Raw genomic sequence first — 84,009 nt, 5'->3', positions numbered from 1 at the left:
TTACTTAAAGCAGGTGTCGTTACAATTACTGCAACTGCAGATGGGGTAAGTGACACACATGAAATTACAATTGCTGAATTAGTTTTAGATGTTGAATCTGTTGAAATTACTGGACCCGCTCTAGGTACTGTAGGGGATGAAATCACTTTATCTGCAACTGTACTTCCAGTAGACGCTACAAATAAAGCAGTTTCATGGACAAGTTCTGATGAAACATTAGCAACAGTTTCAAATGGTGTGGTTACATTACTTAAAGCAGGTGTCGTTACAATTACTGCAACAGCAGATGGAGTCAGTGATACACATGAAATTACGATTGAAGCAGCACCTGTTTTAGTTGAAAGTTTTGAAATTACTGGACCAAGTACAGGTCTTGTTGGAGAAACTATTACATTAGAAGTTACTGTATCTCCAACGGATGCTACCTATCAAGCGATTGATTGGACTGTTAACTTAAATTCTCTTGCAAGTGTTGAAGATGGAGTGGTAACTCTTAAACGTACAGGTAAAGTGCTTGTAACTGCTACAATCAATGGTGTTTCAGATACATTTGAAATTACAATCCAAGAAGCGGTTGCTATGATTGGTGATGTATCTTATGCATCCATTCAAGATGCAATCAGTGCAGCAGTAGCAAACGATACGATCACCATTAAAGGTGGAACTTATGGAGACATCATTCAAGTCAATAAATCTAATATCTCATTTGTTCCTGCATTAAATGAACGTGTTATTTTTACAAACCTCATCCAATTATCAGATAATTTAGTCAATATTTCATTTGTTGGATTTGAATTCACTTTAAATGCACAAATAAAGAGTGCAGGTACATTAAAAGGATTTGAATTTAAACAAAACTTAGTTTATGATACATTATTAACTGGTTCAGGTTATTTACCAGTATCTCGTACCAATGTCAATGCATTTATTCAGTTCTATAAATTAGCAGGTGCTAATTTATTTGGAGATATCCATATTGAAAACAATATCTTTACAAATATTCAATCTGATATTATTTCACTGGATAGAACCATGGAAAATTCAGAAATTAATATCCGATTCAACGAATTTAGAAACTTTGCAATCAGTGCAATTCGCTTTGATGGTGGATATAATAATGGTACATACAATATAATAGATAATTTATTTATGAATGATGAATTAAGTGGATTTAGTGCAATTACCTTTAGAGCAATCGCTCCAGAGGCAGGTAAAACTCAAACTATCATCATTGATCAAAATGAGTTTATCAATATTGGGGTTACCTCAAGAAATAGAGATGGTAATCAACCAGGTTCTGGTGTGATTACATTCTCTACATTTAATGGTAATCCAACCAATATTTCTATTACCAATAATGCGTTTACACATACATTTAATAGTGTTCACTTAAGAGGAGATGCGGCAAATTGGGCAGCAACTGTTTCAGGTAACACATTTAAAGATACATTAGGTTATATTTATTTTGAAACAGTTAAGAAAACTGTATTTGAAAATAATACATACCTTGACCGTTTAGGTGAAGCAGTTGATGCAAACAGAGTATTAACAGTAGATGATCCTGGATTTAGATATATTCATATTGCAGCACCAGTTTTAGAAAGCTTTACAATTAGTGGACCTTTGAATGGACAAGTATCAGATGTTTTATCCTTAGAACTTGTTGCTACACCACCATACTTCGTATTTGGTGAAGTATCATGGGTAAGTTCTAATGAAGAACTTGCAACAGTTTCAAATGGTCAAGTGACATTACTTGGAGTTGGTGTTGTAACCATTACAGCAACTTATGAAACCATGTCTGATGATATTGAAATCACAATCACAGAAAAAATGGCAGCATATGTAAATAATGTGGGTTACGCAACCATTCAAGAAGCAATTAATGCGGCAGCAGTAGGTGAAGTTGTTATGGTAAACAACGGAACATTTGATGAGGCATTAAACATTCCAAAATCAATTGTCTTAGAAGGTAAAATGAATCAAACATCCATTCTAACTGGGAAAATTACAATTGCTAAAAACATTGAGAATGTTACAATTACTGGATTTAAAATGACTGGTAATTTCCAAGTTGTAAGTACTGGAACGCTCAAAGGATTTACATTTAGTCATAACCATATTTATGATACTTTACTATCAGCATCCGGTTATGCTCCAAACGCTAGAACCAATGTGAATGCAATCATTCAATTCTATGTCGGTTCTGGAACCAATATTTTTGGAGATATTCATATTCTTCATAATACATTTAACAATATCAAATCAGATATTATTGCACTGGATAGAACCATGGTTGGAACTGAAATCAATATTCGTAACAACGAATTCTTAAACTTTAAAGTTGGAGCAATCCGTTTTGATGGTGGTTACAATAATGGAACATACAATATTGAAGATAACACATTCAAAAATGATTTAAAGCAAGCAGAAGCAGCAATTGTCTTTAGAGCATATTCTGCATCTGCTGGTAACTTACAAACCATTAACATTAAGAGAAATCTATTTGAAAATATTGGTAATGAGTTGAGTAATCCAAGTGATAACTATCCACAATCCGGAGTTATTGTAACATCTACATATAACTCATTAAATATTGACTTTAATATTATGGAAAATGCGTTTGTCAATACGCATAACTCCGTACATTTAAGAAAAAATGAATCTACAACTAAACTTATTTATGATGTGGATGTTATTGGTAATACATTTGAAAATCCAACGGGATATGTATTCTTTGAAGATGGAGAAATCGCTGCATTTACAGATAACATCTTCCTAGATCAATTTGGACAAGAAATTGATGCATCAAATATCAGTACAGAAATCACAGCTACAAAACGTGTGATTAAAGTCAATGCATTAGAAGCAGAATACGTTATTATACGTTATGTATTTAATGCAGAAACAAATAGCTACGATATTACAGAAGAAGTTAAAGTAGGCGTTGTGGGTTCAAAAGTGACTATACTTCCAAATCCTGCATTAGGCTTTTACACAGAGTTTGATCAGTATGAAGGTATCATAGAACCAGACGGCTCATTAGTCATTGAAATTTATTATGAAGTCTTTGTAAACTCATTTACCTATGAACTTGAACTTAATGGTGGTAACACCTTATATCCTGACCGTGATGCGATGGTAAATGATTGGATTAGTGATTATAACTTATTTGGTGGAACATCCTATACCATTGGTGAACTTCCAAGAGATACATTTGGTACAAGTATCAATATCCATACATTCTTCTTTGATCAAAGATTTAGAGATAAATGGTTATGGGTTGCAAAATATTTAAGTGTTGTAGGATCTTCTACAAATAAAGCATCTGCAGCAAATATTGTTTCAAGAGAATCTGCTCAAGCATTTGATGCTGCAAATGGAAATTACCGATATGCATTCTCATATGAAGTAAGAGGATTCATGGATGGTCGTAAATTTACAGAAAATGCAAACTGGCAATCTGCTGATTATAGTATTAGAGATTTAAAATATGGTTTCTGGAATCACTTAATTGCTGATTTACAACCAACCACTTTCTTAAGTGAATCTGAATTACAAGTACTTCCTGTAAATGTTTATTTAGAAAACTATGAGTTTATGGGATGGTATTTAAACCCTGAGTTTACAGGAGAACGTATATATGAAATATCAGAATCTACCAAACTATATGCAAAATTTGAAGAGAAAAATCCAGTGACTGAACTTATCATTAAGAATCCAATCGAAGAAATGACAAAAGGTGATGTATATCAACTGGATATAGAAATCTTACCTTTAGATGCATTTAATAAATTATTACTTTATACATCCAGTGATTTAAAAGTTGTTGGTGTATCTCCAACAGGAGAATTAACTGCACTCAATAGTGGGATTGCTGTTATAACGATTACAAACCATAATGGTGAAATTATTACAACAATGGAAGTAGTTGTTCATCCTGCAGCAGATATCACATTAGAATTTAGTGCAGGCTTTAACGGATTTATTCAAGCAGGCCATGAGTTTAGCATGACTGCTATAGGATTCGGTAAAGACAATCAAGGAAAAACATATACATATGTACCTGAAGAAGATGGTATTTTAGAAGTTATTGGAAACAATACATTTAAAGCATTATTACCAGGTACAACATTAATTGATATCTTTGATGGTGCAGAATTAATCTATACCTATAAAGTCGTTGTACAAGGGGAGTTAGATGCAGAAGACAGAGTCGATCAATTACTTTCATTATTAGGACAATCTAATAATGCAGTGGTTAATGGATTAAATGTCATTACTTACTACACAGCATCTCAAGAATGGTCTGATCCAAGATATGAAAGTGTGAACCTATTCTTATTTGACGATTTTATCGTTGATAGAACATCATTCCCAGCAGACCCTACGAAGTTTTCAAATCGTTTAATGAGTTCTGTTGAGTTTGTCTTAATCCATGATACAGCAAACTTAAATAGTGGATTACTCAGTCATGGTTCATTCTTTGCAAATCCAGCTAATAGTATTGGTATTCACTATACAACAGGAGATTACGGAATTATTGGTAGTCTACCAGATGAATATGTCGGATGGCATGCTGGAGATGGTACTGCATCATCCTTCGAGTGGCATCCAACCGGTATTATGGCTCTTAATAGTGATAAACCAGTAATTGACATTTCCGTTGATGGATTCTTTACATTTAATGGAATTAAATCAACTGTAGAGGCACCTCGTGGAGATAATAACCAAATTCTAGATAAATCATACTTTACGTATCAAGGTCCAACATGGGATATCATCGAAGGTCAATATGTTATCGGTACCCACTGGTTTGCAAAAACACAACAAGCAAGAGGTGTGATTGCATCTCGTGGTGGTAACCTTAACTCCATCGGTATTGAAATGAATATCAACAGAAATGGAGATATCATTGATACGGTACAAAGAACAGCTAAGTTGGTTGCAAATCTCTTAGAAGAAAACAACTTAAGCAATAACCGTGTGATTATGCATAATACTACTGATGGTAAGGGTGATCCATACACATTAAATAATACAATTTATAATGGAACATGGTATTTTGATAGATTTATGGAACATGTAGCTATTGAAAGGCTTGTTCTTGCAAACTTTAGTGATGCAATCATTACATTCCAATCAGATTCACCACTCGTTTCTAGTACTGGACGTGTCATTGGAATGCCTGAATTTACAACAGAAGTAGAATATACGATTACTGTTGAAATCGGAGGGGTTTCAAAATCTATAACATTAACATCAGTTATTCCAGGAACAAACACTTGGAATCAACATTACGGATTCTTTAAACCAACTCAAGCTTGGGCAAAATCAGATTACCGTAAATAAGTAAAATAAAAACCTGAGTCTAGAAGTGATATTTCACTTCAATGACTCAGGTTTTATTATTTAAATTTATTTTTTAGCTGCTAAAACTTTTTTAAGTTTAGCAAATCTTGGTAAACCATTTACTTTTTTAAGTTTCGTTTCACCTTGGATTAATGGTAATGCATAGTTGATAAAGTCATCTGTTAAACCCTTACCATCAGGTAAGATCCATTCAGCAGGAACTTTTCTTTCAGCATTTGCAACAATCTTTAATGGAAGAAGTGGGAATTTAGCTTTATACTTATCGCCATCTGCTCTTCTAATACCAACAAATTTATCCGTTGTACCACCAACAGCCTTTTTAACTGCGATGGATCCTACTTTGAAAGCCTCATCAATATCCGTTTGGCTTGCGATATGAGCAGCACTTCTTTGTAATAATGAGAATTCGATAGCACGAGTTTTCACACCGAACTTTTCTCCTACGTGGTTTGCAAGGATACTTGCAGTACCACCAAGGTTAGCATGTCCGAATGCATCTCTCTTGATATCGGCTTCTAATTCAGGAATATATTTTCCTTCTTTAGTTTTGATACCTTCAGAAACAACAACAAATACAGATTTACCTGTTTTTAATAAATCGCCTACTTGACTGTAGAATTTATCTAAATCAAAATCAACTTCTGGTAAGTAGATTAAGTCTGGTTGTACACCACCAACTTTTGCTAAACTTGCAGCAGCAGTTAACCAACCCGCATTTCTACCCATGACTTCAACAATGACGAATTGTTGTGTGTTATATACTGTACCATCTAAGTATAATTCCATAATAGATGTTGCAACATATTTAGCAGCAGAACCATAACCTGGTGAATGGTCGATTCCAAATAAGTCATTATCAATTGTCTTAGGTACACCGACAACACGGCATTCCCAACCAGATTTCTTCATGAATTTAGAAATCTTTAAACAAGTATCCATAGAATCATTACCACCGTTATAGAAGAAATAACGGATGTTATATTTCTTGAATATCTCAAGTAATCTGTTGTAATCTGTTGGATCTTTTTTAACATCTTTTAATTTATATCTTACAGATCCAATTGCAGATGATGGAGTATACTTTAATAATTCAAGTTCTTCAACATCTTCTTTTCTAATATCGTAGAAGTTTTCATCTAAGATACCTTTGATACCATGAGCTGCACCATAAATCTCAGTGATTTCTTCATGTTTTAAAGCCTCTAAAAAAACGCCTGCTGCAGACGCATTAATCACTGATGTAGGACCACCAGATTGACCGAGTAAAGCAGCACCAACTAATTTTGCCATAATATACCTTCCTTTATATAAAAATTCCATATTAAGTTTATCAAACTATCACTTAATTTGCAAATGGTTGTATCCAATTACAGACGAAAACTTCTAAAATATATGAAAGAATGGTAAGAAAACATTTTATTTATAACTTTTAATGTCTCTTTTCATAAAATAACATATAATCTAACATCGGGTGAATAAATTTTATAAATTGAAACATTTGTTCACCGTTTTCATTATTTTATTATATAAATCATGATATAATTATAAAGGCGTATGAGGAGGTATGACTAGATGAAAATTGCAGTTTTAACTTCAGGAGGAGATGCACCTGGAATGAATGCAGCCATTCGTGCTGTCGTTCGTACAGGAATCGCATTCGGACATGAAATATTTGGTGTATTGGATGGGTATAGAGGATTACTTGAAGACAACTTTATTCCATTAACATCCAAAGATGTATCGGGTATGTTAAGTGCTGGTGGAACCATGCTTGGAACAGCAAGAGTTACAGAATTTAAAGAAGTTCCAGTTCAAATGGTTGCTATTGACAACTTAACAAACAGAGGTATTGATGCGTTAATCGTTATTGGTGGAGATGGATCTTACCGTGGTGCACTTGCATTACACGAATTAGGATTTCAAACCATTGGTATACCAGGAACAATTGATAATGACGTTTATGGAACGGATTTTACAATCGGATTCCATACCGCATTAAATACAATTGTTGATGCGATTGACAAATTAAGAGATACATCATCATCTCATAGAAGATGTTCGATTATTGAGGTCATGGGTAGAACCTCAGGTGACCTTGCATTATACGCAGGGATTTGTGGAGGTGCAGAATTTATTATTACTCCAGAAAACCCAATTAATAAAGATAAATTAATTTCTACTTTAAAGAAACATAATGACGAAGGTAGAAGACATGCCATCATTGTTGTAACAGAGCAACAATTTGATGTGCATAAGCTTGCAGCTGAGATTTCTATAAAATCAGGATTCAGTTCTAGAGCAACTGTCTTAGGTTATATCCAACGTGGTGGAAGACCAGTTGCTGAGGATAGAATCTTAGCATCTCGTATGGGTTCATATGCGGTTGAGGCAATTATGCAAGGTGTGAGTGGTGAGTGTATAGGTATTAAAAACGATAAACTTGTAACAAGTCCACTTGCAGATATTGTCAATCATCCAAAAGAACGCGGCGAATTATACGACTTAGTTCAAAAAATAAGATAAATTAAATTATAAATATGAAAGGTAAAAATATATGAAAAAAACAAAAATTATTTGTACATTAGGGCCAGCATCAGAAGATAAAGCAATCATGACACAATTGATTAAAGCTGGTATGAACGTTGCTCGTTTTAATTTCTCACACGGAGATTACGAAGAACATGGTAATAGATTAAAAACAGTTCAAGCAATCAATGAAGAACTTGGAACACATGTTGCATACTTACTGGATACTAAAGGACCAGAAATTAGAACACATGAGTTTGATGGTAAAGTAGAGATCAAGAAAAACTCAGAAGTAAGAATTGCATTTACACCAGTACTTGGTAATGCAGAGAAATTCTCAGTTTCATATCCAGGTTTATTTGATGATATGAAAGTTGGAGAATTTGTTACAGTTGATGATGGTTACTTAACTTTAGAAGTTATTGGTAAAGATGCAGAAGCAAAAGAATTAATTACAGTTGCTAAAAATACGCATGTTGTTAAATCACGTCGCGGTGTAAACGTTCCTGGTGTTGTACTTAATATGCCTTTCATTTCAGAAAAAGATGAAAATGATATTAAATTTGCTGCAAAAATGGGTTATGACTTTGTTGCTGCAAGTTTCGTAAGACGTGCAGAAGATGCAAAAGCTGTTCGTGATATCTTAGATAACAATGGTGGAAAAGATGTTCAAATCATTGCTAAGATTGAAAACCAAGAAGGTATGGACAACTTATCTGAAATTTTAGAAGTCGTTGATGGTATTATGGTTGCTCGTGGTGACTTAGGAATTGAAGTTGCTGGAGAATTAGTACCTTTATATCAAACAGAAATGATTGATCAATGTTTAGAAGCTGGTAAAGTTGTTATTGTTGCAACTCAAATGCTAGAATCTATGCAAAAAAACCCAAGACCTACAAGAGCTGAAGTGAGCGATGTCTTTAACGCAGTTCGTGAAGGAACATCTGCAACCATGTTAAGTGGAGAATCTGCTGCTGGGGATTATCCAATCGAATCTGTTAAGAAAATGGCTACAATTGATCTTAAAGCTGAAGAATCCGTTGATTATGATGCATTCTTAGATGGATTCTACCAAGGTGAATCCAACATTGATGCAATTGCTCAATCTGCTGCGAAGCTTGTATTAGAGTATGAAGTAAATGCTGTCATTTCAGAAGGTGCTGATGTTGCTAAAGCATTTGCTAAATATCATTCACCAGCAATTAATATTGCTGTTGTAAAATCTGCTAAAGAAGCAAGATCACTTGCAATTCATTTTGGAGTATACCCAGTATTATCTAAAGATGAAGCTGCTGATGTTGTCGATAAACTTGGTTTAACTAAAGATGATTTCGTTCTAGAAATCACTCAAAGTTCAACAAAGCTTTTACAAGTAAAATAATACATTAATTGACAAGATGAACCAAGAATGCCAGGTAACTGGCATTTTGTTTCATCTTTTTTAATCTCTTAGGTTATAATGTTTATATAGAATAAAGATAAGTTACATTAATTGAGGTATTAAATCGTGAACACATATAAAAACCTTTGGCAAGGGTCATTCATTCGTTTTTTAGAATATGCACTCGACATATTCGTTATGATATTTAGCTTATTTACAGCCATTCAAATTCACCACTTTTTTGTCTATGGTTATTTTTTCCCTTGGAATCAAATTGTAGGTATGTATTGGTATTTTTATTGGTTCTTTGCATTACTTTATTTAATGGCTACAGCAATTATGTTTAAGGTATATCATACAACCATTGTCAATAACAGTTACCGTAACTCTATGAAAAATACAATGTTATCTATTGTATTCATGAATATACCTTTAATTGCTTATAACTTTATTAGATTGGATAACTTTATCTTTGAAACACCTTGGTATTTATTTGCAGTTGTAGGGATAGAAATTATAACCTATGCCTTATATAAATATATCTTTTATAGAATACTGGCTAGATTCGATAAAAGATATACCATGATTATCGGAACTAAAAATGAAGTGGATGCCTTAGCAAGCAAATTCATACTTTCTAAAGCACGCCATATGATGATTAAGTATTTAGTCTATGTGGGTCCCGAGGAAACCGTTGATGCATCTATTTTTGAACTCATTGATCAAGTTGATAATATATATATCACTGAAAACTTAGATGTTAAAGTTAAAGAGATGATTGTAGATTATGCATCTTTAAATAACTATAAAGAAGTTTATGTAGTTCCTAAGAAATTTGATATTCTGTTACTGGATTCAAAATTTGAAACCGTTGATGATACCATGGTTTTACGCAGTCAAAATATGCATTTATCCTTTGAAATGCGTTTTATTAAAAGAATAATCGACTTAATTGTATCTGTCATTGGATTATTAATTGCAGGTATACCGATGTTACTTGTAGCTTTAATTATTAAACTACAAGATGGTGGACCAGTATTTTATAAACAAGAACGTTTTAAAAGAGATAATAAACCATTTTATATTTTAAAGTTTAGATCCATGACATTTAAACAAACTAAAGAAATGGAACAAACACTCGCTACCAGAAATGATGCTAGAATTACACCATTCGGTAAATTCATTCGTGCAACACGCTTAGATGAGTTACCTCAACTCATCAACGTCTTCTTAGGTGAAATGACTTTAGTTGGTCCAAGACCTTTTATGAAGAGTGTTGTCGATGAGGCAACCAAGGAAAACCCTGACTTTAGATATCGAAGCAATGTTAAACCTGGAATTACAGGGTTATCCCACGTCTATGGTCGATATGATACAACACCTGAGGAAAGACTTCGATATGATTTACTTTATGTACGTCGTTGTAGCTTATGGCTAGATATTAAGATTATATTTTTAACAATTATTGTAGTATTTAGTAAAGATATGGGATTAGGTCGTGAAGAAAACTTTACGATTCATGATTTACTCAAATTAAAAAATAAAACATTAGAACCAATTACTTGCAGCAATTTATCAGTATTTGAACTAAAAAACAGTTAAAATACGCTATAACATTAAATTATAGGTATAACATAAAGGGGAGATTTTTTTGCCACATCAAACAAAATTCAAATCATTCATGAAAGTATTTAAATATGTACTTTTTGATTGTTTAACAATCATTATTTCTTATCTACTCACCATGTGGATGTTTCTTTATACAGGGATTGATCACACTTATGATGGACTGGTTTTAGCATTAGCTATTATTATTCCTGTAAAACTATTATTCAACTATATTTTTGGAATCTATAAAATTATTAGTAATCACACAGGTTTTGAAGATTTCATAAGAATTGCAGGGATAGTAGTTTTTACAAACATATTGATTGCTATTTATATTTTTGTAACAAAGGCTGATTTCATGTTTGAATCTGCACTTGTCTTCATTACACTGATAGAAATCAGCGGAATGATTGGACCTAGAGTGATTAGAAGAATTTATTTAACACTACAACATCAGCTCAGATGGATTAAAACAATTGGTGCTAGAACCTTAATCATTGGAGCAGGTTCTGCAGGTGAGATTGTTGCTAAAGAAATTTATAAAAATAAGGATTTAAATAATATACCTGTTTGTTATGTGGATGATAATCCAGATAAAATAGGTAAAAGAATCTTAGGTATTAATATTGTAGGTACATTAGGTGATATTGATGCTGTTGTTAAAAAGTATAAAATCGAAGAAGCAATTCTTGCCATTAAGGATTTAGAAAAGGATCGATTCCATCATTTAATCAATACGTTGATGAAACAACATATTAAAATTAGAAAATTAAATATCTTGGAAGATATTGAAGAAAATGAAAAACCAAAATTAATTGATTTAAAAGTTGAAGACTTACTCGATCGTCCAGTTATTGAACTGGATAATCAAGGTATTCATGATTTTATTGAAAATGAAGTGGTTTTAGTTACGGGTGGAGGTGGCTCTATTGGAAGTGAACTTTCTCGTCAAATATTTGATTTAAAACCAAAACAACTCATTATTTTTGATATCTATGAAAATAATGCTTATGATATTCAAATGGAGCTCTTAAGAAAAGCACATAAACAAACTGACCACAAATTCCCTGAATTAGTGGTCCGTATCGGAAGTGTTTATAATAAAGAGAGATTAGAAGAGATATTTAAAGAATTTAAACCAACGATTGTTTTCCACGCAGCAGCCTATAAACATGTTCCATTAATGGAAGATAGCTCAGTTGAGGCAGTTAGAACCAATGTATTAGGAACCTATAATACAGCAACACTATCCACTAAATACAAGGTTAAAAAATTTGTCTTAGTATCGAGTGATAAAGCTGTTCGTTCAACCAATGTGATGGGTGCTACAAAGAGGTTTGCAGAACTCATTATTAAACATGAACAAGCAAAAAGTGAAACGAGTTTTGCAGCAGTAAGATTTGGTAATGTATTAGGTTCAAATGGATCAGTTATTCCTTTATTTAAAAAGCAAATCGCAGATGGTGGTCCAGTGACTGTTACACATAAAGACATCACAAGATACTTTATGACGATACCAGAGGCTGTAGGACTCATCTTACAGTGTGGTGTTTATGCTAAAAAAGGTGATTTATTTATTTTAGACATGGGTGAACCTGTAAAAATATATGATCTTGCAACTAAGATGATCCGTTTAGCGGGTTTAAGAGTTGGTGAAGATATTGAAATAGAAATTGTTGGATTAAGACCAGGTGAAAAACTCTATGAAGAGTTATTGGTTGATGTGAAGGATAAAGATCTTCACAAAACCAATAATCAATCCATATTTGTTGAACACCGTGTGGATGATACTTTAAACGATGTATTATTTAAAGAGTTGATTGAAACCTTCCATACCTTAGATAATCACCAAATTAAAGAACATGTCGCAAAGATTGTTCAATCCTATAAAATAACAAGTTAAGAAAAGTTTACAAAACTTTCAAAATTCTCCATACATAGTATGGAGTTTTTATTTTGGTTAAGTGTATTTTCACTTTTTGAAAATTTCTTTCATTTTCGTTATAAAAATTGTTGACATCATACATTATTTTCATATATAATCAAAAACATTAAAAATAAAATAAAGGAAGAAGCCATGATCACTAAAGAGTCCGTTCTACAAGATATCAAAGACCATGATATTAGATATATCCGCTTAATGTTTACCGACATGCTTGGTCAGATTAAGAATGTCGAAGTCCCAGCTACAAAGATAGAAAAAGTACTTCAAAATGAACAGATGTTCGATGGATCATCGGTTGAAGGATTTGTAAGAATTCAAGAAGCAGATATGTATCTATATCCTGATATGGATACATGGTTAATTCTTTCTTGGGAACAATTAAAAGAAGGAAAGGTTGCTAGATTTTTCTGTGATGTTCACAGACCCAGCAAAGAACCATTTCCAGGAGATCCAAGACAGATTTTAAAGAAACAAATCGCTCAAATGAAAAAATTAGGTTTTGAAAAATTAAATGTGGGTGTTGAACCAGAGTTTTTCTTATTTAAACAAGACTCTGAAAATCCATATAGTTTAAAATATACCGATCAAGGTGGATATTTTGATTTAGCACCTGTGGATTCTAGTGAAGATTGCAGAAGAAATATTGCACTTGAACTTCAAAAATTAGGTTTTAATATTGAAGCATCTCACCATGAAGTAGCATATAGCCAACATGAAATCAATTTCATGTTTGATAATGCACTTCAAACATGCGACAATATTCAAACCTTTAAACTCGTTGTTAAAAATGTAGCTAGACGACATGGGTTTCATGCAACATTTATGCCAAAACCTGTATTTGGTATTAATGGTTCTGGAATGCATACAAATTTAAGTTTGGAATCCGCATCAGGTGAGAATGTGTTCTTTGATCCAAATTCACATAATAAACTCAGCCAAACAGCACATGAGTTCTTAAGTGGGGTATTAACTTATGCAAAAGAGTTTTGTTTAATCACAAACCCCATTGTAAACTCATATAAGAGACTTGTTCCAGGGTATGAGGCACCATGTTATATCTCATGGAGTGAGGCAAACCGTTCTACAATGATTAGAATTCCTGCTAGCCGCGGTAGAAGTACGCGTATTGAGGTTAGAAATGTGGACCCTACTGCAAACCCGTATCTAGCAATCGCATCCATTTTAGCGGCAGGATTAGAAGGCATTAAAAATAAACTGGATGTAAAACCTGTTGAGAAGAATTTATTTGCTTTATCTAATGAAGAAAGAGCAGAATTAGGTGTATCCAATCTTCCAAGTAATTTAGAAGAAGCGATTGAATCATTTAAAAAATCTGTTCTCATTAAAGATGTATTAGGTAAACACTTAACTGAAAAACTCATTATTGCAAAACAAAAAGAATGGGATAGTTATAAAACCTATATTAGTGATTGGGAAATCAAGAGTTATTTACATAAATATTAATCAAATATCAGGGTTATGAGAAACCCTGATATTTTTTTATTGTATAATAGGTATGGTGATCTATTTGAGACAAGAACTCATTTCTTTATTTACTGCAAAAGCAAAATCTATTACATATAAGTTTGATGTGAAAGACGAGAAGTCTTTTTTAGAATTACTTACGATGCATGGACTTGTAGGATATTTTTATGAAACGATTGATCCAAATGGTTTTAAGGAGCCTAGGTACTTATTAAAATTTAAACAAATCTTTCAGTCCTATATATCAAAGGATGTAAAACAACAAGAAGTGATTAAAAATTTAGAATCTATATTTACGAATGAAGAAATACCTTTTATATTCTTAAAAGGTGTTCCACTAAAAAAAATATATCCAAACACTTATGAACGTACGATGGGTGATATTGATATACTGGTTAAAAAAGATGACTTTTCAAAAGCAAAAGAAGTTCTAGAGAAAAATAACTATAAATATTTATCAGCAACAACACACCACCACGTTTATGAATCCAGTTCTTTGATGGAGGTTGAACTCCATCAAAGTATTACATCCATAGTAGATTATGATTCTAAAGGTTTACTAGATGATTGTTGGAGCTATGTGATGGAAAAAGAGGGTAAACTTTCATTTGACCCATCGTTTGAATATGTATATTTATTAACTCATCTAGCAAGACACATTAAAACATCTGGTGTGGGTTTAAGAAACTTAATTGATTTAGAGATATATTTAAAACATCATCAAAAAGATATGGATCAAAAAAGGCTAGAGATACTCTTAAATCGAGTAGGGCTTCAAACGATGCATGAAAGACTTTTGAGTCTACTCGATGGTTTATATAGAGAAAAGCCAATGACAGATAAAGATGAAATGGTATTAGACTACATCATTAAATCAGGTGTTCATGGATTAGGTAAAGAACATAATTATTATGAATCTAAAAAAACATATGAAACCAAAAAGTTAAAGAAATCTAAATTTAGATATTTTTTAAGCGAAGTTTTCCCTAGAAGGACTTATATTATGGAACATTATCCTTATTTAAAAAAATATCCTATCTTATTACCATACGCATGGATGGTACGTATTTTGAAACAAGTATTTAGAAAGCCAAAAGACACTAAAATGAGATTAAAAGCAATTACAAATGATAAGAAAACAAGTGACATCGAAAATGTCTATAACACCTTAGGTCTATAAACCTAAGGTGTTTTTATAGAATAAGTAGATTTTGATTGTGTAATCATGTATAATGGCTTTAATAACTTATAAAGGGGTAATTGGATCATGGATATTGTCGCAATCGTTTTGATTTGTGTAAAGAAATGGAAAGCTGCACTTATATGTAGTGTGATTGGTGTATTCTTCATGTTGTTTGCTATACCGTTTATACCATTATGGTGGATATCAGGAATCATCTATGCAATCACAATCATGGTAAGTGTTGTAAATTTAAAAAGTGAAGAAAAGAAAACTGCTGAACCAGCAAAACCAGTTTCTGCACATGTTTTTATTGGGGATAGAGAAACACAGCTCAATAAAGCACGTTCAATGTATTTGAAAGGATTAATCTCGGATGATGAATATGAAGACATCAAAAGGAAGATTTTAGCAGCAGAATAACATATAATGAAAATAGAGAATCTCATATTTGGGATTCTCTATTTTATATATTTATAGCATATTAAGTCTTGAATGCATTATAATGAATATATATAATCTGTGGGGGATTTAAAGATGAAAGATAAAATCAAAGCATTACTTAAGATAGATTTTAGTAACCGTTCATTTGAACGTGAGGCTAAAAAATCATCGAATGTGGTTTAGATAAAAAAGATGAAATCTATTTAATGAATGTACTTATTGATGATAAAGAAGACATATCTTTTCAGTTTACTGCATTCTTCTTATTATTTACATATTACAGAAGACTTAAAAGAGTAGATATGATTGAACCACTAATCAACTCCTATGCATCTAGATTTAAGACGATTTCATTCTTAGAACATGTTTTATTACTATCAAGGTTATTAGTATCACAAGATGCATATGATTTGAAAGAATTAATGAAGCAATCCAGATCCTTAGTTCAAAAGTCTGAATTTATGAATCATCCAGGTGTTTTACATTATTATGCAGAAATTGTTGCAAGTTACTTTGAACTTATCAGTGCAGATCAAGATACATTATTAAAAGATGTATTTGCTAAAGACTATATAGAACTTGCTGAAAAACATATGGATACATGTTTAAATCTAGAAAGTGATTATGCTAAGTTTTATGCAACACGTGGCCGTATTAAATTACTACTTGGAAAATATGATGATGCAATCCATTCATTTGGACTGGCTAAGTATAAAGAAAAACCTACAAGAGTAGATTATAGTTTAGTCATTGGTACATATCAAGATTATTTATTATTTGCGAAACAATTAAAACAGAATCAAGCACTTTTGGAACAAAACAAAGTACTTGATGCAAATATTAAAGAAGTGAATGCAAATAATATCAGATTGATATCCATGTTTACAGGGTTAATCACTTTAGTGATTGGAAACATTACAGTTGCTGCTAATAGTCAAGAACCAATAAAGCTCATGTTTATGTTAAATGGTATGTTTTTTGTTTTCTTTGGAGTGGTTATTATGGTAACCAATCTTTTAACTAAAACTAAAAACAGTAAGTGGTTATGGTTGATATCTGGTATTTTATGTTTAATGGGAATAGGTATACTTATATTATTTTATACGATGGAGATTATTTAAATGGTAAAAGCAGTAACAAGACCTTATAGAGACTATAATGAAGACGGCTTCATTATAGAAGATGGTTTTTATGTTGTCATGGACGGGGCAACAACACTTCTTAATGGTCAAGCATCTAAAGATGGTTCTATTGCAGAAAGATTTGTTAATTATGCTAAAAAGAATCTTTATAGATTTTATAAAGAATCAAATGATTTTTTAGAAGCAATACACAGACTTAGTAGAGAAAGTTATCACTATTTTAATATCTCTTCAAAGATACCTGCAGAACTTCCTTCTATGGCACTGGTTTGTGCCATAGAAAAAAAGAATCACTATGAATTATTTATTATAGGTGATTCTGGGGTAGCTATCAAATATTTGAGTGGAAGATATAAACTTAAAATGGATAAAAGAGTCAAAGCATTAGATCAGATTGCTGTCGATTATAAGTATAGGAACCATGTAGATTTTAAAGATATACTTATAAGACATAGAAATTTATTAGGTATTAAATATCAAGCATTAATACCTAGTCTGGATATGGTTTATGAACCTTTAATATTTAAAGTCATGAAAAATAAAGTAGATAAGATATTATTGTTTACAGATGGATATTTTAGTATGAGAGACACATTTATGATTACTAAAAAGAATATTGATTTTATCAATCATGATTTAGATAAAGGTGTTCAAAGAATTGTAGATGTGGCTTATCAAGATAAAGATATGGTAAAATTTAAAAGATTAAAAGTAATTGATGATATTACTGCGATCAAGATTGATTGTCAATCTTGATAGCGTTAAGTATTTCTAAATTAATTGAATAACAACTACAATTGAATCTCAATCGAGAAGAGGAGACAAACGGATGAAAGTATTAGTATCAGGTGGAACAGGTTATATTGGTTCTCATACAGTTGTTGAACTGATGAACCTAGGTTATGAGGTGGTTATCGTTGATAACCTCTATAATAGTCAATTAGAGGTATTAGATAAGATTAAACAATTAACAAACAATAAAGCTCTTAAATTTTATGAAGCGGATTGTTCAGATTTAACGGTCATAGAACCTATATTTATTGAAGAAAAGATTGATGCAATTATTCACTTTGCTGGATATAAAGCAGTTGGTGAATCTGTTGCAAAACCATTAAAATATTACCAAAACAATTTAAATACAACCATGGTACTTGCTATGATGGCTGAAAAATATAAAGTCCAAAACTTTATATTTTCATCATCTGCAACCGTATATGGTGAAGGTGTTTCACCACTTGTAGAAACAATGGATTTAAAAGAAACATCTAATCCATATGGTGAAACAAAGAAAATGAGTGAACGTATATTAAGAGATTTTGCTAAAAATAATCCAGATATGAAGATTACACTACTCAGATACTTTAATCCAATTGGTGCACATAAGTCAGGACTTATTGGTGAAAAACCACAAGGTATACCTAATAATCTGATGCCTTATGTAACCCAAGTAGCAAAAGGAATCAGAGAAAAGCTTTTTGTTTTTGGTAATGACTATGATACAGTGGACGGAACAGGTGTAAGAGACTATATACATGTTGTAGATTTAGCTAAAGGTCATATTGCAGCACTTAAGGGTTCTAAGGATAATGTGAATATTTATAACTTAGGATCAGGTGTTGGTACAAGTGTATTAGAACTCATTCAAACATTTGAAAAGGTTAATCATATAAAAATTCCTTATGAAATTGTTGATAGAAGACCAGGAGATCTTGCAACTGTATATGCAGATGTAAATAAAGCAAAGAAGGAACTTAACTGGCAGACTGAATTAACAATTGAAGATATGGTTAAAGATGCATGGCGATTTGAAAATAATTTAAAGTAAAAGAATACTCTGGTAATTTTCCGGGTTGAGCATTAACACTTGAAATTTAGATGTTATTGTGTAATAATAAAATTGTTCACTAATAAAACGAACATAAAGAGGATATTATGGGGACTGATCAAATATTTTTTAAGTCAACACCACTCTATAAAGAATATTTATTATTAGAAGCTGTTGAAAAAAATTCTAAAATAACCCAAAGAGAATTAAGCCGCATTTTAAGTGTGGCTGTTTCTATGATTAATGAGTATTTGGATAAAGAAGAGAATTTAGGATATATTAGAAAAGTATATAGATCGAGTAAAGATGTAGAGTATATTATTTCAGAAACAGGAAAAGAAAGAGTAAAGCTCTTAAATATTCAGTATTTAAAATCTGCACTGGCAATACATAATGCAGCTAGAAAAGATATTACAATCTTTATTGACCGTATTATTCAAAATGGTTTCAAAAATATCATTTTATATGGTGCTGGTGATGTGTCAGAAATTATTCTTCAAACATTGGAGTTTGATAGAAATTTAGAACTTAATATAGTAGGTATTATTGATGACAGTAAAGATAAACAAAATACAAATCTTTATGATATCTTAGTTACAGATCCTAAAAATATATTTAATATTGACCATGATGGTGTATTAGTATCAAGTTATTTACATCAAAATACAATAGAGAAAAATCTAGAACTGTTAAATTATGATAAAAATAAAATCATTAGATTATTTAAGGACTAACGCATATGATATTTAAAATATTTAAAAGAATTATGGATACACTACTATCCTTCATAGGATTAATTGTCTTGTCACCAATATTTATATTGGTAATTATTTTAATAAAATTGGATTCAAAAGGACCAATTTTATTCAAACAAAAACGAGTTGGTAAAAATAAGAAACATTTCTATATTTATAAATTTAGGACAATGAGAATTGATACACCTAAAGATACTCCAACACATTTACTTGAAAACCCAGAACAGTGGATAACAAAGATGGGTAAATTCATGAGAAGAACATCAATTGATGAATTACCGCAAATTATAAACATATTAAAAGGTGATATGTCGATTATTGGACCAAGACCTGCATTATGGAATCAGTTTGATTTGATTGATGAGCGCGACAAATATGGTGCAAACGATGTATATCCTGGACTGACTGGTTATGCTCAAATACATGGTAGAGATGAATTATCAATAGCCCAAAAAGCTAAATTAGATGGTTACTATGTAAAACATATGAGTCTATGGTTAGATATAAAGATATTCTTTGGCACATTCTTTAGCATTTTTAAATCAGAAGGTGTAGTTGAAGGTGGTACAGGCACCATAGATAAAAATAAAGATCAGAAATAAGGGGTAAAATGAAAAAAATACTTATTACAGGATCTAACAGCTATATAGGAACAAACGTTGAAAAATGGCTGTTAAGAGAACCGGAAAAATATATAGTAGAAACATTAGATATGAAAGATGAAAATTGGAATCAATTTGATTTTTCAGGTTTTGACGTTGTTTTTCATGTAGCAGGAATTGCTCATATAAAAGAAACCAAAAGGAATAAAGACTTATATTATAAAGTGAATCGGGACTTAGCCTATCAAGCAGCATTAAAAGCAAAAGAGTCTGGTGTAAAGCAGTTTATTTTTTTAAGCAGTATGAGCGTATATGGCATGGAAACAGGAATTATTACCAAAGATACAACAACCAATCCTAAAACAGCATACGGAAGATCAAAATTAGATGCTGAAAAACTTATTCAGGAAATAGAAACAAGTGAATTTAAGGTTGCTATTTTAAGACCACCAATGGTTTATGGTCCTGATTCACCTGGTAACTATCAAAGATTGTCTAAACTAGCATTAAAACTTCCGTTTTATCCAAAAATTAATAATCAAAGAAGCATGTTATACATAGATAATCTGTCTATTTATATAAAGCGCTATATAGATAGCAACGCACATGGAATTTTCTTTCCACAAAATAAAGAATATGTAAATACAACCGAATTGATAAGTTTAATAAGGAAGTCTCATGGTAAAAAATGTAGAGAAACCAAACTATTTAATTGGATGATTTATCTATTAAAACCGATTTTATTACAAATAAGTAAAATATTTGGAACATTGTGTTATGAATATGATGAAGATAATATTTGCCTAATAAGCTTTCTTGATAGTATAGAATCGATTGAAAAGGAGAAATAATTTAATGGAATACTCAATTTTGATGTCTGTATATTATAAGGACGTACCAAGGTATTTCGATGAAAGTATACAAAGCATGCTTGATCAAACTTATAAAACAAATGATTTTGTGATAGTTTGTGATGGGAAACTTACTCCAGGACTAGAAGAAATATTAGTTAAATATCAAGAAATACCCTATATTAATATTGTCAGATTAGAAGAGAACATTGGTCTAGGTAAAGCGTTGAATTATGGTTTGAATTTTTGTAAAAATGATTTAGTCGCTAGAATGGATAGTGATGATATTTCAGTTCCAGATAGATGTGAAAGACAGCTAGCTATAATGAAGAATAAACCGGAAATATCTATTGTAGGAAGTCATGTTGAAGAATTTGTTGGAGAACCCTCAAAAGTGATTGCAATAAAAAAAGTTCCCCTTGGTCATGACGAAATAATGAAAATGGTAAAAAAAAGAAACCCATTCAATCATCCCACTGTAATGTTTAGGAAAAAAAACATTATAGAGGCTGGTAATTATTTGGATTGCAAATTAAATGAAGATTATTACCTTTGGATAAGAGTTTTGAAAAAAGGATATCTTACTGAAAATATTGATGCTAACCTCGTGAAAATGAGAGTTAATGACGACACATATATGCGTCGTGGGGGCTGGAAATATTTTAAAGAACAAAAAAAGATTTTCAAATATATGTATAAAGAAAAAATGATCAATTTTTTTCAATATGCATATCAAACCGGCGTAAGATTTATCATAAGAGTGATTGTACCAAATAAGATTAGAAAGAAAATTTATCTTAAATATTTAAGAGAAGAGGTTTAAGGATGAAGATACTTTATATCGTTTCGACACTGCAAAGATCGGGTCCAATTAACGTTTTGTACAATATCACTAGAGATTTAGATGTAAATGACTATGTAATACTTACTCTTTCTCCAGAAGAAAGTGAAAAAAGTATGAAAAGTGATTTTGAAAAGTTGGGTAGCCAAATTGTAGCGTTAAATCTAACTAGAATGGTCAGAAAAAAGCAAGTTTTGAACAATATAAAAGAAGTTATTTCTAGTAATAATATAGAGATCATCCATTCACACGGTCTACGAGCGGATTATTATGCGAGTAAGATAAAAGAAGTGGCTCATTTTTCTACGATACATAACTATCCATATGAAGATTATCCTAAAATTTATGGTAAAGTTTTGGGAACTTTCATAGCACAAGCACACATGAAAATTATAAAGAGAATAAATTATCCAATAGCTTGTTCATACGCTATTCAAAAAAAATTCAAAAGAAAAAAAATTGAATTAGAAGTTGTTCAAAATGGTGTAGATACAAAGCGATTCTTTAGGGTCACGCCGGATAAGAAAAGGCAAATTAGAGAAAAACTTAATTTACCAACAAATCATATAATTTTAATTAGCACAGGAATGCTTATAAAGAGAAAAAGGCCGATTGAACTTGTAAGAGGGTTTAATAAATTTTTACTAGAAAATCAAATAAATGACTGTACGCTTATGGTCTTAGGTAGTGGAAACCTAGAAAAACAGGTTCAAAAAGAAATCAAAGAAAATGTTATTTTGCTTGGAAACAAAAAGGAAGTAGAGACATATTTGCAAGCCTCAGATATATTCATATCGAACTCCTCTTCTGAGGGATTACCAATGGCCGCTTTAGAGGCCTTAGTAACAGGGTTATCTACTGTTTTAAGTGACATTGATTCGCATAGAGAATTAAAACTAAAAAGTGATGAAATTTCGCTTTTTAAGAATGATATAGAAGACATGATGGAAAAAATAAAAATAGAATATTTTGAAATCAAAAATAATAAGCAATCTAGAGAGATTAATATGGATTTTAGCTCACAGATAATGAGTTCAAGTTATCTTCAAAAATACAAAATTAGTCAAAGGAGAGATAACTAATATGGATTTATTAGTCATTCTATTTGTATCGATTGTCCTTATAGCAACAGTTGTAAAGTATAGAATAAAAGGAGTATTATATCTGTCGGGTTTTATGTTACCTTTTAGAATGGTTCTCTTTAGTGTAGGTGATGTACCTTTTAGATTAAATGACATTTTTTATATTATCTTAATACTAACCTTTACGATAACTAGCATTAAAAATATAGATAAGATAAAAGTAAAGGGTATAAGTGTGATATTTGGGTTTTATTATATCATGTTACTTAGTATTATATTTAATGTACATAGAATACAAATAAGCAGCGCTTTGATTAGCCTGTTTAGAACTTCTTTAGCTGTTTTTTCTGGATATTTTGTAGCTAAAAATTTAGATAAGGAAGAGAAAAAAATTTTTATTAAATATTGGGTTTTTTCATCAGTCGTCGTAGGAATTATAACAGTCGGAAGTTTTATGGTAAATTCGGAAAATATAAAAATTATTTTTCAGATTTTCTCATTAAACGTTGCAGATTTTTATGCATTGAAGTTTTCTAATAGTCTTTTCTTTGAAGATCCTAATAACTTTGCGGGGTACTTATTGATAAGTATATTCTTATTAATATATTATTTACAGGGTGTTAAGAAAAGAAAAAAGATTGTTAGTATTTTACTAATAAGTTTGCTGTTGTTTACATTATTTTTAAGTTTATCTAGAAGCGCCTATATAGGTTTCTTAGTAGGTGCAATGGGCATATACATATTTATGACTAAGAAGGATAAAATAGTTCCTCAAATAGCATTAATTAGTATCCCGTTTTTTGTATCAATAGCGGCAATTATCGTCTATGATAGACTGATACAAGATGTTTCCGCCTATAGTAGATTGGAGTTATGGGCTGTTGGAATCAAAATGAGTTTTAATAATCCAGTTTTTGGAGTCGGACTTTCTAACTCAACCAATCTATTTTATCAATATGCTCAAAATAATTTGATTATAAATAACCCTCACTTTCACAATTTATTTTTAAAAATAAGTGCTGAACTAGGAATTGTGGGATTATTTTGTTTTATGATCATGTTATGGAAAATATTTAAGCAAGTATTTATAAATTCTAAAAATCCTAAAAATATAATGATATTTGGAATGGCAGCCTTTTTGACACAATCTATTTTTGTAGAGTATTTTGAATCAAGACATTTCTGGTTGTTGTTAGTATTCTTGTACTATGAATTTAACACAAGGGGGGAAGAAAATGAAGTTAATATCAATCTTAATGCCAGTATATAATGTTAAAGAATATATTGGCGAAGCAATAGAATCAATTCTAAATCAAACATATAAAAATTTTGAATTAATTATCATAGATGACGCCTCCAGTGATGGAACCACTTTAATGATAGAATCGTATGCAAAAAAAGATAGTAGAATTATTCATCTTAAAAATCAAAAAAACGAGAAAATAGTTAGTTCGTTAAATAAAGGATTAGATAGGGCCAAGGGGGATTATATTTGCCGGATGGATGGGGATGATATAAGTGAATTGGATAGACTTGAGAAAAAAATAGACTATATGGAAAGAAACCCAGAAATAGATATTTTGGGTTGTAGTGTGTATACAATCAATCAAAATGGGATAGTACTTGGAAAAAACACATTATTAGAAGATTTTAAAACGATTAAAAAAACTATTAAATACTCTTCTCCAATCTTACACATATGGATGGCTAAGAAAGAAGTTTATGACACTGTTGGAAAATATAGAAACATTTCTTATGTTGAAGACTATGATTTTTTATTAAGATCAATTAAACATGGTTTCATCTTATCAAATCTTGAAGATTACTATGGGTATAGAGTTAGAATAAGAGAAGGCAATACACAATCAACGGCAGGTATTTATCAGAGAAAAGCCCATAGATACTGTTATGATTTATACTTGAAGGAAAAGACAGGTGAAGACTTGTTTTCAGAGTCTAAATTCAAAAAAGCGATAGAGTCTACAGAAAAAGAGATTAAAAAATACATGACCTCATCTGATTTTTTATTAAGAGCTATTGCAGAGAAAAATAAAATCAAGAAAATGTATTTACTTACAAGAGCCTACTGTAGTTCTTCAGAACAAAGAAAATATTTGAACAGAAGAATTTTGTATAGATTAAAAACGTAAAAGTTGGGAGAAAAAACGTGGAAGATATTAAAGTTTATGTTACAACTCACAAAGAAACAGACATAATTAATAAAAAAATAACCTCAATATATCAAAAATTATTTGTAGGTGCAGAAAATAAAATAATACCAGAAGGGTACTTATCAGATTCATTTCCGGGTGGAATTTCACATAAAAATAAGAATTATAGTGAACTAACAGGGCAATATTATATTTGGAAAAACGCTAATGCAAAAATTGTAGGGTTGATACACTATAGAAGAATTCTATCGAAGAGTAAAAGCAATTTTTTTTATAAGGCTCTTAATGAAAAGCAAATTAAAAAAGCACTAAGCAAAGCAGATGTAATTGTACCTAAAAGAGAGAAAATGTTGAGACATACTGTAGAATCCTACTATTCTAAGGCTCACTACAAAAAAGATTATGAAATTATAAGAGAAATTATTTCAGAAAAACACCCAGACTATGTAGAAGCTTTTGAGAAGGTCTCTAATCAAAAGCACTTGTTTTTAGCGAATATTTTAATTACAAAGAAAGAATATTTTGATCAATATAGTGAATGGTTATTTTCGGTTCTTTTTGAATTGGAAAAAAGAAGTGACATAACTTCATATGATTCTTATCAAGCAAGAATATACGGTTTTATCTCAGAAAGATTAATTAATGTTTGGATAGAAAAAAATAATCTTAAGGTCAAAGAATATAGAATGATCAATCTTGATCAAAATCAGTTGTTATTTAAGTTAAAAAAAGTTAGATATAAGATAATGGAGTTTTTTGAAAAATGAAAAAATATGATTATATAATAGTAGGTTCTGGTTTATATGGAGCTATATTTGCCTATGAGGCAAAAAAAAGAGGAAAGAATGTTTTAGTTCTTGAAAAAAGATCCCATATTGGTGGTAATCTATATACTAAGGAAGTTGAAGGTATCAATGTACATGTATATGGGGCACATATTTTTCATACCTCAAATAAAAAGGTTTGGGATTATGTAAATCAGTTTACCGAGTTTAATAACTACGTAAATTCTCCAATAGCAAATTATAAAGGAGAAATTTATAATTTGCCCTTTAATATGAATACATTTAGTAAACTATGGGGTGTGATAACACCTGAAGAGGCCTCTAAGAAGATTGAAGAACAAAGAAGTGGTATGTTTACAAAAGAACCCAAAAACCTTGAAGAACAAGCAATCAACTTGGTAGGGATTGATATTTATGAGAAACTCATAAAAGGGTATACAGAAAAACAATGGGGAAGAAAATGTACTGAATTACCTCCTTTTATTATAAAAAGATTACCGGTGAGATTTACCTATAATAATAATTACTTCAATGATAGATATCAAGGGATTCCTATTGGTGGATATACTAAGATATTTAATAAATTGCTAGATGGGATTGAAGTGAAATTAAAAGTTGATTATTTTAGTCAAAAAGAATACTTTGATGAAATGGCTGATAAGGTTTTATACACAGGTCCATTGGATCAATTCTATAATTATAGTGAGGGAGTTTTAGAATATAGAAGTTTAAGGTTTGAGCACGAGATAAAAGATATGAGTAATTTTCAAGGTAATGCTGTTGTAAACTATACAGATGTAGAAACGCCTTATACAAGAATTTTAGAACATAAACACTTTGAAATGGTTGAGACTAATAAAACAGTTATTACCAAGGAATATTCCATAGACTGGACTTTAGGAATAGAACCATATTATCCAATCAATGATAATGCAAATCAAATAATTTATGATAAGTATAAGAAATTATCTGACAAAGAACCTAAACACCTTTTTGGTGGTAGATTAGCTGAATATAAATATTATGATATGCATATTATTGTAGAGCGAGTTTTAGAATTAGTGAACAAAGAGTTTCCAAATGAGTAAGAGTTTAACTAAAAATTACTTATATAATTTTTTATATCAATTACTTATTATAATTATTCCGGTAATACTCATTCCATATTTATCAAGAATACTGCTTCCAGAAGGATTAGGAGAGTATTCATATCATTATTCCATTGTTACCTACTTTTCTTATGCAGCGGTTTTAGGTGTTCAGTTGTATGCTACTAAGCTAATTTCTGAAAAAAGGGAAAGTGCCGAACAAACCAAACAAGCTTTTGTTGAAGTTTTTCTTATTAAAGCAATAACGAGTTTAATATCAATTGCAGTATTTATAGCGATGTATCTTACCAAACTCATCCCCAACACTAATTTGATTTTAATTCAAAGTTTGGTGTTAATAGCTAACTTATTAGATATCACTTGGTATTTTACTGGAAGAGAAAACTTTAAGGCAATCGTAGTTAGAAACTTATTAATTAGAACTACCTCTTTTGCTATGATACTTATTTTTGTAAACAAACCGCAAGATATCTACATATATGCATTCATTATGATTGGAACTGAAATACTATCTCAAGTAATTATGTGGGCAGGTCTCATTAAGGAGAAAGTATTATTTGTAAAAATAGAAAAAATAACACTCTTGAATATACAAAAACACTTCAAAGGGCTTGTGATATTATTTATTCCACAATTGATAACACTTTTCTATAATAATGCAACCATTACTATTTTAGGTATGGTATCAACAAAAACAGAAGTAGGATATTTTGATGTTGCCGCAAAAATAACTAATACATTACTTGTTTTAATAACATCTTTAGGATTGGTGGTTATGCCACAAATAAGTTATTTGATCGCCAATGATGAGAATGGAAAGGTAAATGAAATATTAACCAAATCTGTAAAAGCTATGTTATTTTTGGCTTATCCAATCACTCTTGGTTTTTTTGTTTTGACACCAATCACAATTCCATGGTTTTTGGGCGAGGCGTACGCTTCAGCGGTTTGGGTTTGTGGGATATATTCATTAAAAATCATATTTATAGCAGTAAGTAATATTATTGGGATACAATACTTGATCCCCAAAGGAAATAATAGGAAGTATATTTTGTCTGTCGCAGCAGGAGCAATTATCAATTTAGGTTTATTATTTTTGACAGCGCCTTACATTGGTGCTCTAGGGGCTGCTATTGCACTTGTGGTTGCAGAGTTTTTTGTTACAACGGTTCAAATCTTTGTAACAAGAAAAGAAATAAATTTTATTAATAAAATAAGAAGTACATATAATTCTTTTATTTCATCAGTTGTGATGAGTATTACTCTTTTCTTAATAATTAGTTTCTTTCCATTTGAATCTATACTATCTAGATTTAATAGTGCAATTGAAGTATTTGTAGTGAATGGCCTGATTAACTTAGGAATAGTTTTTATTGGAGGTTGCATCTATCTTATAACCAATAAAATTCTTAAAAATGATATACAAAAATTAATTATTGAAAAAGGAAAAGATTTTTTTGTAAGAAGGAGACATAAATAATGAAAAAATAATGCTTACTTTTTTAGGTTTGATATTAGCACTAACACTTGTTGCATGTTCAGGCACAAACTCAAACGATGGAAGTCAAAACGATTATTTTTCAAAAGTATTGGAAGAATATGATAAAAAAATAGAAGCAATAGAAAAAGAAAATGGTACCAGTTCAAAACATTACTCACAAATTTAATGTAACAAATTATAATGCACCATAAGATAGAAATAGTTACCTTATCAGCAAATGATTTTATGGGATTGATATAATGTTGTTTAATTGTGTTATAATAGGTTGAATGGAATATATTTTTAAATTACTGTATTAACTTAAGGTTGAAGTTATAAATAAATAAAAGAAAGGTAAGCATACTCAATTTGTGATTTTTTGAGTGTGTAGGTATAGAAATGAAAAAAATTTTATCGACCTTTATGTTGATATTATTAGCACTTGTATTGATTGCTTGTGCAAATGCTGAAGATATTGATTCATCTTTCGACGATATTAATGATCGAATTGATCAAATCGAAGAAAGTCTTGAAGAACAAAAGGAAGAATATGAGCAACAAATTAGTGAACTTCAAAATGAAATAAATGATTTAGAAACACTGGTTTTGGAATTGCGTGTTATCATCGATGCTCAAAAATCGAAATTCGAAGTTGATTTAGAACATCTTAAAGAAGAATATGACGCTAAACTTGCGGACCAAGAAGCGGATTATATTGCTAGACTTGCCTCCCAAAAAGCGCTATACGATGAATCTTTAGTAACTTTAGAATCATTATTCAATGCTAGTTTAGATGCACAAAAAGAATTATACGACCAACTTATATCAAATCAAAAAGCTGAATATGATTTAGCATTAGCCCAATTAGAAGCTGAAAACTCAGCTGATTTGGAAGAACAAAGAGTTTTATATGCTCAAATGTTAGCTGATCAAATCATCACATATGAAGACATGTTAGCTACTCAAGCCCAATTATATGTGGATATGTTACAAGCACAATCAGATATTTATGACGCAAAATTAGTTTCACAAAAAGAATTATATGATCAACTAATATTAAATCAAAAGGCTGAATATGAACAAGCACTAGCGGATGCTATAAGTCAATTTAATGAAGAACTAGCAATACAGACACACGATTTTGAAGTAGCATTAAGTAGACTTGAACAAAAACTTGCAGATTTAAATTCTAAACTTTACATATATGAATACTCAACATTTGTATTTAATCAAGTTGAAGATTCATTGATTGGCACATTAAGTTATGAACTCTCACTACCTAATTCAACAACATTAACAGTTGAAGGTATTAAATTTACATTAAGACATCCTTTGACAGGAGAAATAAGTACTGTTAATCCAATCTTATCAGTAAACGAGTTTGAAGATATATCTGGTGAATTTGAATTAGAAGTTGAATTCCATGGATATTTTGAGATGACTATTGAATTAACTTACATTGATTCAATCGGAGATCAAGGAATTCTTACGTTTAAATTACCTGTAATGTATAAGGTGGATCAAGTTAATTTTGCATGGCTACATGCAACAATGCCAGTATTATTATTTGCATCAGACTTATTAAACAATAAATATCCAGGATATACTTATGTTGAAATTGAACGTGCTGCAACTTATGACTTTAATAAACTTCCTGAAAAGGCACTTAAATATCCATTAGCTGTATCAGCTTCTGGTGGCAATTATACACAAACACAAATCCCAAATTTTTACACTAATGTCACTCATGGTCAAAGCAATAAAATGATTGAATGGATGAAAGAATTATATTCAATTAATCCAAACACGAATTTCAAAATTTTAGGAGTAGATAATTATTTAAATGTTATTACCAGTTCAATTTTATCTGGTATTCCTTTTGAAAGATTATCATTTGTAATTTATACAGATGGTTCATTTACTACGTCAATGATTAATTCAAGTTTCTCTACACTAAGTCAATTTAATAGTCTATATACATTATTTGAAAACTGGTTAAATGGAAATGTAAGTGGTTCAAACATTTTAGCACATATGCAAAGTGATTATGTTTTAACTTCAACAAAACTTGATAATTTTGAATATGTTGTTAACTCAATATCTGGTTGGAATCTAGAACATGATCTAATGGAATTGATTAATGATGAATTAAATGTCCGCGTATTATCAGTATCTGATGCGTTTGGTTCTTTAGAAACAATTGGTAAACTTGATGAATTAGAATACTTATTAAAGACACGTTGGGGTTCGGAACCTAATGAAAGTATGATGGCATACTTTGCTGGTAATCCAGTAAAAAATTTATTAATTTTAGGTACATCACCTACAGGTGAAGTGAATGCTCAATTCGCTTCATTTGATAAATACCTAGAAAAGATCGTTGAACTTTATGGTAATGAATATAAGATTTTCTATAAGGGGCATCCACGTTATCCATCGCAACCTCAAAGAGTTCAATTGTTTGAAAATAATAATATTATTGTATTACCAAACAGTATTCCTGTAGAGACATTGATGCTTTTATATGAAAATGTATATGTTGGAGGATACAATGGAACATCATTCCAATCATCATTAAAAGATCAAACAGTATTCTTGTTTGGTACTCAAGCATTAATTAAAGGTAATGCAACAATGAAGAATTTAATTGAAACTACAGATATATTTAGTAATACCGTCTATTTAACTGTTGATAGTAACGGTGAAGTTGTAGTTCAATAAAATATAGAATTTACTCAGACCCTTTAAAATAGATGGTGTAAAAACGACCTATAAAATAGGTGGTGTACACCAAAAAGACGCAGAAATTGCGTCTTTTCTTTTGTCATAACCACTTTTATTTACTTATTGGTAATTGGAACATCCTTATTAATTGAATACAGTACTTTATTTCTAAACCTGTAAAAATATCTGATACCATTTGAGTTTTTAATGATTGTTTTAATCTTATTATTGATAGATTCAATGGGGCCATTAGATATCCTACGGACATCGATTCTTATAAATGAATTTTTGATACTATCTCTCCAAGTATTTAGTGTTTGACCAAATGTTCTATATATTTCAAACTCACTGTTTCTAAATTCAGTAATCAATTCATCAAGGCGCTCATCACAGTCATTAAAACTTGCTGTTAGATTAAATACGCGATAGGCTTCCTTTAATCTGTAAGCTTTAGTCAGTGAATTATCAATTTTCAATAAATAACTTAATATTTCAGATTTATGCCAGTAACCCTTCATTTTATATACCCGTATTTTGCCATCATAAATATTTTCATAGTCTTTTACGAAGAAGTAATGGAATTTTTTTAACATGTAATAATACATGTCATTATACTCAAGTCTCGAACTATCCTGATCATATTTTCTTTGAATTTGGATTCTAATTTGTTTGATAGCTTCGTTGAGATTTTTGATGATATGAAATGAATCAATTGCTATAAACGCGTTTGGAAAACAGAATTTTGCCACATCGTAATAAGTTAGCCACATATCAATGACTACAGCCTTAACACCAAGTCTTTCTTCCCTAGGAATTCTAAAAAAATATTCTGTTAAATAGTTTTTGTGTCGCGTTGCTATAATGTCAATAATTTTAGAGGTATTAAAATCTAAAATGACACAGGCATATTTATATTTATTCATTTTATTGGTAAAGACTTCGTCAATAGAGATAACTTCGCCTAATTTTCTAGGGTGGGCATCGATGTGCTTATCAAATATATTAATCACACTTTGACTAGATACATTAAATAACTTTGCTGTATCAGCGAAGTTATGATGGATATCTTTTAAGTGATTTAAGATAGATAGTTTGGTTTTTAAACTAATACGTTCGTAAACTTGATTAAATGGATTTGTTTCATAGATTGTTTTATTAAATGTTTTACACCGATTATGCCTTGCATAATAAGCGATTTTTACTTGATGTTCTAATGAAACACTATGGATTAATTTTTTTAACCTAAAACCATGAAAATACATCGGATATGTTTGACATTGTGGACAATTTATATTATCTTTTAGTAACTTTAGATGAAGTGTAAGTACTTCACCATCTATTGTGGTATCAAGTGATTCTATTTTTGAATTTATGTTTTCTAATTTATATAGTTTTGTGATATTATCATACATGAAGAACTCCTTTGTTTTTTTAGTTACGACTAACTATATTATAAAAGGTGTTCTTCATTTTTTATATATTTATTTCGGCCTTTAAAAAAGATGGGGTACTACCACCACCTAATTGAAAGGTGTTTTTTTACACCAACTATTTTAAATAACTAAAAAATATGGAGGTACCTCTTTTTATTTAGTTATATCTATATACTTTTTAATATTTTCGTTTTTAAGTGGTGTATCTTTATTAATAGAATACATTATTTTGCCTCTTAACCTTCTAAAGTCTCTAATACCATTAGAAACTTTAATGATTGTCTTAATTTTAGAATTTGTAGATTCAATTGGTCCATTGGATATTCGTCTACCTTTAGACATAATAAACGAGTTCTTTATTTCAACTTTCCAAGTTTGTATCATACGTCCAAAGTCTCTAAATTCTTTAACAGGGTTTGATTTAAACCCATCAATTTAAATATTAAATCCTTCATCACAGGTATCATATTCAGCTATTAAATTAAAATATCGATACTATTCTTTTAATCTATAACAGTGTTTAAGTGTATCATCAATATCTAAAAGATAGTTAAGTATAGTTTGCTTATCCCAGTAGGTATTTAGTTTTGCGATGTAGGCCGGTTTAAAATCTCTTAGACGATCTAAATCAATTTTAAAGAAGATATGAAACTTCTTTAACATGTAATAATACATATCATTGTTCAGTAGTTTACTGCGTTCTAATTTAAATCTATTCATGGTATCAATTCGAACTCTATCCATCGCTCTGTTCAGGTTTGCTATGACGTGAAATGAATCTACAGCGATTAAACTTTTAGGAAATGCCTTTTCTAAAACTTGTTTATAACTTTCCCACATATCGATTATCAAACGCCTTATCAAGTGTATTATTCAAAGAAATCCTCACTTATCATGTCCACTTTATTGACATAAAAGCAAAGTATTTGTACAAATGAAATCCAATTATTAGAGTAGTTTCATCTAAAATACTCTAAACAAAGATTGCACATTCAATTTATAGACGAATCAATCTTATTTGTCTAAGGAATATTTAATAGTATAAAATACATGATAAATTAATTTATTATCTTTCAATAAAATCAAATGAAGGTTAGTAGTTTACATGTAACTAATTCAATTACGAATTTAAAATAAATTGAAAATATTTTTCAATAATTGAAAATATGCTATAATAAACACTGACTTAACATCAGTGTTTATTATTTAGGAGGAATTAATCATGTGTGGAATTGTAGGATATATAGGCTCATCGAATGCTAGAAACATTATCATAGAAGGATTGGAAAAATTGGAATACCGTGGATATGATTCTGCCGGAATCACGCTTTATAATTTATCCTCAAATCTGTTTAACATCTATAAAGATATAGGTAGGGTTTCAACACTATCTAAAACAACACACAACATACTATCTAACATTGGTATAGGACATACAAGATGGGCAACCCATGGAAAAGTAAATGCAGTCAATGCACATCCTCACCAATCTAGTTCAGGTCGTTACATTATTGTCCATAATGGAGTAATTGAAAATTTTAAACAATTAAAGAATCAATACTTAAAAAATCACACGTTTATAAGTGAAACAGATACAGAAGTTATTGCTCACTTGATTGATAGTTTTTCAACCATCATGGATGTTGAAAAATCTATTGTTTCTACATTAAATTTACTTCAAGGGTCTTACGCTTTACTTATTATTGATAACAAAGATCCAAATACTATCTATGCTGCTAAGAATAAACCACCTTTGATTATAGGGAAAGATGAAGAAGGAGTTACTATTACATCAGACATATTAGCACTCGCTGGATATGCTAAGACATATCATGTTTTAGCTGATAAAACATTTGTTGTTAGTCAGAAAGATTCGGTCAAATTATATGATTATGATTTAAATGAAATTCAAGTACAATTTGAAGAATTCAACTTTGACATCAAATCATCTGAAAAAGGCATCTTTGAACATTTTATGTTGAAAGAAATTCATGAACAACCCACGGTGATCAGAAGAATCATGAAGGGATATATTCATGACTCTTCAATTAATATCAATCAATCTCTTTTAAATGATTTAAAGCAATCCAGTCGTATTTATATACTAGCAGCTGGAACATCCATGCATGCAGGTATCGTCGGAAAAAAAATAATTGAAGACTTAATTAAAAAACCAGTTGAGGTGCATATTGCATCTGAGTTTGCTTATAACACACCACTTATTGATCCAAATGCTTTTTTCATACTAATTTCTCAAAGTGGTGAAACAGCTGATTTAAGAACTTGTTTAACAAAACTAAAAAAACAAGACTATAAAACATTAACCATAACTAACGTTATTACATCTACACTTGCAAGAGAATCTCTCTATGCCTTAGAGATTTTTGCTGGTCCTGAGATTGCTGTTGCATCTACTAAAGCATATGTTGCTCAAATTGCGATGTTATTTATACTTGCATATGCTTTATCAGATAAAGCAATAGATATACAATATGAACTATCAAAAACCGCACAAGCAATGGAAAATTTCCTATTAAGTGATAGCCATATCAGGGATTTAGTGGTAAAATATATAAACACGAAACATGCCTTCTACATTGGTAGAGGCATGGATTATGCAACATCACTAGAGGCTGCATTAAAACTAAAAGAGATATCATATATCCATACAGAAGGTTTTGCTGCAGGTGAACTTAAACATGGAACAATTGCATTAATAGAGGATAAAACACCTGTTATTGCTATAATATCTCATGAATCGATTAATTTGAATACGAGAAGTAATTTAGAAGAAACAGTGTCTAGAGGCGCAATACCTATCGTTATTACATTAGAATCTCTCAAAAGTGATGGGGATGATATTATCTTAGAAGATGTACATCCACTTTTAACACCGATTCTAACCATATTACCCGCACAACTTATAGCATATTATGCATCTTATGAATTAGGATATGATATTGATAAACCAAGAAATCTCGCAAAGAGTGTTACTGTAGAATAGGGGAATTTATATGAACAAAAAATATTTTGGAACCGATGGCATTAGAGGTACAGCATTTGAAAAATTAAACAACCAACTCGCTTTTCGAGTTGGTCAAGCAATTGCTAAAAAGTTTAAACCAGAAAGAATTGTTATTGGTCAAGATACAAGGTTATCTAGTGATATGCTTGCATATGGTATTGCATATGGTGCATCTTTAGCTGGAGTAGAGGTTTTAATCTCAGGCGTTGTTTCAACTCCAATGGTTGCTTATTACTCTAAAATCAATAACTTGATTGGTGTGATGGTTACTGCATCACACAATCCATATACCGATAATGGTATCAAAATATTTAAATCAGGTTATAAAATGTTAGATGACGAAGAGTTATCTTTAGAACCTTTTATTGATGAAGAAAATTGTTTAGTTGCAGCAACACTTGGAAAAATTTCTGTTACAGATGATGTGGATTCACTTTATCGAAGTGTTTATAAGGATTTAAGTATTCCAAGAACACATATGAGAGTATCTTATGATTCTGCAAATGGTGCAACCTTTAAAATCGCTAAAAGAGTCATTGAAAGTATTACTGATGAAAGTTATCAAATCGGTAAAGAACCAGACGGACTTAATATTAATCTAAGTGTGGGTTCCACACACTTAGATGCTATAAAAGAAGCAGTCATAATTCATAAATCTGATATTGGATTAAGTTTTGATGGAGACGGTGACCGTTTATTAGTCGTTGATGGTGAAAATACCATATATGACGGTGATATGATTGTCTATGTCATAGCCAAGTATTTAAAATCTATTCAAAAACTTAAAAAAGATACAGTTGTACTTACTCAAATGAGTAATCCAGGTGTTTTAAAAGCTTTTAAAGAATTAGGAATTGATGTACTACAAACACCTGTTGGGGATAAATACGTATCTGATGAAATTGTTAAAAATGATTTAACAATTGGTGGTGAAAACTCAGGTCACATTATATTAAATGATCTACTACCATCTGGAGATGGATTATTTGCTGGTATGTACTTAATTAAAGTACTTGCAGAAAACAACATATCTCTAAAGGATTATACAAAAGAAGTAGAAATGTATCCACAAAGAATGGTTAACATTAAAAATGTTAATAAAACAGTTTTAAGTTATCCAGAAATCAAAGGTTTATTAGATGATATTAAACAAAAAATAGGACCAGATTCATTACTCTTGGTTCGTCCAAGTGGTACAGAACCCGTTATTCGTGTTACAATCAGTTGTAAGGATTCTAATTTATTAGATGAATCGATGGAACTGATTGTAAATAAAATAAAAGATTTAGGAGTATAAATCATGAAACGTTATGCATTAGTGCTTGCTGCTGGTAAAGGAACCCGAATGAAAACTGAAACACCCAAGGTTGCTTTTCCGATATTAAAAAAACCAATGATAGAATATATTGTTGAAAATATTGAAAAGTCTGTTGTGGATGATATTTACTTAGTAGTAGGTTATCAACATGAAGTGGTTGAAGGACTGATTAAAGATAGAGCAGGTTATATTTATCAGCATGAACAGTTAGGAACTGGTCATGCAGCATTAATGGCTGCACCAACCTTTAAGGATTTAGAAGGATCTACTTTTATTATGCCTGGGGATGTTCCTTTAATTTATTATAAGCAAATTGATAAAATGTTTAAGGTACATGAAGAAAATGGAAATGACTTAACTGTTGTTACAGCAATCTATGAGGATCCTAAAGGATACGGTAGAATTTTAAGAAATGAACAAGGCCAAATTCAAGGTATTATAGAAGATAGAGATGCAAATGACTATCAAAAACAAATAAAAGAAATAAATACTGGTATTTATATCGTCAATAATCACAAATTCTTTAATTTATTAGGTGAACTGGATAATAAAAATGCTAAGGGTGAATATTATATTACGGATATGATTGCACTGATGAAAAGAGATTATAAAGTAGGTGCATATACAGTTAGAAATAATTCGCTGGTTATGGGTGTTAATGATTTATATGGAATTAGTGTTGCTGAAAAATATTTAAGAGAATATATTAATAAAGAACATATGCTTAATGGTGTTTCTATGATTAACCCTGAAACAATTACCATTGGTCATAACGTTATTATTGAACCAGGTGTAACGATTAACCCAAATACAACAATTACAGGGTACACAGTGATTAAAACAGGGGCAATTGTTGGACCAAACTCTGAGGTTCATAACTCAGAGATCCATGAACGTGTTCATGTGAAACATAGTTTAATTTATGATTCTATCGTTAGAGAAGATACCACTGTTGGTCCATTTGCTCATTTAAGAGATCATGCAGATATTGGTGCACATAACCGTATTGGTAACTTCGTTGAAGTAAAGAAATCATCAACTGGTGATGAAACTAAAGCAAGCCATCTTGCATATATTGGAGATTCAGTAGTGGGTTCTAATGTAAACTTTGGTTGTGGTAGTGTAACAGTTAACTATGATGGTGTTAAAAAACACCAAACGAAGATTGGAGATAATGTCTTTATTGGTTGTAATACCAATTTGATTGCACCGATTGAAGTAGGAGATAATGTCTTTATTGCAGCAGGTTCTACAGTGACTAAAAATATTCCAAGTAACGGATTTGCAATTGCAAGATCACGTCAAGTAACAAAAGAAGATTATGCAAAATATGCAATTAAGCCTAAAGTAAAAGATAAAGTTTAAATAGAAAACCCAGCTTGCGCTGGGTTTTGTCTTATTTTTTCTGAGTTAAGAACTTAATGAGTTCCTCTGCAGCAAGTTTTGGTCCTTTTTGTTCGAACCCATCAAGTGCCAGTTTTGTGTAAATCACACCGACTGGTATTTGATTATCATATAACTTTTTAAAGTATTTTTCTAATAAAACTTGGTTTTCTTTTTCATGTTGTACGGGTCCAAATGGATTTGCAAAGTAAGTTTTAGTCATTCCAACTTCACTAGTTGTTCCTTTAGCTTTTCTTTCACCTTTTTGGAAGATTTCAAGTACTTCATCTAAGTTGTCATAGACTTTAATGCCTTCATGATCTTCATCATAGTTATTGGCATAAAGTAGAAGATCCACTTTATGTTTCATCATGACAAACTGATAATCACTTGCAGGTAGCACAACACGTGCATTGGTTTTATTAGGGTTTAAGAATACTGCCCTATCGATTTGTTTATAAGCATAGCCTTGGTCTAAGTCATCAAGTCTTACAAATGCACCAATTTCAGTACCATAGCTGATGACTTCATTACCTAACATATCAAATGTTCCCATATCATCATATATGATTTCAATATTGTTAATGAACTTTTCACCAACAAGTCTCATACTTTCAATGGTTTCTGATTTACCAGCTCCACTGTCCCCTATAATACAAATATTTTTAGTATCGCCGTTTTTGAGTGTTAATCTAAACATAGCACCATGAATTGGTAATTTGTTTTCTCTAATCATTTTAACGTTATGTAAGGTGAGTAACATCTTTTTAACATAACCAAAATAATCGTTTTTATCATCAAGACTTACGTAACCTGAATAAATATCATTTTTCTCATCATAGAAGTACTTACCATCATATGCATTATCTGAAATACCATATACATATATTAAATCTGGTTTTTTATCTTTATATTCATCAAAGGATGCAAGTTCAAATAAAGAACCTAATGTAACTGCATATTTTAAGAATTTATGATGTATATAAGCATAGGTTAAGTATGGACCAACTTTGATTGCTGCGACAACAAAGTCGTTTTTATTCAGTTCTAGTTTCTCCAGTGGATTTTCATCCGCTGGAGTAAATAAACCAGTTCTCGTATTCGCTTTAGAATAAATCATTAAGGGTGGTCTAATAACGATGCTTGTAACAAATCTTGTATCGGTTAGTTTGGTATAAGGTGTATCAAATGTCCAGGGATTAGAAACTAAACTTAAATTTGCTTGAGTGCCTGCTGGAAGCTGTCTTAATAATAGATAGTTTTTATTAATAATCTTTTGAGATACTGTTCGGTAAAGTTTTAATACTAAATTACTGAAGTGATCGTTGCTTTCTGTTAAACGTTGATTGATATTTTGATCATCGTCTAAGCGGCTTCTACTAAAGAAACCATATCGTTCAAGTTTTCTCCAGTAGTCATAAAGACCTTCAGTAAACATATAAAATGCATATCTTGCTGCTTCATCTTTAAGTAGATCGAGTGATTGATGTACTTCATCATAGTCAAATACTAATAATGCCTTATATAAAGCCACTAATTCTTTTGTATTAAGTTTGGTGATCCATGTGTAGGCTTTATCACCTAATGCCTTAACTTCATAAATATAACGTCTTAAAATCATTTGAAATGGTTTAGAGTTTAAAATGTTTGCTTCACTATTACAAGGTATTCTGTTGAATTGGATAATAAATGATGTATTGTCTAAAAAATAATCTTTCAATTGTATGTACCTCCCTTTTTCTAAGGTGTATTATACCATAAGGGGAGGTCATACAAAAATAAGATGTCTTAAATGATGATATAATAAAAGAAGTATTAAAGTCTTAAAAAGGAGTTTTTGTTTATGTATAAATTAGACAGTCAAGAATTAAAGGGGTTAAGAGAAATGATCATCAACACCTCAACTAAAAAACTAAATGAATATAGAAAATTAAATGAAACAGAATTAGGTGCACCATTTGTTTTTTTAGGGGATTCTATGATTGAATATTTTAATTTAAATACATATCTTCCAGGAATTGATGCCTTAAATCGTGGCATTGCAGGTGCAACATCTCCATTTATATTATTCAAACTAAATATGATTTTAGGTAACTTAGAACCGAATCATATATATATATCGATCGGTTCTAATGACTTAGTCCTACATGAGGCAACGGTTCAAAAAGCAGTAGAGAATATCAAAGTACTATTAAAAGAGCTCACGAATAGATATCCAGAAGCGCATATAACGTATTTATCAACAACTCCTGTCGTATCTGTAAAAAGTAAGCTCTATAAGAAAATATATATAGCAGGAAGAGAAAATCACGAACTTAAAACTATAAATGAACAAGTTAAAATATATGCAGATTTAAATCAATTGGGATTTATTAACCTTTTTGATGCATTACTCGATTTAGATGGTTACTTAGATGAGACTTACACAATGGATGGCATACACCTAAATCCTAAAGGATATATGGTTTATGCATCCATTATTAAAGAAAAACTAAAAAGTATGATAGAGTGCTCGAGTGAGTAGCATGTTCTCATATAGTTTAAGTCATAAAACACTTTAATTAATGATATAATACTTTATGTGTATTTAAAGAGAAAGATGTGGTTGGATGAAAAAGTTAACACCCTATGCAGTCATTATACTCTCATTCTTTTCTATCGTTTTAACCGGTAGTATACTTTTAGTATTACCTATTTCTAAAAGTGGAGTAGGTGCTTTAAGTTATGTAGATGCTTTATTTATTTCAACATCTGCAGTAACAATTACGGGGTTATCACCTGTAAGTAATTTATCCATACTCTTATCTCCTTTTGGTAAGGTGGTATTAGCAGCACTTATTCAAATCGGTGGGTTATCTGTTGTTACAATTTCAGTCTTTGTGATGTATTTAATTGGTGCTAAGATTGGTATTGGTAATAGAGTTTTGATTAAAGAAAGCTTAAATCAAAACAATATGTCAGGTATGGTTAAGTTAGTTAAAAGAATTGTAGTATTTACTTTAGTCATTGAGTTGGTTGGATTTATCATTAACATGTTTGTCTTTTTACCAGATTATGAACTTATGGATGCAATAGGTATTAGTGCATTCCATGCCATATCTTCATTTAATAATGCAGGATTTGATATTTTAGGTGATCAAAGTTTACAAGCATACAATGGGCATGTCTTGTTAAACTTAAGTACTGCAATATTAATTATGTTAGGTGGATTAGGGTTTATTGTCTTAAATGATTTATTTGAGAAGAGAAGTTATAAGAGACTCATGATTCATTCTAAGGTTGTACTGATGATGAATTTAGTTTTATGGGTTTCAGGTATACTCATCTTTAAGTTCTCACAAAACCATCAAGAGAGTTTAACTTGGTTAGAAGCATTCTTCTTAAGTGTTACTGCAAGAACTGCAGGGTTTACAACCATTAACATGCAAGAACTCTCTGGTATTACAACACTTATTTTAATGGTTTTAATGTTTATAGGAGCATCTCCTGCATCAACCGGTGGTGGGATTAAAACAACGACTGTATACACACTGTTTGTCGGTGCTAGAAGTTATGCAAGAGGTACTCAAACAACAACACACCAAAGACTTATTGGTCATGAAACAAGACATAAAGCAAGTATTTTATTAACTGTAAGTATATTAATAATTATTGTTTCTACATCAATACTTTTAAGTGTTGAAAACATTAGTTTAGATGAGGCATTATTTGAATCCATTTCTGCGTTTGCCAATGTCGGTTTAACAATTAATATTACAGCAGGTTTAAACGATATATCCAAGATCATGTTAAGTATTGTCATGTTTATTGGTCGTGTAGGACCACTGACGATGATTAGTTTATTAAATACAAATTGGTATCGTAAAGATTTACAAAGCTTAGAATATATTGAAGAAAAAATGATGATAGGTTAGGAGTGAATTAAGATGAAAAAAATAGTAGCGATAATTGGTCTTAGTCGATTTGGATTAAATCTTGTTGAAAGTTTTAGTAAACTTGATGTGGATTTAATCGCAATCGACCAAAATAAAGAATCTGTACGTAAGGCGAGTGAAATCATTACAAACACCTTTGTAGCAGACTCAACCGATGAGGATGCATTAAAGGCAGCTGGTATTTCAAATGCGGACCATGTGATTGTTGCATTTGGTCAAAATGAACGTAATAACTTAACAGCAAGTATTATTACAATCATTAAACTCAAACAACTAGGCGTTAAACAAATTACTGCAAGAGCGGATGAAGATGACTATGAAGAAATCTTAAAACTCGTTGGAGCAACCGATATTGTATCACCACTTTATATTGCCAGTGAACGTGTTGCAAATAAAATAGCAAGTGGTAATGTTGTGGATTACTTCAACATTAAAAATGATTTCGATGTATATGAAATTAAGATTCATAGTGAATTTGAACCCTTACCAATCACTGACTTAGATTCTAGATCTTTATATAGTATTAATATTTTATTGATTGAAAGAAATCAAAAAATGTTAGTTCCTAGTAAGGATACTGTATTAATGCCAAATGATGAAATATTCATCTTTGGTAAGAAAAAAGATATTCCAAAGATTACCTCCGTATTTAGTGCAAACTAGAAAATCACACAACAAGATATAACATAAAATGAGGTATTTAAATGAAGCAGCGTGCAAGATACATTTATAAAGATCATTTATTTCATTTATCAATTTTCTTAATGGGTGTTCTCCTTTATTTGACATTGTCACCGTTTATAAAAGATATTGTCTATATACTATTTATAGCGATTTATCTTATTAATGTTATTTACTTAAAAATAAATTTTATTTATCCTGAAATGAATAATATCCATACTTGGATAAATGATCGTTTTAAATGGATTAAAGAGATGTTAACGATTTTGTTATCATTTATCGTTATTAAAACATTAGTGATAGGTTATGATGAGGGTTTAATCCACTGGTTATTTTTAATACTTACTTATATAGAAGCACATATGCTCGTTGACATATGGTATAAACTGACATTTTTAGAAAAGTCTAATTATAGGTCAAATGAAGAAAAATTCTTTATGAGATTTATGCATGCGTTTAACTTCTTAGGTCTTGTTGGTGTTTTATTAACACATCATTATATGGAGTCATTTTATTCACTCAATACCATCATTGAAGTTCATTTATCTTATATTATATTTATTGCATTACCATCTTATTTTATTAAATATGGTGTAGAACTTTATAAAGTATATGTTTAAACAGCGAAATTCTTTAACATCTACCGATTGGTAGATGTTTTTTTCATAAATTCAAATATTAATTATAGTAATATTTGTAAAGTATTTAGTATTTTGATACAATGATACTAACCAAAACCCATCAGGTTTAAGGTTATGTTATAAATTGGGAGATATATAACACATCACGAATGATTTTTTGTGATATATTCCAATTTTACATAGCTTTTAATGATGGGTTTTATCTTTATTGATAAAAATCAAAAGTACAGATAATACGGAAGATTGAAGTGAATGCTTTAAATTTATAGCAAAGAATCATATCCATAGGAGAAATCTCATGATCAAATTAAGTCATGTTCATAAAATATACCAAACAAATGATTTTACACAACACGCTTTAGAAGATATTTCAATTGAACTGCCATCATATGGCATGGTTTTTGTTTCTGGAAAAAGTGGATGTGGTAAAAGTACTTTATTAAATATTATTGGAGGTATTGATCATCCATCTAAAGGGGATGTTTACTACCAGCATCAAAAAATGGATTTCAAGAATCAAAGTATACTCAATTCATATCGTTTAAATGAGATATCATTTATATTTCAAAAATTCAATTTATTAGCCAATGAATATGTATCTCATAATGTCTCTATACAAGGAATGATTACTGGACAAAAAATGAATCATGTTGATGTGTTAGACTGTCTCAATCAAGTGGGTTTATCAGATTATTCGGGTCATCTGGCGAACCAACTTTCTATAGGTCAACAACAACGTGTTGCAATTTCTAGAGCGCTTTTTAAAAACTCTAGAATACTTATAGCAGATGAACCTACGAGCAATCTAGACAGTCAAAACAGTCTAGCAATTTTCAACCTGCTAAAAGCATATTCTAAAGATCATTTAGTAGTTGTAGCATCACATGATGCAGATATGATTCAATTATTTAGTGACATGACCATTTATATGGTTGATGGTAGAATCACTTCAATAGAATCTAAGATTATTCATCATGATGAATCAACGGTTGAAACTAAAAATGACTCAACCAAAAAAGTATCTGGTTTATTTATTTTTATGAAGGCACTTGGCTTTATCAAACAAAGACGTATGAAATCTTTATTTTCTATCATTCTTGGTTTACTTACAATCGTATTTTTTGGTATAAGTTTAACTTTTTTAACTATGGATAAAAATCAAATGGTTATCGACAGTTTGATTCAAAACTCTATTAACCATGTACGAATAGTCAATTCAAATACAGAGGCATATACCAATACCTATGATGGGGAAGCATTTGGAGGTAGCTATAGAAATATAGATCCAATGTTTAAAGAAGAACTCCATCTCAGATGGTCACCTTTTACGACTGAAATCAAAAATTTTGATCAGTTTGATTTGACCTTTATGCATGGTAGTGCACCTACAAATTATGATGAGATTGCAATTACTGATTATATAGGACATCGTACAATACTAGAGAGTTTTGATGACCAAACAAGTTTGGGAGATTTAATCGGTATGGAGTTCACCTTTAATGTTGCTGGTAGAGACAGTTCATTTATAATTGTTGTTACTGGAATCATACAAACAGATTTTTCAAGAAAAAATCAATATGGTATGAATCCATCTGATATTTTGTCAGACAGCTATTATGTTCGAGATGGTTTCATAGATTTCCATTTGAATGATATGATTTATGCTAATGGTAGTTTTACACTAGAATATTTAGATAAACATGTACAGAGTCTAAATTTTGTAGTTGATGGTTCATATCCAACAATTGTTAAAGAATCTAAGCTTTTGGCTGGTATAAATTTAAAAGTAGTAACAGAAAGTGGAATGACTCGTTTGGATTCACTTTTACTTCAAGATAATGAAGTCATCTTACCACTTCACTATTACAATGTTTTATTTAGAGATACAAATGATTTTATTACGAAAGAAAACCTAAATTCAAGTCATATAGAATATGGATCAGAATTTACTTTAGAATATAAAGATCAAAGACTCATAAACCAACCTGAATATAGGAAAGAGGTTATTCTTAAAGGTATTATTTATGACGATTTACATGAACCTATGGAAGATAATTTTGATAACTATGATTACAAGGCATCTAATATCATCTTATCGGATACTTTATTTAATGAATTCACAGATGGATATGATTTATCATATCAATATTTACTCAATATAAAATCATTTGATGCATATCAATTTTTCCAAAGACACTATTCTGCAGTAAACAATACCTTAGAAACAGATATCATCGTTACGCCATTTGATTCTACTTATGTTGGATTTATCCGTAACATCCAAAGATTGAGTGATTTGTTTATCATGGTTTGTGTAACATTTGCAGTTTTTTCTATCATATTTATTTACTACAATACATCTTCTAATATCGAACTGCATAAAAAAGAAATTGGAATTTATAGATCAATGGGTTTATCTAGACTCAATATATTTGAACTATTTATAATTGAAAATATCATAAACTTGATCATTATTATTCCATCGGCTCTTTATGTTATTTATCTATTTACACAATCACTCAATAAAAATGTCGTTCTAGATAATTATCAAATGGAGTTGTTGAAACTAACTCAATCGAATGTCATCTTCATTATCCTATTTACAGTCATACTTTTAATGATATCTATATCTGCTCCACTCATAAATTTACTAAAGAAAACTCCAGTTGAAATTATCCGCCTAGATTAAAAAGAATAGTTATAATGCTTATATTTTCATAAAAGATGAAATTTAAGTCATCATATGAATATTTTTTACAATTATGTTTGATATCATATGAATATTTTGATACAATAAGATTAACCAAAACCCATCAGGTTTAAGGTTATGTTATAAATTGGGAGATATATAACAAATCACAAATGATTTTTTTGTGATATATTCCAATTTTACATAACTTTTAATGATGGGTTTTATTTTTTTGAAAGGGTGAATCATTTATAAAATATGAAGATTATCAGTTGATTCAATGAAGGTCTAAAAGGAGTGAGTGTATTTGTTTAAGTATTCAATTATAAAAATCAAGAACAACTTAAAATTGTATATACAACAATTAGTATTCATTTTTATCGCAATCATATTCGTTTTTGTCTTACTCAATTTCCAAGATGCATCAAAAAATAGAATCATCAAAGAAATTAATTTCTATGATCAATCGGTGTTGACTGTTATTGGAGGGGTATCTAATGAATACCCAGATGGGTTTTATCCTACGATAGATCAATTAGATATAGCCAGAAGTACATTATCTAAAATCACATTCTATAAAAATACACTTGAAAAAATAGATACTGCACAAAATGTACATGTGATTGCTGCAACATCGGATTTTGTTGATACAGGTGTACCATCTAGAAATCTTAAGTATTTGTATCATCTTATATCTGAAAAAATTGATTTACTATATGGAACAACCTGGCAGCAATCCTCCAACGAAAAAGTCATGGTGGTTGATGAAGATACCGCTAAAATTGTATTTGGATATGTAAATGTAGTTGGTCAAAAACTTAATTTTCTAGATAACGAATTTACAATTATTGGTGTTGTTTCAAGTGATTCTTATAGAAAGCAACAAATTGAGGATTTTATAAAGCAGGGGATACCTTATGATGAACAAAGTATAAATACAACAGCATATATTCCTGTAAGAACTTATGAAGATATTAACGGTTCGATTACGAACTATGATTACATCATTACCAAGATGCATGCAGAAGAAGATACGATTCAAAGATTAAAAGAAATCTTTAATATGCAAGATGAACAGTTACTTCAAACAATCGATTATGTCATGAATCGAATGATGATGGATAATCAAACCTATTTTTGGATTATTACTGTCCTAACCTCAATATTTGGTATATTAGGTATCATTAATATAGCGAATATCACATCATATACGTTTTTATCAGACAAAAGGAAATTAGGTATCTATAAACTTCTAGGAGCAACTGACTTTAAGTTACTGAAATTAAATTTAGTTGAGACGGTTGTTACAAGTACTTCAACCATTGGTGTGTCGTTGTTACTATCATATATCATTTTGGTTTTAATAAGTTTACTAAATGATGTATTTGTCTACATTAACTGGATTCAATCACTTTATTATTCAGGGTTGTTATTTGTCATGACATTCTTGATCATACTACTTGTTAACATGCTGATTAGTTTATTACATTTTAATAAAAAGTCTAGATATTTTATTTTGGGAGAACAATCATGAACATAAAATTTAAGACTTTTGGTCAAAAGTCAACTAGGTTCATATTTCCTCTCATAGGAATTGTATTAGCAGGTATGGTCTTAATATTTGGAATCTTTATGACAGAAACGATAAAGCAGTCTGTGATCAAAAATATTTACTTAAAACCTGATGAATATAGGCTCTTCATAAATGATCTAAATTATGTAGAAAACGAGAAATATTATTTTAATGATTTAAAGAATAACTTCGATGTTGTCATACCTTTTAACAACATGAATATCATGTACAATCAAAAGCATACGTATGTGGTTGGTACAAACATAGAACATGAAAAATTGTTAATTGAAAACAGGTTTTACGATATCAATGTTACATCATATGACCGGATACATGCATTACCTTCAATTTTCTATTTTAAGGAAATAGAAACGTATGAAATGAACTCTATCATAGAAGTGGAGGGAGTTTCTTATGAGATAACAGGTTATTTTGAGTTTAGTGATAAAGAAACAAGTTATCCTAACATGCATCAAATATTTGTAATGGATTATGTGGATTTTGCAAATCAATTTCCTGAGTACTTAGGGGGTACAGAAGGAAATCCACATTATTATTTTCAAAGTTATTATATAAAGTCAAATCTTACACATGAATCAACGTTTGATAAAATTGGGGAATTATATCAAGTAGCACTACCATGGTTATATATAGAATCATTTACCACCATATTAAATAAACTTTCAGATGGTTATAGTATGTTTCAAGGAATATCTGTGACATTTTTTAGTTTAGTCGCGGTTTTCTTATCGATTAACATCATAATTTCTGTTCATTTAACCATAAAAGAAAGAAACAAGTTGTATACCGTTTTTGTTGTATTGGGCATGAAACTAAGTCACTTAAGAAAGATGATTCTAAAAGAAATTGCTATCTTAAGCATATATTCTACTATTGTGAGTTTGATACTCGGTATGGTGATATATGGAATCACTTTATCAACGAATAATGAATTTGAGTTTACATGGGTACCCATCGAACAGTTATTAATTTCATTGTGTGTCATTTACTTAATACCAGTCATAGAAACGATCATCGCAACAAGATTCATAAAATACAGAAGCATAACAAATTCGGATTTATAGTGAGGAAAATTAATGTATAAATTACAAAATATATATAAAAGTTATGATAAAGAAAAGACATTTATATTAAATGATTTGTATTTTGATGTTAACGAAGGCGATTTTGTTGCAATTATAGGTAAATCGGGTAGTGGGAAGTCAACATTACTCAATATATTATCTACGATAGATACTCCAACAAAAGGATATTACATATTTAATGATAAGAATCTTACAAAATTAAATGATAATCAGTTAGCTGAGTTTAGAAATCAATCCATTGGCGTTGTATTTCAGTCCTATCATTTAATTGAGGATTATACAGTTGGTGAAAATGTAATGTTACCATTAATGTTTTCTAATCAGAAAAAACAACCCAACTTAGATGGAATCCTAGAAAAATTAGATATATTACCACTTAAAGATAAAAGGGTAAAAATTTTATCCGGTGGGGAGCAACAAAGAGTCTCAATTGCAAGAGCAATCATTTCAAATCCAAAAATGTTACTAGCAGATGAACCAACGGGTAATTTGGATCATGAGAATAGAGACAATATTTTAAGTATACTAAAAAAACTCAATAGCGAAGGTATGACCATAATTGTAGTAACACATGATTTAGAGTTCGCAAAAAAGTTTAACAAAATATATGAAATTAAGGACGGGAAAATCAATCCTGTTCAAATTTAAATTATATATAGAAACATATCAAAGTAATAAAAAGGAAAAGTACGTTATATGCATATTTTAAAAAATATATTGAAGCACTTTAAGAATCCAAAAACCAAATTCATGTTTTATGCATGTAGCATAGTAATTCTAAGTTTATTTCTTTATGCAATTATCAGTGTTGAAGTGAGTAATAATTCCAAATTGAATAAAATTGAAGATTTACCAAAACATCTTGCAGTAATAGATACCAGTGTTTATCCAAATTTCCCAGAGAATGAAACTTCTAAATACAAATCCATAGAGTATACAACTAGAAACTTAATTTCAGTCAGTCAAAATGTCGTAGTTGATATCATTACACCAGGTCTTCTAGAAATAGGATTACCTGTATATCATGATCCAGGAAGCTCAATTTATAATATTGAACCGATTGAAATATTACATATAGAAACTGAGCTAGATTTTTCTGAAATAGACAATCCTATTATTATTGACGAGATTACATCCTTAACAAAATTCCAAAGACTAGATTCAGTTGGTGAACAAATGATTGTTTATATAGAAAATGTACCGGTTAACTTTCAAGTGTATGCAGTCATTAAAGAAACAAGAGAACGATTAGATCTAATCGAATTTGTTAGTCATAATGGTTTACCGGATGAAGTCAATTTGAATGCAGTTGGTTATAGTCATGCTTATATATTTGAAGAAACTTATATTGAACTTGTAGGCACAGTGCCACAATATCAATTAATGATTATTGATAATGAAGTAGATTTTAAAACTGATGAGATTGAAAGTCTAATAAATGTTCTTGATGCGGATGTATCTAATTATCCTTATATAAATGGGATAAGTATAAATCAACTATTTAGAAAACGAATAGAAATTGAATATATGAACAACATGGTAACTCATATTGTAGTAGTTTCTGCTATAAGTGTTGTATTAATTTTAACAACATTGTTGATTTCTAAGAAAATATCAAGAAAAGAAACGGTGCTAGATGATTCTTTAGATATATGACATTGATTATTTATAGTATTATTATCCTTTGGAGAGTTGGAAATACGAATGTTAATAGATATTGATCTCTCACTAATTTAATTGAAACATAATCACAGAAATAAAAAGTCAAGTACACAATAAATTATGTATTTTATAAAAAGGTACTTTTATATCATAATTAATTTGATTCACACATAATTCTTGACACCATTTGGAAAAAATGAGTAATACTATTTGAGTATACATGATATATTATCAAACTAAATTGAATCTATGATTGAGAACAAAGGTTTATTATTTGATGCACCAACTGGTATTGGCAAATCAACAACATCAATCAAAATTGTTAAAGAGTATTTACATAAAGATGATTTCAAAAGGCTCCTTAACTATATTAGAGATTGGTTTTATTCGTTATAAAGGATAAAGAAAAATAACTAAGAGAGGTACGCGTTATGGATAAACTTCCAATTAATGCAGAACAAATATTTAATCATGTTTCCGAAAGATGGAAAGAAAGTATTTTTAGAAAAGAAAACATCATAGTAGATTTTAAACTCAATGATGATGGAATTGTTTTCCTGATATTTGCAAATACGGGAAGAAGACCTGTTTATCTCAAAAATATAAAAATAAACCGAGAATGGATTCGTAGTGTATTAATGATAATTCCTGATTTTGAGGCAAATGGGAGATTGAATATAACACTAAATGAAATTAAAGAATATCGTGAAACCATCTTTCCATTACAATCAGTAGCATTTCCACTATTTCATTTTTATTATACTTTTAAACCATGGTATATTCCAAGGGGTGATGCTGAACATAGTAACATAAATCGTGATGAAATGATTGAGGAAGAAAGTTTGAAGTTAAACGAGAGGTGCCAAAAAATAGATTATTTTTATAAATCGACTTTAGAAGTATCATTTAAGATATCAAAGTTGAATATTTTCCGACATAAGGTCTATATAAAGTTTAATAAAAGAGTAGATGTTTCAAAGTATTATGAAGAAATAGAATCGAAAAAGTTTGATAATAGAGGTAAAAGAATAATAAATGAATAGGTTTATGAGACTTTAAATGGAGGATTTATAGTGTGATAGGATTTAGAAATTTAAATGAATTAAAGAATTTTTTGCAAATTGAAAATAGTGGTATGAGAGCTGTAAACATCCTATTTTTAAACCCAAATAACAATTCAACTGCACAAGAACAAATTGTTAATAATATTCAGTATATTCATGGTAGATCAGGATCAAGTATCGATTTTTTCTTACCTGGAGTTGAGAATAGTCCACAAAATTTTCTAGAAAACTTTAGAAATGAATTCAATATTGAAGAATACATCCAAATCATAGAAGAATTAGAAAAAATATCCACATGGAGATATCAGGGCGGAACTCAACTTTTAATCATACCATTTGTAGAAGGAGAATTTGTTTTCTCTAAAGTATTAGATTTGAATTTAGATAGAATCTTAGCACTTGGCAACCAAATTGTTATTGATACTTTTTTTGAAGCATTAATTCAAAAATTTAAAGAGGCCGGTAGAGATGAAGAAAGCAAATTTATAGATACAACCCATCGATATGTTTTAGAGTCAACAGGATGGAAATTGCTAGAATCCTTTATTACTAATGATGTGATGGGGTTACTAAAAGGGATTTTAAAAGTTGCAATAATAAAAGAAACTTTTAAATTTAAGTCGTATATTAAATCTTTTTCGGATTATGTAAAAGTGGATAAACTTAAAAAATAGATTATAGTATATTTAGTTGCATACACTAAAAAACACAAGGCTAAAACTTTTGATTTCCTTGTTATTTTTACATATAAATGTTAAAATTAACTAAACATTTTTTCTAGTAAAGAAGGTATATATTGTTTAAACTAAAATCCCCCTACCAACCGAAAGGTGACCAAATAAATGCCATTAAAGAATTAAAAGAAAACTTTTTAAATGGCAAAAAAGAACAGATTCTACTTGGTGCTACAGGTACTGGTAAAACCTTTACCATGGCCAATATGATAGAATCCCTTGGTAAAAAAACCTTAGTACTTGCACATAATAAGACTTTAGCGGGTCAATTATATAGTGAGTTAAAATCTTTCTTTCCGGAAAATAGAGTAGAATATTTCATCTCATACTATGCTTAGATAGCTGAAATTGCCTTATTAAGCCCTATTTAGTATCATTTAGACTAAAAAAAGTGGACTAGATTGCATAAAATGGAATAGATGAAACTATACGGACTGGATGTCTTTGTGACCTCAAATAGATTGGAATGTTTGTTAACGAAATAGTCTCAATTTAAAATACTACAAATTATAAACATAAATATAATAAAAATTGATATACAAAGGAGATCATTTATGAAGATTGGTATTAATAATTTTAAAGGTATTAAGAAGTATGAATTTGATACTGATGACTCAAACATAACTGTATTGACAGGAATAAATAGTGGTGGGAAAACGTCATTTATACAAAGTCTTTTAATGATATCTCAAAGTATTCAAGAAGGCATTAATTCCACGCCGATTGTATTAGATGGTAAACAAGTTAAATTGGGTAGTATAAAAAACACGATAAATCAAAATGATAATAGCGATAAATCAATGGTTTTTACTTTTTCAGATAGTTTCCAAAAAACACAACTTAATAAATCATTAATCCGAAGAAACAGTTTGGTTAGAGAATTTGTTAGTGTTATTGATAAAAAAACAAATAGAGGAAGAATTTCTTATGAAAAGTTAAATAGAGCTTTTGATGAAATATTAAAGGGCAAATTTACTTTAGAGTTAACAATAAAAGAAAAGAATGATAAAGTTGCTATAGATAAAATTAGTTATACAATCAACTTAAAAGATGTGATTTATCCTATTAAATTAGATTTTTTTCATGAACGAAGATTGCCAAATGATACGATTAAATACAGAGTAGAAACCAATAATCGTTTATTTCTAAGGTTTGATAGGTACTTAAGAAGAAAAAAAGTTGATTACAATAATTTTCATCAAGTTGTAAATGAGAATTTTATTCAAGCAACATGTAAATTTGCCAGAATACGATTTAACGCTCTGCAGCCACAAATTGATGAAAAGTACGAAGATGAAATGTTTGAAATCATAAGTTCTAGTGATAAGGATAATACATTAGAAGAATACTTTCAAGATGATTTTAGTCTTTTTCGTATAGATCGCAATGAAAATGTTTCGCTTGACACAGTTTTTGTCAACTCAATGCATATTAGCATTCAAAAAATATTTAATCAAATTGCACACATAGGACCTTTAAGACAATTTCCAGAGTCAATTTACATTAGATCAAATGATATTGTTAAAGAAATTGGTAGGCAGGGAGAGAACGCAAATGCTATTATTGCCAGTTATTATGACAAAAGTATCGCATATCCAAGGATAATTAATGAACAAGGAGATATAGAGATTTCAAAAGGGAAACTTTTAACAGCAATTAATTATTGGCTTTGTGAAAGATTTAATCTTGCAAAGGAAGTGAATGTGACTAAGTATGCAGGAAAGAGTATATATGAGATCGAACTTACAAACTTAAATAAAAATAAGATACCGATTAATAATGTAGGTTTCGGAATAAGTCAACTCTTGCCAATTCTTGTTTTAGGATTATATTCCGAAAGTGGAAAGTTCATTATTATTGAGCAACCTGAAATACACTTACATCCAAGTGCACAAAGTGTATTATTTGACTTTATAATGGCAATATCTCGTGATAAAAACATTATTGTAGAGACACACAGTGATCATTTTATCTCTAGATTACGCAGAAGAGTTATTGAAAGTAAAACTGATATGAGTGAAAGAATAAAACTGTTATTCACCGACAATGGATATTTTAAAACTGTAAAAGTAGATAGTCTTGGATACATAGATGAGTGGCCAAATGGTTTCTTTGATCAAGAAGAAAAAGAACTTAGTTTAATGTTAAAGGCAAGAGCAATAAAAAACACAAAGATGGAAAGTTAAAGTTGAAATGATAAAAAGAAAATATATTATCAATCCCAAATTTTTGTTTTATGACAATATAGAAAAAGAGTATAATTTTTATGACCGATTAAGTAGATTGAATACAGTAATAAATGAACAATCTATTCAAACAAGAATTGTTTTTCCTAAAGAAGTTGCAGATATACTGAGCAGTTATATTTTTGCTTCCAACAAGATTAACTTAAAAAAACGACACGATATTTATAAAATTGTTACTATGTTTTTAAGTAAAGTGAAATTTCAAACTTTAGATGAAGAAGAAAATTGTGATTATATAATTAATCCTGAGAGTATCAAGAATATTTTTGAAAGTGTATTTCCCCGATCATTTATAAACACTATATTTAAAAATAAAATATTTAGCATGCTGTCATCCGAAGATTTTGATATTCCAATAATTGAAACTGAAATTGTTATAAGTTTTTCGGAAGATTTAAGGGTAAGAGTTTTTTATATTGAAAGAGAAAAACAGTTTTTCCCATATTTTTTACCTTCAAAAAAGCATTGTTATTTGAGAAATTATGAGAATCAAGATCATGATTCTATATTAGAGAAAGATGATCATGACGCCTGTTATAAACTGATAAAAAAAGCACATTTGTCAAACGATAATTCAGACAGTTTGTTTGCATATAATAAGTTAACAGATAGATATATAAGGTTTAATAGAGATGGAGTGGATGGTGAAAGTTATCATGCTTTTCCAGTTAAAATTGATAAAGATCCGTTATTAAATCCTCGTTTTGCAGAGCAATTAAAAAACTTCTTTGAATAGATTATAAATGGTTTTAAATCTTTGATATTTAATAGAAGAAGTATGAAGTAAGTGAACTACTTTTCTTTTACGGTAAAAAATTTACAAATAGTTAAAATTAGAAATCGTTTTCAAAAAAAATTGCTAAAAACAATATATAAGGAGAATAGTATGGATAAATTAAAAATTTCAGATGTGTCATCTAATCCGATAGATGAATTAGTTAAGGAAAACGTAATTGACTCAGAGTTAACATCAAATGTAGTTATCATACCGGATAAGACTTATAGTGAAAAAGATTCAGTTGTATGGACGTTTCCAGAAGGAACAGAAGATTTTTATGATTATCTAAATAAGCATGTTCATCTGTTAGGAGCAGTTGATATTGCTGAAGGAAATACTGGTGAATTACAGCAACACAACGATTTGCTTGAACTTGCAACTATAGTTATTTCTACTCCAGCTATTTCGATACTAATTAATGTTGTTTCAAGTTATATATATGACTATTTAAAGATTAAGAAAAAGCCGGCTGACAAGGTTGATGTTAAACTCAAAATAGTTAAAAAAGGAAAAACTAAAACAACCGAATTAGAGTTTAATGGAACTGCTGAAGATTTCGAAAAGATCATGGGAAGCATAAATGACAAAGATTACGACTAAAGATGCTTTATTATCAAAAATTTATAAAAGTTTAAAGTCATGGAATCCAATTATTATTGACGCTAAAATATGGAAAGATATATATGGATATATTGCATTTTGTGTTGAACAAAAAGTTGAATCATTTGCTAACGAATTAGCGTGTTATAGAGTTATTTTTAGAATTAAGACTAGTTTTTTAAGAATTGATTACCTGTTAAGAAAGAATCAATATGATCAAGCATGGTATTTAATGGAAGATACCACAAAAGATATTGAACTAGTAAAAAAAACGAATGAATATCAAAATCAATGGGCGGAAGAATTTCATCTTGATAGAATTCAAAAATATATTCAAAATCTTGAACTGCTATTCCCGTATTCATTTTTTATAAGCCGTGATATAGTGATTAAAAAACAGGTGTGTTCTATATGTGGAGAAGTAAGGAAAATAAAAAATGGTTGCAATCATAGAATTGGAAAATTGTATAACGGAATGTTTTGCAGAGCATTATGGAAAGAATTTGAACCAAGATCATTTGCTTTTGTACAAAACCCCAAAGATAAATATACGATAATTACTCCAGAAGGGGCACAATACAATTTTGCTTTAGTTGAATGGTTGATGAATCAAAAAAGAAATCCGTATTTACCTTTTGAAGTGAAAAACAGTAAAGTTATTTTACCAAGATATTTAAAAAATATTAAACCTATGCCGTATATTACTAAATGTTGGAAGCCTGGATATGAACCCAAGGAAGACGAAGAAGGTAAAATGATTTTTCCATCAACAATAATATTGCGTAATGAGGATATGGGACAAGATAATACAGATGAAAAAGAAAAGGTACTATTTAAATTTCTTGAACAAAAAAAATAGGGACCTTGCTATAAAATATGAACTTATAACATTTTAATAGAAAAGCTGATTAATTAACACTTGTAACGATATAAATTTTGCAATGGAGATTTCTTGTGTCTAAAAAATACAAATTACCAATAGATTCACTAGTTGAACAGAATATGGTAGATAAAATATCAAGTGTTTTTAAGCAATACGCAGACAAATCTGTAGCTAAAGCGATATATGCAATCAACTCTTACTTACCTAATAGAAACCTGCTAGATTTGTATATTACTTTAAATTATGCATTTAAGATTAATAAAACTGAAGGAAACAAAGAAATAAATACGTATTTAGAGTTTGCCGAATTTGCTCAAAAAATAATATCATTTTATAAATCAAATCCGATGAATACAGACATTCAAATTCATGACCTAGGTGAAATACAAATACCTTTTGCAGATAATCTATATCCAATCATAGTAGGAAGTAGACATAATCATAGCTTCATTTTTCATTATTTCATTGATGAGATTGCAGTGTCTAATTCGATTGGTGATGATGTGAAAGAATTGCTTGAGTTTAACACTGAGTTAATTAACAATCTTAAAATGGGATTTGATGGAAGAATAGATGAGTATAATAATAAAATTATCATCCCATCTGAAAAACACTTTGAACAGATTTACAAGACATATGATTATTTTAATGAAAGATTTTCAAAATTGAAGGTTAAGCAATATTTCTTTGCAGAAGATCATCCTAATAAATTACACTTCATTGATAAAAACAATCAATCATTTTTACTATTCAACACCTCCCTTGTTATTGATTATGTTGGACATGAAATCAGTAAACTTGCGGATGAACAACTGATAAAAGTTGTTAATAGAACAATACAACGTTATCTGATTAACCAATTTGAATTATCAGGAGAACAAAGTCATGTGCTAAACAATGCTTTCATTATGGATAATCCTAAAGAAAAACCAATTACTGAATGTATTGCAACAATTCTTTTAAATGAAAGAGTTATTATTCTTTTAAACGAGTGGGTTGTACAATCACAAGAAAGCCTTGATAACTTACATAATCAAATCATGGAATTGCATAAACAAGATAAATTACACATTATGGCATACTATAAAAAAGGTTATAAAGTTTATCCAATCAAAAAAGAAATTGATATTGATTTTATTACTATTAATAATCATATAAATATAACTGAGCAAGCAGTTTTCTTCGGTGAATATGGTAAACCTCTAAGGATTATAGCATTAGATTTTTTATATTTCATTCTAAGGGTCAATAGCTTTAGTCAAATTATGATTTTTTTAGATCAATATAAAAATACTGAGCAGCAACTGTTTTCTTCTGATGGGTTGTCAGGATTATTTGAAAGCACTTTAAACACGGAAGGAACATTAGAAATGGGAGCTGTTACTTTTTCTAGCGTATTAATTGATTTGTACACTCCTGAAAAAACAGTTCTAGAATTATTCAAGAATGAGTTTAATCAAATTCCAGTTATTGCAAATGATTATTTATTTGATAATCCATTTCATTGGAAAATTAATGATTATAAGAATGGATTTGTTTATGCGAAGCGTAAAGGTTCAGATTTATTAGGAATTATAAGAAAACATGAAAATAAAGGGTATATATTCATATGTAGAAATAAGCAACACTTTAATGAAGCTATGATAAATCATGAAGAGATAAATCACATACAGACACTTGATAATCTTTTATCTTTTATGTTTGACTACTTTTGGGAAATACTAAAGAAAGTTGGGTTTTTAGATAAAGAAGTTCAGATTTTTGTAATTCCTGAAGAAGCAAGTTATGAATATCAAATAAAAGAATCTGAATTTAAGGGTAAATATCTAAAAGGAGATTTTGAATTTGATTCTGAACACTATACCCTTCGAATTACAATTAATCAATCAATCCTGTTTGAAAGCATTTATATGTCCAAAAACAGAGAAGTTGAATGTGATTTTTTTAGAGAGATATTTAGAGTTGTAGATAATTCTTTTTTTGATATAAAAAAATTAGAAGATGAGATTATTTCAACTAATCAATTACCTAAAATAACTGATGTAGGATATATTAGGATTCCTTACTACAAAAATATGAAAAACCTATCATATTGGTCAGATAAATCAAATTTCATTTCGGTAAGAAAACGAATAGCTCAAATATGTCAAAAAGTTGGAATTGAACCCGGAGAATATCGTTTAGAAGATGCAAAACTTGTAATTAGAAAACTCCAAGATACATTAATCTCAGATTTTAAATCAATGATACGAGAATATTATTACTTAGATTTACACGTTATGCTCCTGTCTTTATTAGCAGCGATTCAATTTGACATTTTGACTGCTAAAGATAAAATTTTTACTGATGATTCGATGATAGAAAAAGAGATTGCCGATGGATATAGAGAACAAAATATTAAATTTAGAGAAGATAAAAAAAGCGAGTTAAGATATCTTTTATACTTAATTGAGATGAATCTTAAATATGGAAATAGAAATAATGTGATAACAACTAAAAGGCATGACGTTAGAGATTTGTTAGCATATGCAGATTGGTTTGTTGTATTACAGGATAATGCTGACTCTTTTCACTGGAAAATGGACACATCAAGTATTGAAGTATCGTATGACTATCTAGTTAATACTAACTTTACTGATGACACGATGGAGAAGTATAAATCTCTATCAGAGAGAATATATAATTCGGGATCATTTGTTAGTGAAAAGGTACCTAATTTACTTGAAAATGTTAATCTAATGGATGCATTCATGAAAGATTTTGGTTTTTCATTTGACGCATTTATAAAAGTATTAGGTATACTTTCAGATAATGGCAATGAAAAGGATTTATACGAAATTTATCCAGATGTTATTAGATTTGATATTGATAGACTCGTGGACATTGTAATGGGTGAAATATCAGAGTTAAACACAAAAGAAAAAGCACTTGCGGTATTAAATAAGTTAACAGTTAACGATGAATATTTATCATACATTTTTAAAGAGGATATAATAAAAGATATGAATGTTATACCGATTTGGGAAAGAGAATACAGACCAAACCGATTTGATTTAAAACCGTTGACAAGTGCAGGTGATAGTTATATTTTTTCACCGATAATATGCTATCAAACACTTATGCTTTGGGGCAATAGTTTTGTTGGTCTGTATCCAGTACATGAATATAATATACCCAATATTTTGACTGAAATTGATAGACTAAAAAAAATAACGCAAGATGATATGGTACAAGCTATTTATAATTTGTTTCAACAAAAAGGGTATAAGTCAGTATTTAAAGAATTAAAACTACATAAAAGAGGTAAACATCCTGAAGATTTAGGAGATTATGACATTTTAGTTTATGATAAAACCAAGAATATTATTTGGAACATAGAAAGTAAAGTAATTCAGCATGTTGGTTCTATAAGTGAATTTGCTAAACAACAAAATACATTTTTCTCAAAAGGTAAGTATGATGAAAAATTTCAAAGAAGAATTGATTATTTAGCAGAAAACAGTTTAGCTATATTAACTGATTTGAAGATTACAAATACTGAAGATTTACCTGTTATCAGCAATTTAATGGTAACAAACAAAGTATTTATTTCAGAATTTAAAGAAGTTGATTTCTCAATAATATCATTTGGTGAATTAAAGAAACTTATATAAAATCATCATTTTTATTTTATTTGATCGAAAATAAGGCATAATTCTTAGTAAAGAATATGAAAGGGTTAAAATTATATGGATCCAGGAATTGCAAGTTTAATTGGCGGAGTACTAGCTTTTTTGGGAGCTATTTTAGGTGGACTAATCACATTTATAGGTGTTAAAAAGACAATTAATGAGGAACGTAGAAGAGATAGAGAAAAGTTAGAACGTGAAGAATTTGAGAAAAGACCATTTCTTGAGTTTATTGCATTTGAAGATTTTGATTATGCACAAGTTTTAGACAAAGACCGTGAAGAGGCCATGGTGGATGTTTTGCACTGTCATATTGATGCAGATGTTCAAGGTGATAGTGTTAGATTTGATTATGGGAAAATTGATAAAAAACATTTTATAACACATAAATATACCTTTAAAAATACTGGTCAAAAAGCGATTGAGCGCTTCACTATAACAACAAATATTACTAGAAATATAGCATTGATAGATGATAGAGGACTTGAGTACTATATGAACAATGGTTTTATGAATATCTATACTAATGGAAAAAGAAGAATTAAAAGTGGTGAAACATTTCATATTTTGATTAATTATACTGCGGTAGATCATGTGTTAACCTCTAATTTTTCACCAGAATTTGCGTTGTTATTTGAAGATGATAAACAAAGAATTTGGTATCAAAATATGAGGATTATTAATGGAAATCTAACTCCAACAGAAAGAATGGATATGACAAGATTTCAAGAAATGATTAGACAAGATGGACTGTTTTCTGCATATAAAAATCCAATGCTTTGGTAAACGGTTTTTAAGAATTTTTATTTTTAAATATGTGCTGATTGACTTTAATTGTAGACGATGATAAAATGTTTCGATATGGTTAAAAAATCATATGGTCGGATAGGGATAGCGGAGGAAAGTATCATGTTTGAATATGTCAGTAAAACCAAGTACAGTCCAGTAAGAAGTGAACTGGAAGACATCATTAAGAATGTGCAAGATGAGTTAAGAGGAGAGATAACCTTTAGGTTTGATCTCATTGGTAGTGGTTCAAAGAAGCTAATAACCCAAGAAAAAGGTAGTAATAAGGGTTTTGATTTTGATTACAACCTTGTGCTACAACAAGGTGCATTTGATTTTACAGCAAAAGAAATTAGAGATAAGTTCATGGAAGCTTTTAATAAAGCATTAAAAGGAACTAAATAAAATAATCCAAGTAGTTCAAAATCAGCCATCACAATCAAAGTAGTTGATAAAGAAAACAGTTTAATCAAACATAGTTGCGACTTTGGTATTGTAAGAGAGATTCTAGATGATAACGATGACCTAAGAAATGAAATCAATAAATTTGATAAACCAAGTAATTATATCTGGAATATCCGTGCCAAAAGTAATAATTATGCTGATAAAGCAAAAGAGATTAAAGAAGATGGTTTATGGCAAGATTTAAGAGATGAGTACCTAGACTTAAAAAATAGCAATAATGATGAAGATAAGAAATCTTATCAGCTATACCTTGAAGCAATCAACAATATATATAATCAGAACTACTAATGCTAGAGTGCAATCCACTAATACTGGCGAGCACTTTTTAATCGTTAACCACATGATATAATTAGAATAACATCATGCAACAATATCTATAGAGTATAAATAAAAATGAACGAATTAAATAATACTAACGAATCTTTTACCATAACAAGAGTAGGTAAAGTTATTACATATTCAAACACTCAAAGATGCAACCCGGAGATTCCTTCACGTAACAAATAAAGTAAAGATTTTGGTAAATAACTAAATGTTAATGTTGAAAAAATTAAAAAGATTATTAAACTTTATTTAAATGATGATTAAGTGTTGTCTGATGCCAAGCGGGTTGCGCTTTTTAATTGTTAATCAAATGCTATACTTAAAATAAGTGCTAATATGATAGAAGAAATCATACGAAACATTGAAGAGTAAAGAATAATAAGTATGACGACTATCTACTATACAATCTATTCAGTGTAGGTGAGTATGACTAAATGACAAAATTTGATGCCATTATTGAGCATTTGAATAAAACCGAAACGTGGATTAATGAAGAATCCTTTCTTTTAGATGCACTAATGATAAGTTGTACTAAATTATTTCAAAAATGCTATAAGGATATCAAAGAAAATAGTATTGTGACAATCTCACCACTTCTAAGACAAATACAAGAGAATATAATTGTTATGGCAGGGGTTTCTGATGGTGTATACACTATGAAAGACTTCATAGAAAAGAACCACAACCCCCAAAATATTATGGATGCAGTTAAGAAGAAAAATGCAGAAGTTGAAATCGGGAAAATTAATTTGTTTAACGACTACTTTTTTGGAATAAAACAAATGTTAAATAAATTCTCACACACTAATTTTGAAGGTGTAATGACGTTATTTACTGAGAGATTTCAAGTGTATGAATCAATAGAGTTCAACAAAATAATGATAAAGTTTTTAATTTCATTGCTAGAAATACCATTTATAGTGATAGTTAGTAGTTATTATAAATTAGACATAAAAATTCCTAAGTTAATAAATCTAAAGCAAGAATTAAAGGAAATAGGCACACTAAAGTATATTACTAGACACTTTCCAGAAAGCATTAAAGAGTTTATAAATAATTCTGATACACTACAAGGATATTATAAAAACATGATTGATAATATGAAGAAGATATCTTCAGAGATTATGAATAGTCAGTCAAAGAATAATACCAAGTAGTTTAAGTTAAAGGGGTAAAAATCTTAATGGTAGACAATTTGCATCCAAATTCTGCAGAAGCTTTATACTTAAAATCAAAGCAATCTGAGATAAAAAGAAGCACATTGGTGATAACTGGCAATGGATTTGATTTACAATGTGGACTTGCTTTATAAATCCTTTCTGTTTAAGACTAGGGGGGGGAAGATTTAGATCATTGACTAATGCTCACTGTGGGTTTACACATTCTATTGTAAATGCACAATATACAAGGAAACTCTTAAAAGTTTCCTTGTTATTTTTATACATTAATGTTAAAATTAACTAAACGTTTTTTCTAGTAAAGAAGGTATATATTGTTTAAATTAAAATCCCCCTACCAACCCAAAGGTGACCAAATAAATGCCATTAAAGAATTAAAAGAAAACTTCTTAAATGGCAAAAAAGAACAGATTCTACTTGGTGCAACAGGTACTGGTAAAACCTTTACCATGGCCAATATGATAGAGTCACTCGGTAAAAAGACCTTAGTACTCGCACATAATAAAACACTAGCAGGTCAATTATATGGTGAGTTAAAATCTTTCTTTCCTGAAAATAGAGTGGAATACTTTATTTCTTACTATGATTACTATCAACCAGAAGCATATGTTGTAACTAGTGATACTTATATTGAAAAAGATGCCTCTATCAATGATGAAATTGATGAATTAAGACATAGTGCAGTAGCATCTTTACTAACAAGAGATGATGTCATTGTTGTGGCATCTGTTTCTTGTATATATGGAATTGGGGATCCAGAGGATTACCAAAAAGCAACCATCTTCTTAAGAGTAGGTGAAACCTATTCTAGAAATTCATTTTTAAATAAATTAGTAGAACTTCAATATGAACGTAATGATATGGATTTCAAAAGAGGAACGTTTAGAGTTCGAGGCGATAATGTTGAAGTTATTCCTTCAAATGAACGAAGTAATGGTATTAGAGTTTCATTCTTTGGTGATGAAATTGATGATATTATCATCTTTGATACACTAACAGGTGTATCTAAAGAACGACAAAGTTTTATATCTATTTTTCCTGCAACACTCTTTATGGCGAATAAAGATAAAATGAAGGAAAGTATTAGAAGAATTAAAAATGAACTTCAAGAACAAATTCATTATTTCCAATCTAAAAATTTATTACTAGAAGCACAGCGTATCGAAATGCGTACGAAATACGATATAGAAATGCTTGAGGAAATTGGTTTTACCTCAGGGATTGAAAACTACTCTAGACACATCGCATTAAGAGAAGCAGGAGAAACACCAGCAACCTTAATTGACTTTTTTGGAGATGATTATCTACTCATCATCGATGAGTCACATGTGACTGTTCCACAAATTAGAGGAATGTACTTTGGTGACCGTTCTAGAAAAGAAAACTTAGTCAATTACGGTTTTAGATTACCAAGTGCTTTAGATAATAGACCTTTAAAATTTGAAGAATTTGAAGAAAGAAAAGATAAAGTCATTTATTTATCTGCAACACCCGGTCCTTATGAACTAGACAAAAATCTACCAATCATTGAACAAATTATTAGACCAACATATTTACTGGACCCAGAAATTGAGATAAAACCTAGTATGGGCCAGATTGACGATCTATATTTTGAAATCAAGAAGCGCATTGAAGCCAATGAAAGAGTCTTAGTTACAACCCTAACCATAAAGATGAGTGAGGATTTAACTAGACACTTTAAAGAATTAGGATTAAAAGTAGCGTACCTTCACAGTGAGGTTAAATCCTTAGAAAGAACCTCAATCTTAAGAGCTCTAAGAATGGGTAAATATGATGTTTTAGTAGGGATTAACTTACTTAGAGAAGGGCTTGATTTACCGGAAGTTTCTTTAGTTGCCATACTCGATGCGGATAAACAAGGATTCTTGCGTAGTGAAAGGTCTTTAATTCAAACCATTGGTCGTGCTGCTAGAAATTTACATGGTAAAGTTATTATGTATGCAGATTCTATTTCTGAATCCATGCAAAAAGCAATCGATGAAACGTATAGAAGAAGAAAGATTCAACAAACATTTAATGAAGTGAATCAAGTAGAACCATATCAAGTCATTAAAGACATAAGAGAAGATATTTCACTTAAAGGTGAAATTACAGATAAAGATTCAATTCAATTAAAGTATGATAAAAAACAAATAGAAAAAGAAATTAAGAAATTAGAACTTCTAATGAGACAAGCTGCTAAAGATTTAGATTTTGAAAAAGCGATGGAAATTAGAGATTTAATATTCGAACTGAAAGCGGGTAATTAATATATGGAATTAAACTGGAATTTAGATGATTTATACTTAGGTTTCGATGAAACCTATCAAAACGATTTAAAGAGATTAGATAACCTTATTAAAGACTCTATCAAACACTTAGAAACTAAAGTGAAAGATGATGTGCTTTATATTGAAGGTGAACTAAAATACAGCGAAGAGATTACTAAGTTAGGTAGAACGCTTGGAAGTTTTGCATCCTTAAAAGCATCTACAGATGTAACAAATAATGAAGCATTAGGTTATTTATCTAAATTATCTGAAATATATCGTCAAAAAACAGCAGCAGCTGTTAAGTTTGAGCGATATCTAACAGAAGTTAATTTAGATCAATTAGCACAAAAGTCTGAACTGATCAAACTATATCTATATAATCTTAAAAAAGACCAAGAACATGCAAAACATTTATTATCAGAAAGTGAAGAAGTTTTATATGCTAAGCTTTCTGAACTATCCTCTCGTTCATGGACTCAAGTTCAAACGCTTGCTACTGCAAACCTCATGATTGATATTGATGGTAAGGAGCATACATTCTCTGATGTTAGAAACTATGCATATGATAAAGATCAAGCATTTAGAAAAAAAGCATATGAAGCAGAACTTAAAGCGTATGAAAAAGTAGATGATTTTGTCGCACTTGCATTAACCAACATTAAACGTGAAGTCAATACCATGAATCAAATTAGAGGCTATCATAGTGCTATAGAAAAGACTTTAGATCAATCCAATATGAGAAAAGAAACACTCGACGCAATGATTGAGGCGATGATGGATTATAGACCTCACTTTGCAAATTATTTAAAAGCTAAAGCAACTTATTTTGGTCATGAAAAAGGTTTACCTTGGTATGATATGTTTGCACCTGTGGGTTCCCTTAATAAAACATATACCTATGATGAAGCAAAAGACTTAGTCTTTAATGCATTTAATAGTTTCTCACCTAAATTAGGTGGATTTGGTAAAAAATCATTTGATTTAAATTGGATTGATGTATATCCTAAAAAAGGTAAACGTGGGGGTGCTTTTTGTTCAAACCAACCACAAATTGGTCAATCAAGAATTCTTCTTAATTTCACAGGAGCACTGGACAATGTTTCAACACTTGCTCATGAATTAGGACACGGTTATCACGGAGATATTATTAAGGCTAATGCACCACTTCATTGGAGTTATCCAATGCCTTTAGCAGAAACTGCATCAATTTTCTGTGAAGCCATTATGAATGATTATTTACTTAAAGAAGTCAAAGACCCAAATGAAAAATTATCATTGTTAGAAATGGGTTTACAAGGTGATACACAAGTCATTATCGATATTCTATCTAGATTTATGTTTGAATCTAAGGTGTTTGAATCTGCAAATCGACCAATTTCAAAACATGAAATGAAAAAATGGATGGTTGATGCTCAAAAAGAAGCATATTTAGATGGACTAGATCACGACAACCTACACCCATATATGTGGTTAGTGAAGGGTCATTATTATAGTGCTGGATTAAACTACTATAACTTCCCATATGCATTTGGGTTATTATTTGGTAAGGGTTTATACGCACAATATCTAAAAAATAAAGAATCATTCTTACAAAAGTATGATGATTTACTTGCTTTAACAACTAAAGCAGATGCTGAAGAAGTTGCAAAATCTATGGGTATTGATATTACTTCTAAAGCATTCTGGATAGATTCTTTAGAAATGATAAAAAAAGATATTGATGAAGTCATCAGATTATTCAATGAAAAAAAGTAAATATGTTATAATAAACATAACCAAACCAATATGCCGAAAAAGGGAGATTAATCATGGATTTAGATAACCGCGAACAACAGGAGTCTGGTATCAGTTTAGCTGATGTATTTTCAATTATTAAACAAAGCTGGATTTTAATTACCGTACTCACATTATTTGTAGGAATAATTGCAACAACTTATGCATTTATATTTGTTGAAGATGAATACCGTTCCACATCAGAAGTTTTAGTACAAGTACCTCAAGCAGGTGATGCTGAAGCCATTAACCTTATTGATACACAGCGTTTGATTCAATCTGCAGCTGAATTTGTAGTGAGTGATAACATCATTAATAAAGTTAGAACATCTAATTTAATAACAAATCCAGATTATGTAGAAAGACTAAATAGTTTAACCAATACTCAAATTAAACGATCAACAAGTGTTGCATCAACCACAACATCATTTATTATTCGTATTAGTTTTAAAGATACAGAAAGAACATTTGCACAAGAAATGACTCAAGCAATCACAACAGTTGTTATTGAAACAGATGTTGATTTGTTTAAAGATAAGTTTGTCTTACTATCCAGTGCAGGAAACCCTGAAGATGATTCTCCAAATAAAATTCTATATTCTGTTGTAGGATTCTTATTAGGTGGGGTTTTAGGTGTAGGTATTGCATTATTAAAACAATTCTTTAATAACTCATATTTGACTAAAGAACAACTCGAAATGGGTACAGGCATACAAGTCATTGGTGTGATTCCTGAATTTGATATTAAGGAGAAGAAAAAACGATGAGAAGACGTAAATTATTCCAAAAAGAACGTACTGCACAGTACGATTACATTGTGTCACATGAACAACCTCTATCCTTTGTAGCTGAAGCATTCCAAAAAGCTTTGGTGAATCTTGAATACGTCAATATCGATGGTAATTTAAAAGTGATTCAGTTTACATCTTCACTTGCTGGAGCAGGGAAAACTACATTTGTATCAAACCTCGCTTACTTGATTGCTAAAAAAGGTAAAAAAGTTGTTATCGTCGACTTAGATTTAAGAAAACCTAAAATCAACCGTGTATTTAAAGCTGCGAATGAAAATGGACTCACAGATTATTTAGCAGGAAGAATCAATTATGATAAATTAATTGGTTATTCTGAAAAATTAGGAATTAATTATATCGTTGCAGGTGAAAGAACGACTGCAGTTGTAAACGTCTTAGAAGCTCAAAAATTAAAAGATTTAATCGCAAGATTAAAAACTGAATTTGACTATGTATTACTGGATTCACCACCTGTTATTGCAGTATCAGATGCACTGTATATTTCTAGACTTGCAGATGGTGTCTTATTCGTTGTTGCTCAAAATGAGGCTAAACGTGCAGTCATTAATGAAGCATTAAAAACATTAAGACAAAGTAATGTGAATGTCATCGGCTCAGTATTCACACAAGTTGATTTAAAAGAAAATGATATTTATTCATATACATATGGTTATGGATATGGATATACATCCAGTGATAAAGAAGCGTTTGAAGAAAAAGAGTGATTATATGATGGATATGCATACCCACATCTTACCAGGTGTTGATGATGGGGCAAAAACATTTGAAGAAGCACTTAAAATGTTACAGTTACAATACGAACAAGGCATTCATAAAGTGGTTTTAACACCGCATGTACAAAATAAAGTGCAAAGAGTGTCATCTAAAGAATATTTAGAGCGTTTTAAAATGTTTGAAAAAGACGTTTCAAACATTATGCCTGATATAAAACTGTATTTAGGTGCTGAAGTCTTATATGATCCATTTAAGAAAACAAATTATGATGCATATATATTTAAAGGATTCTCCAAAAAATATCTTTTAATTGAGTTTTCCACAGTCATTGAAGACCGAATTGTGGATGTATTATATGATTTGATTGCCAAAGGGTATCAACCGATTGTTGCACATATTGAAAGATATCCATATTTAACAGATGATGATGTCTTACGTATTAAAGAGGATGGTTCTTTTATACAAGTTAATAGTGGTGCTGTTTTGGGTACGGATGGTAGACATTATAAAAAACGTGCACATCACTATTTAAAATTGGGTTTAGTGGATTTTATAGGTAGTGATTGTCATGATACAAAATCAAGAAAACCAAATGTTTTAAAAGCACTTAAAAAAGCGCCGAAAAATTTTAAAATGAGAGAATTAGAGGAATAAGTATGAGTAAATTTATAATCTTAACCGATTCAACAACAGATTTACCACAAAAACTAGCAGATAAGTATCAACTACATGTGCTACAATTAAAATTTAATTTAAATGGTAAGGAATATGTGAACTTCCTAGATGGAAGAGAACTAGATCCTAAACTTTTCTATGATGCAGTGAGACAAGGTGCACAACCTACAACCTCACAAATCAATCCAGATGAGTACATTAGTTATTTAACACCACTGTTAAAAGAGGGAAAAGATATTTTAATTATGTCATTTTCATCTCAATTATCAGGAACTTATAATTCTGCTCGAATTGCTGCAGATGAACTTAAAGAGAAATTTCCAAAAAGAAAGATTTTATTACTCGATACGAAGTCTGCTTCACTTGGAGAAGGCATGCTTGTTTATTTAACAGCTAAGGCTCAAAAAGAAAAGGATTTATCCATAGAAGATACATTAGCATATGGTAAGGATTTATTACCACATATTGCGCACTGGTTTACAGTCGATGATGTAGGTCATTTAGTTCGTGGTGGTAGAGTTTCTAAAGTGGCAGGTTTTGTTGCTAAAATTGCAAACATTAAACCTGTACTTCATACAAGTGATGAAGGAAAATTAGTTCCAAGACATAAAGCAATCGGTCGTAAACGTGCGATTAAAGCTTTATTTGATGAAATGGTTAAAACTGCTAAACCAGGTAAACAAACTGTCTTTATTGGTCATGGTGATGATTTAGAAAGTGCAGATTTACTTGCAGGTATGATCAAAGAGAAATACGACGTTGAAGAACTTGTTATTAACATGATTGGACCAGTAATTGGTGCACATACAGGTCAAGGTGTACTTGCATTATTCTTTGTGGCAGATCATAGATGATGAATGAAAGAGATTATAGACTAGCCTTACTAATCGATGCAGATAATGTATCACCTGTTTATTTAGATATCATTATTAATGAGGCGAATAAACACGGTAAAATTACAAATGCTAGAATTTATGGAGATTGGAGCGAAGAAAGACTAAAAACTTGGAAGTCCAAAGCTGAAAAGTATAGTTTAACCTTTATTCAACAATATGCCAATCTTTCTAATAAAGGAAATGCATCCGATTTTACTTTAGTGATTGATGCGATGGATTTACTTTATTCAGGTAAGGTGAATGCATTTTGTATCGTCTCAAGTGATTCTGACTTTACAAAACTAATCATTCGTCTTAAAGAAGATGATATGTATTTAATTGGTATGGGAGAATCCAAAACTCCTGAAGTATTAGTTAATTCATATGAAAGATTTTATTATATAGATCAAATCTTAGAAGCATCAGAACCTAAAAAAGAACGTAAAGATTTAAACGGTAAATCACTCATTCCTAAAAAAGAGATTATTATTAAAGATCTTAAAAAAATCATTGATGATAATTTAGAAGATGATGGATGGGCGTATTGGAGTATTGTTGCTGATCAACTCAGAAAAAAATATCCAGGATTTGACCCAATCAACTATGGTTCTAAATTAAAAGCACTCAATTTCTTTAAAATGTTTAAAGACTTTGAAATTAAGAATGAAGATAAAGTTGCATATATTCGCATTCGACAAGACTAAAAAGCCAACTAGAACAGTACATCTGTTCTAGTTTTTGTTATAATGGATATAGAACGAAAAAAGGATACGATAAATTTATGATAGTACGCTCTAAAGCACCACTTAGACTCGGTTTAGCAGGTGGGGGAACTGATTTACCAAGTTATGCGAATATGTATGGTGGAATGGTTCTTAATGTAACAATCAATATGTATGCTCATACAACCATCGAAACACTTTTGACAGGTGAAGTAATTTTTGTTGCTCAAGATATCCAAAAAGAACTTACATTTAAAAGTGATAGTAAATTACCAATTGATCATGATTTAAAACTTCATGCAGGTGTTTATAACCGAATTGTTAAAGAATTTAATCAAGGTAAACCTTTATCTTTAAAAGTAACAACTAAAGCAGATTCACCGATTGGTAGTGGACTTGGAACATCAAGTGCCATTGTCGTTTCTATGGTAAAAGCTTATGTTGAATTATTAAAACTACCTTTAGGTGAGTATGATGTAGCCAAGCTTTCTTATGACATTGAAAGAAAAGATTTAAATTTGAGTGGTGGGATGCAAGATCAGTATGCTGCAACTTTTGGTGGGTTTAATTTTATTGAGTTTCACGGAGAAGAACATGTGATTGTAAATCCACTTCGAATTAGACAATGGTTAAAAGATGAATTTGAAGCATCTTTAGTCTTATTTTTCACAGGTCAATCTAGAGAGTCAGCACATATTATTGATGAACAAATTAAACATACAAGGGATAACGCATCGGATAACTTATCAGGGTTACATGAATTAAAACAAGCTGCCATTCGCATGAAAGAAGCGATTTTAAAAGGTAATTTAAGTGATGTGGCATTAGAACTTAAAAATGGTTGGCTAGCTAAGAAAAAAACGTCTAAGGCAGTCACCAATCCACTGATTGATACAATTTACGAAAAAGCGATTGAAGCGGGAGCCTTAGCAGGTAAAGTATCGGGTGCGGGTGGTGGTGGATTTATGATGTTTATTGTAGATCCTCTAAAAAAATTAGATGTAGAACGTGCACTTAAAAATTTTGATGGTGAGATTCGAAGTGTTGAGTTTGTAGAAAAGGGTACGAAGGGATGGTATGTATGAACCATTTAGACTATATTAAAAATGAATTTATAGAATCTGTTAAAGTTAAAGAAGCTGTTTTAAACAATCCAAAAATCTTAAATCAAATCAATGATGCAGCTAATTTATTAGTTGAAACCTATCAAAAAGGTGGACGTATCTTTTTAGCTGGTAATGGTGGTTCAGCAGCAGATGCACAACATCTAGCAGGTGAATTAGTATCCAAATTTTATTTTGATAGAAAAGCTTTAAGTGCGATTGCACTTACAACAGATACATCGATTTTAACTGCAATCGGTAATGATTTTGATTATAACTATATTTTTAAAAGACAACTTGAAGCACATGCAACACCACATGATGTCTTTATTGGAATTACTACAAGTGGTAACTCTAAAAATATCGTTGAAGCATTAAAATATGCAAAAGAAATTGGATTAAAATCGGTTGTCTTTAACGGTAAAGATGGAGGAATCATCTCCAAAGAAAATCTTGGAACAATCAATATCGTTATTCCATCACCAATAACTCCTCGTATCCAAGAATCCCATTTAGTGATTGGCCATACGCTTTGTGCAATCGTTGAGAAGGTTTTATTCTAATGGAAGCTATCATACTTGCAGGTGGATTTGGTACAAGACTTCAAGGTGTTGTTAAAGATGTACCTAAACCAATGGCAGATGTCAATGGTAGACCTTTTTTAGAATATGTATTAGATGACTTAATACAAGCTGGATTTAAGCATGCCGTGTTAAGTGTTGGGTATAAACATGAAATTATTATGAACCATTTTGGTTCAAAATATAAGGATTTAGATATTTCATATGCAATTGAAGAAGAACCCCTTGGAACAGGTGGAGCGATTCGATTTGCATTAAAAATAATAAAGAGTGATTACTTTTTTGTATTAAATGGTGATACATTATTTAGAATCAACTATCAAGAAATGATACATCCAGAACCCATCGTCATGGCACTTAAGTATTTAAATCAAAATGATCGATATGGTCAAGTTACCTTTAAAAATGGATACGTCTCATCATTCATTGAAAAAGGATCAGCATCTAAAGAAGGTTACATTAATGGCGGAATCTATAGATTCCACCGTGCATTTTTAGAATCTTTAATGTTACCTAAGAAATTTTCACTAGAAAAAGATGTGTTAGAAAAACATGTATTTTTAAAACCTATCAAAGGTGTATCATTTGATGCATACTTTATCGATATGGGCATACCTGAGGATTATCAAAAATTAAAGGAAGACTTACTATATGAATAAGGCATTATTTTTAGACCGTGACGGTGTGATCAATAAAGATCACCATTACGTCAATCAAATTGAAGATTTCGAATTTATGGATGGTATTTTTGAGTTATGTAAGAAATATCAAGATTTAGGATACTTAATTATTGTTTGTACAAACCAAGGTGGTATTTCAAAGGGTTATTATAAAGAATCAGATTTAATTGAAATTTCAAACTATATGACAGATGTCTTTAAGTCAAAGGGTATAGAGATTGCTAAAGTATATTATGAAATTTCAATGGAAAATAATCATCCAAGAAGAAAACCAAATCCAGGAATGTTTCTAGATGCAATAAATGAATTCCAAATCGATCCTAAGAGTTCCTTAATGGTTGGAGATAAAACATCAGATTTAATTGCAGCATACCGTGCAGGTATAAAAGAGAATTATTTTATTAAGGGAAAATACCCAGTCGAAGAGGCTTCATTCGAATTTAAAGTCGTTCATTCTTTAAGAGAGGTTTAACATGTCAAAAAAAGTACTATACATCTCAACTAGAATCTTTTGGCCAACCAATAGCGGTAAGAAAATTACTGCCTATTTTAATGCAATGGGTATGCATAAGATATACAACTATGATGTATATGTATATGCTTTTAAAGAAGTGGATCAAACTTATGATGAGGCAACAAAACCGGAATTTATTAAAGACGTATTAGAAGCTAAAAAGATTGGTAAGTTAACAAAACTTAAAAATTTAATCTTTAAAACGATATTTGGTAAATATTCGATTCAATCTGCATTATTCTATTCTAAGAAAAATGCAAATAGTATGAAAGCATATATTGATAAAATTCAACCAGATATTGTCATACTAGATATGATTAGACTTTCTAGGTATCATCATATCCTAAAGGATTATAAAGGTATTAAAGTCATTAATTTAGATGACTTATTATCCCTTCGTTATGAAAGACAATATCAGGAAGTTAATCAAGATATGCAAATAGGTGGACAGTACACTAAACAAACTAAAGGTTTTTTAAAAAAGTTAATCTCATTTAATTTCTTAAAGAGATTAACCCTTAAGTTTGAGGCATCTAGAGTTAAACATGAAGAAGGTCTAACAACCAAGCATTTTGATCATGCTTACTTTATATCTGAAAAAGAATCTCTGATTTATAATGTGAATTATCATACTCAAAAAGGTGTATCGATTACAATGGGAGTAGATACAACCTATTTTGGTGAAAATCTAAATATTCCTAAAGTAAAAAACAGATTAGTTTTCTTAGGAAATTATCATTATTCAGCCAATGTTGAATCGTTAAAGATGATTGTTGATAAAGTGTTTCCTTTTGTTGAATCTAAAGTAGAGCTTTTAGCAGTTGGACCTGTATCGGATGAAGTTAAAAAGAAATTTATTTTTAATCCTAATGTGATATTTACAGGTGAAGTCAAAGATTTAAGAACAGAAGTTTTAACAGGAGAAATCTTTTTAGTACCTATTGCATATGGAACAGGTATTAAAACAAAAGTAGTTGAAGGACTCGCAATGGGAATGCCTATTATAACCAATTCATTAGGTATTGAAGGATTGATGGTTGAAAACTTTAAAGAAGTAATGGTTGCAGATAATCCTGAAACGATTGCACTATATATTGATAAATTATTAAATGATGAACCTTTAAGAGAAACATTAGGACAAAATGCTAAAGCATATGCACTTAAAAACCATACATGGGAACTTATCTGGAAAGACTTAGAAAAAATAGGGTTTAAAAAGGATGAATGATGAAACTTTTTAAGAAAATCTATACGTTTTTATATATTTTAGGCAATATGGTGTTTACTAAAATGCCTTCTCGTACCATTAGAAAATTATACTTTTTAATGATGGGGGCTAAAATCGGCAAAGGTTCTGTCATTTTTAGACGTAGTGAAGTATTAAATCCTAAGGGATTAACCATAGGGAAGTTCACCAATATCGGATTCGATGCTTGGATTGATGCAAGATCTAAAATTACCATCGGTAGTCATACAACCATTGCAAGCAGATCTCAAATCATTACAGGAAGTCATGATGTAGACTCAGATACGTTTGAGGCAACATTTAAACCTGTAACGATTGGCTCTAATTGTTGGATTGGAACAAGTGCAATCATCTTACCAGGTGTAACAATTGGTGATGGTGCAGTTGTTGCTGCAGGCAGTGTTGTTACAAAAGATGTTGAACCTTATCATGTTGTTGGTGGTGTACCTGCTAAATTTATTAAATTGAGAAAAAAAGTCACATATCAACAAAAACGTTCACCCATTTTACACTAGGAGGATCCTATGAAAAAGATTAGAATCTTACATCTATTATCCGCACTTGAATTAACCAATGGTGTAGCAAGTTATGTGATGAACCACTATGATGAACTCGACCACGACAAATTTAAAGTTGATTTTTTGATTGTAAAAACTGCAGATCAAAAATATATCGATAAAATCGAAAAAAATAAAGATGAAATTATTTATGGACCCAAACTTACGCTTAAAAACTATGGTGCCTTCAAAAAGCATGCTAAAAAGCTTTTTGAAGAAAGAACGTATGATATTGTTCACTCACATGAATTCAATTGGGGTATGCCTTATTTAAAAGAAGCTAAGAAAAAACACATTCCAATTCGTATTTTTCATGCACACTTAACACTTTCTAGTCCAAAGAGATTAAACCGTATTAGAAATGCCTTTTTAATTCCAATATCTCTTAGAGCCTCTAATACATTTTTTAGTTGTAGTATGGTTGCTGGTAAATATTTTTTCAAGCAAAAACCATTTTACTTAGCACATAATGCAATTGATACTGAAAAATACATGTTTAATATCGAACACCGAAAAGATATTAGAAAGTTATTAAATATATCAGATACTGAAAAATTAATTGGTTTTTTTGGTCGTTTTGAACACCAAAAAAATCCAATGTTCACATTAAAAGTCTTTCAAGAGTTATCCCAAAGAGATGAGTCAGTTAAATTACTCCTTGTAGGTAATGGTTATTTAGAACAAAATATCTTAAACTTTATTGACCAAATGAATTTAAAAGATAGAGTCATTGTCTTAAGTCCAAGAAGAGATATCTATAAATTTTACTCAGCAATTGATTTATTTATGTTACCAAGTCTATTTGAGGGGTTACCTGTTGTTGGTGTGGAGGCTTTGTTTTCAAATCTACCACAAGTTTATTCAACAGAAATTACTAAAGAACTTAATTTAAATCAAATGATTACATATTTAGATTTAAAAGAACCAGTATCTAACTGGGTTTTAGCAATTGAAAACATTTTTGAAAAACCAAATGATAGAGTTCATTTTAATTTAGATAATTTAAAAGTATATGATATTAGACATCAAGGTAAGGTTATCATGGAAAAATATATAGAATTATTAGAAGAGGTAAATCATGGACGTTAAAGTATATGTCATGATGCATAAATTATATCAACCGATTATAAGTTACTTAGATGGTTCATATGAAATGATGCAAGTAGGAAGTGCATTAAATCCCAAAATCGAAGGTTACTTAAGTGATGATGGTAAAGATTCAATTTCAAGTAAAAACCCATTTTATTCTGAACTTACTGGATTATACAATATATATAAAGAACGAAACCATGATTATGTTGGATTAATTCATTACAGACGTTTTTTTACAGGAAAGAAATTTTCTATTTTTTCCTATCAAGCCTTAAGTAAAAACCAAATTGAACGAATTCTAACAAATCATGATTTAATCTTGCCTAAAAAAACACGTTTTCGTCAAACGCTTTATGAGAATTATAAAGCCAATCATTACATCAATGATTTAGATGAAACTAGAAAAGTAATTGAATCCTTATATCCGGATTATGTATCGTATTTTGATCAACATGTGCATTCAAAATATGCTTATTTAGCCAATATGTTTATTGGTAAAAAGGATTTAATGGATCAGTATGCTAAGTGGTTATTTGATATTCTTTTTGAATTAGAAAAAAGACTAGATATTTCTAATTATGATACTTATCAAAAAAGAATATATGGGTTTATTAGTGAGAGACTTTTTAATGTATGGTTGTTAAAAAATCAATTACGAATTAAAGAAGTAAAGGTTGTAACCATTGAATTAAATCCACTTAAAGAATTTATAAAAGATATTGGAAGAACCATCTTTGGTGTTTCAGGTATTTCCAATACAAAAAAGAGGTAGTCGATGAAAAAGTATGATTATTTAATTGTAGGCGCAGGTATCTTTGGAAGTGTGTTTGCATATGAAGCCAAAAAAAGAGGCAAAAAAGTATTAGTCATCGATAAAAGAAATCATATCGGTGGAAATATGTATACTAAAAATGATGAAGGTATTGATGTGCATGTTTATGGTGCACATATTTTCCATACATCCAATGAGGTTGTATGGAATTATATCAATCAGTTTACAAAGTTTAACAACTATATCAATAGCCCAATAGCAAACTACAAAAACACAATCTATAACCTTCCATTTAACATGAACACCTTTAATAAACTATGGGGTGTCGTAACGCCACAAGAGGCAATGGAAAAAATACGTCTTCAACAGTTAGAAAACTATAAAGAAAATCCTAAAAATTTAGAAGAACAAGCCATCAACCTAGTAGGTCCTGAAATTTATGAGAAATTAATTAAAGGGTATACTGAAAAACAATGGGGAATGTCTTGTAAGGACTTACCAGCTTTTATCATTAAAAGATTACCTGTTCGATTTACATATGACAATAACTATTTTAATGATACATATCAAGGAATTCCTGTTGAAGGTTATACAAAGATATTTGAAAAACTACTTGAAGGTATTGATGTTTGGTTAGAATGTGACTATTTAAAGGATAGAGCATATTATGATAGTTTAGCAACCAAAGTGTTATACACCGGACCACTCGATGCATTTTATGAGTTTAGATATGGTGTTTTAGAATATAGAAGTCTTCGTTTTGAACATGAAAGATTAGATATTGAAAACTATCAAGGAAATGCTGTTGTAAACTATACTGAAAGAGAAGTGCCTTATACCAGAATTATTGAACATAAACACTTTAATTTTGCGAAAACAAAACATACAGTCATAACTAGAGAGTATCCAGACACATATGAGGCTGGTAAAGAAATGTATTACCCAATTAATGATGATAAAAATAATGAAATCTATAAACAATATAAAGAACTTGCAAAGGAAGAAACAACATACTTATTTGGTGGAAGACTTGCTGAATATAAGTATTATGATATGCATGCAGTGATTTTAAGTGCATTATCACTTGTTAAAAACGAATTTAGTGATGAATCATAAACCATCTAGTTTATCTAAAAACTATATTTATAATTTAATCTATCAAGTATTAGTTGTTATTATTCCGATTATCTTGATTCCTTATTTGTCACGGGTACTAGAACCTTCTGGAACTGGTCTTTATGCATTTAACTATACGATTGTAACGTATTTAAGTTATTTTGCATTACTAGGTGTTCAGTTATATGGTACGAAGGCAATTGCTACAAAAAAAGACGATGAAAAACATTTAAGAAAAACATTTTTTGAAATTTTAACGCTTAAGGTTATAACAAGCCTGATCTCGATTTCTTTATTATTCTTAATTGTTTTATTGATTGAAGTGATACGAAGTATGGGAGGCGCTACCTTTTCACTTAGCCCTTTATTAAGTCCACAAATACTACTCATCCAAGGTTTATTTTTACTGGCGAATCTTCTAGACATTACATTTTTATATACAGGGTTAGAAAATTTTAAAGGTATTGTTATTAGAAACTCTATCATTAAGATTATGACATTAGGATTGATCTTTGTCTTTGTTAAAGAAAAATCTGATTTATGGATTTATGCACTGATCATTAATGGTGGTGAAGTCATTAGTCAATCTATTTTATGGATGGACCGAAAAAGAATACCTCTATTTAAAAATTTAAATGAAGTAAAAATGGACTTTAAACCAACAAGACATTTAAAAGATATGGTGATTTTATTTGTTCCTCAAGTGATCATTTTATTATATACAAGTTTAAATGTAACGATGATTGGACTCTTATCAACGGATATTGAAGTAGGATTTTTTGATATGAGTAGTAGAATTATTAATACAGTCTTAGTTATAGCGACCGCTTTGGGTACAGTGATGTTACCAAGAATATCGAAGTATCATCATGAAGGAAAACATGAAGAAATCAAGTTGATTTTAGATAAGTCATTAAAGACAACGACCTATCTTGCATATCCTTTAATGGTTGGGTTACTGGTATTATCAACAATCTTTGTTCCATGGTTCTTTGGACCACTTTATGTGGATGCGACCAACGTATTAAAATTTTACGCGATTAAGATTGGATTAGTTACATTATCAAATGTCATTGGTATTCAGTATATGATATCAACCAATAAATATAAACCATTTATTATTTCAGTATCGATTGGTGCAGTGATTACACTTTTATTAAATATTTTCTTAATACCAGTTTATGGTGCATTAGGAGCAGTTATAGCAAGCCTAATTGCAGAGGGATTTGTTACACTCTATCAAATCATTTCAACCAGAAAAGAAATTCCTTTTGCAAGATATATCCTAGAAACTTCTAAAGCATTCATAGCGGCTATTCTTATGGGAGTTATCATTTATCTTATGGACTTAGGTTTCTATCAAGATTTAGTACAACTTTTAAGTCCAAGACTGAGTGTTGACTTTTATACGCTCATTATCCTAGGAATTTATGGTATTTTAGGAGTCATTACTTACTATCTATTCAATCTTATATTTAAGACAAATGTTCAAATGGATATCATGAACCGCTTCATAAAGATATTTAAAAAGTAATTTAAACGAAAAAACGTTTTCATAGGCAAGTTCTTTGCCTATTTTTTTTTGTGGCGTATAATAACGGCGGATTAAACGATGAATATTCGGATTCAATTACATAATATACCATTTTTGGGTATGAAAAAAAGGAGTTTTTTGATATGAAAGTAGTTGTAGTAGGATGTACACATGCAGGAACATCTGCAGTAAAAAGTATTTTAAAACATCAACAAGATGTTGAGGTTAGTGTTTATGAGAAGAATGATAATGTATCGTTCTTATCATGTGGTATTGCACTATACGTTGGACAAGTGATTTCAGATGTGAATGGACTTTTCTATTCTAGTCCGGATGAACTAAAAAACTTAGGTGCGAATGTTCATATGGAACATGAAGTGTTAAAAATTGATTATGAAGAAAAGATCGTCCACGTAAAAGATTTAAATACAAAAAAAATATTTAGTGAGTCTTTCGATAAACTTGTTTTATCAACGGGTTCTTGGCCAATTATTCCTAATATTGAAGGTATCCGTTGTGAAAATGTTTTACTTTCTAAGAACTTCAATCAAGCAAATGAAATTATTGAAAAAGCTAAAACTGCTAAAAAAATAGTAGTTGTTGGTGCAGGTTATATTGGTGTTGAACTTGCAGAGGCATTTGAATTACTCGGTAAAGAAGTTGTCTTAATCGATGGTGAAACACGTATTATGCCAAAATATTTAGACCCTGAGTTTACAAATCTTGCTGAAAAAGCATTTACGGATCACGGTGTGAAGTTAGCTTTAGGCCAGAAGGTACAAGGATTTACTCAAAATGGAAATGTTGTTACACATATTCATACCGATAAAGAAAGTTTTGAAACAGATTTAGTGATTATGTGTATCGGCTTTAGACCGAACCAAGCATTATACCAAGGACAATTATCAACAACGCCTAATGGTGCATTAATTGTCAATGAGTATATGCAAACATCGAATCCTGATGTTTACGCATGTGGAGACTGTGTCAATATTTATTATAATCCAACCCATGAACATAAATATATTCCACTGGCAACCAATGCAGTACGTATGGGTATGCTTGTTGGTTTAAATATTAAAGAAAACAAGATTAAATACCAAGGAACTCAAGGAACATCGGGTATTAAAATCTATGATTTAAACATCTCATCAACAGGTTTAACAGAAGGTGTTGCTAAAGACTATCAATTACCATATGGTGTTGTATTAGTACACGATAGTAACCGTCCTGAGTTTATGCCTACCTTTGATAGTGTCATGTTAAAATTAGTATTTGATAAAGTCACACGTCGTATTTTAGGTGGACAAATCTTATCCACATATGATGTTACAGACAAAATGAATACATTAAGTTTGGCGATTCAAAATCAAATGACAGTAGAACAATTAGCATTTGTTGACTTTTTCTTCCAACCACATTTTAATAAGCCTTGGAATTTATTAAATATAGCAGCACTTGAGGCAATCAACCAAAAATAAAACCTTAACCTTTGACAACGACTTTGTCAAAGGTTTTTGATATAATATACCGTAAAGAGGTTAGAAGATGAACTTAGAACACATTAAACAGTTAATTGACCAAGACATATATCCATCGTTTTTCTTTAATGAAACCAACCAAGATATAGAGTATATGAACGTTGCTTTACTTCAATTATTAATTGATCCATCGTATTTATTATTAAAAATTAAAACACATGAACTAAACTTCAAACAAGGTATGCAAATAGATATTTTAGGTGAACGTTATACGTGTCACCGTTTTAAAATATCTACACCTGTAATAAAGGGTATGATTATTTCACTTAGAACCATGTTTCCAATGACTTTAGAAATTTTTAGAGATGCATACTTTTTAAATGCTGCAGAACCAAGTATTATAGTGGATCAAAAAGGTATGATATTTGATTCAAATCTCGCTTTTGAAGAATCTTTTGGGTATATAAACCGGGTGATTAAATCTTTATCCATTAAAGATTTAATCGATAAGTCTAAATTATCTTTAGAACAAAGTAATATCATTCAACAAATAGTTGAAGGATTTAATTTTAAAAATGAATTGATTCATATTTTTGATTATAGAAAAGTATCCATTCCAACACGAATGAGTACATCTAAAATCTATAATCATGAAACGCATATTGGTTCATTAATTAGTTTTAAAGATATAAGAGATAAAATCAATTTAGAAATTCAAAAATTAATGTTTGAAAAATTATTACTCCATATGACAGATGGAGCGATTGTTGTGAATAAGGATTACCAAATTGTTTATGCCAATGATGCTTATTTAACTACAACAGGATTTACACTAGATAATTTAGTAGACCAAAAAATAAAAATATTTAATCCAGTAAAACATTCTAAAAACCTGATAAATACAGTAGAGACCCACATGCAACAAAAAGAAGAGTGGCATGGGGAGGCATGGTATCCGATGATTCAAGATACTTATGTGATGCTTTGGACAAGTATGTATCCTATATACTATGAAAAAATGGATGAGGTTTACTACATTTTAGTACTTAAAAATCATCAACAACAAGAATTAGATCCAATTAAATTATCAGAACTCGTTCATAAAGATAATTTAACATCACTGTATAACCGATATTATTTTGTAAGCAAAGTAGAGAAAAGCTTAACTCAATATCCTAAACATAAACAATTTCTCGCATTTATCGATATGGATTCATTTAAACAAATCAATGACACTCATGGACATAGTTATGGAGATAACATCTTAAAACAAGCCGCACTCCTCTTTAAACAAATCTTTAAAGGTCATATGGTTGCTAGATACGGTGGGGATGAGTTTGTTGTTCAGTTTACATTAGATACGAAAAAAAAAGATATTAAAAATTACTTAAAAATATTTATGGATGAACTGGATTTATTTAGTAAAACCTTAGATAAATCTATCGAACTTAGTGCAAGTATCGGTTTTTCTGAATATCCTAAAGACGGTAGACATGTCTCTGATTTAATAGAAAAAGCTGATGAACGCATGTATCAATACAAAAAGCGATGATAAACACCTTATTTATGATAAGATTTGATGTATAATATAGTAATGTATATCGGTATAGGGGGATTTCATTGGCTAAACAGTTAAAAAACTATATCATTAGATTTTCGATTATATTCCTGTTGTTAATAACAGCTTTTTCGCTTTTTTATATCTTTTTAGTCCAAACCATCTTAAATACAGAAAGTAATCGTTTAGCATATCTTCATCATTTAAATACACAGGAATTACTGAACCAAAGACTAACAACTCTAAGAACTGCATATAATGAAGGAGAACTCGTGTTCTGGGATACCCTGGATTATAATGTAGAAGATGTTAAAAAGCCTATCACTAAACTATATGAAATTGATAAATTATCGAATGTATTTCATAATCAAACATCTGATGAAATTGTCATCCTTTTTAAGCACACAGCATTCAACCAAGTCATTTATAAAGAATTTAGTGATGTCTTAC

At 30.1% G+C, this 84,009-nt stretch carries 71 protein-coding genes and 2 pseudogenes (1 of these 73 running past the window's edge); 68 read left to right on the top strand and 5 right to left on the bottom strand.

The features are described 5' to 3' along the window. Positions 1–5,352 (top strand): Ig-like domain-containing protein (locus B5X49_RS06725; RefSeq protein ID WP_211026757.1); only part of this gene is annotated, 5,352 nt, incomplete at its 5' end. Positions 5,353–5,418: 66 nt separating this feature from the next. Here B5X49_RS06725 and B5X49_RS06720 read toward each other — a convergent pair. Then, positions 5,419–6,663 carry a 6-phosphofructokinase gene (locus B5X49_RS06720; RefSeq protein ID WP_045749018.1) on the bottom strand — a complete coding sequence of 415 codons (1,245 nt, stop codon included), beginning with the start codon at positions 6,661–6,663 and terminating at the stop codon, positions 5,419–5,421. A 282-nt stretch (positions 6,664–6,945) separates the two neighbouring features. Between B5X49_RS06720 and pfkA the strand changes: the two genes are divergently transcribed. The 22 genes from pfkA to B5X49_RS06615 all read left to right on the top strand — a co-directional run bounded on the left by pfkA (position 6,946) and on the right by B5X49_RS06615 (position 31,306). Continuing rightward, on the top strand, positions 6,946–7,896 hold the full coding sequence (gene pfkA, locus B5X49_RS06715; protein WP_045749019.1) for a 6-phosphofructokinase: 951 nt from the start codon (positions 6,946–6,948) through the stop codon (positions 7,894–7,896). Positions 7,897–7,927: 31 nt separating this feature from the next. After that, entirely contained in the window at positions 7,928–9,280 is a 1,353-nt protein-coding gene (gene pyk / locus B5X49_RS06710; protein WP_045749020.1) for a pyruvate kinase, read from the top strand. A 126-nt stretch (positions 9,281–9,406) separates the two neighbouring features. Beyond that, complete coding sequence (locus tag B5X49_RS06705) at positions 9,407–10,882, top strand: sugar transferase (protein ID WP_045749021.1); 1,476 nt, start codon at positions 9,407–9,409, stop codon at positions 10,880–10,882. A gap of 79 nt (positions 10,883–10,961) precedes the next feature. Further along, a complete protein-coding gene (locus B5X49_RS06700) occupies positions 10,962–12,791 on the top strand; it encodes a polysaccharide biosynthesis protein (RefSeq protein ID WP_045749993.1) in 1,830 nt (609 codons plus the stop codon). Between the two features lie 174 nt (positions 12,792–12,965). After that, positions 12,966–14,297 (top strand): type I glutamate--ammonia ligase, encoded by a 1,332-nt coding sequence (gene glnA, locus B5X49_RS06695; RefSeq protein ID WP_045749022.1) that lies wholly within the window; start codon positions 12,966–12,968, stop codon positions 14,295–14,297. Between the two features lie 64 nt (positions 14,298–14,361). Next, a complete protein-coding gene (locus B5X49_RS06690) occupies positions 14,362–15,498 on the top strand; it encodes a nucleotidyltransferase domain-containing protein (RefSeq protein WP_159444502.1) in 1,137 nt (378 codons plus the stop codon). 87 nt (positions 15,499–15,585) lie between these two features. Beyond that, positions 15,586–15,921 carry an SHOCT domain-containing protein gene (locus B5X49_RS06685; RefSeq protein WP_045749024.1) on the top strand — a complete coding sequence of 112 codons (336 nt, stop codon included), beginning with the start codon at positions 15,586–15,588 and terminating at the stop codon, positions 15,919–15,921. A 227-nt stretch (positions 15,922–16,148) separates the two neighbouring features. Then, complete coding sequence (locus tag B5X49_RS06680; RefSeq protein WP_045749025.1) at positions 16,149–17,063, top strand: hypothetical protein; 915 nt, start codon at positions 16,149–16,151, stop codon at positions 17,061–17,063. Then, the gene (locus B5X49_RS06675) at positions 17,064–17,840 is read left to right on the top strand and encodes a protein phosphatase 2C domain-containing protein (RefSeq protein WP_045749026.1); all 777 of its coding nucleotides are present in this window, start codon (positions 17,064–17,066) and stop codon (positions 17,838–17,840) included. 73 nt (positions 17,841–17,913) lie between these two features. Next, positions 17,914–18,909, top strand: coding sequence for a UDP-glucose 4-epimerase GalE (gene galE / locus B5X49_RS06670; RefSeq protein WP_045749027.1), 996 nt, complete (start codon positions 17,914–17,916; stop codon positions 18,907–18,909). 107 nt (positions 18,910–19,016) lie between these two features. Then, the gene (locus B5X49_RS06665) at positions 19,017–19,643 is read left to right on the top strand and encodes a winged helix-turn-helix transcriptional regulator (protein ID WP_045749028.1); all 627 of its coding nucleotides are present in this window, start codon (positions 19,017–19,019) and stop codon (positions 19,641–19,643) included. An 8-nt stretch (positions 19,644–19,651) separates the two neighbouring features. Next, complete coding sequence (locus B5X49_RS06660) at positions 19,652–20,266, top strand: sugar transferase (RefSeq protein ID WP_045749994.1); 615 nt, start codon at positions 19,652–19,654, stop codon at positions 20,264–20,266. An 8-nt stretch (positions 20,267–20,274) separates the two neighbouring features. Continuing rightward, complete coding sequence (locus B5X49_RS06655) at positions 20,275–21,117, top strand: NAD-dependent epimerase/dehydratase family protein (protein WP_045749029.1); 843 nt, start codon at positions 20,275–20,277, stop codon at positions 21,115–21,117. Positions 21,118–21,121: 4 nt separating this feature from the next. Continuing rightward, positions 21,122–21,940, top strand: coding sequence for a glycosyltransferase (locus B5X49_RS06650; RefSeq protein ID WP_045749030.1), 819 nt, complete (start codon positions 21,122–21,124; stop codon positions 21,938–21,940). A gap of 2 nt (positions 21,941–21,942) precedes the next feature. Next, positions 21,943–23,040, top strand: coding sequence for a glycosyltransferase family 4 protein (locus B5X49_RS06645; RefSeq protein WP_045749031.1), 1,098 nt, complete (start codon positions 21,943–21,945; stop codon positions 23,038–23,040). A 1-nt stretch (position 23,041) separates the two neighbouring features. After that, on the top strand, positions 23,042–24,310 hold the full coding sequence (locus B5X49_RS06640) for an O-antigen ligase family protein (RefSeq protein ID WP_045749032.1): 1,269 nt from the start codon (positions 23,042–23,044) through the stop codon (positions 24,308–24,310). Beyond that, entirely contained in the window at positions 24,276–25,190 is a 915-nt protein-coding gene (locus B5X49_RS06635) for a glycosyltransferase family 2 protein (protein WP_045749033.1), read from the top strand. Before B5X49_RS06640 ends, B5X49_RS06635 begins: the two co-directional genes overlap by 35 nt. A gap of 17 nt (positions 25,191–25,207) precedes the next feature. After that, positions 25,208–25,978: a DUF4422 domain-containing protein gene (locus B5X49_RS06630; RefSeq protein ID WP_045749034.1), complete on the top strand. Its 771-nt coding sequence runs from the start codon at positions 25,208–25,210 to the stop codon at positions 25,976–25,978. Continuing rightward, a complete protein-coding gene (glf, locus tag B5X49_RS06625; RefSeq protein WP_045749035.1) occupies positions 25,975–27,084 on the top strand; it encodes a UDP-galactopyranose mutase in 1,110 nt (369 codons plus the stop codon). The genes B5X49_RS06630 and glf (B5X49_RS06625) overlap by 4 nt, the downstream gene beginning before the upstream one ends. Beyond that, positions 27,077–28,585 (top strand): oligosaccharide flippase family protein, encoded by a 1,509-nt coding sequence (locus B5X49_RS06620; protein ID WP_045749036.1) that lies wholly within the window; start codon positions 27,077–27,079, stop codon positions 28,583–28,585. The genes glf (B5X49_RS06625) and B5X49_RS06620 overlap by 8 nt, the downstream gene beginning before the upstream one ends. A 28-nt stretch (positions 28,586–28,613) precedes the next feature. Further along, on the top strand, positions 28,614–28,772 hold the full coding sequence (locus tag B5X49_RS07690) for a hypothetical protein (protein WP_159444501.1): 159 nt from the start codon (positions 28,614–28,616) through the stop codon (positions 28,770–28,772). Positions 28,773–28,984: 212 nt separating this feature from the next. Next, on the top strand, positions 28,985–31,306 hold the full coding sequence (locus B5X49_RS06615) for a hypothetical protein (protein WP_045749037.1): 2,322 nt from the start codon (positions 28,985–28,987) through the stop codon (positions 31,304–31,306). 119 nt (positions 31,307–31,425) lie between these two features. Here B5X49_RS06615 and B5X49_RS06610 read toward each other — a convergent pair whose 3' ends face one another. The 3 genes from B5X49_RS06610 to B5X49_RS07855 all read right to left on the bottom strand — a co-directional run bounded on the left by B5X49_RS06610 (position 31,426) and on the right by B5X49_RS07855 (position 33,594). Next, positions 31,426–32,721, bottom strand: coding sequence for an ISL3 family transposase (locus B5X49_RS06610; protein WP_079560768.1), 1,296 nt, complete (start codon positions 32,719–32,721; stop codon positions 31,426–31,428). 174 nt (positions 32,722–32,895) lie between these two features. Beyond that, a complete protein-coding gene (locus tag B5X49_RS07860) occupies positions 32,896–33,177 on the bottom strand; it encodes a transposase (protein WP_373422621.1) in 282 nt (93 codons plus the stop codon). 60 nt (positions 33,178–33,237) lie between these two features. Beyond that, positions 33,238–33,594, bottom strand: a complete 357-nt coding sequence (locus tag B5X49_RS07855; protein ID WP_159444500.1) for a transposase — start codon at positions 33,592–33,594, stop codon at positions 33,238–33,240. 370 nt (positions 33,595–33,964) lie between these two features. On the opposite strand from B5X49_RS07855, the gene glmS reads away from it, so the two are divergent. The 3 genes from glmS to glmU are packed head-to-tail and all read left to right on the top strand — an operon-like array spanning position 33,965 to position 38,450. Continuing rightward, complete coding sequence (gene glmS / locus B5X49_RS06595) at positions 33,965–35,746, top strand: glutamine--fructose-6-phosphate transaminase (isomerizing) (protein ID WP_045749040.1); 1,782 nt, start codon at positions 33,965–33,967, stop codon at positions 35,744–35,746. A 10-nt stretch (positions 35,747–35,756) separates the two neighbouring features. Beyond that, entirely contained in the window at positions 35,757–37,064 is a 1,308-nt protein-coding gene (locus B5X49_RS06590) for a phosphohexomutase domain-containing protein (protein ID WP_045749041.1), read from the top strand. Between the two features lie 3 nt (positions 37,065–37,067). Further along, positions 37,068–38,450: a bifunctional UDP-N-acetylglucosamine diphosphorylase/glucosamine-1-phosphate N-acetyltransferase GlmU gene (gene glmU, locus B5X49_RS06585; RefSeq protein ID WP_045749042.1), complete on the top strand. Its 1,383-nt coding sequence runs from the start codon at positions 37,068–37,070 to the stop codon at positions 38,448–38,450. 31 nt (positions 38,451–38,481) lie between these two features. Here glmU and B5X49_RS06580 read toward each other — a convergent pair whose 3' ends face one another. Next, positions 38,482–40,188 (bottom strand): hypothetical protein, encoded by a 1,707-nt coding sequence (locus B5X49_RS06580; RefSeq protein WP_045749043.1) that lies wholly within the window; start codon positions 40,186–40,188, stop codon positions 38,482–38,484. A gap of 123 nt (positions 40,189–40,311) precedes the next feature. Between B5X49_RS06580 and B5X49_RS06575 the strand changes: the two genes are divergently transcribed. From B5X49_RS06575 to B5X49_RS06380, 42 genes and pseudogenes are all read left to right on the top strand, one after another. Beyond that, positions 40,312–40,992, top strand: a complete 681-nt coding sequence (locus B5X49_RS06575) for a GDSL-type esterase/lipase family protein (protein ID WP_045749044.1) — start codon at positions 40,312–40,314, stop codon at positions 40,990–40,992. Between the two features lie 85 nt (positions 40,993–41,077). Beyond that, positions 41,078–42,382 carry a TrkH family potassium uptake protein gene (locus tag B5X49_RS06570; RefSeq protein ID WP_045749045.1) on the top strand — a complete coding sequence of 435 codons (1,305 nt, stop codon included), beginning with the start codon at positions 41,078–41,080 and terminating at the stop codon, positions 42,380–42,382. Positions 42,383–42,394: 12 nt separating this feature from the next. Then, positions 42,395–43,066, top strand: a complete 672-nt coding sequence (locus tag B5X49_RS06565) for a potassium channel family protein (RefSeq protein WP_045749046.1) — start codon at positions 42,395–42,397, stop codon at positions 43,064–43,066. A 41-nt stretch (positions 43,067–43,107) separates the two neighbouring features. After that, entirely contained in the window at positions 43,108–43,704 is a 597-nt protein-coding gene (locus tag B5X49_RS06560) for a hypothetical protein (RefSeq protein WP_045749047.1), read from the top strand. Between the two features lie 319 nt (positions 43,705–44,023). Then, positions 44,024–46,414: an ABC transporter ATP-binding protein/permease gene (locus B5X49_RS06555; RefSeq protein WP_045749048.1), complete on the top strand. Its 2,391-nt coding sequence runs from the start codon at positions 44,024–44,026 to the stop codon at positions 46,412–46,414. Positions 46,415–46,721: 307 nt separating this feature from the next. After that, entirely contained in the window at positions 46,722–47,948 is a 1,227-nt protein-coding gene (locus B5X49_RS06550) for an ABC transporter permease (RefSeq protein WP_045749049.1), read from the top strand. After that, on the top strand, positions 47,945–49,072 hold the full coding sequence (locus B5X49_RS06545; RefSeq protein WP_045749050.1) for an FtsX-like permease family protein: 1,128 nt from the start codon (positions 47,945–47,947) through the stop codon (positions 49,070–49,072). Before B5X49_RS06550 ends, B5X49_RS06545 begins: the two co-directional genes overlap by 4 nt. A gap of 12 nt (positions 49,073–49,084) precedes the next feature. Continuing rightward, positions 49,085–49,741, top strand: coding sequence for an ABC transporter ATP-binding protein (locus B5X49_RS06540; RefSeq protein WP_045749051.1), 657 nt, complete (start codon positions 49,085–49,087; stop codon positions 49,739–49,741). A 48-nt stretch (positions 49,742–49,789) separates the two neighbouring features. After that, positions 49,790–50,749, top strand: a complete 960-nt coding sequence (locus B5X49_RS06535; protein WP_045749052.1) for a hypothetical protein — start codon at positions 49,790–49,792, stop codon at positions 50,747–50,749. Positions 50,750–51,004: 255 nt separating this feature from the next. Next, complete coding sequence (locus B5X49_RS07685; protein ID WP_159444499.1) at positions 51,005–51,151, top strand: P-loop NTPase family protein; 147 nt, start codon at positions 51,005–51,007, stop codon at positions 51,149–51,151. A 35-nt stretch (positions 51,152–51,186) separates the two neighbouring features. After that, the gene (locus tag B5X49_RS06530) at positions 51,187–51,798 is read left to right on the top strand and encodes a hypothetical protein (protein WP_045749053.1); all 612 of its coding nucleotides are present in this window, start codon (positions 51,187–51,189) and stop codon (positions 51,796–51,798) included. A gap of 32 nt (positions 51,799–51,830) precedes the next feature. Further along, complete coding sequence (locus B5X49_RS06525; RefSeq protein ID WP_045749054.1) at positions 51,831–52,493, top strand: hypothetical protein; 663 nt, start codon at positions 51,831–51,833, stop codon at positions 52,491–52,493. Between the two features lie 119 nt (positions 52,494–52,612). Next, a pseudogene (locus B5X49_RS06520) lies at positions 52,613–52,885 on the top strand (DEAD/DEAH box helicase family protein); the annotation flags it as partial. Between the two features lie 222 nt (positions 52,886–53,107). Beyond that, positions 53,108–54,739 carry a DUF3696 domain-containing protein gene (locus B5X49_RS06515; RefSeq protein ID WP_045749056.1) on the top strand — a complete coding sequence of 544 codons (1,632 nt, stop codon included), beginning with the start codon at positions 53,108–53,110 and terminating at the stop codon, positions 54,737–54,739. Between the two features lie 7 nt (positions 54,740–54,746). Then, entirely contained in the window at positions 54,747–55,535 is a 789-nt protein-coding gene (locus B5X49_RS06510; RefSeq protein ID WP_045749057.1) for a hypothetical protein, read from the top strand. A 150-nt stretch (positions 55,536–55,685) separates the two neighbouring features. Continuing rightward, positions 55,686–56,177 carry a hypothetical protein gene (locus B5X49_RS06505; protein WP_045749058.1) on the top strand — a complete coding sequence of 164 codons (492 nt, stop codon included), beginning with the start codon at positions 55,686–55,688 and terminating at the stop codon, positions 56,175–56,177. Beyond that, a complete protein-coding gene (locus tag B5X49_RS06500) occupies positions 56,158–57,036 on the top strand; it encodes a hypothetical protein (protein WP_045749059.1) in 879 nt (292 codons plus the stop codon). The genes B5X49_RS06505 and B5X49_RS06500 overlap by 20 nt, the downstream gene beginning before the upstream one ends. Before the next feature lie 95 nt (positions 57,037–57,131). Beyond that, entirely contained in the window at positions 57,132–60,713 is a 3,582-nt protein-coding gene (locus B5X49_RS06495) for a hypothetical protein (RefSeq protein ID WP_045749060.1), read from the top strand. A 75-nt stretch (positions 60,714–60,788) separates the two neighbouring features. After that, on the top strand, positions 60,789–61,514 hold the full coding sequence (locus B5X49_RS06490) for a hypothetical protein (RefSeq protein WP_045749061.1): 726 nt from the start codon (positions 60,789–60,791) through the stop codon (positions 61,512–61,514). A gap of 123 nt (positions 61,515–61,637) precedes the next feature. After that, positions 61,638–61,919 (top strand): hypothetical protein, encoded by a 282-nt coding sequence (locus B5X49_RS06485; RefSeq protein WP_052669922.1) that lies wholly within the window; start codon positions 61,638–61,640, stop codon positions 61,917–61,919. A gap of 818 nt (positions 61,920–62,737) precedes the next feature. Beyond that, the gene (locus B5X49_RS06480; RefSeq protein ID WP_045749062.1) at positions 62,738–63,460 is read left to right on the top strand and encodes a hypothetical protein; all 723 of its coding nucleotides are present in this window, start codon (positions 62,738–62,740) and stop codon (positions 63,458–63,460) included. A gap of 26 nt (positions 63,461–63,486) precedes the next feature. Next, entirely contained in the window at positions 63,487–63,615 is a 129-nt protein-coding gene (locus B5X49_RS07795) for a hypothetical protein (protein WP_281268235.1), read from the top strand. A 177-nt stretch (positions 63,616–63,792) separates the two neighbouring features. Further along, a complete protein-coding gene (gene uvrB, locus B5X49_RS06475; RefSeq protein ID WP_045749063.1) occupies positions 63,793–65,751 on the top strand; it encodes an excinuclease ABC subunit UvrB in 1,959 nt (652 codons plus the stop codon). A 3-nt stretch (positions 65,752–65,754) separates the two neighbouring features. Then, entirely contained in the window at positions 65,755–67,509 is a 1,755-nt protein-coding gene (locus B5X49_RS06470) for a M3 family oligoendopeptidase (RefSeq protein WP_045749064.1), read from the top strand. 53 nt (positions 67,510–67,562) lie between these two features. Further along, positions 67,563–68,294: a YveK family protein gene (locus tag B5X49_RS06465; RefSeq protein ID WP_045749065.1), complete on the top strand. Its 732-nt coding sequence runs from the start codon at positions 67,563–67,565 to the stop codon at positions 68,292–68,294. After that, entirely contained in the window at positions 68,291–69,043 is a 753-nt protein-coding gene (locus B5X49_RS06460; protein ID WP_045749066.1) for a CpsD/CapB family tyrosine-protein kinase, read from the top strand. Before B5X49_RS06465 ends, B5X49_RS06460 begins: the two co-directional genes overlap by 4 nt. Before the next feature lie 4 nt (positions 69,044–69,047). Continuing rightward, a complete protein-coding gene (locus tag B5X49_RS06455; protein ID WP_045749067.1) occupies positions 69,048–69,707 on the top strand; it encodes a tyrosine-protein phosphatase in 660 nt (219 codons plus the stop codon). A 2-nt stretch (positions 69,708–69,709) separates the two neighbouring features. Next, positions 69,710–70,582 carry a DegV family protein gene (locus B5X49_RS06450; RefSeq protein WP_045749068.1) on the top strand — a complete coding sequence of 291 codons (873 nt, stop codon included), beginning with the start codon at positions 69,710–69,712 and terminating at the stop codon, positions 70,580–70,582. Continuing rightward, the gene (locus B5X49_RS06445) at positions 70,579–71,307 is read left to right on the top strand and encodes an NYN domain-containing protein (protein ID WP_052669924.1); all 729 of its coding nucleotides are present in this window, start codon (positions 70,579–70,581) and stop codon (positions 71,305–71,307) included. The genes B5X49_RS06450 and B5X49_RS06445 overlap by 4 nt, the downstream gene beginning before the upstream one ends. 77 nt (positions 71,308–71,384) lie before the next feature. Beyond that, positions 71,385–72,410 carry a GHMP family kinase ATP-binding protein gene (locus B5X49_RS06440; protein WP_045749069.1) on the top strand — a complete coding sequence of 342 codons (1,026 nt, stop codon included), beginning with the start codon at positions 71,385–71,387 and terminating at the stop codon, positions 72,408–72,410. Continuing rightward, positions 72,407–72,991: a D-sedoheptulose-7-phosphate isomerase gene (locus B5X49_RS06435; protein WP_045749070.1), complete on the top strand. Its 585-nt coding sequence runs from the start codon at positions 72,407–72,409 to the stop codon at positions 72,989–72,991. Before B5X49_RS06440 ends, B5X49_RS06435 begins: the two co-directional genes overlap by 4 nt. Then, positions 72,991–73,668, top strand: a complete 678-nt coding sequence (locus tag B5X49_RS06430; protein ID WP_045749071.1) for a nucleotidyltransferase family protein — start codon at positions 72,991–72,993, stop codon at positions 73,666–73,668. Before B5X49_RS06435 ends, B5X49_RS06430 begins: the two co-directional genes overlap by 1 nt. Then, positions 73,661–74,161, top strand: a complete 501-nt coding sequence (locus tag B5X49_RS06425; protein WP_045749072.1) for a D-glycero-alpha-D-manno-heptose-1,7-bisphosphate 7-phosphatase — start codon at positions 73,661–73,663, stop codon at positions 74,159–74,161. The genes B5X49_RS06430 and B5X49_RS06425 overlap by 8 nt, the downstream gene beginning before the upstream one ends. 1 nt (position 74,162) lies before the next feature. Next, positions 74,163–75,431 carry a glycosyltransferase family 4 protein gene (locus tag B5X49_RS06420; protein WP_045749073.1) on the top strand — a complete coding sequence of 423 codons (1,269 nt, stop codon included), beginning with the start codon at positions 74,163–74,165 and terminating at the stop codon, positions 75,429–75,431. A gap of 332 nt (positions 75,432–75,763) precedes the next feature. Then, positions 75,764–75,919 (top strand): annotated as a pseudogene (locus B5X49_RS07850) (DapH/DapD/GlmU-related protein); the annotation flags it as partial. A 54-nt stretch (positions 75,920–75,973) separates the two neighbouring features. Further along, the gene (locus B5X49_RS06410) at positions 75,974–77,095 is read left to right on the top strand and encodes a glycosyltransferase (RefSeq protein WP_045749075.1); all 1,122 of its coding nucleotides are present in this window, start codon (positions 75,974–75,976) and stop codon (positions 77,093–77,095) included. Further along, positions 77,085–77,870 (top strand): DUF4422 domain-containing protein, encoded by a 786-nt coding sequence (locus B5X49_RS06405; protein WP_045749076.1) that lies wholly within the window; start codon positions 77,085–77,087, stop codon positions 77,868–77,870. The genes B5X49_RS06410 and B5X49_RS06405 overlap by 11 nt, the downstream gene beginning before the upstream one ends. A gap of 3 nt (positions 77,871–77,873) precedes the next feature. Continuing rightward, positions 77,874–78,986, top strand: coding sequence for a UDP-galactopyranose mutase (gene glf, locus B5X49_RS06400; RefSeq protein WP_045749077.1), 1,113 nt, complete (start codon positions 77,874–77,876; stop codon positions 78,984–78,986). Then, positions 78,955–80,520, top strand: a complete 1,566-nt coding sequence (locus B5X49_RS06395; protein WP_045749078.1) for a flippase — start codon at positions 78,955–78,957, stop codon at positions 80,518–80,520. Before glf (B5X49_RS06400) ends, B5X49_RS06395 begins: the two co-directional genes overlap by 32 nt. 143 nt (positions 80,521–80,663) lie before the next feature. Further along, positions 80,664–82,001, top strand: a complete 1,338-nt coding sequence (locus tag B5X49_RS06390; protein WP_045749079.1) for an FAD-dependent oxidoreductase — start codon at positions 80,664–80,666, stop codon at positions 81,999–82,001. A gap of 67 nt (positions 82,002–82,068) precedes the next feature. Further along, on the top strand, positions 82,069–83,553 hold the full coding sequence (locus tag B5X49_RS06385; protein ID WP_045749080.1) for a diguanylate cyclase domain-containing protein: 1,485 nt from the start codon (positions 82,069–82,071) through the stop codon (positions 83,551–83,553). A gap of 68 nt (positions 83,554–83,621) precedes the next feature. Next, positions 83,622–84,009: the beginning of a GGDEF domain-containing phosphodiesterase gene (locus B5X49_RS06380; RefSeq protein WP_045749081.1), read on the top strand. The gene runs 1,988 nt beyond the window's last position; 388 of the gene's 2,376 nt are visible here — the first part of the coding sequence; it begins with the start codon at positions 83,622–83,624; its stop codon lies off the right edge, out of view.

It is taken from the genome of Acholeplasma oculi, assembly GCF_900166985.1.
In the GTDB taxonomy this organism is placed as follows: Bacteria; Bacillota_I; Bacilli_A; order Acholeplasmatales; family Acholeplasmataceae; genus Acholeplasma; species Acholeplasma oculi.
Note: the sequence above shows the minus strand (reverse complement) of the source record. Positions and strands in the feature narration are given on the sequence as shown.

What these genes read in the sequence shown, in the direction of transcription:
- B5X49_RS06530 (WP_045749053.1), top strand. Translation starts at nt 51,187, where the DNA reads ATGGATAAACTTCCAATTAATGCAGAACAAATATTTAATCATGTTTCC.
- B5X49_RS06560 (WP_045749047.1), top strand. Translation starts at nt 43,108, where the DNA reads ATGAAGCAGCGTGCAAGATACATTTATAAAGATCATTTATTTCATTTA.
- B5X49_RS06405 (WP_045749076.1), top strand. Translation starts at nt 77,085, where the DNA reads ATGGACGTTAAAGTATATGTCATGATGCATAAATTATATCAACCGATT.
- B5X49_RS06425 (WP_045749072.1), top strand. Translation starts at nt 73,661, where the DNA reads ATGAATAAGGCATTATTTTTAGACCGTGACGGTGTGATCAATAAAGAT.
- B5X49_RS06570 (WP_045749045.1), top strand. Translation starts at nt 41,078, where the DNA reads ATGAAAAAGTTAACACCCTATGCAGTCATTATACTCTCATTCTTTTCT.
- B5X49_RS06455 (WP_045749067.1), top strand. Translation starts at nt 69,048, where the DNA reads ATGATGGATATGCATACCCACATCTTACCAGGTGTTGATGATGGGGCA.
- B5X49_RS06490 (WP_045749061.1), top strand. Translation starts at nt 60,789, where the DNA reads ATGGATCCAGGAATTGCAAGTTTAATTGGCGGAGTACTAGCTTTTTTG.
- B5X49_RS06510 (WP_045749057.1), top strand. Translation starts at nt 54,747, where the DNA reads ATGATAAAAAGAAAATATATTATCAATCCCAAATTTTTGTTTTATGAC.
- B5X49_RS06480 (WP_045749062.1), top strand. Translation starts at nt 62,738, where the DNA reads ATGACAAAATTTGATGCCATTATTGAGCATTTGAATAAAACCGAAACG.
- glf (WP_045749077.1), top strand. Translation starts at nt 77,874, where the DNA reads ATGAAAAAGTATGATTATTTAATTGTAGGCGCAGGTATCTTTGGAAGT.
- B5X49_RS06515 (WP_045749056.1), top strand. Translation starts at nt 53,108, where the DNA reads ATGAAGATTGGTATTAATAATTTTAAAGGTATTAAGAAGTATGAATTT.
- B5X49_RS06420 (WP_045749073.1), top strand. Translation starts at nt 74,163, where the DNA reads ATGTCAAAAAAAGTACTATACATCTCAACTAGAATCTTTTGGCCAACC.
- B5X49_RS06720 (WP_045749018.1), bottom strand. Translation starts at nt 6,663, where the DNA reads ATGGCAAAATTAGTTGGTGCTGCTTTACTCGGTCAATCTGGTGGTCCT.
- B5X49_RS06545 (WP_045749050.1), top strand. Translation starts at nt 47,945, where the DNA reads ATGAACATAAAATTTAAGACTTTTGGTCAAAAGTCAACTAGGTTCATA.
- B5X49_RS06645 (WP_045749031.1), top strand. Translation starts at nt 21,943, where the DNA reads ATGAAGATACTTTATATCGTTTCGACACTGCAAAGATCGGGTCCAATT.
- B5X49_RS06505 (WP_045749058.1), top strand. Translation starts at nt 55,686, where the DNA reads ATGGATAAATTAAAAATTTCAGATGTGTCATCTAATCCGATAGATGAA.
- B5X49_RS06535 (WP_045749052.1), top strand. Translation starts at nt 49,790, where the DNA reads ATGCATATTTTAAAAAATATATTGAAGCACTTTAAGAATCCAAAAACC.
- B5X49_RS06465 (WP_045749065.1), top strand. Translation starts at nt 67,563, where the DNA reads ATGGATTTAGATAACCGCGAACAACAGGAGTCTGGTATCAGTTTAGCT.
- B5X49_RS06640 (WP_045749032.1), top strand. Translation starts at nt 23,042, where the DNA reads ATGGATTTATTAGTCATTCTATTTGTATCGATTGTCCTTATAGCAACA.
- B5X49_RS06610 (WP_079560768.1), bottom strand. Translation starts at nt 32,721, where the DNA reads ATGTATGATAATATCACAAAACTATATAAATTAGAAAACATAAATTCA.
- glmS (WP_045749040.1), top strand. Translation starts at nt 33,965, where the DNA reads ATGTGTGGAATTGTAGGATATATAGGCTCATCGAATGCTAGAAACATT.
- B5X49_RS06590 (WP_045749041.1), top strand. Translation starts at nt 35,757, where the DNA reads ATGAACAAAAAATATTTTGGAACCGATGGCATTAGAGGTACAGCATTT.
- B5X49_RS06500 (WP_045749059.1), top strand. Translation starts at nt 56,158, where the DNA reads ATGACAAAGATTACGACTAAAGATGCTTTATTATCAAAAATTTATAAA.
- B5X49_RS06445 (WP_052669924.1), top strand. Translation starts at nt 70,579, where the DNA reads ATGATGAATGAAAGAGATTATAGACTAGCCTTACTAATCGATGCAGAT.
- B5X49_RS06450 (WP_045749068.1), top strand. Translation starts at nt 69,710, where the DNA reads ATGAGTAAATTTATAATCTTAACCGATTCAACAACAGATTTACCACAA.
- pyk (WP_045749020.1), top strand. Translation starts at nt 7,928, where the DNA reads ATGAAAAAAACAAAAATTATTTGTACATTAGGGCCAGCATCAGAAGAT.
- B5X49_RS06565 (WP_045749046.1), top strand. Translation starts at nt 42,395, where the DNA reads ATGAAAAAAATAGTAGCGATAATTGGTCTTAGTCGATTTGGATTAAAT.
- glnA (WP_045749022.1), top strand. Translation starts at nt 12,966, where the DNA reads ATGATCACTAAAGAGTCCGTTCTACAAGATATCAAAGACCATGATATT.
- B5X49_RS06555 (WP_045749048.1), top strand. Translation starts at nt 44,024, where the DNA reads ATGATCAAATTAAGTCATGTTCATAAAATATACCAAACAAATGATTTT.
- B5X49_RS06460 (WP_045749066.1), top strand. Translation starts at nt 68,291, where the DNA reads ATGAGAAGACGTAAATTATTCCAAAAAGAACGTACTGCACAGTACGAT.
- B5X49_RS06385 (WP_045749080.1), top strand. Translation starts at nt 82,069, where the DNA reads ATGAACTTAGAACACATTAAACAGTTAATTGACCAAGACATATATCCA.
- galE (WP_045749027.1), top strand. Translation starts at nt 17,914, where the DNA reads ATGAAAGTATTAGTATCAGGTGGAACAGGTTATATTGGTTCTCATACA.
- B5X49_RS06655 (WP_045749029.1), top strand. Translation starts at nt 20,275, where the DNA reads ATGAAAAAAATACTTATTACAGGATCTAACAGCTATATAGGAACAAAC.
- B5X49_RS06650 (WP_045749030.1), top strand. Translation starts at nt 21,122, where the DNA reads ATGGAATACTCAATTTTGATGTCTGTATATTATAAGGACGTACCAAGG.
- B5X49_RS06575 (WP_045749044.1), top strand. Translation starts at nt 40,312, where the DNA reads ATGTATAAATTAGACAGTCAAGAATTAAAGGGGTTAAGAGAAATGATC.
- B5X49_RS06680 (WP_045749025.1), top strand. Translation starts at nt 16,149, where the DNA reads ATGAATGTACTTATTGATGATAAAGAAGACATATCTTTTCAGTTTACT.
- B5X49_RS06675 (WP_045749026.1), top strand. Translation starts at nt 17,064, where the DNA reads ATGGTAAAAGCAGTAACAAGACCTTATAGAGACTATAATGAAGACGGC.
- B5X49_RS06410 (WP_045749075.1), top strand. Translation starts at nt 75,974, where the DNA reads ATGAAAAAGATTAGAATCTTACATCTATTATCCGCACTTGAATTAACC.
- pfkA (WP_045749019.1), top strand. Translation starts at nt 6,946, where the DNA reads ATGAAAATTGCAGTTTTAACTTCAGGAGGAGATGCACCTGGAATGAAT.
- B5X49_RS07795 (WP_281268235.1), top strand. Translation starts at nt 63,487, where the DNA reads ATGGTAGACAATTTGCATCCAAATTCTGCAGAAGCTTTATACTTAAAA.
- B5X49_RS06635 (WP_045749033.1), top strand. Translation starts at nt 24,276, where the DNA reads ATGAAGTTAATATCAATCTTAATGCCAGTATATAATGTTAAAGAATAT.
- B5X49_RS06440 (WP_045749069.1), top strand. Translation starts at nt 71,385, where the DNA reads ATGATAGTACGCTCTAAAGCACCACTTAGACTCGGTTTAGCAGGTGGG.
- glmU (WP_045749042.1), top strand. Translation starts at nt 37,068, where the DNA reads ATGAAACGTTATGCATTAGTGCTTGCTGCTGGTAAAGGAACCCGAATG.
- B5X49_RS06430 (WP_045749071.1), top strand. Translation starts at nt 72,991, where the DNA reads ATGGAAGCTATCATACTTGCAGGTGGATTTGGTACAAGACTTCAAGGT.
- B5X49_RS06390 (WP_045749079.1), top strand. Translation starts at nt 80,664, where the DNA reads ATGAAAGTAGTTGTAGTAGGATGTACACATGCAGGAACATCTGCAGTA.
- B5X49_RS06540 (WP_045749051.1), top strand. Translation starts at nt 49,085, where the DNA reads ATGTATAAATTACAAAATATATATAAAAGTTATGATAAAGAAAAGACA.
- B5X49_RS06470 (WP_045749064.1), top strand. Translation starts at nt 65,755, where the DNA reads ATGGAATTAAACTGGAATTTAGATGATTTATACTTAGGTTTCGATGAA.
- B5X49_RS06435 (WP_045749070.1), top strand. Translation starts at nt 72,407, where the DNA reads ATGAACCATTTAGACTATATTAAAAATGAATTTATAGAATCTGTTAAA.
- glf (WP_045749035.1), top strand. Translation starts at nt 25,975, where the DNA reads ATGAAAAAATATGATTATATAATAGTAGGTTCTGGTTTATATGGAGCT.
- B5X49_RS06485 (WP_052669922.1), top strand. Translation starts at nt 61,638, where the DNA reads ATGTTTGAATATGTCAGTAAAACCAAGTACAGTCCAGTAAGAAGTGAA.
- B5X49_RS06620 (WP_045749036.1), top strand. Translation starts at nt 27,077, where the DNA reads ATGAGTAAGAGTTTAACTAAAAATTACTTATATAATTTTTTATATCAA.
- B5X49_RS06665 (WP_045749028.1), top strand. Translation starts at nt 19,017, where the DNA reads ATGGGGACTGATCAAATATTTTTTAAGTCAACACCACTCTATAAAGAA.
- B5X49_RS06685 (WP_045749024.1), top strand. Translation starts at nt 15,586, where the DNA reads ATGGATATTGTCGCAATCGTTTTGATTTGTGTAAAGAAATGGAAAGCT.
- B5X49_RS06615 (WP_045749037.1), top strand. Translation starts at nt 28,985, where the DNA reads ATGAAAAAAATTTTATCGACCTTTATGTTGATATTATTAGCACTTGTA.
- B5X49_RS07685 (WP_159444499.1), top strand. Translation starts at nt 51,005, where the DNA reads ATGATTGAGAACAAAGGTTTATTATTTGATGCACCAACTGGTATTGGC.
- B5X49_RS06700 (WP_045749993.1), top strand. Translation starts at nt 10,962, where the DNA reads ATGAAAGTATTTAAATATGTACTTTTTGATTGTTTAACAATCATTATT.